The sequence below is a fragment of the Streptomyces sp. NPDC002463 genome, from assembly GCF_042889835.1.
In the GTDB taxonomy this organism is placed as follows: Bacteria; Actinomycetota; Actinomycetes; order Streptomycetales; family Streptomycetaceae; genus Streptomyces; species Streptomyces nymphaeiformis.
On sequence record NZ_JBIARL010000011.1, the window covers coordinates 110,754 to 222,337 of the forward strand.

102 protein-coding genes, 2 tRNA genes and 1 pseudogene (2 of these 105 cut by a window edge) are annotated in these 111,584 nt (G+C 72.9%); 42 read left to right on the plus strand and 63 right to left on the minus strand.

The features are described 5' to 3' along the window. Positions 1 to 789: the 5' portion of a hypothetical protein gene (locus ACFYX3_RS22845; protein ID WP_389016218.1), read on the minus strand. The gene continues 96 nt to the left of window position 1, outside the view; only the first 789 of its 885 coding nucleotides appear in the window; its start codon is at positions 787 to 789; the stop codon falls past the left edge of the window. 5 nt (positions 790 to 794) lie between these two features. After that, a complete protein-coding gene (locus ACFYX3_RS22850) occupies positions 795 to 998 on the minus strand; it encodes a hypothetical protein (RefSeq protein ID WP_389016221.1) in 204 nt (67 codons plus the stop codon). Between the two features lie 196 nt (positions 999 to 1,194). Between ACFYX3_RS22850 and ACFYX3_RS22855 the strand changes: the two genes are divergently transcribed. The 4 genes from ACFYX3_RS22855 (at position 1,195) to ACFYX3_RS22870 (ending at position 5,716) form a co-directional block, all read left to right on the plus strand. After that, positions 1,195 to 2,337, plus strand: a complete 1,143-nt coding sequence (locus tag ACFYX3_RS22855; RefSeq protein WP_389016224.1) for a LuxR C-terminal-related transcriptional regulator — start codon at positions 1,195 to 1,197, stop codon at positions 2,335 to 2,337. A 125-nt stretch (positions 2,338 to 2,462) separates the two neighbouring features. After that, the gene (gene lepB / locus ACFYX3_RS22860; RefSeq protein WP_389016227.1) at positions 2,463 to 3,230 is read left to right on the plus strand and encodes a signal peptidase I; all 768 of its coding nucleotides are present in this window, start codon (positions 2,463 to 2,465) and stop codon (positions 3,228 to 3,230) included. Positions 3,231 to 3,353: 123 nt separating this feature from the next. Then, complete coding sequence (locus tag ACFYX3_RS22865) at positions 3,354 to 4,280, plus strand: hypothetical protein (RefSeq protein ID WP_389016230.1); 927 nt, start codon at positions 3,354 to 3,356, stop codon at positions 4,278 to 4,280. After that, entirely contained in the window at positions 4,277 to 5,716 is a 1,440-nt protein-coding gene (locus ACFYX3_RS22870; RefSeq protein WP_389016233.1) for a hypothetical protein, read from the plus strand. Before ACFYX3_RS22865 ends, ACFYX3_RS22870 begins: the two co-directional genes overlap by 4 nt. 57 nt (positions 5,717 to 5,773) lie before the next feature. Here the strand turns inward: ACFYX3_RS22870 and ACFYX3_RS22875 are convergent. The 4 genes from ACFYX3_RS22875 to ACFYX3_RS22890 form a co-directional block, all read right to left on the minus strand. Further along, positions 5,774 to 5,847, minus strand: a tRNA-Thr gene (locus ACFYX3_RS22875). An 84-nt stretch (positions 5,848 to 5,931) separates the two neighbouring features. After that, on the minus strand, positions 5,932 to 7,476 hold the full coding sequence (locus tag ACFYX3_RS22880; protein WP_389016236.1) for an alpha/beta hydrolase: 1,545 nt from the start codon (positions 7,474 to 7,476) through the stop codon (positions 5,932 to 5,934). Between the two features lie 58 nt (positions 7,477 to 7,534). Further along, positions 7,535 to 8,737, minus strand: a complete 1,203-nt coding sequence (locus ACFYX3_RS22885; RefSeq protein ID WP_389016239.1) for a DNA polymerase III subunit delta' — start codon at positions 8,735 to 8,737, stop codon at positions 7,535 to 7,537. 77 nt (positions 8,738 to 8,814) lie between these two features. Beyond that, entirely contained in the window at positions 8,815 to 8,988 is a 174-nt protein-coding gene (locus ACFYX3_RS22890) for a hypothetical protein (protein WP_376581775.1), read from the minus strand. Between the two features lie 169 nt (positions 8,989 to 9,157). Here ACFYX3_RS22890 and ACFYX3_RS22895 point away from each other — a divergent pair, with 169 nt between their 5' ends. Together ACFYX3_RS22895 and ACFYX3_RS22900 are read left to right on the plus strand one after the other, a co-directional pair. Further along, the gene (locus tag ACFYX3_RS22895) at positions 9,158 to 10,342 is read left to right on the plus strand and encodes a histidine kinase (RefSeq protein ID WP_389016243.1); all 1,185 of its coding nucleotides are present in this window, start codon (positions 9,158 to 9,160) and stop codon (positions 10,340 to 10,342) included. Continuing rightward, on the plus strand, positions 10,330 to 10,974 hold the full coding sequence (locus tag ACFYX3_RS22900) for a response regulator transcription factor (RefSeq protein ID WP_116160271.1): 645 nt from the start codon (positions 10,330 to 10,332) through the stop codon (positions 10,972 to 10,974). The genes ACFYX3_RS22895 and ACFYX3_RS22900 overlap by 13 nt, the downstream gene beginning before the upstream one ends. 64 nt (positions 10,975 to 11,038) lie before the next feature. Here ACFYX3_RS22900 and ACFYX3_RS22905 read toward each other — a convergent pair whose 3' ends face one another. The 14 genes from ACFYX3_RS22905 to ACFYX3_RS22970 all read right to left on the minus strand — a co-directional run bounded on the left by ACFYX3_RS22905 (position 11,039) and on the right by ACFYX3_RS22970 (position 30,903). After that, positions 11,039 to 13,444 carry an FtsX-like permease family protein gene (locus ACFYX3_RS22905; RefSeq protein WP_389016248.1) on the minus strand — a complete coding sequence of 802 codons (2,406 nt, stop codon included), beginning with the start codon at positions 13,442 to 13,444 and terminating at the stop codon, positions 11,039 to 11,041. Further along, positions 13,441 to 14,217, minus strand: a complete 777-nt coding sequence (locus ACFYX3_RS22910) for an ABC transporter ATP-binding protein (RefSeq protein ID WP_389016251.1) — start codon at positions 14,215 to 14,217, stop codon at positions 13,441 to 13,443. The genes ACFYX3_RS22905 and ACFYX3_RS22910 overlap by 4 nt, the downstream gene beginning before the upstream one ends. An 87-nt stretch (positions 14,218 to 14,304) precedes the next feature. Continuing rightward, positions 14,305 to 17,535: a dTMP kinase gene (gene tmk / locus ACFYX3_RS22915; RefSeq protein ID WP_389016254.1), complete on the minus strand. Its 3,231-nt coding sequence runs from the start codon at positions 17,533 to 17,535 to the stop codon at positions 14,305 to 14,307. A gap of 91 nt (positions 17,536 to 17,626) precedes the next feature. Next, positions 17,627 to 20,464 (minus strand): type I DNA topoisomerase, encoded by a 2,838-nt coding sequence (gene topA / locus ACFYX3_RS22920; RefSeq protein WP_389016257.1) that lies wholly within the window; start codon positions 20,462 to 20,464, stop codon positions 17,627 to 17,629. A gap of 282 nt (positions 20,465 to 20,746) precedes the next feature. Further along, positions 20,747 to 20,944, minus strand: a complete 198-nt coding sequence (locus tag ACFYX3_RS22925; RefSeq protein WP_359510634.1) for a hypothetical protein — start codon at positions 20,942 to 20,944, stop codon at positions 20,747 to 20,749. 253 nt (positions 20,945 to 21,197) lie between these two features. Beyond that, positions 21,198 to 22,016, minus strand: coding sequence for an ABC transporter permease (locus tag ACFYX3_RS22930; protein WP_389016261.1), 819 nt, complete (start codon positions 22,014 to 22,016; stop codon positions 21,198 to 21,200). Positions 22,017 to 22,030: 14 nt separating this feature from the next. After that, a complete protein-coding gene (locus ACFYX3_RS22935; RefSeq protein WP_116160264.1) occupies positions 22,031 to 22,804 on the minus strand; it encodes an ABC transporter permease in 774 nt (257 codons plus the stop codon). Further along, complete coding sequence (locus tag ACFYX3_RS22940) at positions 22,801 to 23,847, minus strand: ATP-binding cassette domain-containing protein (protein ID WP_389016265.1); 1,047 nt, start codon at positions 23,845 to 23,847, stop codon at positions 22,801 to 22,803. Before ACFYX3_RS22940 ends, ACFYX3_RS22935 begins: the two co-directional genes overlap by 4 nt. A gap of 200 nt (positions 23,848 to 24,047) precedes the next feature. After that, a complete protein-coding gene (locus ACFYX3_RS22945) occupies positions 24,048 to 25,052 on the minus strand; it encodes an ArsR/SmtB family transcription factor (protein WP_382661611.1) in 1,005 nt (334 codons plus the stop codon). Next, the gene (locus ACFYX3_RS22950; protein ID WP_389016268.1) at positions 25,049 to 26,617 is read right to left on the minus strand and encodes a methyltransferase; all 1,569 of its coding nucleotides are present in this window, start codon (positions 26,615 to 26,617) and stop codon (positions 25,049 to 25,051) included. Before ACFYX3_RS22950 ends, ACFYX3_RS22945 begins: the two co-directional genes overlap by 4 nt. A 124-nt stretch (positions 26,618 to 26,741) precedes the next feature. Continuing rightward, positions 26,742 to 27,413, minus strand: coding sequence for a small secreted protein (locus tag ACFYX3_RS22955; RefSeq protein ID WP_382661613.1), 672 nt, complete (start codon positions 27,411 to 27,413; stop codon positions 26,742 to 26,744). A 162-nt stretch (positions 27,414 to 27,575) separates the two neighbouring features. Further along, the gene (locus tag ACFYX3_RS22960) at positions 27,576 to 29,894 is read right to left on the minus strand and encodes a sodium-translocating pyrophosphatase (RefSeq protein ID WP_389016272.1); all 2,319 of its coding nucleotides are present in this window, start codon (positions 29,892 to 29,894) and stop codon (positions 27,576 to 27,578) included. Between the two features lie 181 nt (positions 29,895 to 30,075). Continuing rightward, positions 30,076 to 30,534 carry an ATP-binding protein gene (locus tag ACFYX3_RS22965; protein ID WP_389016275.1) on the minus strand — a complete coding sequence of 153 codons (459 nt, stop codon included), beginning with the start codon at positions 30,532 to 30,534 and terminating at the stop codon, positions 30,076 to 30,078. Between the two features lie 15 nt (positions 30,535 to 30,549). After that, positions 30,550 to 30,903, minus strand: coding sequence for an STAS domain-containing protein (locus tag ACFYX3_RS22970; RefSeq protein ID WP_056569340.1), 354 nt, complete (start codon positions 30,901 to 30,903; stop codon positions 30,550 to 30,552). Positions 30,904 to 30,983: 80 nt separating this feature from the next. Here ACFYX3_RS22970 and ACFYX3_RS22975 point away from each other — a divergent pair, with 80 nt between their 5' ends. Further along, entirely contained in the window at positions 30,984 to 33,677 is a 2,694-nt protein-coding gene (locus tag ACFYX3_RS22975) for a DEAD/DEAH box helicase (protein ID WP_389016278.1), read from the plus strand. 40 nt (positions 33,678 to 33,717) lie between these two features. On the opposite strand, the pseudogene ACFYX3_RS22980 reads toward ACFYX3_RS22975, so the two are convergent. The 7 genes and pseudogenes from ACFYX3_RS22980 to ssd form a co-directional block, all read right to left on the minus strand. Next, positions 33,718 to 34,191 (minus strand): annotated as a pseudogene (locus ACFYX3_RS22980) (Rv3654c family TadE-like protein); the annotation flags it as partial. After that, positions 34,188 to 34,544 carry a TadE family type IV pilus minor pilin gene (locus tag ACFYX3_RS22985; RefSeq protein WP_352027088.1) on the minus strand — a complete coding sequence of 119 codons (357 nt, stop codon included), beginning with the start codon at positions 34,542 to 34,544 and terminating at the stop codon, positions 34,188 to 34,190. The gene ACFYX3_RS22985 and the pseudogene ACFYX3_RS22980, both read right to left, overlap by 4 nt. After that, positions 34,531 to 34,794, minus strand: coding sequence for a DUF4244 domain-containing protein (locus ACFYX3_RS22990; protein ID WP_389016689.1), 264 nt, complete (start codon positions 34,792 to 34,794; stop codon positions 34,531 to 34,533). The genes ACFYX3_RS22985 and ACFYX3_RS22990 overlap by 14 nt, the downstream gene beginning before the upstream one ends. Positions 34,795 to 34,862: 68 nt before the next feature. Beyond that, complete coding sequence (locus tag ACFYX3_RS22995; protein WP_389016692.1) at positions 34,863 to 35,651, minus strand: type II secretion system F family protein; 789 nt, start codon at positions 35,649 to 35,651, stop codon at positions 34,863 to 34,865. Further along, positions 35,651 to 36,529 (minus strand): type II secretion system F family protein, encoded by an 879-nt coding sequence (locus tag ACFYX3_RS23000; protein ID WP_389016282.1) that lies wholly within the window; start codon positions 36,527 to 36,529, stop codon positions 35,651 to 35,653. The genes ACFYX3_RS22995 and ACFYX3_RS23000 overlap by 1 nt, the downstream gene beginning before the upstream one ends. Further along, complete coding sequence (locus tag ACFYX3_RS23005; protein WP_389016285.1) at positions 36,526 to 37,722, minus strand: TadA family conjugal transfer-associated ATPase; 1,197 nt, start codon at positions 37,720 to 37,722, stop codon at positions 36,526 to 36,528. The genes ACFYX3_RS23000 and ACFYX3_RS23005 overlap by 4 nt, the downstream gene beginning before the upstream one ends. Next, on the minus strand, positions 37,719 to 38,747 hold the full coding sequence (ssd, locus tag ACFYX3_RS23010) for a septum site-determining protein Ssd (RefSeq protein ID WP_389016288.1): 1,029 nt from the start codon (positions 38,745 to 38,747) through the stop codon (positions 37,719 to 37,721). The genes ACFYX3_RS23005 and ssd overlap by 4 nt, the downstream gene beginning before the upstream one ends. Before the next feature lie 654 nt (positions 38,748 to 39,401). Here ssd and ACFYX3_RS23015 point away from each other — a divergent pair. Then, positions 39,402 to 40,268, plus strand: coding sequence for an HAD-IB family hydrolase (locus ACFYX3_RS23015; RefSeq protein ID WP_352027093.1), 867 nt, complete (start codon positions 39,402 to 39,404; stop codon positions 40,266 to 40,268). Positions 40,269 to 40,821: 553 nt separating this feature from the next. Here the strand turns inward: ACFYX3_RS23015 and ACFYX3_RS23020 are convergent. Continuing rightward, positions 40,822 to 41,664 carry an oxidoreductase gene (locus tag ACFYX3_RS23020; protein WP_389016291.1) on the minus strand — a complete coding sequence of 281 codons (843 nt, stop codon included), beginning with the start codon at positions 41,662 to 41,664 and terminating at the stop codon, positions 40,822 to 40,824. Between the two features lie 102 nt (positions 41,665 to 41,766). Here ACFYX3_RS23020 and ACFYX3_RS23025 point away from each other — a divergent pair, with 102 nt between their 5' ends. Continuing rightward, complete coding sequence (locus ACFYX3_RS23025; RefSeq protein WP_389016294.1) at positions 41,767 to 42,753, plus strand: ATP-binding protein; 987 nt, start codon at positions 41,767 to 41,769, stop codon at positions 42,751 to 42,753. A 19-nt stretch (positions 42,754 to 42,772) separates the two neighbouring features. On the opposite strand, the gene ACFYX3_RS23030 is transcribed toward ACFYX3_RS23025, so the two are convergent. After that, a complete protein-coding gene (locus ACFYX3_RS23030; RefSeq protein ID WP_389016298.1) occupies positions 42,773 to 44,098 on the minus strand; it encodes a hypothetical protein in 1,326 nt (441 codons plus the stop codon). A gap of 285 nt (positions 44,099 to 44,383) precedes the next feature. On the opposite strand from ACFYX3_RS23030, the gene ACFYX3_RS23035 reads away from it, so the two are divergent. From ACFYX3_RS23035 to ACFYX3_RS23060, 6 genes are all read left to right on the plus strand, one after another. After that, the gene (locus ACFYX3_RS23035; protein ID WP_389016301.1) at positions 44,384 to 46,816 is read left to right on the plus strand and encodes a SulP family inorganic anion transporter; all 2,433 of its coding nucleotides are present in this window, start codon (positions 44,384 to 44,386) and stop codon (positions 46,814 to 46,816) included. Positions 46,817 to 47,009: 193 nt separating this feature from the next. Further along, positions 47,010 to 48,965 carry an acetate--CoA ligase gene (gene acs, locus ACFYX3_RS23040; protein ID WP_389016304.1) on the plus strand — a complete coding sequence of 652 codons (1,956 nt, stop codon included), beginning with the start codon at positions 47,010 to 47,012 and terminating at the stop codon, positions 48,963 to 48,965. Positions 48,966 to 49,196: 231 nt separating this feature from the next. Beyond that, positions 49,197 to 50,588: a Na+/H+ antiporter NhaA gene (gene nhaA / locus ACFYX3_RS23045; RefSeq protein ID WP_389016307.1), complete on the plus strand. Its 1,392-nt coding sequence runs from the start codon at positions 49,197 to 49,199 to the stop codon at positions 50,586 to 50,588. 38 nt (positions 50,589 to 50,626) lie between these two features. Further along, positions 50,627 to 51,112, plus strand: coding sequence for a phage holin family protein (locus ACFYX3_RS23050; protein WP_389016310.1), 486 nt, complete (start codon positions 50,627 to 50,629; stop codon positions 51,110 to 51,112). Further along, entirely contained in the window at positions 51,109 to 52,044 is a 936-nt protein-coding gene (locus ACFYX3_RS23055) for an alpha/beta fold hydrolase (protein ID WP_389016313.1), read from the plus strand. Before ACFYX3_RS23050 ends, ACFYX3_RS23055 begins: the two co-directional genes overlap by 4 nt. 122 nt (positions 52,045 to 52,166) lie before the next feature. Next, positions 52,167 to 52,358 carry a hypothetical protein gene (locus ACFYX3_RS23060; RefSeq protein ID WP_116160250.1) on the plus strand — a complete coding sequence of 64 codons (192 nt, stop codon included), beginning with the start codon at positions 52,167 to 52,169 and terminating at the stop codon, positions 52,356 to 52,358. 19 nt (positions 52,359 to 52,377) lie between these two features. Here ACFYX3_RS23060 and ACFYX3_RS23065 read toward each other — a convergent pair whose 3' ends face one another. The 3 genes from ACFYX3_RS23065 to nth all read right to left on the minus strand — a co-directional run bounded on the left by ACFYX3_RS23065 (position 52,378) and on the right by nth (position 55,394). After that, positions 52,378 to 53,577 (minus strand): MarP family serine protease, encoded by a 1,200-nt coding sequence (locus tag ACFYX3_RS23065; protein ID WP_359510587.1) that lies wholly within the window; start codon positions 53,575 to 53,577, stop codon positions 52,378 to 52,380. A 79-nt stretch (positions 53,578 to 53,656) separates the two neighbouring features. Beyond that, complete coding sequence (locus tag ACFYX3_RS23070; RefSeq protein WP_382661630.1) at positions 53,657 to 54,361, minus strand: NUDIX hydrolase; 705 nt, start codon at positions 54,359 to 54,361, stop codon at positions 53,657 to 53,659. A 70-nt stretch (positions 54,362 to 54,431) separates the two neighbouring features. Next, positions 54,432 to 55,394, minus strand: a complete 963-nt coding sequence (nth, locus tag ACFYX3_RS23075; RefSeq protein WP_389016318.1) for an endonuclease III — start codon at positions 55,392 to 55,394, stop codon at positions 54,432 to 54,434. 305 nt (positions 55,395 to 55,699) lie between these two features. On the opposite strand from nth, the gene ACFYX3_RS23080 reads away from it, so the two are divergent. Beyond that, positions 55,700 to 56,374, plus strand: coding sequence for a Crp/Fnr family transcriptional regulator (locus ACFYX3_RS23080; RefSeq protein WP_015034542.1), 675 nt, complete (start codon positions 55,700 to 55,702; stop codon positions 56,372 to 56,374). Between the two features lie 82 nt (positions 56,375 to 56,456). Here the strand turns inward: ACFYX3_RS23080 and ACFYX3_RS23085 are convergent, their stop codons facing one another. The 5 genes from ACFYX3_RS23085 to ACFYX3_RS23105 all read right to left on the minus strand — a co-directional run bounded on the left by ACFYX3_RS23085 (position 56,457) and on the right by ACFYX3_RS23105 (position 60,046). Next, positions 56,457 to 57,341 (minus strand): prohibitin family protein, encoded by an 885-nt coding sequence (locus ACFYX3_RS23085; protein WP_376581829.1) that lies wholly within the window; start codon positions 57,339 to 57,341, stop codon positions 56,457 to 56,459. Between the two features lie 267 nt (positions 57,342 to 57,608). Next, a complete protein-coding gene (locus ACFYX3_RS23090; protein WP_376581831.1) occupies positions 57,609 to 58,439 on the minus strand; it encodes an MBL fold metallo-hydrolase in 831 nt (276 codons plus the stop codon). After that, the gene (locus ACFYX3_RS23095; protein ID WP_389016324.1) at positions 58,436 to 59,332 is read right to left on the minus strand and encodes an NUDIX hydrolase; all 897 of its coding nucleotides are present in this window, start codon (positions 59,330 to 59,332) and stop codon (positions 58,436 to 58,438) included. Before ACFYX3_RS23095 ends, ACFYX3_RS23090 begins: the two co-directional genes overlap by 4 nt. 88 nt (positions 59,333 to 59,420) lie before the next feature. Beyond that, complete coding sequence (locus tag ACFYX3_RS23100; RefSeq protein ID WP_376581835.1) at positions 59,421 to 59,891, minus strand: RidA family protein; 471 nt, start codon at positions 59,889 to 59,891, stop codon at positions 59,421 to 59,423. Beyond that, on the minus strand, positions 59,888 to 60,046 hold the full coding sequence (locus tag ACFYX3_RS23105) for a DUF4177 domain-containing protein (RefSeq protein ID WP_116160244.1): 159 nt from the start codon (positions 60,044 to 60,046) through the stop codon (positions 59,888 to 59,890). The genes ACFYX3_RS23100 and ACFYX3_RS23105 overlap by 4 nt, the downstream gene beginning before the upstream one ends. A 123-nt stretch (positions 60,047 to 60,169) precedes the next feature. Between ACFYX3_RS23105 and ACFYX3_RS23110 the strand changes: the two genes are divergently transcribed. Beyond that, positions 60,170 to 61,132: an ArsA-related P-loop ATPase gene (locus ACFYX3_RS23110; RefSeq protein WP_181924597.1), complete on the plus strand. Its 963-nt coding sequence runs from the start codon at positions 60,170 to 60,172 to the stop codon at positions 61,130 to 61,132. Positions 61,133 to 61,314: 182 nt separating this feature from the next. Further along, complete coding sequence (locus ACFYX3_RS23115) at positions 61,315 to 62,640, plus strand: ArsA family ATPase (protein WP_389016695.1); 1,326 nt, start codon at positions 61,315 to 61,317, stop codon at positions 62,638 to 62,640. Positions 62,641 to 62,692: 52 nt separating this feature from the next. Here the strand turns inward: ACFYX3_RS23115 and ACFYX3_RS23120 are convergent, their stop codons facing one another. Further along, positions 62,693 to 63,037, minus strand: a complete 345-nt coding sequence (locus tag ACFYX3_RS23120) for a WhiB family transcriptional regulator (RefSeq protein WP_181924596.1) — start codon at positions 63,035 to 63,037, stop codon at positions 62,693 to 62,695. Between the two features lie 416 nt (positions 63,038 to 63,453). On the opposite strand from ACFYX3_RS23120, the gene ACFYX3_RS23125 reads away from it, so the two are divergent. After that, positions 63,454 to 65,688, plus strand: a complete 2,235-nt coding sequence (locus ACFYX3_RS23125; RefSeq protein ID WP_389016330.1) for a transglycosylase domain-containing protein — start codon at positions 63,454 to 63,456, stop codon at positions 65,686 to 65,688. Positions 65,689 to 65,757: 69 nt separating this feature from the next. Here the strand turns inward: ACFYX3_RS23125 and ACFYX3_RS23130 are convergent, their stop codons facing one another. Then, positions 65,758 to 66,222 carry a GatB/YqeY domain-containing protein gene (locus ACFYX3_RS23130; protein ID WP_359510571.1) on the minus strand — a complete coding sequence of 155 codons (465 nt, stop codon included), beginning with the start codon at positions 66,220 to 66,222 and terminating at the stop codon, positions 65,758 to 65,760. Between the two features lie 74 nt (positions 66,223 to 66,296). Between ACFYX3_RS23130 and ACFYX3_RS23135 the strand changes: the two genes are divergently transcribed. The 3 genes from ACFYX3_RS23135 (at position 66,297) to ACFYX3_RS23145 (ending at position 68,102) form a co-directional block, all read left to right on the plus strand. Then, positions 66,297 to 67,235, plus strand: a complete 939-nt coding sequence (locus ACFYX3_RS23135; RefSeq protein WP_376581842.1) for a metallophosphoesterase — start codon at positions 66,297 to 66,299, stop codon at positions 67,233 to 67,235. Positions 67,236 to 67,252: 17 nt separating this feature from the next. Further along, entirely contained in the window at positions 67,253 to 67,990 is a 738-nt protein-coding gene (locus tag ACFYX3_RS23140) for a Pr6Pr family membrane protein (RefSeq protein ID WP_389016335.1), read from the plus strand. Between the two features lie 38 nt (positions 67,991 to 68,028). Then, positions 68,029 to 68,102: transfer RNA gene (locus tag ACFYX3_RS23145), tRNA-Pro, on the plus strand. A 129-nt stretch (positions 68,103 to 68,231) separates the two neighbouring features. On the opposite strand, the gene ACFYX3_RS23150 is transcribed toward ACFYX3_RS23145, so the two are convergent. Continuing rightward, on the minus strand, positions 68,232 to 69,110 hold the full coding sequence (locus ACFYX3_RS23150; protein ID WP_389016338.1) for a glycosyltransferase family 2 protein: 879 nt from the start codon (positions 69,108 to 69,110) through the stop codon (positions 68,232 to 68,234). Between the two features lie 210 nt (positions 69,111 to 69,320). On the opposite strand from ACFYX3_RS23150, the gene ACFYX3_RS23155 reads away from it, so the two are divergent. Further along, positions 69,321 to 70,487 carry a protein kinase gene (locus ACFYX3_RS23155; protein ID WP_389016341.1) on the plus strand — a complete coding sequence of 389 codons (1,167 nt, stop codon included), beginning with the start codon at positions 69,321 to 69,323 and terminating at the stop codon, positions 70,485 to 70,487. Between the two features lie 27 nt (positions 70,488 to 70,514). On the opposite strand, the gene ACFYX3_RS23160 is transcribed toward ACFYX3_RS23155, so the two are convergent. Continuing rightward, on the minus strand, positions 70,515 to 70,796 hold the full coding sequence (locus tag ACFYX3_RS23160) for a hypothetical protein (protein ID WP_389016344.1): 282 nt from the start codon (positions 70,794 to 70,796) through the stop codon (positions 70,515 to 70,517). 171 nt (positions 70,797 to 70,967) lie between these two features. Between ACFYX3_RS23160 and ACFYX3_RS23165 the strand changes: the two genes are divergently transcribed. Then, positions 70,968 to 72,812, plus strand: coding sequence for an alkyl/aryl-sulfatase (locus tag ACFYX3_RS23165; RefSeq protein WP_389016347.1), 1,845 nt, complete (start codon positions 70,968 to 70,970; stop codon positions 72,810 to 72,812). Here the strand turns inward: ACFYX3_RS23165 and ACFYX3_RS23170 are convergent. Further along, a complete protein-coding gene (locus ACFYX3_RS23170; protein WP_389016350.1) occupies positions 72,802 to 74,268 on the minus strand; it encodes a tetratricopeptide repeat protein in 1,467 nt (488 codons plus the stop codon). The genes ACFYX3_RS23165 and ACFYX3_RS23170 overlap by 11 nt on opposite strands. A 119-nt stretch (positions 74,269 to 74,387) precedes the next feature. Between ACFYX3_RS23170 and ACFYX3_RS23175 the strand changes: the two genes are divergently transcribed. After that, positions 74,388 to 75,422, plus strand: a complete 1,035-nt coding sequence (locus ACFYX3_RS23175) for an Lrp/AsnC family transcriptional regulator (RefSeq protein WP_382656598.1) — start codon at positions 74,388 to 74,390, stop codon at positions 75,420 to 75,422. 75 nt (positions 75,423 to 75,497) lie between these two features. Beyond that, positions 75,498 to 75,797 (plus strand): DUF6191 domain-containing protein, encoded by a 300-nt coding sequence (locus tag ACFYX3_RS23180; RefSeq protein WP_389016354.1) that lies wholly within the window; start codon positions 75,498 to 75,500, stop codon positions 75,795 to 75,797. A 10-nt stretch (positions 75,798 to 75,807) separates the two neighbouring features. Here the strand turns inward: ACFYX3_RS23180 and ACFYX3_RS23185 are convergent, their stop codons facing one another. Then, entirely contained in the window at positions 75,808 to 76,638 is an 831-nt protein-coding gene (locus ACFYX3_RS23185) for a class I SAM-dependent methyltransferase (protein ID WP_389016357.1), read from the minus strand. 62 nt (positions 76,639 to 76,700) lie between these two features. Between ACFYX3_RS23185 and ACFYX3_RS23190 the strand changes: the two genes are divergently transcribed. After that, positions 76,701 to 78,521 carry a prolyl oligopeptidase family serine peptidase gene (locus ACFYX3_RS23190; RefSeq protein ID WP_389016698.1) on the plus strand — a complete coding sequence of 607 codons (1,821 nt, stop codon included), beginning with the start codon at positions 76,701 to 76,703 and terminating at the stop codon, positions 78,519 to 78,521. Positions 78,522 to 78,667: 146 nt separating this feature from the next. Next, positions 78,668 to 79,408: an SURF1 family protein gene (locus tag ACFYX3_RS23195; protein WP_389016361.1), complete on the plus strand. Its 741-nt coding sequence runs from the start codon at positions 78,668 to 78,670 to the stop codon at positions 79,406 to 79,408. Positions 79,409 to 79,443: 35 nt separating this feature from the next. Here ACFYX3_RS23195 and ACFYX3_RS23200 read toward each other — a convergent pair whose 3' ends face one another. From ACFYX3_RS23200 to ACFYX3_RS23215, 4 genes are all read right to left on the minus strand, one after another. Then, positions 79,444 to 80,703 (minus strand): hypothetical protein, encoded by a 1,260-nt coding sequence (locus ACFYX3_RS23200; RefSeq protein WP_389016364.1) that lies wholly within the window; start codon positions 80,701 to 80,703, stop codon positions 79,444 to 79,446. Beyond that, positions 80,700 to 81,428, minus strand: a complete 729-nt coding sequence (locus ACFYX3_RS23205; RefSeq protein ID WP_376581864.1) for a SigE family RNA polymerase sigma factor — start codon at positions 81,426 to 81,428, stop codon at positions 80,700 to 80,702. The genes ACFYX3_RS23200 and ACFYX3_RS23205 overlap by 4 nt, the downstream gene beginning before the upstream one ends. Positions 81,429 to 81,681: 253 nt before the next feature. Beyond that, positions 81,682 to 82,749, minus strand: a complete 1,068-nt coding sequence (locus tag ACFYX3_RS23210; protein ID WP_389016368.1) for an aspartate-semialdehyde dehydrogenase — start codon at positions 82,747 to 82,749, stop codon at positions 81,682 to 81,684. Continuing rightward, a complete protein-coding gene (locus ACFYX3_RS23215) occupies positions 82,746 to 84,017 on the minus strand; it encodes an aspartate kinase (RefSeq protein WP_116160227.1) in 1,272 nt (423 codons plus the stop codon). The genes ACFYX3_RS23210 and ACFYX3_RS23215 overlap by 4 nt, the downstream gene beginning before the upstream one ends. A gap of 206 nt (positions 84,018 to 84,223) precedes the next feature. On the opposite strand from ACFYX3_RS23215, the gene ACFYX3_RS23220 reads away from it, so the two are divergent. Then, positions 84,224 to 84,634, plus strand: coding sequence for a hypothetical protein (locus tag ACFYX3_RS23220; RefSeq protein WP_376581868.1), 411 nt, complete (start codon positions 84,224 to 84,226; stop codon positions 84,632 to 84,634). Here the strand turns inward: ACFYX3_RS23220 and ACFYX3_RS23225 are convergent. From ACFYX3_RS23225 to ACFYX3_RS23235, 3 genes are all read right to left on the minus strand, one after another. Next, complete coding sequence (locus ACFYX3_RS23225; RefSeq protein ID WP_376581869.1) at positions 84,624 to 85,292, minus strand: DUF5063 domain-containing protein; 669 nt, start codon at positions 85,290 to 85,292, stop codon at positions 84,624 to 84,626. The genes ACFYX3_RS23220 and ACFYX3_RS23225 overlap by 11 nt on opposite strands. Before the next feature lie 47 nt (positions 85,293 to 85,339). After that, the gene (gene recR / locus ACFYX3_RS23230) at positions 85,340 to 85,939 is read right to left on the minus strand and encodes a recombination mediator RecR (protein WP_188271073.1); all 600 of its coding nucleotides are present in this window, start codon (positions 85,937 to 85,939) and stop codon (positions 85,340 to 85,342) included. A gap of 91 nt (positions 85,940 to 86,030) precedes the next feature. Next, positions 86,031 to 86,366, minus strand: coding sequence for a YbaB/EbfC family nucleoid-associated protein (locus ACFYX3_RS23235; protein ID WP_352027127.1), 336 nt, complete (start codon positions 86,364 to 86,366; stop codon positions 86,031 to 86,033). Positions 86,367 to 86,626: 260 nt separating this feature from the next. On the opposite strand from ACFYX3_RS23235, the gene ACFYX3_RS23240 reads away from it, so the two are divergent. Beyond that, positions 86,627 to 87,331 carry an SLATT domain-containing protein gene (locus tag ACFYX3_RS23240; RefSeq protein WP_382656668.1) on the plus strand — a complete coding sequence of 235 codons (705 nt, stop codon included), beginning with the start codon at positions 86,627 to 86,629 and terminating at the stop codon, positions 87,329 to 87,331. A gap of 28 nt (positions 87,332 to 87,359) precedes the next feature. On the opposite strand, the gene ACFYX3_RS23245 is transcribed toward ACFYX3_RS23240, so the two are convergent. The 3 genes from ACFYX3_RS23245 to ACFYX3_RS23255 all read right to left on the minus strand — a co-directional run bounded on the left by ACFYX3_RS23245 (position 87,360) and on the right by ACFYX3_RS23255 (position 90,263). Then, on the minus strand, positions 87,360 to 88,010 hold the full coding sequence (locus tag ACFYX3_RS23245) for a hypothetical protein (RefSeq protein ID WP_389016375.1): 651 nt from the start codon (positions 88,008 to 88,010) through the stop codon (positions 87,360 to 87,362). Positions 88,011 to 88,133: 123 nt separating this feature from the next. Then, complete coding sequence (locus ACFYX3_RS23250; RefSeq protein WP_389016378.1) at positions 88,134 to 88,829, minus strand: GntR family transcriptional regulator; 696 nt, start codon at positions 88,827 to 88,829, stop codon at positions 88,134 to 88,136. A 69-nt stretch (positions 88,830 to 88,898) separates the two neighbouring features. Next, on the minus strand, positions 88,899 to 90,263 hold the full coding sequence (locus ACFYX3_RS23255; RefSeq protein ID WP_389016381.1) for an aspartate aminotransferase family protein: 1,365 nt from the start codon (positions 90,261 to 90,263) through the stop codon (positions 88,899 to 88,901). 186 nt (positions 90,264 to 90,449) lie between these two features. Between ACFYX3_RS23255 and ACFYX3_RS23260 the strand changes: the two genes are divergently transcribed. Further along, positions 90,450 to 91,346, plus strand: coding sequence for a hypothetical protein (locus ACFYX3_RS23260; protein WP_389016384.1), 897 nt, complete (start codon positions 90,450 to 90,452; stop codon positions 91,344 to 91,346). A gap of 46 nt (positions 91,347 to 91,392) precedes the next feature. Here the strand turns inward: ACFYX3_RS23260 and ACFYX3_RS23265 are convergent, their stop codons facing one another. Next, on the minus strand, positions 91,393 to 91,809 hold the full coding sequence (locus ACFYX3_RS23265; RefSeq protein ID WP_389016702.1) for a hypothetical protein: 417 nt from the start codon (positions 91,807 to 91,809) through the stop codon (positions 91,393 to 91,395). A 157-nt stretch (positions 91,810 to 91,966) separates the two neighbouring features. Here ACFYX3_RS23265 and ACFYX3_RS23270 point away from each other — a divergent pair, with 157 nt between their 5' ends. Together ACFYX3_RS23270 and ACFYX3_RS23275 are read left to right on the plus strand one after the other, a co-directional pair. Then, positions 91,967 to 92,803: a helix-turn-helix domain-containing protein gene (locus ACFYX3_RS23270; RefSeq protein ID WP_389016386.1), complete on the plus strand. Its 837-nt coding sequence runs from the start codon at positions 91,967 to 91,969 to the stop codon at positions 92,801 to 92,803. Further along, a complete protein-coding gene (locus tag ACFYX3_RS23275) occupies positions 92,800 to 92,991 on the plus strand; it encodes a DUF397 domain-containing protein (RefSeq protein ID WP_382656565.1) in 192 nt (63 codons plus the stop codon). Before ACFYX3_RS23270 ends, ACFYX3_RS23275 begins: the two co-directional genes overlap by 4 nt. On the opposite strand, the gene ACFYX3_RS23280 is transcribed toward ACFYX3_RS23275, so the two are convergent. Together ACFYX3_RS23280 and ACFYX3_RS23285 are read right to left on the minus strand one after the other, a co-directional pair. Further along, the gene (locus ACFYX3_RS23280; protein WP_389016389.1) at positions 92,976 to 93,599 is read right to left on the minus strand and encodes an FMN-dependent NADH-azoreductase; all 624 of its coding nucleotides are present in this window, start codon (positions 93,597 to 93,599) and stop codon (positions 92,976 to 92,978) included. The two genes, ACFYX3_RS23275 and ACFYX3_RS23280, sit on opposite strands and share 16 nt — an antisense overlap. 102 nt (positions 93,600 to 93,701) lie before the next feature. Beyond that, entirely contained in the window at positions 93,702 to 94,652 is a 951-nt protein-coding gene (locus tag ACFYX3_RS23285) for an NADP-dependent oxidoreductase (RefSeq protein ID WP_389016392.1), read from the minus strand. Between the two features lie 172 nt (positions 94,653 to 94,824). Between ACFYX3_RS23285 and ACFYX3_RS23290 the strand changes: the two genes are divergently transcribed. Both ACFYX3_RS23290 and ACFYX3_RS23295 read left to right on the plus strand, forming a co-directional pair. Further along, positions 94,825 to 96,351 (plus strand): substrate-binding domain-containing protein, encoded by a 1,527-nt coding sequence (locus ACFYX3_RS23290; RefSeq protein ID WP_389016395.1) that lies wholly within the window; start codon positions 94,825 to 94,827, stop codon positions 96,349 to 96,351. A 27-nt stretch (positions 96,352 to 96,378) separates the two neighbouring features. After that, the gene (locus tag ACFYX3_RS23295; protein WP_389016398.1) at positions 96,379 to 98,298 is read left to right on the plus strand and encodes a serine/threonine-protein kinase; all 1,920 of its coding nucleotides are present in this window, start codon (positions 96,379 to 96,381) and stop codon (positions 98,296 to 98,298) included. A 16-nt stretch (positions 98,299 to 98,314) separates the two neighbouring features. Here the strand turns inward: ACFYX3_RS23295 and ACFYX3_RS23300 are convergent, their stop codons facing one another. From ACFYX3_RS23300 to ACFYX3_RS23310, 3 genes are all read right to left on the minus strand, one after another. After that, positions 98,315 to 98,647, minus strand: coding sequence for a hypothetical protein (locus ACFYX3_RS23300; protein WP_389016401.1), 333 nt, complete (start codon positions 98,645 to 98,647; stop codon positions 98,315 to 98,317). After that, a complete protein-coding gene (locus ACFYX3_RS23305; RefSeq protein ID WP_389016404.1) occupies positions 98,647 to 99,315 on the minus strand; it encodes a DUF6232 family protein in 669 nt (222 codons plus the stop codon). The genes ACFYX3_RS23300 and ACFYX3_RS23305 overlap by 1 nt, the downstream gene beginning before the upstream one ends. 74 nt (positions 99,316 to 99,389) lie before the next feature. After that, positions 99,390 to 100,295, minus strand: a complete 906-nt coding sequence (locus ACFYX3_RS23310; protein WP_376581898.1) for a LysR family transcriptional regulator — start codon at positions 100,293 to 100,295, stop codon at positions 99,390 to 99,392. Between the two features lie 100 nt (positions 100,296 to 100,395). On the opposite strand from ACFYX3_RS23310, the gene ACFYX3_RS23315 reads away from it, so the two are divergent. Continuing rightward, on the plus strand, positions 100,396 to 101,229 hold the full coding sequence (locus ACFYX3_RS23315; protein ID WP_389016705.1) for an oxidoreductase: 834 nt from the start codon (positions 100,396 to 100,398) through the stop codon (positions 101,227 to 101,229). A 22-nt stretch (positions 101,230 to 101,251) separates the two neighbouring features. Then, positions 101,252 to 103,036, plus strand: a complete 1,785-nt coding sequence (locus ACFYX3_RS23320) for a serine/threonine-protein kinase (protein ID WP_389016408.1) — start codon at positions 101,252 to 101,254, stop codon at positions 103,034 to 103,036. 36 nt (positions 103,037 to 103,072) lie between these two features. Here ACFYX3_RS23320 and ACFYX3_RS23325 read toward each other — a convergent pair whose 3' ends face one another. Next, positions 103,073 to 104,356 carry an adenylosuccinate synthase gene (locus ACFYX3_RS23325; protein WP_361168912.1) on the minus strand — a complete coding sequence of 428 codons (1,284 nt, stop codon included), beginning with the start codon at positions 104,354 to 104,356 and terminating at the stop codon, positions 103,073 to 103,075. Positions 104,357 to 104,466: 110 nt separating this feature from the next. On the opposite strand from ACFYX3_RS23325, the gene ACFYX3_RS23330 reads away from it, so the two are divergent. Then, positions 104,467 to 105,297 (plus strand): diacylglycerol kinase, encoded by an 831-nt coding sequence (locus ACFYX3_RS23330; protein WP_389016413.1) that lies wholly within the window; start codon positions 104,467 to 104,469, stop codon positions 105,295 to 105,297. A gap of 62 nt (positions 105,298 to 105,359) precedes the next feature. Beyond that, positions 105,360 to 106,826, plus strand: coding sequence for a hypothetical protein (locus ACFYX3_RS23335; protein WP_389016416.1), 1,467 nt, complete (start codon positions 105,360 to 105,362; stop codon positions 106,824 to 106,826). Here ACFYX3_RS23335 and ACFYX3_RS23340 read toward each other — a convergent pair. Next, positions 106,814 to 107,311 (minus strand): GbsR/MarR family transcriptional regulator, encoded by a 498-nt coding sequence (locus ACFYX3_RS23340; protein WP_389016419.1) that lies wholly within the window; start codon positions 107,309 to 107,311, stop codon positions 106,814 to 106,816. The genes ACFYX3_RS23335 and ACFYX3_RS23340 overlap by 13 nt on opposite strands. 75 nt (positions 107,312 to 107,386) lie before the next feature. On the opposite strand from ACFYX3_RS23340, the gene ACFYX3_RS23345 reads away from it, so the two are divergent. Then, entirely contained in the window at positions 107,387 to 108,286 is a 900-nt protein-coding gene (locus ACFYX3_RS23345) for an ATP-binding cassette domain-containing protein (protein WP_389016422.1), read from the plus strand. Continuing rightward, complete coding sequence (locus tag ACFYX3_RS23350) at positions 108,283 to 109,848, plus strand: ABC transporter permease (protein WP_389016425.1); 1,566 nt, start codon at positions 108,283 to 108,285, stop codon at positions 109,846 to 109,848. The genes ACFYX3_RS23345 and ACFYX3_RS23350 overlap by 4 nt, the downstream gene beginning before the upstream one ends. Positions 109,849 to 110,038: 190 nt before the next feature. On the opposite strand, the gene ACFYX3_RS23355 is transcribed toward ACFYX3_RS23350, so the two are convergent. Beyond that, positions 110,039 to 110,446, minus strand: a complete 408-nt coding sequence (locus ACFYX3_RS23355; protein ID WP_376582076.1) for a MarR family winged helix-turn-helix transcriptional regulator — start codon at positions 110,444 to 110,446, stop codon at positions 110,039 to 110,041. A 166-nt stretch (positions 110,447 to 110,612) separates the two neighbouring features. Here ACFYX3_RS23355 and ACFYX3_RS23360 point away from each other — a divergent pair, with 166 nt between their 5' ends. Beyond that, entirely contained in the window at positions 110,613 to 111,494 is an 882-nt protein-coding gene (locus ACFYX3_RS23360; protein ID WP_389016429.1) for an alpha/beta fold hydrolase, read from the plus strand. Between the two features lie 2 nt (positions 111,495 to 111,496). Here ACFYX3_RS23360 and ACFYX3_RS23365 read toward each other — a convergent pair whose 3' ends face one another. Continuing rightward, positions 111,497 to 111,584, minus strand: partial view of a cytochrome P450 gene (locus ACFYX3_RS23365; protein ID WP_376581914.1) — the end only. The gene runs 1,109 nt beyond the window's last position; 88 of the gene's 1,197 nt are visible here — the last part of the coding sequence; its start codon lies off the right edge, out of view; the stop codon is at positions 111,497 to 111,499.

Here is a 111,584-nt window from a genome sequence, read left to right on the forward strand (position 1 = left end):
GAGCGGCGCGACGTGGGTGGCGATGAGCGCGAGGAGCGGCGCGAGGTCGGCGGGGGTCGCGCCGAGGAGGGCGAGGAGCTGCTCGGTACGGGTCAGTCCGGCGCCCGGGCCGATCCCGTGCACGGCTGCGTCCTGCCAGGTGGCGCCGGCGCTCCGGGCCACGACGGTGTTGTGCAGGGCGAAGCCCTGGTTGTCGTGGGCGTGGATGCCGACGGGGGCGGACACGGCGGCGCGGGTGGACTGGACGAGTTCGATGACGCGCTCGGGGCGGAGCGAGCCGAGGGAGTCGACGAGGAAGACGGCGTCGAGCGGGCCGAGGGCCGCGCTCTCGCCGAGGCAGCGGTCGAGCTCCGGGTAGGAGGCGAGGTCGATGTCGGTGAGGAAGAGGCAGACGCCGAGGCCGGCTTCCCGCAGGCGGTGCAGCGGGGCGGCGGCGCGGGCCACCCGGTCGTAGCGGACGGCGAGGCGGACGAGGCCGACGGGCACGGGGCCGGTGGCCAGGGTGTCGGCGATCCGCCCGGCGGAGGCCGTGGCGGCGGCGTCCGTGGCGGGCAGGGCGGCGGTGTCGAGGAGGACGGAGAAGCGGGAGCCGTACCGCTCGGGGGGCGGGACCGGCAGCAGCGCGCCGCGCGGGGCGGTGCGGTCGGCGGGGTCGTGGACGCTGCCCAGCTCGATGACGTCGATGCCGAGCCGCGCGCAGACCGCGAGGTAGTCGGCGGCCAGCGCGGGGGGTACGGCTCCTCCGGTGAGCCGTCCGCCGGTGCGCAGGGTGCAGTCGAGCAGGGTCATCCGGATCACCCCCAGCCGGTGTCGTTCGTGCCGGTGCCGGCCGCGGGGGCGCCCCAGCCGGTGTCGTAGGCACCGGTGAGGACGGCCGCGCCCCAGCCGGTGTCGTCGGTGCGGGTGCCGCCGGCGACGGCGTCGGTGGTGACGGTGGCCAGGCCCGCGAGGCCGAAGACGAGGGTGGTGAGGAGGGTGGTGCGGATCCGCCGCTTCATGTCGTGTGCTCTCTTTCCGCTTGAGTCATGGGCTTCTGTGGTGTCTTGCTGGCTTCGCGGGCTGTGCGAGCTTGATGCGCTTTGACCTCGTGGGCGGTGGTACGAACGTATCCACCACGGCATGACTATGGGGCGGAGTGCATGGCTCATTAGGCTGCATGGCAGCAAGAGGACGCTGTCACAAACGGGGGAAAAGGTGGCGATAGCAGACATCGGGCAGGCGGACAGGGACGCGGGGACGCCGGAAGGGGCACGGCCGGGCACTCCCCCGGCCCCGGAGGTCACCGCCCTGGCCGCGATCGGCGCGGTGGGACCGCCCGCACCCCCGCCGCCCTCCGACGACCCCGACGACCCCCTGACCCGGGTCTACACCTCCCTCCTGGCCCGGGACCCGGCCCGCGAGCCGGCGCACCCCGCCGACCTCGCGGCCGAACTGGACCTGCCGCTCGCCCGGGTGGAGTCGGCCGTCTCGGCCCTCCTCGACATGGGCCTGCTGCGCCGCACCCCTGAGCGGGCCGTGCTCCCGATGGCGCCGGACGAGGCCGTCCAGCGCACCCTGGGACCGCTGGAGCGCGAGATGCGGGCCCGCCGCCAGCACATGGAGCGCACCCGCGAACAGCTGATGGCCTTCATGCCGCTGTACGAGTCGCACCTGCTGCGCCTCACGCACCTGCGGCAGGCGGAGTACGTGGAACTGCTCACCGATCTGCGCGCGGTACGGGAGGCCATCACCGAACTGGGCCGTACCTGCGAGCGCGAGGTCATGACGGCTCAGCCGGGCGGCGGCCGGCGCGCCGAGGTCCTGGAGGAGGCGGTGGCCCGCGACGAGGAACTCCTGCGCCGCGGCGTCCGGATGCGCGTCCTCTACCAGCACACGGCCCGCTTCTCCTCGGGCACCTGCGCCTATGTGGAGCGGGTGGGGCGGCTGGGCGCGCAGGTCCGCACCCTGGACGACGAGTTCCCGCGGATGCTGGTCTTCGACCGTACGACGGCGGTCATCCCGGTCCCGGACGATCCGCACGCGGCGGTCCTGATCCGCGAGCCGCACGTGGTCGCGTTCATGGTGGGCGCGTACGAACGGCTGTGGCTGGAGGCCCTGCCGTTCGAGACGGAGTGGGACCGGCAGACCATCATGGACATCTCCGACGAGCTGAAGCAGACCATCGTCCGGCTGCTCACCGAGGGCCTGACGGACGCGGCGATCGCCCGGCGTCTGGGTCTGTCGGTCCGCAGCTGCCGCCGCCACGTCGCCGACGTGATGGCCGCGCTCGGTGCGGAGAGCCGCTTCCAGGCGGGCTACCTGCTCGCTCAGCAGGACCGCGAACAGCCGAGCCCCTGACGGGGACCGCCGGGTCACCCGTACGTGGTGAAGAGCGGCTCGCTGACACCGCCCGTACACCACCGAGGCATAAGGTCCGTGCAGACGGCACAGGAAACACGGACCACGACGAAGTCAGGGTGGACATGAGCGACTTGGCGACCCAGGAGCGATCCGACGGGGAGGGCGCGGAAGGCGGCGCTCCGGACGAGGCCGCCCCGGCCTCCGGCCGCGCCCCGAAACGGAAGCGCCCCTTCTGGATCGAGCTGCCGTTCCTCGCCGGGATCGCGCTCGTCCTCGCCTTCCTGATCAAGACGTTCCTGCTGCAGGCGTTCCTGATCCCCTCGGGCTCGATGCAGAACACCCTGCAGGTCGACGACCGGGTCCTCGTCGACAAGCTCACCCCGTGGTTCGGCGGGGAGCCCGACCGGGGCGAGGTCGTGGTCTTCCGTGACCCCGGCGACTGGCTCGCGGGACGACCGGTGAAGCAGCCCACGACGATCCAGAAGGCCCTGGGCTTCGTGGGCCTGATGCCGGCCGCGGGGGAACAGCACCTCATCAAGCGGGTGATCGGCGTCGCCGGCGACACGGTCGAGTGCAAGGGCACGGGCCCCCTGAAGGTCAACGGCAAGGCGCTGACGGAGCCGTACGTCTTCCAGGGCAACACGGCCTGCAGCACGGACCCGGAAGGCCAGTTCAAGGTCACGGTGCCCGCCGGCCACCTCTGGGTGATGGGCGACCACCGGCAGAGCTCGCAGGACTCCCGCTACCACCAGACCGACCCCCGCGGCGGCATGGTGCCCGTGACGGACGTCGTGGGCCGCGCCGTCGTCGTCGCCTGGCCGGTCCCCCACTGGTCGGGCCTGCCCGTCCCGGACACCTTCGACCAGCCGGGCCTGGACGACCGGAAGTAGCGGACGGGCTTGAACGACCGGAAGCGACAGCCGGGCCCGGACGGCCGGAAGTGGCGGACGGGCGCGCGATCGGCGGTAACTTGACGCCTGGTCAGTTCGACTGTCCAGGGGAGGGGATGCCGCATGGCCGTCGCCATGTACCAGGCCGTCATGCTCGCGCGGAAGAACCAGCAGCGCCACGAGAAGCTGGCGGCCCGCCGCAGGAAGCTCGACCGGCACGTCGTCCAGGAGGGCGCGGCGCAGGAGGAGCGGCGGCAGGCCACGTACGACCGGGCCCTCGTCCCCTTCCGGGACGCGTTCGAGCGGCTCAAGCGGGTCGACCTGGCCGAACTGGCCCCGGTGGAACCGGCCGGGCACGCCACGGCCGACGTCGAGCTGCGGGAGATCCAGCAGCTCGCGGTGTCCGCGATCGGGTCGATCGTCGGGGGCGGAGCCACCGGAGCGGGCGTCGGCGCGGCCACCTACATGGCCGTCGGCGCCTTCGCCACCGCGTCCACCGGCACGGCCATCTCGGGGCTCTCCGGGGCCGCCGCGAGCAGCGCCACCCTGGCCTGGCTGGGCGGCGGTTCGCTCGCGGCGGGCGGCGGCGGAGTGGCCGCGGGCACGGCGGTCCTGGCCGCGGCGGTCGCCGTCCCCGCGCTCCTCGCGACCGGCGCCCTCCTCGAGTGGCGGGGCCGCTCGGCCCGCCAGGACCAGAAGAAGCTCGCCGAGGAACTGGACGGGGCGGAGGCCGAACTGACCGCGGCCCGCGAGACCCTGTCCGAGGTGTTCCAGCGCAGCCGCGAGATCCGCCTCGTGCTCAAGGACCTCTGCGCGGCCATGGAGGAACGGCTCCCGGCCTTCGCCGAACTGGTCGCCGACCACGACGACTACGGCACGTACGACACGCGGCAGCGCGCCCTCGTGAAGGAGATCTTCGATCTCGCCTGCACGACGGTCACGGTGATGGGAGCCCCGCCGGCCGGAGAGGACGGCCGGGTCGGCGAGCTGTCCGGCCGCGTCGTCGCGGACGCCCGGGCCCGCCTCGCCGAACCGGCCTCCGCCGCATGAGCCGTACGTTCCTGCCCGGCGCCGCCGACCAGGCCGCCTGGACGGTCGCGGACGCCGCCACCCGCCGCCTCGCCGAGGCCACGGTGGAGACGCTGCGCACCCAGGAGACGGTCGAACGACTGGCACGCCGGTACGTCGACATCGGCAACGCCCAGCGCGCCGGGCACCTCTTCGAGGTCCGGCACGCGCTCTCCTTCAACCAGAACGCGATCCGGGCCGGCGCGTCGGTCCGGGCCGTGGTCACGGAGTGGGTCCAAGGCGGCTCGCAGACGGCCCCGGCCGATCTCCACCTCGTCGACCGGGGCCGTCTCGTGGGCCAGGCGCAGGCCAAGCTGATGGACCGCGTCTCCGCGACAGTGCACCAGATGGCCCGGCCGGACTACGAGGGGATGACGCGGCTGGTCGCGGGCGACCGGGTCGCCGCCGTGGACAGCCTCCTTGAGCGCCGGCTCACCATGTCTCCCGAGGGGGTGGGGTTCGCCGACTACGCCGACGCCCACGCGCATCTGACGGACCGGCTGACGTACGGGGACGTCGCCTCCGACCCGATCGACCTGGCCGACGCGCACCGCTCGGCCCGCGACCCGATGCGCTGGGCGCGCGGTGAGGCGGTACGGACGGCCGGCCGGGAGGCGGCGGCCGCGGCGGGGACGGCGGCGGCGGTCGGCGGCCTCGTCACCGGGGCCGTGTCCGCCGCCGGGCAGCTGGCCCGGGTGCGGGCGGGCGAGACCTCGGCCGCAGCGGCGGCCCTCACCGCGGCCGCGTCGGCGGCGCAGGCCGCGGCGCGGTCGGGGGCCGTCGCGGGACTCGGCTCGGTGATCCGTACGGCGTCGCGAGCCGGGCGCCTGCCCGCGGTGCTGGGCGGCGGGGACCTGTCGTTCGCGACGGCCGGCGCGGCGTACGCGGTGGCGGAGGCCGGTGTGGCGCTGGCGCGCGGGCAGATCGACGCGGGCGAGTTCGCGGCCCGCAGCGCGGAGGCCACCCTGCGCACCGGCCTGGGCTGGGCCTGCGGGGCGGTGGCGCAGACGGTGATCCCGGTGCCGGTGGTCGGGGCGCTGGTGGGCGGCCTGGTGGGCCAGGCGGCGGGCACCCTGATCACCCAGGGCCTCCAGGCGTCCCTGGTGGCGATCCGGGGCACCGGCGAACCGGGTGCGCACCTCCTGGAGCGCGAGCTCCTCACGGCGGCCCTGACCTCGGGCCTCCTCGCCTCGGCGGCGGCGTCCCTGGGCCCGACGACCCGCGCGTCGTCCGTCGTCCTGCCCGGCCTGGAGTCCGTACGGACCCGGCTCGCGAGCACCGACCCGACGACCGCCCTGTCAGCCCTGGCGACCCTGACGTCCACGGAGGCGGGCCGCCCCGTCCTCCTGACACCGGAGGAGTTCGACACCTGGATGGCGGCCGAAGACGCCCCCCTGCTCCTCGACCCCAACTGGTGACCGGGCACGGCAACAGAAAAGACCAGGTCAGAAATCATCTGACCTGGCCTTCTTCTGAGCCGCCTTCGGGATTCGAACCCGAGACCTACGCATTACGAGTGCGTTGCTCTGGCCAACTGAGCTAAGGCGGCGCGCTGTGCAGACACATCGTGGTGCAGCAGCGTCGCCAAGTCTACACAGTTTCTCGGGGTGCTCCGACCACCCCCGGATCAGGCCTACGAGCAGCGCTTTCCCTCGGCCGGAGGGGTGCCTTCCAGGAGGTAGGTGTTGATCGCCGTGTCGATGCAGTCGCTGCCCCGGCCGTACGCGGTGTGGCCGTCGCCCACGTAGGTCAGCAGGGTGCCGGAGGAGAGCTGGCCGGCCAGGGACTGGGCCCAGTGGTACGGGGTGGCCGGGTCGCGGGTGGTGCCGACGACGAGGATCGGGGCGGCGCCCTCGGCGGTGATGCGGTGCGGGCGGCCGGTGGGCGGGGTGGGCCAGTAGGTGCAGTTGAGGGCGGCCCAGGCGAGGCCCTTCCCGAAGACCGGGGAGGCCTTCTCGAAGGACGGGACGGCCTTCTCGACGTCCGCGGGGCCGGTGTAGGCGGGCGGCAGGTCCAGGCAGTTCACGGCGGCGTTGGCGAACATGAGGTTGGCGTACGTGCCGTCCGCCTCGCGCTCGTAGTAGCTGTCGGCCAGGGCCAGGAGCCCGGAACCGTCGCCGCCCATCGCCTTGGAGAGGGCCTCGCGCAGCTGCGGCCAGGCGCCCTCGTCGTACATCGCGGCGATCACGCCGGTGGTGGCGAGGGACTCGCCGAGCAGGCGGCTCTCGCCCGTCGGCAGGGGCTTGGCGTCCACGTCGCGGAAGAACTTCTTCATCGCCTCCCCGGCCGCGTCGACGGACGTGGTGCCCAGGGGGCAGTCCGACTTGCTGATGCAGTCCGCGGCGAAGGCGCGGAAGGAGGTCTCGAAGCCGCCGGTCTGGTCCCGGTTCAGGTCGAGCGCGGAGAGCGAGGGGTCCATCGCCCCGTCGAGGACGAGCCGGCCGACCCGGTCCGGGAACAGCTCGGCGTAGGTGGCGCCGAGGAACGTGCCGTACGACGCCCCCACGTAGGTGAGCTTCTCGTCGCCGAGCACCGCCCGCAGGATGTCCATGTCCCGGGCCGCCTCGACCGTGGAGACGTGGGGCAGGACCTTGCCCGACTTCTTCTCGCAGCCGACCGCGAAGTCCTTGAAGGCCGCGCTCAGCGCGTTGGCCTCCGCCGTGTCGTCGGGGGTCTGGTCGACCTGCGTGTACGTGTCCATCTGCGGGCCCGTCAGGCACTCCACGGGCTCGCTGCGGGCCACTCCGCGGGGGTCGACGGCCACCATGTCGTAGCGGGCGCGGACGGGCGCCGGGTAACCGATGCCCGCGTACCCCTGGAGGTAGCCGACGGCGGAGCCGCCGGGGCCGCCCGGGTTGACCAGGAGCGAGCCGAGCCGCTTCCCGGGGCCGGTGGCCCGGACGCGGGACACCGCGAGCCGGGCCTCCTCCCCGTCCGGCTTCGCGTAGTCGAGCGGGGCGCGCAGGGTGGCGCACTGGAAGCCCTCGACACCGCAGTCGCGCCACTTCAGCTTCTGCTCGTAGTACTTCTTCAGCTTCGGCGCCTGGGACGCGGAGGAGGGCGCCGGCGCGGACGACCTGGAGGCGGCGGCGTCGCTTCCGCCCGAGCAGCCGGAGAGGATCAGCCCGGCGGCCGCGAGGGCCGTGGCGGACGTACGGAGCAAGCGCCTGGAATCCATCCCAGGAGCGTATCCGTACCGGTACGGACCGTGTCCAATCACCCGGGGCGCAGGGGATCTAGCCTCTCAGCGCCATCGTCATCGCCTCCACGGCGAGCAGCGGCGCCACGTTCCGGTCGAGGGCCTTCCGGCAGGCGAGGACCGCCTCGATGCGGCGGAGGGTCCGCTCCGGGGTGGTGTCGCGGGCGATCCGCTCAAGCGCGTCCCGCACGTCCGTGTTCGCCAGGGCCGTGCGGGAGCGGAGCTGGAGGGCCAGGACGTCACGGTAGAAGCCGGTCAGATCGGTGAGCGCGAGGTCCAGGCTGTCGCGCTGCGTCCGCGTCCTGCGCCGCTTCTGCCGCTCCTCCAGCTCCTTCATCGCCCCGGCGGTGCCGCGCGGCATCCGCCCGCCCTGCGCCGCGCCGAGGGCCGCCTTCAGCTCCTCGGTCTCCTTGACGTCGATCTCCTCCGCGGCCTGCTTCGCGTCCTCCGCGGCCGCGTCGACCAGTTCCTGCGCGGCCTTGAGGCAGCCGCCGATGTCGTCGACCCGCAGCGGCAGCTTCAGGACGACGGAGCGGCGCGCGCGGGCCCGCTCGTCGGTGGCGAGCCGACGGGCCCGGTCGATGTGGCCCTGGGTGGCGCGGGCGGCGGCCTGCGCGAGCTCCGGCTCGATGCCGTCGCGCCGTACGAGCACGTCGGCGACGGCCTCCACCGGCGGGGTGCTCAGGGTCAGGTGCCGGCAGCGGGAGCGGATCGTGGGCAGCACGTCCTCCAGGGAGGGCGCGCAGAGCAGCCAGACCGTCCGCGGCGCGGGCTCTTCGACGGCCTTCAGGAGCACGTTCCCCGCGCCCTCGGTGAGCCGGTCGGCGTCCTCCAGGACGATCACCTGCCAGCGGCCGCCCGCCGGGGAGAGCTGGGCGCGCCGGACGAGGTCGCGGGTCTCCTTCACACCGATGGACAGGAGGTCCGTACGGACGATCTCGACGTCCGCATGCGTCCCGACGAGGGTCGTGTGGCAGCCGTCGCAGAAACCGCAGCCCGGGGCCCCGCCGAGCGCCCGGTCGGGACTGACGCACTGCAGCGCGGCGGCGAACGCACGCGCCGCGGTCGCCCGCCCGGACCCGGGAGGGCCGGTGAACAGCCAGGCGTGCGTCATCTTGGAGGCCTCGGGCGCCGGCTCGCCTGCGGCGTGCGCGGTCACGAGCGCGTCGGCATCGCGCGCGGCGGCGGCGAGCTGCTCCTCGACCCGGCTCTGCCCGACCAGGTCGTCCCATACGGCCATGTCTGCGCCCTCCTCAGGTACGTCCTCCATTGTGGGGCAGCGCTCTGACAACCCCCGCCGTCCTGTGGAAAACCGCCTCAGGCCCCGCTGCGGGGCCTGGTCAGCCACAGTCCGGCCGCGGAGCCGAGGAGGACCGCCCCGGTGCAGACGCTTCCGGCGATCTGGAGTCCGCCGCTCCAGCCGGCGAAGGTGCTGATGAAGACGTTGGCGAGAACGCTCGCGGCGAGCAGCAGCCAGAGAATCGCGCGCATGGGTGCCTCCGAGGAGTGGGTCGAGGGTGGGATTCCGGTCTCGCCGGGTCGTTCCCGGCTCCCTTCGATCCTGGTCTCCGCCGCCTCCGCGCACAGCGGTGCCCGCTCCCGGAGCTATGGTGTAGCCCGCTCCACCGCCGCCCCGCGCGGCGCCGCCTACCCTGGCTCCATGCGCGAGGCGATCAAGGAAGCGGCCAGGGCGTGGCTTCACCTCACGGTCGGGGCCGCGATCTCCCTCCTCTGCTACCTGATGGTGGGCGTCGCCCTCTTCACCGCGGTCCTCACCCTCACCGTCATCGGCGCCGGCGTGCTCCCGGAGAGCGTGCTGCTGCTGCGCCGTCTCGCCTGCTGGCAGCGGCGCCGTACGGCCGCGTGGACCGGCACGCCCGTCCCCGAGGCGTACCTCGCGCTCGAAGGCCCCCTCCCCGCGCGCGTGCGGACCGCGGTCACCGACCCGGGCACCCGGCAGGACCTGGTCTGGGCCGCCGCGCAACTGCTCTACGGCGCGGTGCTCTGGTACCTCTCGCTGATCGTCTGGGCGCCCGCGCTGCTGGTCGACGGCGTGTGGACCGGGCTCGCGGGGCGGCGGCCGGTGGCCCTGCCGCTGATCGGCCGGCTCGCCGGCCTGGCGGCGGACTGGTCGCGGGCGCTGCTCACGCCGGCCCCGTCGGCCGTCCGGGACGCCGCCCTCGCCGCCCGTGTCGAGCAGCTCACGGCGACCAGGGCGGGCGCGATCGCCGCGCACGGCGCCGAGCTGCGCCGGATCGAACGCGACCTCCACGACGGCGCGCAGGCCCGCCTGGTGGCGTTGTCCATGCGGATCGGGCTCGCCCGGCGGGCGTACGAATCCGATCCCGCGACCGCGCGCCGGCTCCTCGACGACGCGCAGACGCAGGCCGAGGAGGCGCTGGCCGAGCTGCGGCACGTGGTGCGTGGCATCCACCCGCCGATCCTCACCGACCGCGGCCTGACCGGAGCCGTGCGGGCCCTCGCGGCGAGCAGCGGCCTGGAGACGGCGGTGGCGGTGACCGGCCTCGGCGACCACGCGCAGGACGGTCCCCGCGCCCCGGCCGCCGTCGAGGCCGCCGCGTACTTCGTGGTCGCCGAGGCGCTCACCAACGCCGCCAAGCACAGCGGCGCCGCCCGCGCCTCCGTCTCCCTGACCCGTGAACCGGCCGCCCTCCGCGTGCGCGTGCGGGACGAGGGCCGCGGCGGGGCCGAGGCGGGCGAGAGCGGCGGCTCCGGCCTGACGGGCATGCGGCGCCGCGTCGCCGCGCTCGACGGCACCGTACGACTGACCAGCCCCGAAGGGGGCCCGACCGTGATCGAAGTGGAGCTTCCGTGCGTGTGGTGATCGCCGAGGACAACGCCCTCCTCAGGGAGGGCCTGGTGCTGCTGCTGACCTCGTCCGGCCACGAGGTCGCCGGGGTCGCGGCCACCGGCCCCGAGATCCTGCCGCTGCTCCTGGAGCACCGGCCGGACGTGGCCGTCCTCGACGTACGGCTGCCGCCGGACTTCCGCGACGAGGGGCTGCGGGCGGCACTCGCGGCCCGCGAGCGGCTCCCGGAGCTGCCGGTGCTCGTGCTCTCGCAGTACGTGGAGGAGACGTACGCGGCCGAGCTCCTGGGCGGCGGCGCCCGGGGCGTCGGCTACCTCCTGAAGGACCGGGTCGGCCGGGTCGACGAGTTCCTGGACGCCCTGGAACGGGTCGCGTCCGGCGGTACCGCCCTGGACCCGGAGGTCGTCACCGAACTGATGGCCCGCCGCCGCGACGACCCGCTGGACTCCCTCACGCCCCGTGAGCGCGAGGTCCTGGAGCTGATGGCGCAAGGCCACGACAACGGCACGATCGCCCGCTCGATGGTGGTCACCGAGCGGGCCGTGCACAAGCACATCGGGAACGTCTTCCTGAAGCTCGGCCTGCCGCCGACCGACAGCGGCGGCCACCGCCGCGTCCTCGCCGTCCTGGCGTACCTCAACGCCTAGCAGCCGTCCTGACGCACCTCAATGCCCCGGACGCGCCTGCTTCGACGCCCGGGGCCCGTCCGCCTCAACGCCTGGAAACCGTCCGGGCGACCGGCAGGAACACGCCCGCCGCCACCGTGACGAGGACGGCGCCCACGATCGTGGCGGCCTGTGCGGGCGGCAGGTACGGCAGACCGCCGGTGAGCGCCCAGGCGAACGCGGTCAGCGGCAGCGCGCCCACCACGAGCCCGACGAGGAGGCCCGTCACGGTCAGGAACCCCGCCTCCAGACCGAGCATCCGGCGCAACTGCCCCGCCGAGGCGCCGACCTGGCGCAGCAGCCCCAGCTCGCCGCGCCGCCCGGCGCCGATCAGGGCGAGGGTGCTCAGGACGGACAGGAGGGTGAGTCCGCCGATCGCCGCGACGATCCCGCCGGAGACGAACCCGTTCAGCTCGGCCCCGGGGGGCGTCACCGCCTCGGGGACGACGGGGGCGGTTCCACGGACGCCGGCCGCCAGTACGCGCGCGGGGTACGGATCGCTCATGTGCGGGGCCAGTTCGGCCTTCGGCAGCAGGAACTCCCCGAGGGCGAGCGAGCGTTCGTAGACCGCGACCACCCGAAGCCGCTTCGACGCCCCGTCGCCGAACCGCAGCTCCACCGTCGAACCGGGCTTCACCTCAAGGGAGTCGGCCGTACCGGCCCCGACCGCGACCGTGCCCGCCCCGGCCAGTCCGGCCAGGTCGCCCGCGACGACGCCCGGGTCGAGCGTGCCCGCGAGCCCCTCGGCGTCCACGCCGAGGACGGGGAGCCGGTCGAGGCGCGGCGAGCCCGCCTCCGTGCGGGCCAGGACCACCGAAGAACGCAGCACGTCCGTGGCCGAGTCCACCCCCGGGAGCTCCCGCACCCGCTCCGCCGTGGTGCCGGAGCGGGCGAGGCCGGCGGTGGTCGCGGCGCGCGCCTGCGCGGCGGCGGACCGCTCCATGGTGGCGCCCGCCGACAGCTGTACGACCGCGAAGGCGGTGACGAGGACGACGGGGACGAGCGCGGCCCCGAGCCGGCGCGAGTGCGCGGCGGCACCGGCGGCCGTGAGTCGCCCGGGGGCGCCGCCGAACCGCCGGAACGGCCGGTCCAGGACCGCCATCGCGGCCCCCGCGATCCACGGCCCGAGCAGCGCGCACCCGGCGACCAGCGTCACGGTGGCCGCCCCGGCAGCGGCGGCGGCCGCGTCGCCGCCCTGGAGCGTGGCCGTACCGGCCGATCCCGCGCCGAGCACGAGCAGCACGAGCCCGGCGCCACGGCGGACGCCACCCTTCCCCGGGCGCCCCGGCCGGCGCGCCGCGAAGAGGACCACGAGCCGCGCGATGCCCACCACGAGGGCGGCGGCGACGAGGACGGCGGCGAACAGCCAGGACGGGGTGGGCAGTTCCAGGCCCTCCGGTACGACTCCGGTACGGGCCCGCAGCGCCGACCACAGCACCAGGAACACCGGTACGGACGCGAGCGCGCCGAGCAGCGCCGCCGCACCCGCCACCCGGACCACCTCCCGGCCCGCCGCGCCCCGCACCTGACGGGGCGTCGCACCGACCGCGAGCAGCAGTTCCCGCTCCGCGGCGCGCTGCTGGAGGGCCTGCGCGACGAGCGAGGCGAGGACGAGGACGGCGACAAGGACGACGTTCGCGGCGACGGCCGCGAGGAGCTGGAGCAGTTCCGCGCGCGCGGGCGGCGCGCCGAGGTGCTCGGCTCCGCCCCTGCCGTCCCCGGTCAGCGCCCGCAGCGGCTGCCCGGCTGCCGTGTCCTTCAGCCCTGCGGCGTCGAGGGCGGCCCGTACGCGCGCGTGGAGGGTGTCCACGGGCACGCCGGGCTCGGCGAGGACTCCGACGGCGTCGACGGTGCCGGGATGCCCGGCGAGCCGCCGCGCCTCCCCCGCCGTGACGTACAGCGCGGCGGGTCCTTCGGCCACCCCGACGACCGTTCGCCCGGCCACGGTGTCCCCGACGGCGGCACCGAGCCCGGCTCCCACGACGGTCTCCCCCGCCCGCCGGGGCTCCCGTCCGCCGGTCAGCCGGTACGGGGCGAGCCGGGCCGCCTCCCAGGAACGCCCGGGGTACGCGCGCGTGCCGTCCGGCTCCCGTATGCGGAACGTGCGGTCGGGGACCGCCTCCCGTACCCCGGGCACGGCCCTCAGGACGTCGACCGCCGCCTCGGGGATCCGTACCCGCTCGGTCAGGCCCACGGTCTCGGTCCTCGGCTCGCTGCCCCACGGCTCGACCGTCCAGCGGACCTCCTGGTCGCCGGCGACGACGACGGGCGCGGCGGCGTACCGCTCCACGCGCGCGTGGCCGAGTCCGGCGGAGCCCAGCGCGAGGGCCAGGGCGCCGAGCAGCGCGGAGGTGACGGCGACGGCCGCGAACACGGCGGCCCACGCCGTGCGGTGGGCCCGCAGCGACCGATCGGCCAGCAGCCGCACGGCGGAGTTCCCGCCCGGGCTCACCGCGTCACCGCCAGGTGCCGCTCCGTCGCCGTACGGGCGCCGAGTGCCGCCCGTACGCGCGCCTCGTCCGGGCGGTCGAGTCGGTCGGCGATCCGGCCGTGCTCCAGGAACACGGCCTCGTCCGCCCAGGTGGCGGCGACCGGGTCGTGGGTGACGAGGACGACCGTGCGCCCCTGCTCGTCGACCGCGCGCCGCAGCAGGGCGAGGACCCCGGACGCCGTGACCGGGTCGAGGGCGGCGGTCGGCTCGTCGGCGAAGACGACCTCGGGCTCGTTGACCAGGGCGCGGGCGATCGCGACCCGCTGCCGCTGGCCGCCGGAGAGGCTCTCGGGCCGGTCCTCGGCCCGGTCGGCGAGCCCCACGGCGTCGAGACCGGCCAGGGCGAGGGCGTCGAGCGCCCGGCCTTCGCGGGCCCCGGCGAGGAGCAGCGGCAGGGTGACGTTCTCCCGCACGTTCAGGGCGGAGACGAGGTTGAGCGACTGGAAGACGAACCCGATCCGGTCGCGCCGGAGCCGGGTCAGAGCGGTCGCCCTCAGGGAGGCGAGGTCGGTGCCCCCGATCCGTACCCGCCCGGCCGTCGGCCGTTCGAGCCCGGCCGCGCAGCGCAGCAGGGTGGACTTGCCGGAGCCCGACCGGCCCATCACGGCCACGAAACGCCCGCGCGGCACGACCAGGTCGATCCCGTCGAGCGCGGGCGCCCCGCCGCCGTACACGCGGCTCACCCCGTCCAGGGCGAGGGCGGCCCCGGTCTCCGTCACTGCTGTCGTCGTCATACCGCCAACGCTAGAAAAGCGCAGGTCACAGCGGGATGGGGCAGGCTTCCGGAGTGGGGGTGGAGCTAGCTCCACCCCCACGGTGGATCAGCGGCGTCGGCGCGGGCCCTCGTCCTCGTCCTCGTGCGGGCCGAACAGCTCGTCCGCGAGGGTCGGGAGGTCGTCGAGCGGGGTCTCCTCCGCCCAGTCGGAGCGTCGGCGCGGGCGGCCGTTCTCGTCGAGCTGGGGCAGCTCGCGGGTCCGGTCGTTCGCCCCGTGAGGCTCGTCGCGGAAGATGCCCGGCGGCACCCGGTCCGCGGGGTCGGAGGCCCGGTCCCGCACGGAAGGCAGCACGGCGGTCTCGTCGACGCCCCGCGGGTCCCGGATCTGCGGCAGGACGGCGGTCTCGTCGGCCTCCGGGCGCACGATCGGGGTCTCGACGGTGACCTCGTCCGGTGAGACGGCCGGCGCGTCCGGCTTCACGATCGGGGTCGGCACGGTGACCTCGTTCGCCGAGACCTCCGTGGCCCTGGCGGCCCGCTCCGCCGCAGCCGTCCGCTCGGCGGCGGCCTTCTCCGCGGCCTCGCGTTCCCGGGCGGCCTTCTCGCGGGCTGCCTTCGCCGCCTCGGCACGCTGCGCTGCGGCGATCTCCGCCGCGGCGCGCTCGGCGGCCGCACGCTCCGCCGCGGCCTTGGCGGCGGCCTCGGCGGCGAGCTTCTCGGCGGCGGCCTTCGCCGCTGCCTCCTCCGCGGCCTTCGCGGCCGCGGCGGCCTCGGCCACCCGGCGGGCCTCCTCGGCGCGCAGCAGGGCCTCCTCGGCCTTGCGCTGCTTCTCCAGGCGGCGCTCCTCGGCCTCGGCCCGGAGCCGGGCCTCCTCCTCGGCCTCCTTGCGGAGCCGCTCCTCTTCCTCCTTGCGGGCCTTCTCCTCGGCGGCGACGCGCCGGGCCTCCTCCTCGGCCGCGAGACGCTCCTCCTCGGCCTTCCGGCGGGCCTCCTCTGCCTTCCGCTCGGCCTCCAGGCGGCGCGCCTCCTCCTCCTCGCGGCGCTTGCGCTCCTCCTCCTCGGCGCGGAGCCTGGCGAGCTGCTCCTGGCGCTCGCGCTCCAGGCGCTCCTCCTCGGCCTTGCGGGCGGCCTCTTCCTCCGCCAGGCGCCGGGCCTCCTCCTCGGCCTTCCGGCGTGCCTCCTCCGCGGCCTTCACCTCGGCCTCGGAGAGCGGCAGCATCCGGTCGAGCCGGTGGCGTACGACGGTGGTGACGGCCTCGGGCTCCTGGCCGGCGTCGACGACGAGGTAGCGGCTGGGGTCGGCGGCCGCGAGGGCGAGGAATCCGGCCCGTACGCGCGCGTGGAACTCCGGCGGCTCGGACTCGAGCCGGTCGGGAGCCTCGGTGAACCGTTCCCTCGCGGTCTCCGGGGAGACGTCGAGGACGACGGTCAGGTGCGGCACGAGACCGTCGGTCGCCCAGCGCGAGATGCGGGCGATCTCGGTCGGGGACAGGTCGCGGCCCGCGCCCTGGTAGGCCACGGACGAGTCGATGTACCGGTCGGAGATGACGATCGCGCCCCGCTCCAGGGCCGGGCGGACCAGGGAGTCCACGTGTTCGGCGCGGTCGGCCGCGTACAGCAGGGCCTCGGCGCGGTTCGAGAGCCCCGCCGACGACACGTCGAGGAGGATCGAGCGGAGCCGCTTGCCGATCGGGGTGGCACCCGGCTCGCGGGTGACGACGACCTCGTGGCCCTTGGCGCGGATCCACTCGGCGAGCGCCTGGACCTGCGTGGACTTACCGGCGCCGTCGCCGCCCTCCAGGGCGATGAAGAAGCCGGTCGGGGAGGGCGCCTGGACAGGGTCGGAGCCGCGCAGCGCGTCGCGCAGGTCGCGGCGGAGCGGGACGCCCGCCCGGTCGTCGGTCTTCGCGAGGACGAGCGCGGCGACCGGGAGCAGCAGGGCGCCGACCAGGGCGAGCGTGAAGGCGGCGCCGCCGTGCGCGAAGACGAACTCGCCGGACGCGAGCCGGTGCGGCCCGATCGCGGCGGCGAGCAGCGGGGCGGCGAGCGCGCCGAGGCCCATGGCGACGCGGGCGGTGGCCTGGAGGTGCTCGGTGGTCCTGGCCCGGCGGGGCTCCTCGGTCTCCTGGTCGATCAGGGTGTGGCCGGTGTTGGCGGCGACCCCGGCCGCGTACCCGGCGAGGACGGCGAGGAACAGCACGGTCGCCGTGTCCGGGACCAGGCCCATCGCGATCAGCGCGACGCCGGTGACGGTGATCGCGAGGGCGAGCAGCCTGCGCCGGGACAGCACGGGCAGGACGGAGCCCGCGGTGCGGATGCCGACGGCTGTGGCGCCGCTCAGCGCCAGGATCAGGAGGGCGTACGTGACGGGCCCGCCGCCCAGGTCGTACGCGTGGAGCACGGCGAGGGACGCGGCCGCGGCGATCGCCCCGGCGACGGTGGCGGAGGCGAGGACGAGCAGCGGCAGGGCGCCGGTGCGGCCCTTGCCCTCGTCCGATCCCTTGGCGGAGGGCCGGCGCAGGCCCTCCAGGGGCGAGCGGGGCCGGGGCGTCGCCCCGCCGGGCAGCGCCATCGCGTACAGGCCGGTGACGGACGCGGCGAACAGTCCGGCGGCGACGTACGAGCCGAGCGCCGCCTGGTGCAGCGTGAACCAGTCGATGCCCGCACCGAGCAGGTTCCCGACGAGGGTGGCGACGAGCAGCGCGGCGGCCGCGGCGGGGACGGCGAGGAAGGAGGTCCGCTGGGACAGCCGGCGCAGCGCGCCGAGGTGGTCGGGCAGCGGCCGTACGGCGGCGCCCTCGAGCGGCGGGGCGGGCAGCAGCGCGGGCGCGGCGCCCTCGCGGCCGATGGTCCAGAGGCGTTCGGCCGCGCCGGCGACGAAGACGGTGCCGAGCAGGTACCAGAGGGCGCTGTCCGGGACCCAGTCGATCCACAGCGGCGCGATGACGAGCAGCGCGATCCGCAGCCCGTCGGCTCCGATCATGGTCCAGCGCCGGTCGAGCGGACCGGACGGCCCGGTGAGCGCGGTCAGCGGCCCGAGGAGCACGGCCCCGAAGAGGACCGAGGCGAGGAGGCGGGCGCCGACGACGGCGGCCACGGCCAACGCGGCTCCCCGGTAGCCGCCTCCGAGCGCGCCCTCGGCGACGGCTGCCTGATAGCCGAGGAGCACGAGGACGAGGAGGGCGAGCGCGTCACCGGTGCTGCCGACCAGGTGGGCGCTCCACAGCCGGCGCAGCGGCTGATGGCGCAAGAGGGCGCGTACGGCGCGCTCCCGGGAATCCGCGACGAGTGCGGCGTCGGATTCGCCCAGGCGGTCTGGCTGCTCTGCTCGCGTCATCCGTCCACCCTATCCGGACGGCCTTGCTCCCCGCGGCCCGCGCCCGAACAAACGTAGGGGGTGGGAGCGGCGCTCCCACCCCCTACGGGTGTCACTCCGGCTTGGCCGCCGCCGTCTTCTTGGCGGCGGTCTTCTTCGCCGTGGCCGTCTTCGCCGTCGTCGTCTTCTTCGCGGCGGTCTTCTTCGCGGCCGTGGTCTTCTTGGCCGCCGTCTTCGTGGCCGTCTTCTTCGCCGCGGCCTTCTTCGCCGGGGCCTTCTTGGCGGCCTTCTTCGCCGGTCCCTTGGCGCGCTTCTCGGCGAGCAGCTCGTAGCCGCGCTCCGGGGTGATCGTCTCCACGCTGTCGCCGGTGCGCAGGGTGGCGTTGGTCTCGCCGTCCGTCACGTACGGGCCGAACCGCCCGTCCTTGACGACCACGGGCTTCTCGCTGACCGGGTCCGTGCCCAGCTCCTTCAGCGGCGGCTTGGCCGCGGCCCGGCCCCGCTGCTTCGGCTGGGCGTAGATCGCGAGGGCCTCTTCGAGGGTGATCGTGAAGAGCTGCTCCTCGTCGGTGAGCGACCGCGAGTCCGTGCCCTTCTTCAGGTACGGGCCGTAGCGGCCGTTCTGCGCGGTGATCTCGACGCCCTCGGCGTCCGCGCCGACGACCCTCGGCAGGGACATCAGCCGGAGCGCGTCCTCCAGGGTGACGGTGTCGAGGGCCATCGACTTGAAGAGGGAGGCCGTGCGCGGCTTCACCGCGTTCTTGCCGGTCTTCGGGGTGCCCTCGGGCAGGATCTCCGTCACGTACGGGCCGTAGCGGCCGTCCTTGGCGACGATCTGGTTCCCGCTGACCGGGTCGGTGCCCAGCTCGAAGTCGCCGCTCGGCTTGGCGAGCAGTTCCTCGGCGTGCTCGACGGTCAGCTCGTCGGGCGCCAGGTCGGCCGACACGTCGGCCTTCTGGTAGCCCTCCTGGTCCTTCTCGCCGCGCTCGATGTACGGGCCGTACTTGCCGACGCGGAGCATGATGCCGTTGCCGACGGGGAACGAGGAGATCTCGCGCGCGTCGATCGCGCCGAGGTCGGTGACAAGCTCCTTGAGGCCGCCGAGGTGGTCGCCGTCGCCGTTCCCGGCGTCCGCCGCGCCGCCGCCGGACTCGCCCTCACCGAAGTAGAAACGCTTCAGCCACGGCACGGACTGGGCCTCGCCGCGCGCGATGCGGTCGAGGTCGTCCTCCATCCTGGCGGTGAAGTCGTAGTCGACGAGCCGCCCGAAGTGCTTCTCCAGGAGGTTGACGACGGCGAAGCTCAGGAAGGACGGGACGAGCGCCGTGCCCTTCTTGAAGACGTAGCCGCGGTCGAGGATGGTGCCGATGATCGAGGCGTACGTCGACGGGCGGCCGATCTCGCGCTCTTCCAGCTCCTTGACCAGCGAGGCCTCGGTGTAGCGGGCCGGCGGCTTGGTCGCGTGGCCGTCCGCCGTGATCTCCTCGGCGGTCAGCGCGTCGCCCTGGGCGACCTGCGGCAGGCGCCGCTCGCGGTCGTCGAGCTCCGCGTTCGGGTCGTCGGCCCCCTCCACGTACGCCTTCATGAAGCCGTGGAAGGTGATCGTCTTGCCGGACGCGCTGAACTCGGCGTCCCGGCCGTCGGCCGCCCGGCCGCCGATCTTCACGGTGACCGAGTTGCCGGTCGCGTCCTTCATCTGGGAGGCGACGGTCCGCTTCCAGATCAGCTCGTACAGCTTGAACTGATCGCCCGTGAGGCCGGTCTCGGCCGGAGTGCGGAAACGATCACCCGAAGGCCGGATCGCCTCGTGCGCCTCCTGCGCGTTCTTGACCTTGCCCGCGTAGACGCGCGGCTTCTCCGGCAGGTAGTCCGCGCCGTACAGCTGCGTGACCTGCGCCCGGGCCGCCGCGACGGCGGTGTCGGAGAGGATCGTGGAGTCCGTACGCATGTAGGTGATGAAGCCGTTCTCGTACAGCTTCTGCGCCACCTGCATGGTCGCCTTCGCGCCGAATCCCAGCTTGCGGCTCGCCTCCTGCTGGAGGGTGGTGGTCCGGAAGGGGGCGTACGGGGAGCGGCGGTACGGCTTCGACTCGACCGAGCGGACGGAGAAGGCCGTGTCGGCGAGCGCGGCGGCCAGCGCCCGCGCCTTCTCTTCGTCCAGCTGGAGCACGTTCGCGGTCTTCAGCCGACCGTCGGCGCCGAAGTCGCGACCCTGCGCGACCCGCATGCCGTCGACCGTCGCGAGGCGCGCGACCAGCGAGGACGGGTCGGAGGCGTCACCGGTGCGGCCGGTGCCGAAGGTGCCGGTGAGGTCCCAGTACTCGGCGGAGCGGAAGGCGATGCGCTCGCGCTCCCGCTCGACGACGAGACGGGTGGCGACGGACTGCACGCGGCCGGCGGACAGCCGCGGCATGACCTTCTTCCACAGGACCGGCGAGACCTCGTAGCCGTACAGCCGGTCGAGGATGCGGCGGGTCTCCTGGGCGTCGACCATGCGCTGGTTCAGCTCGCGCGGGTTGGCGACGGCCTCGCGGATCGCGTCCTTGGTGATCTCGTGGAAGACCATCCGGTGGACGGGGACCTTGGGCTTCAGGACTTCCTGGAGGTGCCACGCGATGGCCTCGCCCTCGCGGTCCTCATCGGTGGCGAGGAAGAGTTCGTCGGACTCGGCGAGGAGCTCCTTGAGCTTCCTGACCTGCGCCTTCTTGTCGGCGTTGACGACGTAGATGGGCTGGAAGTCATGCTCGACGTCGACCCCGAGGCGGCGCACCTCGCCGGTGTACTTCTCCGGCACCTCGGCGGCACCGGAGGGGAGGTCGCGGATGTGCCCGACGCTCGCCTCGACGACGTAGCCGGGGCCGAGGTAGCCCTTGATCGTCTTCGCCTTGGCAGGCGACTCGACGATGACGAGTCGGCGGCCGCCGTGTGCGGTCTCGCTGGTCGGGGACAACTTCGCTCTTCTCTCCGGATCGACACTCTCTGGCACGTACGGCACTGGCACGCACGGCAGCGCACGGACGGTGACGCTCCCGTCGCTGCGGAGTGTGACGGTACAACCCGCCCCCGTGTCAAACGGCGAAAGCCCGCAACGGCCACTCGAACGGTAACCCGAGTCCTGGCATTCCTGCCGCCCGGACTCCCGGACCGGCGCGGTGGGGGACATGTCGGAGAGATCACAAACGATCCCGGAGCGGAACCCGGGGAGGGTCCGGGGCCGGACGGGGAGCCGGACTCAGAGGCGGCCGAAGCACCAGACGCCGAGGAGGAGGAAGGCGGCCCCCGAGAGGCTCGTCAGCGCGACGGCGGTACGCGGCGCGACCCCGTGCGCCACGGGCTGGCCGTGCAGCGCCCGCACGGTGGTCCACAGCAGCAGCGCGCCTCCGAACAGCGTGAACGCCGTCCCCGCGAAGATCGCCGGCCCGCTCTCCATGCCCGTACCCCGTTCCGTTCACGTGCGGTGTTCGCCTCTCGTCGCCGAGGCTGACACCCCCGGGCATCGAAGGCGCGAACTCCGGGTGAACGGAGCGGGCCGTGCGGGTACGGGTTCACGAGGATGGCCGGTAGTGATCTGCCCGGGGGGCCCTCCCCCGCCCCTCCTTCCTCTGTCGTCACATCGCGTCCTGCCGTCACATCACGTCGAGCGTCGTCACATCACGTCCTGCCTCACATCGCGTCGAGCTTCGTCACATCACGTCGAGCGTCGCCCGGCGTCGGCTCCCCCGCTCGAAGACCGCGAGGAGGACGACGGCGAGCAGCCCCCATCCGGCGCCGACCGCGAGTTCGGCCCCGAGCAGGTGTCCGTCCAGGCCGGCGCCGGCGGTCAGCCCGCGCGCCGCGTCCGCCGCGTGCGTGAGCGGCAGCAGTTCGCCGGCGGCCCGCATCCACTCCGGCAGCCCCTCCCGGGGCACGGCGGCGCCGGTCAGGAGCAGCAGCACCGAGCTGGCCACGTTCGACACCAGGAACACGTCCCGGAAGCGCAGCCCGAGCGCCCCGAGCGCGAGCCCGAAGGCCGAGCAGGCGCCCGCCGCGACGAGCAGCACCAGACCGAGCCCGGGCAGCGACCCGGCGGGGACGGGCAGCCCGAGGACGAGCGCGGCGGCGGTGAGCACGAAGGCGCTGACGAGCAGCCCGTTGAGGACGTACGGGAGGGCTCGTCCGAGCCACAGGGGGACGCGGCGGCGGGGCGAGAGCAGGACGGCCCCGAGGGTGCCGTACCGGCGCTCGTTGGCGACGGCCATCGTGCCGCCGTACACGCAGGAGGCGGAAGCTGCGAGAACGGCGTTGCCGACAAGGTGGAAACGATCGTCGGCGACACCCAGTTCCCTCCCCAGGAAGACGAAGAAGAAAACCTGGAGAAGCGGTCCGACCAGGAGCGTTCCGATGAACATCGGCGGGGTGGTCCAGTTGAAGAGCGCCCGGTAGGAGATCGCCCCGCCGACCACGAGCAGCCGGGAGGAGGCGTGGAAGCGGAAGCCGAGGAGCCGGCACCGGAAGCGGAACATCCGACGGTGGCCTTTCAGGTGAGGGCGAGGGTGGCGGCGGCGCGTGCCCGGCGTTCCACCCGCCCGAGGACGAGGACGGCGGCGAGGGCGTATCCGGCGCCGAGCGCGACGGCGGTGAGCAGCGGCGTGAGCACGTCCCCGCCGGAGGTCGCGGCGTGCACGGCCCGGGCGCCCCAGGTCGTGGGCAGCGCCCAGGAGATCGGATGGGTCCAGGCGGGCAGCACGGTGATGGGCACGAGCAGCCCGGACAGCAGCCAGACGGGGGTGTCGAGCGGATTGGCGAGGGCGTTGGCGTTGCGGAGCAGGACGAACGTGGCGGCCAGCAGCAGCCCCGTCATGCCGAGGGAGAGGACGCAGACCGGGACGGCGACGAGGAAGAGCAGCGGGTGCGCGAAGTCGAGCGGCACGTCGAAGAGCAGGACGCCCCACAGGACGGTGGCGCCCATCGCGTACGTGCCGATGACGGCGGTCGCGAGGGTGATGGGGAGGAGGACCAGCGCGAGCGGCGTCGGCGCGACGACGAGGGTCTCCAGGGTGCCGAGCCAGCGCTGGTTCTGCACGGCGCCGCCCGAACCGAAGAGCACCGAGCCCCAGATGCCCATGAGTCCGGCGCCCACGGAGGCGGTGAGCAGCCGGTCCGGGTCGCCTGCGGCGCGGAACAGGTAGACGGCGAGGGTCGCGTAGACGAGCGGGACGAGGACGGCGAAGGTGATCTCGATCGGGGAGCGCGACATGTACGAGACGTGGGTGCGCACCCCGACGAGGATCAGCCGCGGAAGGCGCGTCACGCGGAGACTCCCTCGGACACACCGCCGTGCACGCCACCGTGCACGTCCCCGGACGTGGATCCGGACTTCCCCGTGGCCTCCTCGACGATCGCGATGTAGGCGTCCTCCAGGGACGGTTCGCGGCTCGTGACCCGGCCGATCCGTACGCCGTCGAGTGCGGCGAGGACGGGTCCGTGCAGGTCGGAGGCGCCGCGTCCGGTCTGCACGGTGACGGTCTGCAGGGCGCCCCGGTCCTCGGCCGACACGCCCCGGACACCGGGCACGCGCCGTACCCGGTCGAGCCGCTCCGTGTCCACGCCGTACGCCTCGATCTCCAGCACGTCCCTTTCCCGTACGAGGGACTTGAGGCTGCCGGGGGTGCCGAGGGCGCGGACGCGGCCGCCCGCGATGACGGCGATCCGGTCGCAGAGTTCGTCGGCCTCGGCCATGTAGTGGGTGGTGAGGAGGACCGTGGTGCCGGCGGCGGCCAGGTCGGCGACCGTGCGGCGCAGATCGCGGGCGGCGACGGGGTCGACGCCGATGGACGGCTCGTCGAGGAAGAGGACGTCGGGGTGGTGGAGCAGCCCGCGGGCGATGTGGAGGCGCTGGCGCATGCCGCGCGAGTAGCCCTCGACGCGCTCCTTCTCGCGGCCCACCAGGCCGACGAGGTCGAGGAGTTCGGCGATGCGCCGCTTCTGGTCGCGGGCGCCGACGCCGTACAGCTCGGCGAAGTAGCGGAGGTTGTCGAGGGCGGAGAGCCGGTCGTACAGGCCGCGGTCGCCGCCGAAGACGTACCCGATCCTGCGGCGTACGGCGACGGGGTCACGGGCCACGTCGTGGCCGAACACCCGGGCGGTGCCCGAGGTCGGCAGGAGCAGGGTGTTGAGCATCTTGATGGTGGTGGTCTTGCCGGCGCCGTTGGGCCCGAGCAGGCCGAACAGCTCCCCGGGAGCCACCTCGAAGGTGACCCCGCGCACGGCCTCGGTCTCGGTCCGCCGGGACCTCGGCCACCCGGTCCTGCTGGTGTAGGTGCGGCGCAGCGCGTCCGCCTCGATTGCGAGCATGCGCCGGACGGTAGGAGCCGGAGGGAAGGCCGGGCCATCGATTCGGGAGGCCCCGAATCGTCACATGTCGCGGCTTCGAGGCCCCGGATCTCCAGGCCACGGCGTCGCAGCGGGGGCCCGGATCGTGAGGCTCCGCGTCGCAGCGGGGACCCGGATCGCCAGGCCGTGGCCGCGCATCAGCACGTCACGGCCCCGGCTCCTCAGGCCACGGCCGTGAGGACGTCCTCCCCGGCGAGCAGGGCGAGCAGGGAACGGCCCGTGTCCGTCAGCTGGTAGTACACCGAGCGCCCGACGCGGTGGCGGGTCACGACTCCGGCTTCCGCGAGCACCGAGAGGTGCTCGGAGACCGTGCTGGGCGCGAGGCCGAGCCGGTCGGCGAGTCCGGCCGTGGTCAGGGGCCCGCCCAGCTCGCGCAGGACCGCGGCCCGGCCCCGGCCGAGCATCAGCCCGAGCCGGTCCTCGGCCGCGGGCTCGGCCGGTTCGCGCAGGGCGCCGGCGCCCCGGGCCTGGAAGCTGAGCGCGAAGACCTCGGGGTCGTCGGTGGAGTAGAGCCGGCAGCCCTCGGCGAAGACCAGCGGCACGAGGACGAGGCGCCGCTCGCCGGGCGCGTACTCGGCGTCGATGTGCTTGGTCAGTTCGAGTACGGGCGGCTGCCACCGTCCCCGGGTCTCCAGGCCCGCGAACAGCGCGTCGACGCCCTCGGTCGCGAACGTCCTGGCCCGGACGAGCACTTCGTCCTCGACGAGGCGGCGCATCGTCGGCCAGTACGGCTCGATCGCGCCCTCCCAGTACGCGGCGTACGCGTCGGCGAGCGCCGCGCAGGCGGCCTCCGGGTCCTTCAGGTACGGCTGGAGGAAGGGCGCGTCGAGCAGGTCCGGGTAGCAGACGGCCGCCTGGGAGCGGACGAACTCCGGGTCGGTGGCCCGGAGCGCGGCGAGCTCCTCGTGGACGTGGACCGTGCCGAAGGGCCGGGGCAGCAGGAAGTCGGAGACCTCGTGCCGTTCCCTGACGAACAGGTCCCACAGCGGGCGCAACCGGTCGTCCTCGCGCCACACCTCGCGCGCCTGCCCGACCCACTCCTGGTAGGGCCAGGAGGGATGCCGGTGGGGCTGCGCGAGGTGCATCGAGCAGAACGCGTCGCGCAGCGGACTGATCGCGATCCGGGTCGCCCCGAGCGACGCCTCGTCCAGCTCGATCCGTATCAAGCACCGCTCCCTTCGGCCACCGGCGGCGTGGAGCCGGGGAGCAGGGAGTCGGGGATGAGGAAGCCCTCCTCGACGAGCAGCCGGATCGCCTGCGGGGTGCGGTCCCGCAGCATCACCGGGTCCTCGCCCATGAGCTGCCCGATCGCGTCGAGGATGCGGCCCGCGCTGAGCGTGCCGTCGCACACGCCGGCGAAACCGGCGCCGACGTGGTCGACCTTGGTGGCGCGACGCATGCCGCGGTTCTGCCGGAGCACCACGTGCTCCGGGTCCTCGGCGCCCGGCATCCCGACCTGCTCCTGCACCACCTCGGGCGCGAGCGTGAACCGGTCGGCGAGGAGCGCGGCGTCGTCGTGGCGGCGCAGGTAGTCCTGGCGCTCGAAGTGGGCGCGGACGGTGGGGCCGAGGGGCTGCTCGACGGGGTGCGGCCACTCCTCCAGGACGATCGAGGGCTCGACCGCGCCGGAGGCCACGGCCTGGCTGCGCCGGATGGTGATCCAGCCGAAGCCGATCGCGCGGGTCTTGCTCGCCTCGAACTCGTCGAGCCAGCGGTCGTACGCCGCCCGGTAGGCGTCCGGGTCGCCGCGGTGGTCGCCGCTGTCCCGCAGCCAGAGCTCCGTGTACTGGGTGATGTCCTGGACCTCGCGCTGCACGATCCAGGCGTCGCAGCCGCGCGGCACCCAGGACCGGAGCCGCTCCTGCCACTCCTCGCCCTCGACGTGCTGCCAGTTGGCGAGGAACTGGGCGTACCCGCCGTCGTTGAGCCGCTCCCCGGCCTGCTGGACGAGCGTGCGGCACAGGTCGTCGCCGCTCATCCCGCCGTCCCGGTAGGTGAGTCCGGCGCCGGGGGAGATCACGAACGGCGGGTTGGAGACGATCAGGTCGTACGTGTCGCCGTCGACGGGCTCGTAGAGCGAGCCCGTCAGCAGCTCGGCCTCCCGGGCCCCGGAGAGGGCGAGGGTGAGCCGGGTGAAGTCCAGGGCGCGCGGGTTGAGGTCGGTGGCGGTGACCAGGGTGGCGTGCTGGGCGGCGTGCAGCGCCTGGATGCCGGAGCCGGTGCCGAGGTCGAGCGCGGAGGAGACCGGCGTACGGACCGTGATGCCGGCGAGGGTGGTGGAGGCACCGCCGACGCCGAGGACGACCCCTTCCTCCTTCCTGCCGATGCCGCCGGCGCCGCCGACGGCGCAGCCCAGGTCGGAGACGATGAACCAGTCCTCGCCGTCCGGTCCGCCGTACGGCCGGACGTCGACCGTGGCGAGCACGGTGCCGTCCTCGCGGACCACCCAGCCGTCGGCGAGGGCCTCGTCGAGCGGGAGCGCGGCGGCGGCCCGGTCGGCCGGGACGGGCTCCTGGAGCAGGAAGAGCCGGACGAGGGTCTCCAGCGGGGAGTCGCCGCGGGTGGCGCGCAGGGCGGGCACGGTCTCGCTGCGGGCGAGCGCCGCGTAGGCCGGGGCGCCGAGCAGGTCGAGCAGGCCGTCGGCGGTGAAGTCGGCGGCGAGCAGGGCCTCGCGCAGACGGGTGGCGTGCGCGGGCACCGGGAGGCGGGAAGGCAGGCTGGTCGTACTCACCGCTCCATTGTGACGGCCGCCACCGACATCCGGGCGGCCGACCCGGCGGCGCACGGCCGATCGCCGCCACCGCCGGGCCGATCGGCCCGGGGAGCGATGCCTCGGGCCGATCGGCGTCGACGTGCTACTCGCCGCTCTTGGTGGCCGTCGCCTTCTTGCTCGGCGTGGCGGACGGCGTCTTCGTCGGGGTCGAGGAACCGGAGTCGGAGGTGCCGCCGGCGTTCGGGGAGGCGGAGGTCTTCGGCGGGACCGAGGCCGTGGGCTTCTGGCAGCCGGGCTGCTTGGCCATCGCCTGGCCCAGCTCGCCCTCCTCCAGCTTGGACAGGGCGTTCTGGTCCATCTTCTCGATCTTGGTCAGGCCGTCGGCGACGCCCTGGAGACCGTCCGCGAACTTCTGCTGGTTCGTCGCGTCCAGCGCGTCGACCTGCTTCTTGAGCCCCTCGTAGGCCAGCGCGGTGGCGTTCAGCTCCTTGATCGCGTCCTGCTGGACCGTCTCGCCGTTCTGGACGGGCGGGGCCCCGGCGGCCTCGACGGCCTTGGCGAGGGCGCGGTCGGCGTTCGCGATGTCCTGGAACGCCTGCGAGTCGGCGGCCTTGATCTCGGCCGGCTTGCTGTCGGCGGCGGTCGAGATGATGATCTGGTGGGCGTCGGCCCGCTTCTGGATCTGGGGCTTGGCCTGGTCGCAGAAGGTCTTCGCCCAGTCACCCACCTTGTCGCCCTCGTCACTGCTGCAACCGGACAGCGCGAGCACCAGTACCGCGCCGCCGGACAGTGCGGCCGCAAGCTTCTTGTTCAACGGATCGGTCCCTTCCAAGGCTCTCGGCCCCGGAACATACACGCCGAACGGGCTACTTCCACCTTACGGGCGACGGATTCATACCATTTTGAACCCTTTTGAACCAAGGGATGAACCTCACGACCACCCCGTAAACGCCCGGGAAATGAGACGGACGCCACGTCAGGACACTTCCACCGAACGCCTCTTGGAGGCCCGGACCGCGCCGACCACGACGAGGAGCGCGACCGCGGCGACCGCCGCCCGCAGTCCGGGGCTCGCGTCGCCGCCGTAGCTGAACCGGACGACCGCCGGGGCGATCAGCAGCGCCACCAGGTTCATCACCTTCAGGAGCGGATTGATCGCCGGGCCCGCCGTGTCCTTGAACGGGTCGCCGACCGTGTCCCCGATGACGGTCGCCTCGTGCGCCTCGCTGCCCTTGCCGCCGTGGTTCCCGTCCTCGACCAGCTTCTTCGCGTTGTCCCAGGCGCCACCGGAGTTGGCCAGGAAGACCGCCATCAGCGCGCCCGTACCGATCGCCCCGGCGAGGTACGCGCCGAGCGGGCCGACACCGAGCGCGAAGCCGACCGCGATCGGGGCCATCACGGCGAGCAGTCCGGGCGTGGCGAGCTCGCGCAGCGCGTCCTTGGTGCAGATGTCGACGACCCGCCCGTACTCCGGCTTCTCGGTGAAGGTCATGATCCCGGGGTGCTCGCGGAACTGCCGCCGCACCTCGTAGACGACCGATCCGGCCGAGCGGGACACGGCGTTGATCGCGAGCCCCGAGAAGAGGAAGACGACCGCCGCGCCCAGGATCAGCCCGAAGAGGTTGTTGGGCTGCGAGATGTCCATCGAGAGTGTCAGCTCGCCCGCCTTCACGCCGAACTCCCCGACGTCGGCGACCGAGGTCGCGATGGCGTCCCGGTACGAACCGAAGAGCGCCGAGGCCGCCAGGACGGCGGTGGCGATGGCGATGCCCTTGGTGATGGCCTTCGTGGTGTTGCCGACGGCGTCGAGGTCGGTGAGGACCTGCGCGCCCGCCCCCGTGACGTCCCCGGACATCTCCGCGATGCCCTGGGCGTTGTCGGCGACCGGGCCGAAGGTGTCCATGGCGACGATCACCCCGACGGTGGTGAGCAGTCCCGTCCCGGCGAGGGCCACCGCGAACAGCGCCAGCATGATCGAGGCGCCGCCGAGCAGGAACGCCCCGTAGACGGTGAGCCCGATCAGCAGGGCCGTGTAGACGGCGGACTCCATGCCGAGCGCCACGCCCGCGAGGACGACGGTCGCGGGGCCGGTGAGCGAGGACTTCCCGATGTCCCGGACCGGCCGCCTGCTCGTCTCGGTGAAGTAGCCGGTGAGCTGCTGGATGAGCGCGGCGAGGACGATGCCGAGGGCGACCGCGACCAGGGCGAGGACCCGCGGGTCGCCGGCGTGGCGGGGGATGCCCGGTTCGGTGACGCCCTCGAGCTCGGCGTACGAGGACGGGAGGTACACGAAGGCGGTGACGGCGACGAGCGCCAGCGAGATGACCGCCGAGACCAGGAATCCGCGGTTGATCGCGGTCATCCCACCGCGGTCGGCGCGCCGCGGGGCGACCGTGAGGATGCCGATCACGGCGGTGACCACGCCGATCGCGGGCACCATCAGGGGGAACGCGAGACCGCGGTCGCCGAAGGCCGCCTTGCCGAGGATGAGCGCGGCGACCAGGGTCACGGCGTACGACTCGAAGAGGTCGGCGGCCATGCCGGCGCAGTCGCCGACGTTGTCGCCGACGTTGTCGGCGATGGTGGCGGCGTTGCGCGGGTCGTCCTCGGGGATGCCCTTCTCGACCTTGCCGACCAGGTCGGCGCCGACGTCGGCGGCCTTGGTGAAGATGCCGCCGCCCACGCGCATGAACATGGCGATGAGCGCGGCGCCGAGCCCGAATCCCTCCAGGACCTTGGGCGCGTCGGCGGCGTAGACGAGGACGACGCAGGAGGCCCCGAGCAGTCCGAGGCCGACCGTGCACATGCCGACGACCCCGCCCGTGCGGAACGCGATCCGCATGGCCCGGTGCGCGACCTCGTTCAGGTCCCTCTCGGGTTCGCCCGGCGCGGGGGTGGCCTCCCTGGCCGCGGCGGCGACCCGCACGTTGGCCCGTACGGCCAGTCGCATGCCGAGGTAACCGGTGACCGCCGAGAACAGCGCTCCGACCAGGAAGAACAGGGAACGTCCGGCACGCTGCGACCAGGTGTCGGCGGGCAGCAGCATCAGCAGGAAGAACACGGCGGCCGCGAAGACGGCGAGGGTCCGCAGCTGCCGCGCGAGGTAGGCGTTGGCGCCCTCCTGCACGGCGGCCGCGATCGCCCGCATCCTCTCGGTGCCCTCACCGGCCGCGAGCACCTGGCGGACGAGGAGCCGCGCGACGATCAGCGCGGCGAGGGCGACGGCCGCGACGACGATCACGATCGTCCGGTTCCCGCTCGTGAGCACCGCCGCGGCGAGCGTTGTGGGGTACATGGGGACGGATCATAGGGAGACGAACCGGCACATACGGGGATGCACCACTTCGTGGGCGAGGACACCCGGAGAACCCGCGAAAAAAGGCGAGAGGCCCTGCGATTGCAGAGCCTCTCGCCTTCGTACGTGCACGTGGTCAGGATTCGTACGTGTACGGGTCAAGATTCGTACGTCTACGGGGTCAGGACAGGATGTCCGCCGAGCTCACCGGCCACGTCATCCGGATGGTGCCGCCGTCCTCGCCGGCGCTCACCTCGACGTCGTCGACCAGCCCGCGGATCACCGCGAGCCCCATCTCGTCCTCGCCGTCGGCGTCGTCGAAGTCCTCGGCCGGGGCCGCGGCCCGCGCGCCGGGGACACCGGCGGCATCGGCCGCCGCCACCCCCGCACCCGGCACCTCGTCGCCGACCTCGATGGAGAACGTCTTCTCCTCCTCGATCAGGACGACCCGGATGGGGGTCACGACGTCGTTGCTGCGATGCAGCCCGACCGCACGGGAACAGGCCTCACCCACAGCGAGACGCACCTCGTCGAGGACCGCCTCGTCCACACCCGCCCGGCGCGCGACCGCGGCCGCCACCAGGCGGGCCGTGCGGACGTGCTCCGGCTGAGCGCTGAAGCGGAGTTCAACGGTGGCCATGCGAACCCCCTGGGCTCAGTCGACGGCGTTGACGGCCTCGTCGACCGAGGTGTGGATCGGGAACACCTTGGTGAGACCCGTGATCCGGAAAATCTTGAGAATGCGCTCCTGGTTGCAGACCAGACGCAGCGAACCCTCGTGCGCGCGAACGCGCTTCAGGCCGCCGACGAGCACACCGAGGCCTGTGGAGTCGAGGAAGTCCACTCCCTCCATGTCGACGACCAGGTGGTAGCTGCCGTCGTTCACCAACTCGACCAACTGCTCGCGCAGCTTGGGCGCGGTATACACATCAATCTCGCCACCGACCTCGACGACCGTACGGTCACCACCAGCGCCGGTCACATTGCGAGTCGACAGGGACAGGTCCACGGATCCTCCAGCACCTTGCTATCGGGCGATCGTTCCCTCGGGTCTCCGGGGCGGAGCCGAGGAACGGAACGCCAGCCGCAATGGCATTCAATCACTTACCAGCAGCCATGCACGACGCCTTGGAAGCATTGTCCGTCATGGCAGTGACACACTCGGTGCCGATGGCCAAGAATCACCGCCCCCGTCGTCCGGCCGGGGAAACGGGCAGCCGCCCCTCTCCCGGCATGGTCCTCGACCGGCTCTCCTCGGGTGAGAGCCGGGCCGCGCGCATCACTCATACGGAGCACATGCCCGCCCGAGAGGGCCGCCATGCCGTCTGGCCGCACCGCATCCGTCCGGAGGTGATCGCGGCGATCGAGGCGGCCGGGATCGAGCATCCCTGGGCGCACCAGGCGGAGGCCGCCGAGCACGCCCTCGACGGCGAGTCCGTGGTGATCGCCACGGGGACCGCCTCGGGCAAGTCGCTCGCCTACCTCGCCCCGGTCCTCAGCGCCCTCCTGGACGGCTCGGAGGCCCCGAACGGCCGCGGCGCCACCGCCCTCTACCTGGCGCCCACCAAGGCCCTCGCGGCCGACCAGCGGCGCGCCGTGCGGGAACTGGCCGCCCCGCTCGGCAACCGGATCCGCCCCGCCGTCTACGACGGCGACACGCCGGTCGAGGAACGCGAATGGGTCCGGCAGTACGCGAACCACGTGCTGACCAACCCCGACATGCTGCACCGGGGCATACTCCCCTCCCACCCCAGGTGGTCCTCCTTCCTGCGCTCCCTGCGCTACGTCGTCATCGACGAGTGCCACACCTACCGGGGCGTCTTCGGCTCCCACGTCGCCCAGGTGCTACGCCGTCTGCGCCGCGTCTGCGCCCGGTACGGCTCCGAACCCGTCTTCCTCCTCGCCTCGGCCACCTCCGCCGAACCGGCGCTGGCCGCCGGCCGCCTCACCGGCCTGCCGGTCACCGAGGTCTCCGACGACGCCTCCCCGCGCGGCGAGCTCGTCTTCGCCCTCTGGGAACCGCCGCTGACCGAGCTGCACGGCGAGCGCGGCGCGCCCGTGCGCCGCACCGCGACCGCCGAGACCGCGGACCTGCTGACGGACCTGACCCGGCAGGGCGTCCGCTCGGTCGCCTTCGTCCGCTCCCGGCGCGGCGCCGAGCTGATCTCGGTGATCGCCCAGGAACGGCTGGCCGAGACCGACCGCGCGCTCGCCCACCGTGTCGCCGCCTACCGGGGCGGCTACCTCCCCGAGGAGCGCCGCGCCCTGGAGCGGGCCCTGCACTCCGGCGAGCTCCTCGGCCTGGCCGCCACGACCGCCCTGGAGCTGGGCGTGGACGTCTCCGGCCTGGACGCCGTCCTGATCGCCGGCTACCCGGGCACCCGGGCCTCCCTGTGGCAGCAGGCGGGCCGCGCCGGCCGTTCGGGCGAGGGCGCCCTCGCGATCCTGGTCGCCCGGGACGACCCGCTGGACACCTTCCTCGTCCACCACCCGGAGGCGATCTTCGAGCAGCCGGTCGAGACGACCGTCCTGGACCCCGACAACCCCTACGTCCTCGCCCCCCATCTGTGCGCCGCCGCGGCGGAGCTCCCGCTGACCGAGCCGGACCTGGCCCTCTTCGGCCCCGCCGCCCCCGGCCTGCTCCCCCAGCTGGAAGCGGCCGGTCTGCTGCGCCGCCGCTCCACCGGCTGGTACTGGACCCGCCGGGAGCGGGCCGCCGACCTCACCGACATCCGAGGCGGCGGCGGCAGCCCCGTCCGGATCGTCGAGGCCGGCACCGGCCGCCTCCTCGGCACGGTCGACGAGGCCGCCTCCCACACCGCCGTCCACGAAGGCGCCGTCCACCTCCACCAGGGCCGCACCTACCTGGTGCGGGAGCTCGACCTCAAGGACTCCGTCGCCCTCGTCGAGGAGGCCGTCCCCCCGTACTCCACCACCGCCCGCGACACCACCTCCATCGCCGTCCTCGAAACCGACACCGAGATCCCCTGGGGAGCCGGCCGCCTCTGCTACGGCTCCGTCGAGGTCACCAACCAGGTCGTCTCCTTCCTCCGCCGCCGTCTGATCACCGGCGAGGTGCTCGGCGAGACCAAGCTCGACCTGCCGCCCCGCACCCTGCGCACCCGTGCGGTGTGGTGGACGGTCACCGAGGACCAGCTCGACGCCGCCCGGATCACCCCGGAGATCCTCGGCGGCGCCCTGCACGCCGCCGAGCACGCCTCCATCGGGATGCTGCCGCTCTTCGCCACCTGCGACCGCTGGGACATCGGCGGCGTGTCCGTACCGCTCCATCCCGACACCCTGCTGCCCACCGTCTTCGTGTACGACGGGCACCCGGGCGGCGCGGGCTTCGCCGAGCGCGCCTTCCACACCGCCCGCGCCTGGCTGAAGGCCACCCGGGAGGCCATCGCCTCCTGCGAGTGCGAGGCGGGCTGCCCCTCCTGCATCCAGTCCCCCAAGTGCGGCAACGGCAACGATCCGCTCCACAAGCGCGGCGCGGTCCGCCTCCTCACGGAACTCCTGAGGGAGGCCCCGGAAACCTCTCCGGAGCCGGAACCCGGCCCGGCGACCGAGCCCCCGCCGGAACCGGGACCCCGACCGGCGACCGAGCCCCCGCCGAAGCCGGCACCCCGACCGGCGACCGAGCCCCCGCCGGAACCGGGACCCCGACCGGCGACCGAGCCCCCGCCGAAGCCGGCACCCCGACCGGCGACGGAGCCCCCTCCAGCGCAAGGGCCTCCTCCGTCGCCGGAGGCCGCCCCGGAGGGCCCGCCCGCGACCTGACCTCCGGCCGGTACGGGCCGCGCACGACCCGCGCGGTCACCTCGGCGACCCCTCCCCGCACGGCACACCGCGCCAGCTCCGCGCCCTGCGCGACGGCCACCCGCGAGGCGGCGGCGCACGCCTCGGCCTCGCCCCACAAGGCCCGGTCGGCGGCGGCGAGGGCCGCCAGGTCGGCGGCCCCGCCGGCCCGGTGCCGAGCCGCCACCGCCTGCCCGAGCGCAAGCACCACCCCGAACACCACACACACCACGCACGCCGCATACGCACCCCACACCGTCGCGAACCCCCGATCCCCTCGTACGCCCTGGCCGAGGACGCCGTGGCGGTCGACACCGGGCCTGCGAGGCCGCCGACGCCTGGCACCCGTACCCAAGCCGAGGACGTCCCGGCATCCGACACCCGCGCCCCGGCCGGGGACGCCCCTGCGCCTGACACCCGCGCCCACGCCGGGAACGCCCCGGCGGTCGGAGCCCGTACCCCGGGCGGGGACGCCCCAACGCTCGCCGCCCGTCATGGCGTGCCCCCGCCCAGCGTGTCCTCCGCGAGGGCCGACGCGTCGGCCCTCAGGGTGACGCCCATGCCCCGGGGGCCCGGGGCCGACGCCTCCACCGTCACGCGCCACAGCTCGCCCTCCCTCGCCACCGACACCCGGGCCCCCTCGGGCGCGGCGGCCCGGGCGGCCGCCTCCGCGGAGGCCACCGGCTCCGAACGGGCCGCCGCCCTCGCCCCCGCCCGTGCCGCGTCCACGCACCGGATCTGCGCGGCGGCCGCGGCCAGCGCCCACAGCAGCGTCACCGTGAACAGCGCGAGGACGGGCAGGACCATCGCCGCTTCCACCGTCACGAAACCCCGGTCAGAACGGCGCATCGAGTGCCTTCCCGATCACCGATTCCAGGGCCCCCGAGACCGCCCCGCTGGTCACGATCTTGTAGAGCACCGCGGCGAACGCCGCCGCTGCGATCGTCCCCACCGCGTACTCGGACGTGGTCATCCCCTCGTCCCGGCGCGCCGCCGCCCGCCGTGCCCTCCACCAACCGGCCGGCCTCACCCGGGCCGCCCCACCGACCTCCAGATCCCGTCCCGTCTCGTCCTGCCGTACCTCGCCGTGCTCCGCCATGTCTCCGTGCCTCGTCATCTCTCGTCGCCTCTCCTCGTCTCGTGCCCTGTCGGGCCCTGTCGTCTCGTTCATCCGTCCAGCAGTCCCGCTGCGAGGCCGATCACCACCGGGGCCACGCCCACCGCCAGGAAGGCGGGCAGGAAGCAGAGCCCCACCGGCGCGCTGATCAGCACCTGTGCCCGGCGCGCCCCGGCCGCCGCCGCTCGGGCGCGGGCCGCGCGCAGGGCGGCCGCATGCCGGGCGACGGCCTCCGCCGCCGGCGCTCCCGAGGAACCGGCCCGCTCCATGCAGCGGGCCAGCCCTTCGGCGCCCGGTATCGCGCCGAACCTCCCCCACACCTCGGCCGGTTCGCCGCCCAGCCGCAGCTCGGCGGCCGTACGGGTCAGGCGCTCGCCGAGCGGGCCGCCCAGCGACCGGCCCACCGCCTCCGCCGCCTCACCGGGCCCGGCTCCGGAGGCGGCGCAAGCCGCCAACAGATCGGCCGCGAGCGGAAGGTGACGCACCGCCTCCTTCTCGTCGCCGGTCGGCTGCGAGACCCGCCGTGCCGCTCTCCGTCTCATTCCGGCGGCCACCAGGGCCCCGACGCACAGCCCGCCCACGCCGCCGAACAGCACCCAGCCGACGCCCACACCCACCAGGGGCGGCAACCAGCGCCCCATCCACGGCGGCACCCCGCCACGGGCCTTCCGAGGGCTCGGTTCCGGGCCCTCGACGAGGGAACCCGCCCGCCGCCGCGTCCGGCGCACCCGCAGTCCGCGCCGCACCTCCAGGGCGACCTGCGCGCACAGGACCGCGGCCAGGAGCGGGAGGCCCGCCTCTCGAACGCCGGCCGGCACGTGGTGAACCGCTTCCCGGATCACGCCCGCTCCCCTCCCCGTACGATCCGCGCGGCCCACCACAGTCCGGCCGCCTCCAACGCCCCGCCGACGGCCAGACAGCCGAGGCCGGCCGGTGTGTGCAGCAGCACCCGCAGCGGGTGCGCGCCCAGGGCGGCACCGAGGGCGAGTCCGGCGGCGGGGAGCAGGGCGAGGACCGTCACCGTGGCCCAGGCGCCGGCCAGTTCGGCCCGCAGACGGTCGCGCTGCTCGCGGTGGTCCCGGAGGGCGGCCTCCAGCCGGTCGAGCCCGTCGGCCAGACCCGCGCCGCCGTCCACGGCCACCTGCCAGCAGGCCGCCATGCCCGCGAGCCCGTCGGCGCCGTCCTGCCGGGCCGCCCGCCGCAGCGCCTCCGGCACGTCGCCGCCGAACCGGGCCGCCGCGAGGACCGACGCCTCCGCGGCACCGAGCGCGCCCGTCTCCCGGGCCGCGAAGGACAGCGCCTGCGCGGGCTGCCATCCGGCTCTCAACTCGCCGACGACGGACCCGCACAGGGCCACCACCCGCTCGGCCCGCGCATCCCGTTCCTTCGTGCGCTCGGAGGCCCGCAGCCGCCGTCCCACCAGGGGCACCGCGAGCGCCCCCGCCACCAGCGGCAGCGGTGACTCGCCGAGGAGGGCGAGAACTCCCGCCGCCGGCAGACACAGCCACGCGCGCCGCCCCCGCAGCACGGCCCACCACCGCGCGGCGACCGCCGGCCACTCCCGGCCGCCGAGCCCGCCGGGGACTCCGCCCGCGAGCACTGCGCGAGCCCGGCCCGCACCGCGCCGCCGCCGGGCCGTCCACCACAGGGCGAGCACCGCGCAGAGCGCCGCCGCCCCGTGTGCCACGCTTCGTACCGGCACCAGGTCACCCGTCACCGCGATCCCCCTCCGATCAGCGACCTCAGCCGCTCCCAGCCCCGCTCCCGCTCGAACCCGGCCGCGCCCCACCGCAGCGCCGGAACCGTCCGGACCAGGCCGTCCCGGTCCCGGTCCAGGACGTGCGCCTCGGCGATCCGCCGCCGTCCGTCCCGGTCCCGTACGACGTGCAGGACGACCGACAGGCCCGCGCCCAGCTGGCTGTGCAGGGCGGCCCGGTCGAGCCCGGCCGCCGTGCCCAGGGCTTCGAGGCGCGCCGGGACGTCCGCCGCCGTGTTGGCGTGGACCGTCCCGGAGCCGCCGTCATGGCCGGTGTTCAGGGCGGCCAGCAGGTCCACCGCCTCGCCGCCCCTGACTTCGCCGACCACCAGCCGGTCGGGGCGCATCCGCAGCGCCTGGCGGACCAGGTCCCGCAGGGTCACGAGCCCGGCTCCCTCCTGGTTCGCGGGCCGGGCCTCCAGGCGCACGACGTGCGGGTGGTCCGGCCTCAGCTCCGCGGAGTCCTCGGCGAGCACGATCCGCTCCCGCTCCCCCACGAGCCCCAGGAGGGAAGCGAGGAGCGTGGTCTTGCCCGTCCCGGTGCCGCCGCTGACGAGGTACGAGACGCGGGCGTCGATCAGGGCCCGCAGGATCGGGGCGCCGCCCGGCGGCACGGTGCCGGCCGCGACCAGCTCCTCCAGGGAGAAGGCGCGGGGGCGGACCACGCGCAGCGACAGGCAGGTCGAGCCGACCGCGACCGGCGGCAGCACCGCGTGCATCCGGGTGCCGTCGGGGAGCCGGGCGTCGACCCAGGGCCGGGCGTCGTCGAGCCTGCGCCCGGCCACCGCCGCGAGCCGTTGCGCGAGGCGGCGGACGGCTGCCGCGTCGGGGAAGGACACCGGGGCCCGTTCGAGACCGGTGCCCCGGTCCACCCACACCTCGTCGGGCGCGGAGACCAGGACGTCGGTGACCGCCGGGTCGGCGAGCAGCGGCTCCAGCGGACCGGTGCCGATCAGCTCGCACCTCAACGCCTCGGCCGCGCCGAGCACTTCCGCGTCGCCGAGCAGCCGTCCCTGGGCCCGCAACGCCGCCGCCACGCGCGCCGGAGTGGGCTCGGCCCCGCTCGCCGCGAGCCGCTGCCGCACGGCATCGAGCAGCCCGGCCCCCTCCGCACCGGCGACCGCGCCCCAGGCGGCAACCCCCGCCCCGGTCACGCCTCACCGCCGACGTGCTCCCAGAAGGCGGTGCAGAACCGGCTGAGCGGGCCCCGGGGTTCGGCGCCCGGCGGCACTCCCGCGTCCTGGTCGGCCACGATCCCCGGGTCGTAGGGGAGTTCACCGGCGAGCGGCAGCCGCAGCGCGTCGGCTACCCACCGCTCGTCGAGCCCCGCCGCGTACGGACCGCGGACCACGGCGCGCAGGTCGCGGACGACCGGCCCGATCGCCGAGACCATCCGATGGGCGGCTGCGACCGCCCTCAACTCCCCCGGGACGACGAGCAGTCCGAGGTCGAGCTGGGCCAGGGCCTCGGTGACCGACGGGTCGGTCCCGCGCGGCAGGTCGACCACGACGGCCCCGCCCCGGCGCCGCGCGGCGGCGAGCACGGACCGCACGGCCTCGGGCGGCACCGGCGCCGCCGCGTCCCTGCCCCAGCTGAGCACCCGGACCCCGCGCACCGACGGCAGGGACTCCTCCAGTGCGCCGCCGGCCAGGCGGCCCTTCGAAGCGGCGAAGTCGGGCCATCGTCTGCCCTCCTCGCGCTCCCCGCCGAGCAACACGTCGAGCCCTCCGCCCAGAGGGTCGCCGTCCACCAGCAGCGTGCGGTGTCCGGCCCGCGCGGCGGCCAGGGCGAGACCGCAGGCGAGGGTGGAGGCCCCCGCGCCGCCCCGGCCGCCGACGACGCCGACGGTCAGTGCCGCCCTGCCCACCCCTTCGGCGGCGTCGGCGAGGCGGTCGACGAGGAGGCTCTCGGCGCCCGGGAGGCTCAGCACGCTGTCGGCGCCGATCTCGACGGCCAGCCGCCACAGCCCCGGATCGTCCCGGTCACGTCCGACGAGGAGGGTCCCGGGGCGCCGCACCGCTCCCCGGCAGCGGGCTGCGATGTCGTCACCGACCAGGACGAGGGGCGGATCGGTCCAGCTCGCCCGCCGCTCCGGCACCCGGTGGTCGACCTCGGGCTCGACTCCGGCGGCGGCGCACAGCCGCAGGAGGTCGTCGAGCAGCCCGAGGTCCTCGGTCACGATCAGCGGCCCGGCCCGCCGCTGCCCGCCCGCCCCCGTCTCGTCCGACCCCGGTCCGTCCGCACTCAGTCCGTCCGCCCGTGGCGAGCCGGCTGCCCGCGACCCGGTCCTCCGCGGCACGCCCCTCCATGACTCCGGCTCCCGTCCCCACGGCGCCGAGCCGTGTGTCGTACCCCTGGTCCCGGAAGTGCTGGATGTCTCCACGACGCACACCCCTCTCGTGATTCCTCGCGTCCGCGAACTTCGCGACAGGAATCACCGTGGGGCCGCCCTGGAAATCGTGCCGATCTCACCGAAAAACTGTGGATAAGCGGGAGGCTGTGAATAACTTCGCCACTCCTACGGGGACTGCCCGGAACGCAGTCCGCCGATTACTGTGAGTGATGGATCGAGAGTCGGGCGGGGCCCCGGTCCACTCATGACCGATGAACGGAAGGAAGGGAGCAAGCGATGGCACACAGGGCCGAAACGGCTCCGGACATGCGACGACCCCCGCCGGGGGGGAGAGCGGGGGTCGTCTCTCCGGCCGACTCGGGGGGGGAGGAGCCGGACCGGGTTAGCACGGTCGCGAACGATCCGTGACTTCCATGGTGTACCCGAGAGCCTTCTCAGGCAAACCCACGCGCCCCAGCGTACGCCGAATGGCGGGCACCTATGCTCGGGCTTGTGGAAAACCACTCCTTGCCGCGCACAGCCGCCTTCTTTGACCTGGACAAGACGGTCATTGCGAAGTCATCGACGCTGACCTTCAGTAAGTCCTTCTACCGGGGCGGACTGATCAGCCGCCGCGCCGCCCTGCGGACGGCCTACATCCAGTTCGTCTTCCTGGCGGGCGGAGCCGATCACGACCAGATGGAGCGGATGCGTGAATATCTTTCCGCGCTCTGCAAAGGCTGGAACGTCGCCCAGGTGAAGGAGCTCGTCGCCGAGACCCTTCACGATCTGATCGACCCGATCATCTACGACGAGGCCGCCTCCCTCATCGAGGAACACCACGCCGCCGGCCGCGACGTCGTGATCGTCTCCACCTCCGGTGCCGAGGTGGTCGAGCCGATCGGCGAGATGCTCGGTGCCGACCGGGTCGTCGCCACCCGAATGGTGGTCGGCGAGGACGGATGCTTCACCGGAGAGGTGGAGTACTACGCCTACGGGCCGACGAAGGCGGAGGCGGTCCGGGAGCTCGCGGAGTCGGAGGGCTACGACCTCTCGCGCTGCTACGCGTACAGCGATTCGGCGACCGACATCCCCATGCTGGAGGCCGTCGGGCACCCGTACGCGGTCAATCCCGACCGGACGCTGCGCCGTGAGGCCGTGGCGCGGGAGTGGCCGGTTCTCGCCTTCGACAAGCCGGTGCGCCTCAAGCAGCGGCTGCCCGAATTCCGGATGCCGCCCCGCCCCACGCTCGTCGCCGCGGCGGCGGTGGGAGCGGCAGCCGTCGGGGCCGGACTCGTCTGGTACGCGGCCCGGCGCCGGCAAGCCGCCCTCGCTCAGCAGCTCGCCGGCGACTTTGCCCGGATTTGAGCAATCGGCGGAGAAGCGGATCCACCACTTTCGCTTCCACCCGGACAGGAGTAGAAAGGAATCAGGCCCGCGAGACCGAGGACATCCGAGAGGATCACCTGTTGAGCATGAAGGCCCCACGGACCTAGCACTGAAACCGGGCACCCACGCGACGTCGACCCGTCGATTACGGGCCAGCCGCACCAGGCCACGGGCAAAGTTCCCGGCCTGATGGGCACATATCGAGGACGCTTGGTAACTGGGTGGACGTGCCAGCGGCGGTACCAGGACTGGTGCCGCCGCAACCCATTTCCGGCCCCGGCCACGCCGCATTTCCGCGCTTGCCCCGGCCTGTTTCCGCGCTCGACCCGGCCTGGTTCCAGAGGCGGCCCGCCCCGTTTCCGGACGCGGTCGCGCACCGTCTCCGGACGCGGCCGAGCCCCATCGGACCCGGCCGCACCCAAGCCCTACCGGACCCGGCCACGCCCCGGCACTTGGCGCCCTGCGGCCCAAGTTCCCGGCACGTGAAGCCCACGCCCCATGTGCTCCCGAAAGGCCGGGTGAGGTCGGGGGATCAGGCGGCGCCGCGCTGGAGGGCCTCGCAGACGGCCGTGGACTCGCGGACGCCCAGTTCGACCGAGCGGCCGCAGTGGGCGATCCAGGCGCCCACGCCCTCCGGGGTACCCGACAGGTACCCCTCGAACGCGGCGAGGTAGGCGGCCCGCCCCTGTTCCGCGTGGCCGACCTCGGCCGGGCAGATGGCCTTCGGGTCGAGTCCGCTGCCGACCAGCGCGATCCGCTCGGCCGCCCGGGCGACCAGGCCGTTGTACGAGGTGAAGGGGCGCAGCGCGAGCAGCTCGCCGTGAATCACGGAGGCGGTCACGAGCGCGGGGGCCTCGCTGCCCGCGACGATCAGTTCGGCGAGGCCGTCGAGCCGGCCCGCGACCTCGGCGGGCGTCGGCAGCGGGGCGTCGATGAGCGGTTCGTCGACCGTCTCGCCGTCCAGGCGGGGTCGGCCCACGGAGTCGGCCACGCCGGTGCCGGCCGGGGCGCCCGTGTCGCCGGCGGCGACCAGGTGCAGCCGGGCGAGCACGCGCAGCGGCGACTGGCGCCAGATGGAGAGCAGCTGCCCCGCCTCGGCGCCGAGGCGCAGGGCGGCACCGACGGTGCGGGCCTCGGCGTCGGCGCTGAAGTCGGTGCGTCGGCGGACCTCTTCCAGCGCCCAGTCGGCCCCGGACAGGGAGGCCGAGCCGCGGGCGCCGCGCAGGGCCGCCTCGGAGGAGATCTCGTTGCTGCGGCGGCGCATCACGCGGTGGCCGTAGACCCGGTCGACGGCCTTGCGTACGGAGTCCACCGCTTCGGCGACGCCCGGCAGGGAGCCGAGGGCGGCCAAGGGGTCAGAGGCGTGCGTACTCATAAGCAGGGAGGCTACGCGCCCCGGGGGCCCGCCCCACGTTGGAGTGGTCTTCTTCACGCAGCTTGACCACGGGTAGCGATCGTGCCACTACCCTAGGTGAACATGAAGATCGCTTTCGTGGGGAAGGGCGGCAGCGGCAAGACCACGCTGTCCTCGCTCTTCATCCGCCACCTCGCCGCCAACGAAGCGCCGGTCGTCGCCGTCGACGCCGACATCAACCAGCACCTGGGCGCCGCGCTCGGCCTGCCCGAGGCGGAGGCCGCCGCGCTGCCCGCGATGGGCGCGCACCTGCCGCTCATCAAGGAGTACCTGCGGGGCAGCAATCCACGGATCGCCTCCGCCGAAACGATGATCAAGACGACGCCGCCCGGGGAGGGTTCGCGGCTGCTGCGGGTGCGCGAGGACAACCCGGTGTACGAGGCGTGCGCGCGTCCGGTCGCGCTCGACGACGGCGAGATCCGGCTGATGGCGACCGGCCCGTTCACCGAGTCGGACCTCGGGGTCTCCTGCTACCACTCCAAGGTCGGCGCGGTGGAGCTCTGCCTCAACCACCTGGTCGACGGGGCCGACGAGTACGTGGTCGTCGACATGACGGCGGGTTCGGACTCCTTCGCGTCCGGCCTCTTCACCCGCTTCGACATGACCTTCCTGGTCGCCGAGCCGACCCGCAAGGGCGTGTCGGTCTACCGCCAGTACAAGGAGTACGCACGGGACTTCGGCGTCGCGCTGAAGGTCGTCGGCAACAAGGTGCAGGGCCGGGACGACCTGGACTTCCTGCGCGAGGAGGTCGGCGAGGACCTGCTCGTGACGGTGGGCCACTCGGACTGGGTCCGCGCGATGGAGAAGGGCCGCCCGCCCCGCTTCGAGCTCCTGGAGGCGGAGAACCGCATGTCGCTGCAGGCCCTCCAGGACGCGGCGGACGACTCGTACGCCCACCGCGACTGGGAGCGCTACACCCGCCAGATGGTCCACTTCCACCTGCGCAACGCGGAGAGCTGGGGCAACGCCAAGACCGGGGCCGACCTGGCGGCGCAGGTCGACCCCGATTTCGTACTGACCGAAGGACTCAGCGCGGTTCAGCCCGCCTGACGCGCCCCGGCCGAAGGACTCAGCGGCGTTCGGCCGGCTGGACGCCCTTCGCGTCGGCGCCTGCCGGAGCGCTCGCCGGGGTGGCCGGCTCGGGGGCCAGGAAGGCCTTCCAGCCGGCCGCCGGGGCCTCGCCGACCTTCAGGGTGCGCATCTTGGCGATGACGTCCGGGTCCTGGGCGTCGAGCCAGTCGGCGAGCTGGCGGAAGGACACGCACTTGACGTCCTTCTGCACGCAGACGGTGGCGATGGTCTCCTCGACGGCCCGCATGTACGTGCCGCCGTTCCAGGACTCGAAGTGGTTGCCGATGATCAGCGGCGCGCGGTTGCCCCGGTAGGAGCGCTCGAAGGCCTGCACCAGGCCGTCGCGCATCTGGTCGCCCCAGTAACGGTGCTGGGAGGGGTCGCCCTGGGTCGTACCCGACTGGTTCACCAGGAAGTTGTAGTCCATGGACAGGGTCTGGAAGGCGCGGCCGGGGACGGGCACGAGCTGCATCGACAGGTCCCACAGGCCCAGGTCCTTCTTGGGCCAGATCTGGTCGTTGACGCCGCTGGTGTCGTAGCGGAAGCCCATCTGCGCCGCCGCCTGGACGAAGTTCGTCCGGCCCTCCAGGCAGGGGGTGCGGGCGCCGACGAGCTCCTTGTCGTAGTCGAAGGGCAGCGGCTGCTCCGCGCGCAGGCCGGCGTTGGTCTTCCAGTGCTTGACGAAGGACTTGGCCTGGTCGATCTCGCTCTTCCACTCGTCGACCGACCAGTTGCCGACGCCGCCCTCCTTCCCGCAGAAGTGGCCGTTGAAGTGGGTGCCGATCTCGTTGCCCTCCTGCCACGCGCCGCGCAGTTCGCGGACGGTGGCGCGGATGCCCTCGACGTCGTTGAAGCCGATGTCGGAGCTGCCGGCGTTGTGCTGCGGCGGGTCGTAGAGCTCCCGCTTGTCCTCCGGCAGCAGGTACACGCCGCTGAGGAAGTACGTCATGGTGGCGTCGTACTTCTTGCCCACGGCGCGGAAGTGGGAGAAGAGCTTCTGGCTGTCCTCACCGGCGCCGTCCCACGAGAAGACCACGAACTGCGGCGGGGTCTCACCGGGCTTGAGCTTGTGCCAGACCGGCTGGTGGGGCTGCGCGCCGGTGAAGGCGGTCGAGCCGTCGCCGATCAGTCGGGGCGTCTGCGGGGCCGCGGCCGGCCCCTTCTTCGCACCGGAGCCGACGCCCGCACCCGCGCCCGGCGCGCCCTTCGTGGTGGTGCCGTCGGAGCCCGAGCAGCCGGCGAGGCCGGTGGCGAGAGCGAGGGTGAGGGCGCCGACGGCGAGCGCCTTCCTCCGGACGGTGGTCGTTCTGCGGGCGTCTGACATCCGCACACCTCTCCTCAGATCCTCGGATTTCCGTACAAGCGGCGTAAACGTCGCACCGCGAGGACCAGGGGCCGACAACGACAGGCAACATGCGCACGTCCTGTCACCGGATCCGGTGAATCATTGCCCTGTTTGCCCCGAAAATAATGCCGCAGTCTTTACTCTCCATTACGATCCATTTACTGAGCGTTGATCCTCCACTCGAACACGCCGGAGGATCTCGCCGGAAATCCCGCCGCTGCACCCCGCACGAGCCGCGACCGCGCTGCCCCGGAGGAGACGGGAATGACCCTCTGCACCCCTGACCGCACGACCAACCGACCCCGGATCCAGCGGCCCCACAGCCCGCCGGCCGGACCCCGCCGCTTCCGCGTCGCCGGCGCCGACCTCTCCGCGTCCGTCGCCGTCTTCCTGATCGCGCTGCCGCTCTCGCTCGGCATCGCGCTCGCCACCGGAGCCCCGCTCCAGTCCGGCCTGGTGGCCGCCGCCGTCGGCGGCCTCGTCGCCGGCCGGTTCGGCGGCTCCCCGCTCCAGGTGAGCGGCCCGGCCGCCGGACTCACCGTCGTGACCGCCGAGCTCATCCACCGGTACGGCTGGCGCACCACCTGCGCCATCACCGTCCTCGCCGGTCTCACCCAACTCGCCCTGTCCGCCCTGCGCGTGGCCCGTTCGGCGCTCGCCGTCTCGCCCGCGATCGTGCACGGCATGCTGGCCGGCATCGGCGTCACCATCGCCCTCGCCCAGCTCCACATCGTGCTCGGCGGCACCCCGCAGAGCTCCGCCGTCGCCAATGTCCTGGGCCTGCCAGCCCAGTTGGCGCACGCGCACCCCGCCGCGCTCGTCATCAGCGCCCTCACCGTGGCCGTGCTGCTCGGCTGGCCGCGGCTGCCGGGCCGTGCGGGGCGGCTCGTACGGAAGGTCCCGGCCGCGCTCGTCGCGGTGGCCGGGGCGACGGCCGCGGCCACCCTCGCCGGACTCGCCGTGCCCCGCGTGGACCTGCCGTCCTGGAGCAGCCACGCCCTGCCCGGACTGCCCGAGGGCCCGGTCCTCGGCATCGCGGCCGGCGTGCTCACGATCACCCTCGTCACCAGCGTGCAGTCGCTGCTGTCGGCCGTCGCGGTCGACAAGCTGGTCGCCGCGCGCGCCGCCGCGGGCGGGAACGGGGGCCGAAGCGTCCCCCGCTCCGCACTCGACCGCGAGCTCGCCGGCCAGGGCGCGGCCAACGTGCTCTCCGGAGCGCTCGGCGGGCTCCCGGTCGCCGGGGTCGCGGTCCGCAGCGTCGCCAACGTCTCGGCGGGCGCGGTGAGTCGCGCCTCGACGATGCTGCACGGCCTGTGGATCGTGCTCGCGGCCCTGCTGCTGGTGCCCGTCCTCGAGCTGATCCCGCTGCCCGCGCTCGCCGCCCTCGTCATGGTGGTCGGCATCCAGATGGTGAGCATCACCCACATCCGTACGGTCACCCGGCACCGCGAGGTGGTCGTCTACGTGGTGACGCTGGCCGGCGTCGTCCTCGTCGGCATCCTGGAGGGCGTCGCCCTCGGGATCGCCGTGGCCATCGCGGTCGCCCTGCACCGACTGGCCCGCACCCGGATCACCCGCGAGGAGCGTGACGGGCGCCAGCTGCTGCGCGTCCGGGGCCAGCTGACCTTCCTCGCCGTGCCCCGGCTCAGCCGGGCCCTGCACCAGCTGCCGCAGGGCTCCGACGTGGTGGTCGAGCTCGACGGGTCCTTCATGGACCACGCCGCCTACGAGACGCTGAGCGACTGGACCGCGGGGCACCTGGCGCACGGCGGGACGGTCGAGACGACCGGGCCCTCCGGTGCCCGGATCGCCGAGCCCGCGCCGGTCACCGACTCCGCCTCGCACCCCTGCTGCCGTCCCTGGACGCCCTGGCACAACCACCAGTGCGGGGAGCGGACCGCCGAGACGCCCACCGAGACCGGACCGACGACGCGGCTGCACCTGGCGAGCGGCATCGGCAAGTTCCAGCGGAACACCGCGCCGCTCGTGCGGGACGAGCTCGCGCGGCTCGCCCGGGAGGGGCAGCGACCCTCGCAGCTCTTCCTGACCTGCGCCGACTCCCGCCTCGTCACCAGCATGATCACCTCAAGCGGGCCCGGCGACCTCTTCACCGTGCGCAACGTCGGCAATCTCGTCCCGCTCCCCGGCGAGGAGAGCGGGGACGACTCGGTGGCGGCGGCGATCGAGTACGCGGTGGAGGTGCTGCGGGTCGAGTCGATCACCGTCTGCGGCCACTCCGGGTGCGGCGCGATGCAGGCCCTGCTCGGCGGGAGTCCGGACGACCCGCCGACCCCGCTCCGCCGCTGGCTGCGCCACGGCCGGCCCAGCCTGGAGCGGATGGCGAGCCGACGCCACGCCTGGGCCCGCATCTCCGGGCGCCTTCCGGCCGACGCCGTCGAGCAGCTCTGCCTGACCAACGTGGTCCAGCAGCTGGAGCACCTGCGGGCGTACGAGTCGGTGGCGCGCCGGCTGGCCGAGGGCACGCTCACGCTGCACGGCGTGTACTTCCACGTGGGCGAAGCGCAGGCGTATCTGCTCTCCGGGACGGACGAGGTGCACAGCTACGACGACGTCTTCACCCAGGTGCTGCCGACGGACCACCTCGAAGCGCCCGACCGCCTCGAAGCCGCGGACCGCCTCGAAGCGCCCGACCGCCTCGTAGCCCCCGGTCACCTCGAAGCCGCGCGCGCGTCCTGAACCTTTCGGTCCCCCCGGCCGTGAGACTGTGTGGCCCCTTCTCCCACCGCTCGGGACGAAGGGGCCACCGCACGTCAAGCCGCTCACAGGTCTAAACCAATTCCCTGGATGCTCTTGTCACCCGGGCCTGCGACTGGTGAGCTATGACGCGGGACACATACGCACAGAGGACGCCCTGGGAAAGGGAGATGTCGTGAGCAACGAATCCTTGGCCAACCTGCTCAAGGAAGAGCGGCGGTTCGCGCCGCCCACCGAGCTGGCCGCGGACGCCAATGTGACGGCGGAGGCGTACGAGCAGGCCAAGGCGGACAGGCTGGGCTTCTGGGCCGAGCAGGCCAGGAGGCTCAGCTGGGCCACCGAGCCGACCGAGACCCTCGACTGGTCGAACCCGCCGTTCGCCAAGTGGTTCGCGGACGGCGAGCTGAACGTGGCGTACAACTGCGTCGACCGGCACGTCGAGGCCGGCCACGGAGACCGGGTCGCCATCCACTTCGAGGGCGAGCCCGGCGACAGCCGCGCCATCACCTACGCCGAGCTCAAGGACGAGGTCTCCCGGGCCGCCAACGCCCTGACCGAGCTGGGCGTCCGCAAGGGCGACCGGGTCGCCGTCTACCTGCCGATGATCCCCGAGGCGGCCATCACTATGCTGGCCTGCGCCCGTGTCGGCGCCGCCCACTCGGTGGTCTTCGGCGGCTTCTCGGCCGACGCCGTCGCCTCCCGCATCCAGGACGCCGACGCCAAGCTGGTCGTCACCGCCGACGGCGGCTACCGCCGCGGCAAGCCGAGCGCCCTCAAGCCGGCCATCGACGAGGCCGTCGCCAAGTGCCCGCAGGTCGAGCACGTCCTCGTGGTCCGCCGTACGGGCCAGGACACCGCCTTCACCGAGGGCCGGGACGTCTGGTGGGACGACATCGTCGCCCGCCAGTCCACCGAGCACACCCCGGAGGCGTTCCCGGCGGAGCACCCGCTCTTCATCCTGTACACCTCGGGCACCACGGGGAAGCCGAAGGGCATCCTGCACACCTCCGGCGGCTACCTCACCCAGGCCGCCTACACCCACCACGCCGTCTTCGACCTCAAGCCGGAGAGCGACGTCTACTGGTGCACCGCCGACATCGGCTGGGTCACCGGGCACTCGTACATCGTCTACGGCCCGCTGGCCAACGGCGCGACGCAGGTCATGTACGAGGGCACCCCGGACACCCCGCACCAGGGGCGGTTCTGGGAGATCGTGCAGAAGTACGGCGTCACGATCCTCTACACGGCGCCCACCGCGATCCGCACGTTCATGAAGTGGGGAGACGACATCCCCGCGAAGTTCGACCTCTCCAGCCTCCGCGTGCTCGGCTCCGTCGGCGAGCCGATCAACCCCGAGGCCTGGATCTGGTACCGCGAGCACATCGGCGCGAACAAGACCCCGATCGTGGACACCTGGTGGCAGACCGAGACCGGCGCGATGATGATCTCGCCGCTGCCGGGCGTCACCGAGACCAAGCCGGGCTCCGCCCAGCGCCCGCTGCCGGGCATCTCCGCCACCGTCGTCGACGACGAGGCGAACGAGGTCCCGAACGGCGGCGGCGGTTACCTGGTCCTCACCGAGCCGTGGCCGTCGATGCTCCGCACCATCTGGGGCGACGACCAGCGCTACATCGACACGTACTGGTCCCGCTTCGAGGGCAAGTACTTCGCCGGTGACGGCGCCAAGAAGGACGAGGACGGCGACATCTGGCTGCTCGGCCGGGTCGACGACGTCATGCTCGTCTCGGGTCACAACATCTCGACGACCGAGGTCGAGTCGGCCCTCGTCTCGCACCCGTCCGTCGCCGAGGCGGCCGTCGTCGGCGCCGCCGACGAGACGACCGGCCAGGCGATCGTCGCCTTCGTCATCCTGCGCGGCACGGCCAGCGAAGACGAGAACCTGGTCGCCGAGCTGCGCAACCACGTGGGCGCGACCCTCGGCCCGATCGCCAAACCGAAGCGGATCCTGCCGGTGGCGGAGCTCCCGAAGACCCGCTCCGGCAAGATCATGCGCCGCCTGCTGCGCGACGTCGCGGAGAACCGCGAGCTGGGTGACGTCACCACCCTGACCGACTCCTCGGTGATGTCGCTCATCCAGACCCAGCTGCCGGCCACGTCCAGCGAGGACTGAGCCTCACGCACCGGAAGACGCCCGTCCCGAGCCGCTCGGGGCGGGCGTTTCCCATGTCCGCCTCCGGGGGACGAAAGCCCTGAAACTCCATAAAGTGAATCTCGCCGGACACACCCCGGGCTCGTTAGGTAAAGTAAGGATCGCGTCAGGAACGCGACAGAAAGACCTAGGTGCGCCGGGAAGTCTGGTCGGCATGTGCTTCGCCCTGCCCGCCCGACGGAGGTCACCCACGTGTCCGTGCCCAACGACCGCAAGTTCCTCGGCCGTCTCTCGCTGCCCGAGCGGCGCTACATCGCCGACGCGCTGCGCGCCGAGACCGTCGGCGGCGTCCTGCTGCTCCTCGCCGCCGTCGCCGCGCTCGTCTGGGCGAACTCCCCGCTGAGCGCGAGCTACGAGACCGTCAGCGACTTCCACATAGGCCCCGCCGCCCTCGGCCTCGACCTGTCGATCCAGCACTGGGCGGCCGACGGCCTCCTGGCGATCTTCTTCTTCGTCGCCGGCATCGAGCTCAAGCGCGAGCTCGTCGCGGGCGAGCTGCGCGACCCCAAGGCCGCCATGCTCCCCGTCATCGCCGCCCTCTGCGGCATGGCGGTCCCCGCCCTCGTCTACACCCTGGAGAACATCGTCGGCGGCGGCTCGCTGGACGGCTGGGCCGTGCCCACGGCGACCGACATCGCCTTCGCGCTCGCCGTCCTCGCCGTCATCGGCACCTCGCTGCCGTCCGCGCTCCGCGCCTTCCTGCTGACCCTCGCCGTCGTCGACGACCTGTTCGCGATCCTGATCATCGCGATCTTCTTCACCAGCGAGCTGAACTTCGCCGCGCTCGGCGGCGCCGTCGCCGGACTCGTCGTCTTCTGGGTACTGCTCCGCAAGGGCGTCCGCGGCTGGTACGTGTACGTGCCGCTGGCCCTGGTCATCTGGGGCCTGATGTACAACAGCGGCGTCCACGCCACCATCGCCGGCGTCGCCATGGGCCTGATGCTGCGCTGCACCACCCGCGAGGGTGAGGAGCACTCCCCCGGCGAGCACATCGAGCACCTGGTCCGGCCGCTCTCGGCCGGGCTCGCCGTCCCCCTCTTCGCGCTCTTCTCCGCCGGGGTGAGCCTCTCCGGCGGCGCGATCCACGACGTCTTCACCCAGCCGGTCACCCTCGGCGTGGTCCTCGGTCTCGTCGTCGGCAAGGCGGTCGGCATCTTCGGCGGCACCTGGCTCGCCGCCCGCTTCACCCGGGCGGAGCTCAACCCTGACCTGGCCTGGCCGGACGTGTTCGCCGTCGCCACCCTCGCCGGGATCGGCTTCACCGTCTCGCTCCTCATCGGCGAACTCGCCTTCGCCGGGGACGCCGTCCTCACCGACGAGGTGAAGGCCGCCGTCCTGATCGGCTCGCTGATCGCGGCCGTCCTCGCCTCCGTCCTGCTGAAGCTGCGGGTCCGGAAGTACCAGGCGCTCGTCTCCGCCGAGGAGCGCGACGAGGACGAGGACGGCATCCCCGACATCTACGAGGAGGACAACCCGGAGTACCACCTGCGGATGGCCGAGATCTACGAGCGGAAGGCCGCGGAGCACCGGCAGCGCGCCCAACTGGCGGGGGCATCGCGCGACGGCGCCGACCGTCCGGCATGATCTGAGTCGGACCGTAGACACAAGGAGAGGGAGCAGCGATGAGCGACCCGTTCGACGGCACCGAGCGCAGCCTCGGTCAGCTGGTCGCCTCGGCGACCGCCGAGATGTCCGCGCTGGTGCACGACGAGATCGCCCTGGCCAAGGCCGAGATCCGACAGGACGTCAAGCGTGGCGCGATCGGCAGCGCGGCGGGCACCGCGGCCGCCGTGGTGCTGCTCTTCTCACTGCCGATGCTGAGCTTCGCGCTCGCGTACGCCATCAACACCTGGACCGGCGGGCACAACGGCAACGGGGGCTGGAACCTCGTCTGGTGCTTCCTGCTGTCCTTCACCTTCAACGTGCTGGTCGCGGCACTGCTCGGGCTGATCGCGTACTCCAAGTTCAAGAAGCTCAAGCCGCCGGAGAAGTCCATCGCCTCCGCCAAGCAGACCGCGGCGATCATGCAGAACGCGAAGCCGCACCCCCGTCCGGCGCAGCAGCCGGCGCTCGACAAGGCCTCCACTGTGGCACGCTCGTCCGTATGACCCTCCCCGAGAGCAGCAGCGGCAATGGCGGGCCCGTACGGCTCGACGGGCCGTGGACGCACCGTGACGTGGCCGCCAACGGCGCCCGCTTCCACATCACCGAGATGGGCGACGGCCCGCTGGTGCTGCTCCTGCACGGCTTCCCGCAGTTCTGGTGGACCTGGCGCCACCAGTTGCCCGCCCTCGCCGAGGCCGGATTCCGGGCCGTCGCGATGGACCTGCGCGGGGTCGGCGGCAGCGACCGTACGCCGCGGGGTTACGACCCCGCCAACCTGGCCCTCGACATCACCGGCGTCGTCCGCTCCCTGGGCGAGCCGGACGCGGCGCTCGTCGGGCACGACCTGGGCGGCTACCTCGCCTGGACGGCCGCCGTCATGCGGCCGAAGCTGGTGCGCCGGCTCGTCGTCTCCTCGATGCCGCACCCGCGCCGCTGGCGCTCGGCGATGCTCTCCGACTTCGCCCAGTCGCGGGCCGGTTCGCACGTGTGGGGCTTCCAGCGGCCGTGGCTGCCGGAGCGTCAACTCGTCGCGGACGACGGCGCGCTCGTGGGCGAGCTGATCCGGGACTGGTCGGGTCCGAAGCCGGTCGACGAGGAGGCCGTCGAGGTGTACCGGCGGGCGATGTGCGTCCCGTCGACGGCGCACTGCTCGATCGAGCCGTACCGGTGGATGGTGCGGTCGCTGGCCCGCCCGGACGGCATCCAGTTCAACCGGCGCATGAAGCGGCCCGTCCGGGTGCCGACGCTCCATCTGCACGGCTCCCTGGACCCGGTGATGCGGACCCGCAGCGCCGCGGGGTCCGGCGAGTACGTGGAGGCGCCGTACCGCTGGCGGCTCTTCGACGGCCTGGGGCACTTCCCGCACGAGGAGGACCCGGTGGCCTTCACCACGGAGCTCGTCAACTGGCTGAAGGACCCCGAGCCCGACCGCTGAGTCCCTTTCAGGGACCGTGCGGGCGTACAGGCTTGCGTCGAACGGCCATGTGCCCCGCGCATACTCCAATTGGCGGGCCCCGAGGCGGTTACCGACCTTGGCCCCCGGGCAGACGTCGAAGTATGGGCTGGACGCACGACTACGGTGACACGACAGCACGCGACCGCCGCTCGGCCACGGGGCCGGGCTCCCGCGAGAGGGGTGGCACCGCGGACGCGGGCCACGCGGCGCAAGGGGTGGGGATCTCGCGCATCCTGCGCCGCCGGGCCCGCTGGGTCTCGGCCCGGCTCCGGCACCCCAGAGACACCGCGTAGCGCTCCGTAGGGCCGGGTCTCACAGGGCGCAGGTCTGGGTGTCGACCTGCTGGTCGGCGGTCCGGCCGCGCTCGATGTCCTCACGGATCTCGTCGACCGTCAGGGCGTATCCGGTGTTCGCGTCGTCGAGGGAGCGGGCGAAGATCACGCCGTACACCTCGCCGTTCTCCGTGAGGAGCGGACCGCCGGAGTTGCCCTGGCGGACCGTCGCGTACAGCGAGTACACGTCCCTGCGCACATCGCCGCGGTGGTAGATGTCGGGGCCCTTGGCGCTGATCTGGCCCCGCACACGGGCCGAGCGCACGTCGTACGAGCCGTTCTCCGGGAATCCGGCGACGATCGCGTCGTCGCCGCTGCGGGCGTCCTCGTCGGTGAAGGCCAGCGGCGTGGCCCGCAGGCCCGGCACGTCCAGGACGGCGATGTCGCGCTGCCAGTCGTAGAGGACGACCTTGGCGTCGTAGAGCTTGCCCTCGCCGCCTATCTGGACGGTCGGCTCGTCGACGCCGCCGACGACGTGGGCGTTGGTCATGATGCGGCGGTCGGCGAAGACGAAGCCGGTGCCTTCGAGGACCTTGCCGCAGCTCTGCGCGGTGCCGACGACCTTCACGATGGAGCGCTGCGCGCGGGCGGCCACGGGGCTGTGGGCGAGCGCCGGGTCGGGCGGGGTGACCGGGGTGATCGGCTCGTTCGCGAAGGGGCTGAAGACCTGGGGGAAGCCGCTGCGGGCCAGGGTGGAGCTGAAGTCGTCGAACCAGCCGGAGGCCTGATCCGGCATCACCTGCTCCACGCCGAGCAGCACCTTGGAGGTCCGCACCTCCTTGCCCAGGGTGGGCAGCGAGGTACGGGCGAGGGCGGAGCCGATCAGCCAGGCCACGAGCAGCATCGCGACCACGTTGACGAGGGCGCCGCCGGTGGCGTCCAGGGCGCGGGCCGGCGACCAGGTGATGTGGCGGCGCAGTTTGTTGCCGAGGTGGGTGGTGAAGGCCTGACCGACGGAGGCGCTGACGATGACGATCATCACGAAGACGACGGTCGCCGTGGTCGAGACCTCGCTGTTGTCGGTCAGCTGGTCCCAGAGGATCGGCAGCAGCAGAACGGCGACGAGACCGCCGCCGAGGAAGCCGATCACCGAGAGGATGCCGACGACGAAGCCCTGGCGGTAACCGATGATCGCGAACCACACGGCGGCGAGCAGCAACAAGATGTCCAGCACGTTCACCGTCAATAGCCTCGCAGATTCGTTTCCGGTCGCCCGGGGTCGGTCGGCCCGAAGGCCGGTCCGCCCGAAGGTCAGCCTGTCATGAGCGCCAGTCGAGCGGGACCTTCTTGGACCGGTCCCAGGGGCGCTCCCAGCCGGCGAAATGGAGCAGCTTGTCGATGACGCCGGCCGTGAAACCCCAGACCAGAGCGGATGCGACGAGGAAAGCGGGGCCTTCGTGGCCGAGCGGGTGGACGGCGGTCGCGCGGTTCGCGGGGTCCGTGAGATCCGCCACGGGGACGGTGAAGACGCGGGCGGTCTCGCCGGGGTCGACGACGCCGACCGGGCTGGGGTCGCGCCACCAGCCGAGGACGGGGGTGACGACGAAGCCGCTGACCGGGATGTAGAGCCGGGGCAGCACGCCGAAGAGCTGGACGCCCTCCGGGTCGAGACCGGTCTCCTCCTGGGCCTCGCGCAGGGCGGCGCGCAGCAGGCCGCCGTCCGCCGGGTCGCCGTCCTCGGGGTCGAGGGCGCCGCCGGGGAAGGAGGGCTGCCCGGCGTGCGAGCGGAGGCTGCCGGAGCGCTCCATGAGCAGCAGCTCGGGTCCGCGCTCGCCCTCGCCGAAGAGGACGAGGACGGCGGACTGGCGGCCGGCGCCGCTCTCGGGCGGCAGGAAGCTGCTCAGCTGCTCGGGTCTGACCGTGCGGGCGGCCCGGTCGACGGGGTCGAGCCAGTCGGGCAGCCCGTCCCTGCTGAGCAGCCCGGCCGTGCCGGGCCCGTGGATCTCTTCGTCAGTGCGCGTCATGGGCACCCCCGTGGTTCTCAACGCGATCGGTGGACGGGTTCGTTCCCGGCGGCGTGTTCACTCGGCGTGTTCAGGCCTCGCCGCCGGGTGACGCGCCGCTGCCCAGTGGGGGCGCCGGGCGGCCCGGGTAGCCGGGCGGCGGGTTGAGGCGCTGGCCGGGGAAGCCGCCCATCTCGTACTTGAGCAGCTTCCTCGCCTTCTCGGGGTCGGTCTCGCCCTCGCCGTACGCGGGGCAGAGGTGGGTGATCGGGCAGGCGCCGCACGCGGGCTTGCGGGCGTGGCAGATCCGGCGGCCGTGGAAGATCACCCGGTGCGAGAGCATCGTCCACTCGCTCTTCGGGAAGATCGTGGCGACCTCGGCCTCGATCTTCACCGGGTCGTCGGACTCGGTCCATCGCCAGCGCCGGGCGAGGCGCATGAAATGGGTGTCGACGGTGATGCCGGGGACCCCGAAGGCGTTCCCGAGGACGACGAAGGCGGTCTTGCGGCCGACGCCGGGGAGCTTGACGAGGTCCTCCAGACGGCCGGGGACCTGTCCGCCGAAGTCGTCCCTGAGGGCGGCGGCGAGGCCCATGATCGACTTGGTCTTGGCGCGGAAGAAGCCGGTCGGCCGGATCAGCTCCTCGACCTCTTCGGGCACGGCCGCGGCGAGGTCCTCGGGCGTCGGGTACTTCGCGAAGAGGGCCGGGGTGGTCTGGTTGACCCGCAGGTCGGTGGTCTGCGCCGAGAGGACCGTGGCGACGAGCAGCTCGAAGGGGTTGCGGAAGTCGAGCTCCGGGTGGGCGTACGGGTAGACCTCGGCCAGCTCCCGATTGATCCGCCGCGCCCGCCGCACCATCGCGAGCCGTGACTCGGGCGCGGTGGGCTTGGCGGCGCGGGCGGGCTTGACGGAGGTGGCGGGCGCGGCGGGCTTGGTCGCACGCGCCGGGTCCGCGGGCGCGGTGGCCTTGGTGACGCGGGCGGGCCTACCGGGCGCGGCCGGGTTCGCGGGCGCGGCGGGGTCCGTCGCCGTGGGGGTCTTCACAGACCTCACGGGCTCCCCTTTTTTACCCTTTGCCCGTTTCGACACGCCGCGTTCGCCCACAGCGGAATTACCTTCGCCCGACACTCTTTCAGCCCCCTTGGCCTGCGCTCTCACCGGCGAGTTGGACACCCGGCCAGCCTAGGCGCCGCCGCCGACATCCGCCCCGGGCGTGGCCGATCGGAGCCCAATCGGGCCCCTGACGTACGGACGAGCGACTCGGTACGTCAAACTTGTTGTGATTGATCGCACTGTTTTGTGCGTCCGGCATCATGGGACCCAGGTCCTTTGAGCAGGTCGACAGTAGGAGAGAACTCGTGGACGACGTTCTGCGGCGCGCCCCGCTCTTCGCGGCGCTCGATGACGAGCAGGCTGCCGAGCTGCGCGCCTCGATGAGTGAGGCGACGCTCGCCCGTGGCGACGCGCTCTTCCACGAGGGCGACCCCGGTGACCGCCTGTACGTGGTGACCGAGGGCAAGGTGAAGCTGCACCGCACCTCCCCCGACGGCCGCGAGAACATGCTGGCCGTCCTCGGCCCCGGCGAGCTCATCGGCGAGCTGTCCCTCTTCGACCCGGGCCCGCGCACCGCCACGGCGACCGCGCTGACCGAGGTCAAGCTGCTCGGCCTCGGCCACGGCGACCTCCAGCCCTGGCTGAACGCCCGCCCCGAGGTGGCCACCGCGCTGCTGCGCGCCGTCGCCCGCCGCCTCCGCAAGACCAACGACCAGATGTCCGACCTGGTCTTCTCCGACGTCCCGGGCCGTGTCGCCCGCGCGCTCCTCGACCTGTCGCGCCGCTTCGGCGTGCAGTCGGAGGAGGGCATCCACGTCGTCCACGACCTCACCCAGGAGGAGCTGGCCCAGCTGGTCGGCGCCTCCCGCGAGACGGTCAACAAGGCGCTCGCCGACTTCGCCCAGCGCGGCTGGCTGCGCCTGGAGGCCCGCGCCGTGATCCTGCTCGACGTGGAGCGCCTCGCGAAGCGCTCGCGCTAAGCACCTCCGTACGCAGCTCCGCACACGCGGAAAGGCCGCCCCGGTCCAAGGACCGGGGCGGCCTTTCCCGTACGTGCGGAGGTCAGCGCTTCGAGCCGTCCACGATCACGGGGGCGGAGCCGCCGTCGCCGCAGGGCACCGCGTAGACCGGGTTCTTCGCCGCGGCCTCCTTGTACGCGTCGATGCACTGGTTCATCAGGACCTTGTCCGTCAGCGAGTCGTTGAGGATCTTGTTGGCGCGGGCGATGCCCTCCGCCTCGATGCGGCGCCGGTCGGCCTCGGCCTTGGCGGTACGGGAGGCCTCGGTGGCCCGCTCGGTGGCCTGCTCCTGCTGGATCTTGCGGTCGATCTGGCCCTGGAGGGCGTCCGAGGGCTTCACGTTGCGCAGGTTGACCGTGGTCACGTCGATGCCGCGAGGGGCCAGGCGCTCCTTGATCAGGGACGCGATCTCGGCGTTGATGCCCTCGCGGTCGGAGGCATACCCCTCCTCGCTGGTGTGGCGGGCGAAGACGTTGCGGACGATCTCACGGCTGTCCGGGTAGACCAGCCGCTGCTGGATGGCGTCCTCGCTGCCCGCGAGCTTGTACAGCTCGACGGCCTTGGCCTGGTCGACGGACCACTTCACCGTCACCTCGGCGTACATGACACCGCCCTGCGAGGAGCGGACCTCGACCACGTCCTTGTCGGAGAGGTTGAGGTCGACCGGGCGGGTCGAGAAGGTCGTGACGTCGGTGAACGGCGACTTCACGTGCATGCCGGAAGTCATCGGCTGACCCACCTTGCCGAAGGCGACCGGCACGCCGACCTCGTACGCGCTGATCACGTACGTCATGCTCACGACCATCGAGAAGAGACCGGCCAGGAGCGCGCCGAGGGCGCCGAACTTCAGCCCCTTGGAGTCGTTGGCACGGCCGACGAAGAAGAGCACCACTGCGGCTATGAACAGCAGGATGGCGAAGACGAACACGGGCGGTCCCCCCGAAGCTACGGCCAGATGTAAGCGGAGCGTAAGACACGGGGAAAGCCCGAGCGGTTCCGGGTCCCGCATCACGAGCCCCGGCGCGACACCCGGGCCGGGCACGGCACCCGTGTCCGGCACGGCACCCGGGCTCTGCGCGGCACCCGGGCCTGGTCTCGGTGCGGCGCCCGGACTCGCCGCGGCACCCGGGCCTGGCCTCTGCCCAGCGCCCAGGTCCGGCCGTCGGGCGGATCACGCCGGCTCCGCCCCCGCGGATCAGGTGAGGCCGCGCTCCCTCAGGTACTCCAGCTGCGCCCGTACCGACAGCTCGGCCGCCGGCCACAGGGAGCGGTCCACGTCCGCGTACACATGGGCGACGACATCCGCCGCCGTCCGGTGCCCGGCCTCGACCGCCGTCTCGACCTGGGCCAGCCGGCTCGCCCGGTGCGCCAGGTAGAACTCCACGGCCCCCTGCGCGTCCTCCAGGACCGGCCCGTGCCCCGGCAGGACCGTGTGCACCCCGTCGTCGACGGTCAGCGAGCGCAGCCGGCGCAGCGAGTCCAGGTAGTCCCCGAGCCGCCCGTCCGGATGCGCGACCATCGTCGTCCCGCGCCCCAGGATCGTGTCGCCCGTCAGCACCGCCCGGTCGGCCGGCAGGTGGAACGAGAGCGAGTCTGAGGTGTGGCCGGGCGTCGGGACGACCCGCAGCTCCAGGCCGCCGACCGTCACCACGTCCCCGGCCCCGAGCCCCTCGTCCCCGAGCCGCAGCGCGGGGTCGAGGGCCCTCACGGCCGTCCCGGTCAGCTCCGCGAAACGGCCCGCGCCCTCCGCGTGGTCCGGGTGGCCGTGCGTCAGCAGGGTCAGCGCGACCCGCTTGCCGAGCTTCTCGGCGGTGTCGATCACATGGCGCAGATGGCCCTCGTCCAGCGGCCCCGGGTCGACGACGACGGCGAGGCCGGAGCCGGGCTCGGAGAGCAGCCAGGTGTTGGTGCCGTCGAGGGTCATCGCGGACGGGTTCGGCGCGAGGACGTTCACGGCGCGGGCGGTCGCGGGCCCCGACTCCACGAGGCCCCGCGGCTGGCCGGGCAGGGCGGCGGCGTCGCTCATCGCTCACCCCCGGCGGGGATCACCTTGGTGAACTCCTCGTGCCCCGGCCAGCTCAGGACCAGCTCGTCGCCCTCCAGACGCGCCTGTGCGAGGACGGGGGCCATGTCCTGCTCCCCCGCCGCCTCCAGCGCCTCGGCGGCCGTCCCGTACGCCTCCAGGCTGCGCAGGGTCGAGATCGTCGGCGGCATCATCGTCAGCTCGCCCCGGTCGTAGCCGCCGGCGGCCTCCGCCGGGCGGATCCAGACCGTGCGATCCGCCTCCCCCGAGACGTCCCGGGTGCGCTGGCCGGCCGGGAGCGCCGCCACGAAGAACCAGGTGTCGTACCGGCGCTGCTCGAACTCCGGGGTGATCCAGCGGGCCCACGCGCCCAGCAGGTCCGAACGCAGGACGAGACCGCGCCGGTCCAGGAAGTCGGCGAAGGACAGCTCCCGCGCGACGAGCGCCTGCCGGTCCCGCTCCCAGCCCTCGCCCGTCGTGTCGCCGACGACGCCTTCCCCGGTCTCGCCGGCGAGCAGCACGCCCGCCTCCTCGAAGGTCTCGCGCACGGCGGCGCAGACCACGGCCTGGGCCTGCGCCGGGTCGTCGAGGCCGAGCCGGGCCGCCCACGTCTCCAGGGACGGGCCCGCCCAGCGCACCGGCTGCTCGTCGCGCGGGTCGACACCGCCGCCGGGGTACGCGTACGCACCGCCCGCGAAGGCCATCGAGGTGCGGCGGCGCAGCATGTGGACGTCGGGCCCCGCGGCCCCGTCCCGCAGGAGCAGGACGGTGGCGGCGCGCCTGGGCGTCACGGGGGTGAGCTCGCCGGCGGCGAGGGCACGGATGCGGTCGGGCCATTCCGCCGGGTACCACTGCCCGTTCGACTGCTTCGCCTGCTTCGACTGACCATTCGACATGGCCGGATGCTATGCGCAAGCATCGGAATGCACGAGAGCCGGTTTCCCACGCCTGTGGAAAACCGGCTCTCTGCATCCGTCCGGGATGTCAGGCCTCGACGAGCTCGACCTGGACCTCGACCTCGACCGGCGCGTCGAGCGGCAGCACGGCCACGCCGACGGCGCTGCGCGCGTGCACGCCCTTGTCGCCGAGGATCTCGCCGAGCAGCTCGCTGGCGCCGTTGATGACGCCGGGCTGACCGGTGAAGTCGGCGGCGGAGGCGACGAAGCCGACGACCTTCACGACGCGCTTGATGCGGTCGAGGTCACCGGCGACCGACTTCACGGCCGCGAGCGCGTTGAGCGCGCAGGTGGCGGCCAGGTCCTTGGCCTCCTCCGGCGTGACCTCGGCGCCGACCTTGCCGGTCAGCGCAAGCTTGCCCGCCACCATCGGGAGCTGGCCCGAGGTGTAGACGTACACGCCGGACTGCACGGCCGGCTGGTAGGAGGCGAGGGGCGGCACGACCTCGGGCAGGGTCAGGCCGAGCTCGGCGATCCGCGCCTCGACGGCCCCGCTCACGCCTTGGCCCGCTTCAGGTAGGCCACGAGCTGCTCGGGGTTGTTCGGCCCGGGCACGACCTGGACGAGCTCCCAGCCGTCCTCGCCCCAGGTGTCCAGAATCTGCTTGGTCGCGTGCACCAGAAGCGGCACCGTGACGTACTCCCACTTGGTCATGGGGCCGACTGTATCCGCTGCCGCCGGACTGTCCGCCGAGGTGGCCCCCGAAGGTCCCCCTAGGTGGCTTCTCCGGGGCGGTCCGCTGATTGCGCGCGGCCGCCAGTGGTTAGGCTCGACTGCGTGAGCAGGCTCCAGGTCGTCAGCGGCAAGGGCGGTACCGGTAAGACGACGGTCGCCGCCGCCCTCGCCCTCGCCCTCGCGACGGAGGGGAAGCGGACCCTCCTCGTCGAGGTCGAAGGCAGGCAGGGCATCGCACAGGTCTTCGAGACGGAAGCCCTTCCGTACGAGGAGCGCAAGATCGCCGTCGCCCCGGGCGGCGGAGAGGTGTACGCGCTGGCGATCGACGCCGAGCGCGCGCTCCTCGACTACCTCCAGATGTTCTACAAACTGGGCGGTGCGGGGCGGGCCCTGAAGAAGCTCGGCGCGATCGACTTCGCGACGACGATAGCGCCGGGCGTCCGGGACGTGCTGCTGACCGGCAAGGCGTGCGAGGCGGTGCGGCGGCGCGAGAAGGACGGCCGGCCCACCTACGACCACGTGGTCATGGACGCGCCGCCCACCGGCCGCATCACCCGCTTCCTCAACGTGAACGACGAGGTCGCGGGCCTGGCGAGGATCGGCCCGATACACAACCAGGCGCAGGCCGTCATGCGGGTCCTCAAGTCCCCCGAGACGGCGGTGCACCTGGTGACCCTCCTGGAGGAGATGCCGGTCCAGGAGACCGCGGACGGCATCGCGGAGCTGAGGGCCGCGGAGCTGCCGGTGGGCAGGGTCGTGGTGAACATGGTCCGGCCGCACGTCCTCGACGAGGCGGCGGTACGGGCCGCCTCCGGCGACCACCGGGACGCGATCGCGCGGACCCTGGCCGCCGCCGGCGTCACGGGCGGCGCGCGCCTGGTCGAGCCGCTCCTCGACGAGGCGGCCGAGCACGCCCGGCGGGTGGAGCTGGAGCGGACGCAGCGCGCGGTCCTGGACGGCGTCGGCGTCCCCTCGTACGAACTCCCCTTCCTCGGGGACGGGGCGGACATCGCCGGGCTCTACCGGCTGGCGAAGGAACTGCGGAAGCAAGGGGTGGGGGCGTGACGGAGAAGGCAGGCGCCGCGGACGAACCCGACGCCGGGGAGGGGCCGGACGCCGTGGAGGAGCCCGACGCCGTGGACGGACCCGACGCGGCGACCGGACCCGGTGCCGCGAACCGGTCCGCCCCGGAGGACGGCCCCAGTACCGCGGGCGAAGGCGCCGGCGGGCTCGACCGTCCTGCCCTCCTGGAGCTCGATCCGCTGCTCGACGACCGGGGGACCCGCATCATCGTGTGCTGCGGGGCCGGCGGGGTCGGGAAGACGACCACGGCGGCGGCGCTCGGCGTGCGGGCGGCGGAGCGCGGGCGGCGGGTCGTGGTCCTCACCATCGACCCGGCGCGCCGGCTCGCCCAGTCCATGGGCATCGACTCCCTCGACAACACGCCCCGCAAGGTCGACGGCATCAAGGGCTCCGACGGCGGCGAACTGCACGCCATGATGCTGGACATGAAGCGGACCTTCGACGAGATCGTCGAGGCGCACGCGGAGCCGGAGCGGGCGCGGGCGATCCTGGAGAACCCCTTCTACCAGTCCCTGTCGGCCGGATTCGCCGGTACGCAGGAGTACATGGCGATGGAGAAGCTGGGCCAGCTCCGGGCCCGCGACGAGTGGGACCTGATCGTCGTCGACACCCCGCCGTCCCGGTCGGCCCTCGACTTCCTGGACGCGCCGAAGCGGCTCGGGTCCTTCCTGGACGGGAAGTTCATCAAGCTGCTGATGGCCCCGGCGAAGGTGGGCGGCCGGGCCGGGATGAAGTTCCTCAACGTCGGCATGTCGATGATGACGGGGACTCTGGGGAAGCTGCTCGGGGGGCAGTTCCTCAAGGACGTGCAGACGTTCGTCGCGGCGATGGACACGATGTTCGGCGGCTTCCGGACCCGCGCGGACGCCACGTACAGACTGCTCCAGGCCCCGGGCACGGCCTTCCTCGTGGTCGCCACGCCGGAGCGGGACGCGCTGCGCGAGGCCGCGTACTTCGTGGAGCGGCTGGCCGCCGAGGAGATGCCGCTGGCCGGTCTCGTCCTCAACCGCGTCCACGGCAGTGGCGCCGCCCGGCTGTCGGCCGAGCGGGCGCGGGCCGCCGCGGAAAATCTTGACGAGGGGCGCATTGTGGATCAGGGGGGCGGGAAGGCTGCACTGGGTGGCTCCCCGGCCACCGAGCCCGAGTCCGAGCACGAGTCCCGGCCCGAGTCCGAGCCCGGGACAGTGCCCGAGTCGAACGATCTCGCCACCGCCGCCGCACATCCCGTACCCGAGGCTGCCCCCACAGCCGAACCGGCACAGGAAACAACAGACGTGGACGTACGTCATCTCACCGCGGGACTCCTGCGCCTGCATGCCGAGCGCATGCGGGTGCTCGCGCGTGAGCAGCGCACCCGCGACCGCTTCACCGCGCTCCACCCGGAGGTGGCGGTGACCGAAGTGGCCGCCCTGCCCGGCGATGTGCACGACCTCGCCGGGCTGCGGGCCATCGGTGACCGGCTCACGGCGGGGCGGACGCCCTCGGCCTGAGCCTGTGTCGCCGAGCGCCTCGGCACCGCGCCGAGCCGCGTCGAGCGGGTTCCTAGCCGACCGCGGCGTACGCCTCGTACGTCGCGTCGTCGTCGATCGCCACGGGCAGCAGGCCCGCTCCCCGCTCGTACTCCGTCCGCGCGGTCTCCAGGAGCCGGCGCCACGAGGTGACGGTCGGCCTGCGGCGCAGCAGGGCGCGTCGCTCGCGCTCCGTCATGCCGCCCCACACACCGAACTCCACGCGGTTGTCGAGGGCGTCGGCGAGGCACTCGGTCCGCACCGGGCATCCGGTGCACACCGCCTTTGCCCTGTTCTGTGCCGCTCCCTGCACGAAAAGTTCATCCGGATCGGTAGTGCGGCAGGCCGCCTGCGCACTCCAGTCAGCTACCCAGCCCATACCGGCGCCGTCCTCTCCCGAATCGAGGCTCCCCCACGGCGGCAGCGGCATATTCACCGCTGCCAGTTGGGACGTTACGGAAGGTGGGCACAGCGCAACACCCCCTTCGGGCCCAATCTTGAATGGTCCGAACGGACTATGCGTGCGCGTCAGATCACCCAGGGGAGTGATCGAAGGACATGCGTGTGTTAACGGACATATCACTCGGACATGCCCTTCCTTGACGGGCCCATTTCGGGCACCGCCTGACACATGAACAGGAATCGGACACGAGGTTCCCGTGTTTCGGGGTCACGGAATTTCATGCCGATGTCACACCCGGGTCTTGATGCGAGACCACACTGCTGTGACAGTTGGGAGCAGCTTAGGCCAAGGCATATACGTGTGTCCGGCGAATGAGAACGTAGGCTGCCCCCATGGCAAAGAAGCGCTCGGGCGGTGGTCTGACCGGGACCCAGCAGGCCGCCAAGTTCCTCGGTGTCAGTGTGCTCGCGGGAGCCGTGCTGGCGGGCATCGCCCTGCCCGCGGCCGGTGCACTCGGGCTGGCCGCGAAGGGCACGGTCGAGGGGTTCGACGAGATCCCCTCCAACCTGAAGACCCCACCGCTGAGTCAGCGCACCACGATCCTGGACGCCGAGGGCGGCCTGATCGCCACGGTGTACTCGCGGGACCGGAAGGTCGTGCCGATCGACAAGATCTCCCCGTACATGCAGAAGGCGATCGTCGCGATCGAGGACGGGCGCTTCTACGAGCACGGGGCGATCGACCTCAAGGGCGTGCTGCGCGCCATCAACCGGAACGCGCAGTCGGGCGGGGTCGCGCAGGGCGCGTCCACGCTGACCCAGCAGTACGTGAAGAACGTCTTCGTCGAGGAGGCCGGTGACGACCCCGAGAAGGTCGCGCAGGCCACCCAGCAGACCATCGGCCGCAAGGTCCGCGAGCTGAAGTTCGCGATCCAGGTCGAGGAGGAGCTGGGCAAGAAGAAGATCCTGGAGAACTACCTCAACATCACGTTCTTCGGGCAGCAGGCCTACGGCATCGAGGCCGCCTCCCAGCGGTACTTCTCCAAGCACGCCGCCGACCTGGACCTGGGCGAGGCGGCGATGATGGCCGGCCTCGTCCAGTCGCCGAGCCGCTACGACCCCATCAACGACATCCAGGAAGCCACCAAGCGCCGCAACACGGTCCTCCAGCGGATGGCCGACGTGAAGGACATCAGCCAGGCCGAGGCGGACGCCGCCAAGGCCAAGCCGATCAAGCTGAAGGTCAAGACGCCGAAGAACGGCTGCATCACCGCCGTCGACGGTGCCGGCTTCTTCTGCGACTACGTCCGCAAGACGATCCTCAACGACCCGGTCTTCGGCAAGACCTCCGAGGAGCGGTCGAAGCTGTGGAACCTGGGTGGTCTCACCATCAGGACCACGCTCGACCCGCGTGCGCAGGCCGCCGCCAACGAGGCCGCCATCGCGAAGGTCAACAAGGACGACCCGGTCGCCGCCTCCGTGGTGCAGGTCCAGCCCAAGACCGGCCGCATCCTGTCGATGGGCCAGTCCAGGCCGTACGGCCTGGACCAGAAGCAGCACCAGACGACGCTGAACCTGGCCGTCGGCAGCAGGATGGGCGGCACGACGTACGGCTTCCAGGTCGGCTCGACCTTCAAGCCGATCACGGCCGCGGCGGCGCTCGAGAAGGGCATCAGCCCGGCGACGAGCTTCAACGACCCGGCGCAGATCAACATCAACGAGAGCGAGTACACGCGCTGCGACGGCAAGCCCTCCGGTTACGCGAACTGGGAGGTGAACAACGAGACCAAGTCGGAGAAGGGCGTCTTCGACATGACCAGCGCCCTCGGCAAGTCCATCAACACGTACTTCGCCAAGCTGGAGCAGATGGCCGGTCTCTGCGAGACGCTGACGATGGCGAAGAACGTCGGTTACGAGCGCGAGCTGGGCAAGCCCATCAAGCAGAGCCCCTCCGTCACCCTCGGCAGCATCGAGTCCACCCCGCTCGACATGGCGTCCGTCTACTCGACCTTCGCCAACCGCGGCATCTACTGCACCCCGGTCGCCATCGAGTCGATCAAGGCCGCCAACGGCGACAAGCTGAACGTGCCGCAGACCAAGTGCACGCGGGCCATGAGCGACCGGACCGCCGACACCATCAACCAGATGCTGAAGGGCGTCGTCGAGGACGGCACCGGTACGCGGGCCGGCCTCAGCGACCGCGACAACGCGGGCAAGACCGGTACGACCAACGACCGCAAGGACGCCTGGTTCGTCGGCTACACCCCGAACCTGTCCACCGCCGTCTGGGTCGGTGACGACGTCGGCGAGAAGAAGTCGATGTACGACATCACCATCGGCGGCGAGTACTACGACAAGGTCTGCGGTGGCTGCCTCCCCGGCCCGATCTGGAAGATCGCGATGACGGGTGCCCTGGACGCCGGCCAGACGCCGGGCTTCGTCACCGTCCCCGTACCGCGGGCCGACAAGCCCAAGGACGAGGAGAAGGAGGGCGGCGAGGGCCCGAACAAGCCCAAGAAGCCCGGCGACGCCAAGCCCGGCGACACCACCACGCCGAACCCCGGGTTCACGTTCCCGACGGACCTGTTCCCCGGCGGACGCGACAAGCCCCGCGGCGGAGGCCACTGACGCCAGGCAGATACGAGGAAGGGCGCCCCACCTGAGGTGGGGCGCCCTTCCTCGTATCGACTCGGCGGATCAGCCCGCGAGCAGCTTCTTCACCGCGGCGGCGACACGGCCGCCCTCGGCCTGGCCGGCCACCTTCGGATTCACGATCTTCATGACGGCACCCATGGCACGCGGCCCCTCGGCGCCCGCCGCCTTCGCCTCCTCGACGGCCGCCGCGACGATGCCGTCGAGCTCCTCGTCGCTGAGCTGCTTCGGCAGGTACGCGTCGAGGAGGAGGCCCTCGGCCTTCTCCCGCTCGGCGGACTCGGGACGACCGCCCTTGGCGAAGGCGTCCGCGGCCTCGCGGCGCTTCTTCGCCTCCTTCGCAATCACCTTCTGCACCTCGTCGTCGGAGAGTTCGCGCTTCGTCGTACCCGCGACCTCCTCCTTCGTGATCGCGGTGATGGTGAGCCGCAGGGTCGAGGAGCGCAGTTCGTCGCGCTCCCGGATCGCGGCGTTGAGGTCGTCCTGGAGCTTCGCCTTGAGCGTGGTCATGGGGTCAAGTGTGGCAGGTGCGCCACCCGGACCGCCCGCGCATTTAGGCCCGGCGGGTCTGCGACGATGGGGGGATGCGCGCACGGTACGGCATCCCCCTGAAGATCACGGCAGGCCTCACGGCGACGGCGGCGGCCGGAATCGTCTACGCGGCCGGCATCGAGGCCCGCTCCTTCCGGCTCCGCCGGGTGACGGTCCCGGTCCTCCCGCGCGGCATGCGCGACCTGCGGATCCTCCAGGTCTCGGACATCCACATGGTGAGCGGCCAGCGCAAGAAGCGCGCCTGGCTGCAGTCCCTCGCGGGGCTCCGCCCCGACCTCGTCGTCAACACCGGCGACAACCTCTCCGACACGGAGGCCGTGCCGGAGGTCCTCGACGCGCTCGGGCCGCTGATGGAGTTCCCCGGCGTGTACGTCTTCGGCTCCAACGACTACTACGGCCCCCGGCTGCGCAACCCCGCCCGCTACCTCCTGGAGAAGGTGCAGGGCAAGCACGGCCTCAACGGCAACCCGCCGGTGGTCGGCGCCGTCCACAACCCGTGGGAGGACCTCCGGGACGGCTTCGACGCGGCCGGCTGGGTCAACCTCACCAACACCCGCGGCCGGCTGAAGCTGCCGCAGGCCGACCTCGCCTTCACCGGCCTGGACGACCCGCACATCAAGCGCGACCGGTACGAGCGGGTCGCCGGCGGCCCCGACGCGGACGCCGACTTCACTCTGGGCGTCGTGCACGCCCCGTACCTGCGGGCTCTCGACGCCTTCACGGCCGACGGGTACGAGCTGATCCTCGCCGGGCACACCCACGGCGGCCAGCTGTGCGTCCCCTTCTACGGGGCGCTCGTCACCAACTGCGACCTGGACACGGACCGGGTGAAGGGCCTCTCCACGCACACGGTGGAGGACCGCACCTCGTACCTCCACGTCTCGGCGGGCTGCGGCACCAACCGGTTCACGCCCGTCCGCTTCGCCTGCCCGCCCGAGGTCACCCTGCTCACCCTGACGGCGCGTGCCTGACCACTTACGGTGGGGCAATGTTCACGCCCCCCTCCGCGGCCGTGCCGGCCTCCGCCGTCATACCCCCCGTCGACCGCCGCCCCTGGGCGGCGGCCTTCCGGGCCCTGATCGCCGCCTCCGCCGCGACCGGCCTGGTCATCGAGGTCGCGTACGGCAACGTGCTCGTCGTCCTGAGCTTCTTCACCATCTGGACCAACATCCTGGTGGCCGTCGTCCTCGGCCTGGGCGCCGTCCGGGCCTGGACCCGCCGCCCGCCGCTGCCCGCGCTGTGGACCGGCGGGACCCTGCTCTGCATCGCGGTGGTCGGCCTCGTCTTCCACCTGGTCCTCGACAACGAGGCCAGCGGGTTCAGCATCGCCGACCAGATCGACCGGCTCACCGGCGCGAAGGCCGTCGCCAACCAGCTCCTCCACACCGTGACCCCGATCGGCACGGCCCTGGACTTCCTGCTGCTCACGGCGCCCGGCGCCCTCCGGTGGCGCCACGCCGCCCAGTGGCCGGCGGCCCCGGGCCTCTACTTCGCCTTCGCCCTCGTCCGCGGCGCGCTGCTCTCCCCCGACGCGCCCACCCGCTACACGTACCCGTTCCTCGACGTCACCGTCCACGGCTACGGAGGCGTCCTGGTCAACGCCGTCGTGCTCGGCGCGGCCTTCTACGCCCTCGGCCTCGCGATCGTCGGCCTGGACCGCATCCGCCCCGCGCCGAGGCCCCGCGGATACCGGATTTCGTCTGAGCGCGCGCGTGGGCTAAAGTAATCGATGTCGCCGGGACGTGAAGAACAAACCAGCGACATCGGGGTGTAGCGCAGCTTGGCAGCGCGCTTCGTTCGGGACGAAGAGGTCGTGGGTTCAAATCCCGCCACCCCGACAGCCGCAAGACCCTCAGGGGCCTGATCCGCGAAAGCGGGTCGGGCCCCTGAGGCGTTTCCTGGGGATCCGCGTGGCGGCCCCCCAGGGGCTCCCGGCGCGTGGCCGGTCGCCCCCGGGGTGGAGGTCTCTAGATCACCGGCGGCCGGCCCAGGCGGGTCATGCGGAGGACGGTGGTCCAGCGCATCGGGGTGCGGGGGCCGCAGGAGCGGCGGACGCCCTCGGCGAAGCCGGCGAACCAGGCGCCGAGGCCCGGCAGGGAGCGGGTGCGGGCCAGGGTCAGGAGGGTCCACACGCCCAGGTAGACGGGGACGAGGAGGGCCGGCAGGTTGCGCTTGGCCAGCCAGACGCGGTTGCGGGCGGTCATCCGGTAGTAGACGGCGTGCCGGGCCGGGCTGGTCTTCGGGTGCTGGAGCAGCAGCTTCGGCTCGTAGATGACCTTCCAGCCCGCGTCCAGGGCCCGCCAGGCGAGGTCGGTCTCCTCGTGGGTGAAGAAGAAGTCCTCCGGCCAGCCGCCGATCTCGTCCAGCATCCGCATCGACAGGCCGTGGCCGCCGCCGAGGAAGGTGGTGACCTCGCCGCCCCGCAGCGGGTCCTTCGCGCCGAGGCGCGGGATGTGCCGGCGCTGCGTCTCGCCGGTCTCGTCGGCGATGCGGAACGACACGACGCCGAGCGTCGGGTCCCCGTCGTACAGGTCCGCCAGGCGGCGGAAGACGTCCGTGTCGACGAGCAGGCCGTCGTCGTCGAGGTCCACCACGATGTCGACGTCGCCGAAGGAGCGCAGCGTCTCGATCGCGACGTTCCGCCCGCCCGAGACGCCTCGGTTCTCGGGGAGTTCGACCCCGGTCACGCCGTCGGGCAGGGCCGGGAGCGACCCGGTGCCGTTGCCGACGACGACGATCCGCGCGGCGGGCTCGTCCTGGCCCGCCACGGCGTCGAGCAGTGCCCGCAGCTCGGCGGGGCGCGTGCCCATCGTCAGTACCGCCACACCTACACGCGGTCGCGCCACGACCCACTCCGTTCCCTGGTCACCGTTCACCGGAACTCGCTCCGGGCCGCGATGCTAACCGCCGGGGGACACCCTCCGTTCACCCGGACCACGGGTGTCGTGCACCGGTCGGGGGCGCGGAGGGGGGAGCGCGGCGAGGAGCCGGGACGGGCGGCTCTACGCTGGTTCTCTTCCGTCAGGTTGATCGATCGTCGAAAGGGTGGTCTCCAGGTGCTGGTCGCGGACCGATATCGGCTTCATGTGTGTATCGGCCGGGGCGGCATGGGCGAGGTGTGGCAGGCCACCGACGAGGTCCTCGGCCGGCCCGTGGCCGTGAAGCTGATGCTGGCCCAGGCCGCCGACCCCTCCGCCGGCGACCGCTTCCGCCTCGAGGCGCAGACCGCCGCGCGGCTGAGCCACCCGCACGTGGTGGGCGTCTTCGACTTCGGCACGTGGGACGGAAAGCTCTTCCTCGTCATGGAGTTGGTGGAGGGCGACAGCCTCGCCGGGAGCCCCTCGAATCCGCTGGTCCTGCCCGCCGAGCGGGCCGCGGTCGTCGCCGCGCACGCCGCGGCCGGCCTCGCGGCCGCGCACCGGCAGGGCGTCGTGCACCGGGACATCAAGCCGGGGAACCTGCTCGTCGACGGCGAAGGCACGGTCAAGCTGGCCGACTTCGGTATCGCGCGGTTCGTCGACGACCCCTCGGCCGCGCTCACGACGACGGGTCAGATCGTCGGCACGGGGCTGTACCTCGCGCCCGAGCGGGCCCTCGGGCAGCCCGCCTCGCCCGCCTCCGACGTGTACTCGCTGGGCTGCGTGCTGTACCAACTCCTCACCGGACGGCCGCCGTTCCGCGCGGACACCGCGACGGCCCTGCTGTACCAGCACATCGACACCCCGCCGGTGCCGCCGAGCCGGCTCGGGGCCGCGCTGCCGCCGGACTTCGAGACGTACCTGCTGAGCCTGCTCGCCAAGCAGCCGGAGCAGCGGCCTCCGGCGCAGGCGATCGCGGACTGGTTCTCGTCCGGGGCCTGGCGCGGGGTGGGCGGGTACCCCGGGGCGGGTCCGGTCGCGAGCCCGTCCCATGCACCTCACCAGCCCGTTCAGTCCCACGCACCGCGTCCGTCAGTTCAGTCCCATGCGCCCCGTCAGCCCACCGGGCCCGCCGCCTCCCTGCCCATGCCCGCGCCGGTGCACACCCCCGCGCCGACGCCGCCGCCGATGAACAGGCCGCCGGTGACCCGGCCCGCGCCCGCCACCCGGCGGCGCCAGGCCCCGCCGAGCAGCGGCGGCGCGCTCGCGGAGCTCTCCCGGCGCCGCCCGCGCAAGACGGCGGCCGTGGCCGGGGCCATCGCCTTCGTGGTCTTCCTGATCATCGGGATGGCCTGGCTGTCATAGCGGCCCCACCCCGGCGCGGCACGAAGGTCAGTACAGCCGCGGTGCCATCACGTGCGGCTCCTCGTCCTCGGTCATGAGCAGCAGGCAGCGCGGTACGCCGGGACCCGGGGTCGCGCGGACGCTCGCCGGCGTCGGCGGGTCGGTCGGCAGCTCGATCGCGACGGTGACCGGCCGGTCGTCCTTGCCCGTGGCGTAGCCGGTCGACTTGCCGTCGACGAGGACCTCGACCACCGGCGTGTGCCCGGTCTGCACGGTCGCGGAGACCGAGTGCCCGAGGTGGTCGATGTGGAAGTGGTGGCGTGACCTCATGGGCCACCTCCGTCCCGCCGCGAAGGGACACGTGCCGCCCGAGCGGGACGCGTACCTCCAGCGTAGGCACGGTCCGGCACCCCCGCCGCTCCGACGTGCGGCCGTAGGACCCCGGTGTTCAGATGGTCCGGTACGCCGACCGGCGCACGCGCGGAACGGAGCACCTGGCACATGAGCGACACCCTGCCCTCCTTCGACGACACGACCGACTTCGAGAACGCCGACCGGGGCTTCCTGGGCTCGCTGGTCCCCGGTGTGGTGAAGGCCGAGGACGGCCGCGTGATCTGGGACAACGACGCGTACGCCTTCCTCAAGGCGGAGTGCCCCGACACCGCGCACCCCAGTCTGTGGCGGCAGGGGCAGCTCTCCGCCCGCCAGGGCCTGTACGAGGTCACCGGAGGCGTCTACCAGGTCCGCGGCCTCGACATCTCCAACATGACGCTCGTCGAGGGCGAGCGCGGGGTGATCGTCATCGACCCGCTGATCTCCGTGGAGACGGCGGCCGCCGCCCTCGCGCTCTACCGGGAGCACCGCGGTGACCGGCCGGTCACCGGCGTGATCTACACCCACTCGCACGGCGACCACTTCGGCGGCGTCCGCGGCGTCGTCCCGCACGGCACCGAGGAGGGCGTGCCGATCCTCGCGCCCGCCGGGTTCCTGGAGCACGCGGTCAGCGAGAACGTGTACGCGGGGAACGCGATGACCCGCCGGGCGAGCTACATGTACGGCGTCGGCCTCCCGAAGGCCCCGGACGGCCACGTCGGGGTGGGCCTCGGCCAGGGCACCTCCACCGGCACCATCAGCCTGATCCCGCCGACCGTGGACATCACGGAGACCGGGCAGCAGGAGACGGTCGACGGCGTGCGGATCGTGTTCCAGCTGACGCCGGGCACCGAGGCCCCGGCCGAGATGAACTTCCTCTTCCCCGACCTGCGCGCCCTGTGCCTGGCGGAGAACGCCACGCACAACATGCACAACGTGCTCACCCTGCGCGGCGCGGTCGTCCGCGACTCCCGGATCTGGGCGCACTACCTGGACGAGGCGATCGAGTACTTCCACGGGCAGTACGACGTCGGCTTCGCCTCCCACCACTGGCCGACCTGGGGCCACGACAACGTGGTGCGGTTCCTGGCCGAGCAGCGCGACCTCTACGCGTACCTGCACGACCAGACGCTCCGGCTCCTCAACGAGGGCTGGACGGGCACCGAGATCGCCGAGCGGATCGAGCTGCCGCCCGCCCTGGAGAAGGCCTGGCACGCCCGCGGCTACTACGGCTCGCTCAGCCACAACACGAAGGCGGTCTACCAGCGGTACCTCGGCTGGTACGACGGCAACCCGGCCCATCTGTGGGAGCACCCGCCGGTGGAGCTCGCGCGGCGGTACGTGGACGTGGCCGGCGGCCCCGCCGAGGCCGTCGCGAAGGCCCGCGCCTACATCGAGGCCGGGGACCCGCGCTTCGCCGCGACCCTGCTCAACCACGTGGTCTTCGCCGACCCCGGGAACACGGAGGCGAAGGAGGTCCTCGCCGGGGTGTACGAGAAGCTCGGGTACGGCGCCGAGAACGCCACCTGGCGGAACTTCTACCTGCGCGGCGCCCAGGAGCTCCGCCAGGGCGTCACCGGCGAGATGGTCGACATGACCAACCCCGAGATGGCGATGGCCCTCACCGTCCCCATGCTGATCGACTCGATCGCCATCGGGATCGACGGGCCGCGCGCCTGGGACGACGACCTGACGATCGACCTCGTCCTGACCGACACGGGCGCGCCCACCGACGCGGGCGAGCGGCACCGCCTCACCCTCCACAACGGCGCCCTCACGCACCGGGTGGTCGCCGAGCCCCGGACGCCGGCCGGGCTCGCCCTCACCCTCGGGAAGGTGCAGCTCCTCGGGCTCCTCGCCGGGAAGAGCCTGCAGGAGCTCGGGATCGGCGTGGAGGGCGATCCGGCCCTGCTCGCCCGCCTCTTCTCGTACGTGACGAGGCCCGACGTCCAGTTCCCGATCGTCACCCCGTGACGCCGGTCGCCCCGGGTCCCTGCACCTCGCACGACAGCGCGAACAGGCCCCGTCTCGCACCCTCCTCGTAGGCGCTGCGCAGTTCCGGGTCGGCGAGGAGCGCCCCGAGGGCCTCCTCGCCACGCGCGCGCGTGGCCACGCAGTACTCCGAGGGCCGGTACGAGGAGTCGAAGACCGAGGTCCGCAACAGGTCGACCGCGCCCAGGAGATGGGCCGCCGCGTCGTGCTGCCCGTCCATCGCCCGCATCTGGGCCAGGAGTTCCGCCGCGCAGGCCGCGCCCACGGCGGAGCCGAGCCGCAGATGCTCGCGCAGGGCCCGCCGGGCGTGCTCCGCGGCCCGCCCCCGGTCCCCGTCCCAGGCGCCCAGTTCGGCCCGTACGTGGTACGCCCAGGCCTCGGCGCACAGGTCACGGCCCACCCAGGCCCGCCGGCTCTCGCGGTCCGTGTCCGCCTCGTCCAGCGCCTCCTGCGCGCCCTCCGGGTCGGAGCGGCACAGGGAGAGCGCGAGCCCGACCCAGCACGCCTGCCGGCTCGGCCCGAACTCCGGGTGCTCCTCCATCAGGGCCAGGGCCTCCCGGAACTCGGCCGCCGCCGCGCGCGTACGCCCCTGGTAGAGGGCGGTCGAGCCGCGCAGATGGGCGAGGAGCGACAGGCAGTGCTCGTCGCCGTCCCGTACGGCCGCCGCCCAGGCCTGGGCGAGGAGCGGGTCGGCGTCCTCGGGACGGCCCGACTCCAGCTCCAGGAAGGCCGCGAGCCACAGGGCACGGGCGGACGGCGGTCCCGCGTGCAGGCTGAGGGCGTGCCGCAGCCGGGAGCGGCCCTCGGCGATCCGCCCGCAGGACACCCACAGGAACCACAGGGCGACCGCGATCTCGACGGACGTCTCGGCCTCGGCGCTCGGCGAGAGCGGCGCGGTCGTCGGGTCCATGGCTGCCGCCAGGTCCGGGAGTTCGCGCAGGGCCAGGTCACGGGCGTCGAGCTGCCGGCCCCGCTGCCACCAGTCGGCGGCCCGCCTGGCCACCTTCACGCACCACCTGCGGTGGTGCAGCAGGACGGCCCAGCGGTCGCCGCGCGCGGTGAGCCGGCGGGCGCCGACGGCCCGCATCGGGTGCGGCATCCAGTAGCGGGGCAGACCGTCCTCGCCGTCGAACAGGTCGTCCACGGGGAGCAGGGCGAGCGGCGCGAGCCGGTCGAGGACCGCCTGGATCTCCCCGGCGGGCAGTGCCCCGGAGGCGCAGACCTCGCGGACGGCCTCCCGGCCGAAGGCACCCTCGAAGACGGACAGCCGTTCCCACAGGAGCTGTTCGGCCGGGCCGCAGCCCTCGTAGCCCCGCTCGGCCGCGGCGACGTGTTCAAGGCCGACGTGTTCGCCCCACAGACGTTCGGTCTCCGGTGGTTCCGCTGCCCACATGTACTCCAGCCCCCGGGTCGCTTCTCCGCCCTTCTCCTGTGACATAGGACGGATCTGATGGAAATCGGACGGCGTCGCGGCTTGAATGCCTTTGCCCTGGTCCACATCCTGGGGCCTTCCCGTGCCCACGCCCAGGGTTTCCCCGGGATCGACCAAGGAGGCACATGCATACCAGGGAATCCGTCCTCGGGGAGGTGGATCTGGCGCTGATCCACGCACTGCAGATCGCTCCGCGTGCCAGCTGGACCCAGCTCGCGGGCGTGCTCGACGTGAGCCCGGACACCCTCGCCCGGCGCTGGGAGACCCTCACCACCGGCGGATACGCCTGGAGTTCGCTGCTCGCCGCCCGGCGCGGCACGGAGGCCACCCTGTACGCCTGGGTCGAGCTGGAGTGCTTCGCCGGGGCCGCCGAGGCCACCGCGACCGAGGTCGCCGGCGATCCGTACACCCTCGGCGTCCACCAGGTGACCGGCGACGCCGATCTGGTGCTCCTCGTCAACTGCCCCGACCTGTACGCCCTCGACGGCTACCTCGCCGGGCGGGTGCGGCGGCTCCCCGGGGTGCTCAGGGCCCGCACCCAGGTCGTCACCCAGCTGCACAACCGCCCGTACCGCTCGCGGATCGAGCAGCTCACCCCGGCGCAGGCGCAGCACCTCGGCGAGATCACCGGCGCCGACCGGCGGGGCCGGTCCCCCGCGCGCGCGTACCCACCCGTCACGGAGCTCGACCAGCGGATCGTCGCGGAGCTCGCGGGGGACGCCCGGCGCAGCGCCGCCGAACTGGCCCGGCGGTGCGGCACCAGCGAGTCGACCGTGCGCCGCAGGCTGGACGCCCTCGGCGCGGCCGGCGCCGTCCACCACCACTGCCTGCCGGCCCCGCGGTTCTCCGGGCGGCCGGTGTGGGCGCTGGTCACCGCGTGCGTACCGCCCCTCGAGGTGGCCGAGTCGGTGGCCTCGCTGACCCGGCTGCGCCAGACCCGCGTGGTCACCTCCGTCACCGGCCCGAACAACCTGGCCCTCGCCATGTGGCTGCGTACGGTCGAGGAGCTCCACGACGTGACGGCGGCGCTGGTACGGGCCTCGCCGGCGCTGCGGATCACGGGCACCGCCGTGGCCCTGCGCACGCACAAGATCGGCGCGCAGGTCCTGGGCCCGGACGGCCGGCGCACCCACCACATACGGCCCGACATCGGCCCCTGATACGGACGCGACGGCCCCTTGATCCGGCCTCGACCGGCTCCTGACGGGGCAGCCGGGGCGTGTTCTGATGGCCGTATGGAGTTCGCCGTGTTCGTGACGCTGCCCGGTCTGGTGATCCTGCTGACCGCGATCGCCTTCACCGACCAGTTCCTCCGCATGACCGGACGCGGCAAGCGGACCGGGACGGTCTCCTCGACGGGCTTCGAGCAGCTGCACGCCACCTTCTCGCAGGGCAAGCAGAACGAGCTCAAGGAGCGGCAGAGCGCCCTGGTGCTGCGCGACGACGAGGAGGACGGCGCCCCGCCGCGCCACTCGACGGTGGATCTCGGCGGCGGGCGGGCCGTCATCAGGATCAGGCCGGGCGGGACGTCCTGAACCCTCGGCGTCAGGCCGGGCGGGACGCCTTGACCGAGTACATCAGGGGGACGCGGGGACGGTCCGCGGGGAAGCGGTAGTAGCCGTCCTCGTGCCGCTGGAGGGCGCCGTAGCGGGGGAAGAGCGAGACGTCGTGCTCGTGCAGGAACTCGATGCGCAGGCCCGCCTTCGCGAGTGCCGTGACGACCTCGCCGACCGGGTGCACCCACTCCACGCTGCGGTTGTGGACGGTGACGGCGTCGGCGTCGGCGTACGTCCCCGGGTGGGTGTCCACCCACGGATCGCGGACGAAGTAGTCGTGCACGACCCGGCTGCCGGTCTCGTCGTCGAGCGAGTCGGTCAGCGGGTGGAACTCGGCCACGTAGAGGAAGCCGCCCGGGGCGACGAGGGAGGCTGCGGTCTCCGCCCAGCGCTCGAGGTCCGGCAGCCAGTTCAGCGCCCCGCCGCCGGTGTAGACGATGTCGTACGAGCCGTCCGGGACGGCCTCCGCGGCGTCGTACACGTCGGCGGCGACGAAGGCGGCCCGCTCCTGCGACAGGCCCAGGTCGGCGGCGAGCGAGCGTGCGGTCTCGACGGCCGGCTCGGAGAAGTCCAGGCCGACGACGCGCGAGGCGCCGTGCCGGGCCCAGGAGAGGGTGTCCAGGCCGATGTGGCACTGGAGGTGGAGAAGGGAGCGTCCGCTGACGTCGCCGACCTCCGCGAGCTCGAAGTCCCGCAGGGCGTCCTTGCCCGCGCGGAAGGTGTCGAGGTCGTAGAACTCGCTGGCGACGTGGATCGGGACGCGCTCGTCCCACTTCGCGCGGTTGGCCTCGTGCCAGTCCTCAGGCGTCGGGGAGTACATGTCGGGGAGGTTATCCACAGGCTGCGGACGACGCGACCGAATTGTCGGCGGCGCGGAGCATGATGGATGCCATGACTACCGAGAGCAAGCACAGCGACACCCCCGTCTGGGAGCAGCGCTTCCGGGCGCCCCGCGTCTCCCTGCCCGAGTGGGCCGAGGAGGCCCCGGACCGTTCGCTCTTCGTGTCCAACGCGACGGGGACGTACGAGCTGTACGCCTGGGACCGGGCGAGCGGCGGGCAGCGGCAGGTCACGGACCGGCCGAACGGCACGACGGACGGCACGCTGTCGCCGGACGGCGCCTCGATCTGGTGGTTCGCGGACACCGACGGGGACGAGTTCGGGGTGTGGATGCGCCAGCCGTTCGAGGGCGGAGCGGACGAGCCGGCCGTGCCCGGTCTCGCCCCCTCCTATCCGGCCGGACTCGCCATCGGCCGGGAGGGCACGCTCGTGGTGGGCCGCTCCACGGACGAGGACGGCTCGACGGTGCATCTCGTACGGCCCGGGGCCGCCGAACCGGTCGAGATCTACCGGCACCGGGAGTCGGCCGGCGTCGGCGACCTGTCGTACGACGGCTCGCTGATCGCGATCGAGCACACCGAGCACGGGGACGCGATGCACTCGGCGCTGCGCGTGCTGCGCGCCTCGGACGCGGGCGTGGTGGCCGAGCTCGACGACACCAAGGGCGGCACCGAGGAGCTGGGGCTCACGGTCCTCGGCTTCGCCCCGCTGGCCGGGGACACCCGGCTGCTCGTCGGGCACCAGCGGCGCGGCCGCTGGGAGCCGATGCTGTGGGACGTGGCGACGGGCACCGAGACCGACCTGCGGCTCGACCTGCCGGGCGACGTGTCGGCCGAGTGGTACCCGGACGGTTCGGGTCTGCTGATCGTGCACGGCTTCGAGGCCCGCAGCGAACTGTGGCGGTACGAGATCGCGACCGGCGCGCTGGTGCGGGTGGAGACCCCGGCCGGTTCGGTGTCGAGCGCGACGGCCCGGCCGGACGGCTCCGTGGAGTACCTGTGGTCCTCGGCCGCCGAGCCGCCGGTGGTGCGGTCCACGGCCGGCGGTGTCGTCCTCGACCCGCCCGGCCCGAAGGCGCCGCCGTCGGTGCCCGTGGAGGACGTGTGGGTGGACGGCCCCGGCGGCAGGGTCCACGCGCTCGTGCAGCGCCCGGCGGAGGGCGAGGGCCCCTTCCCGACGGTCTTCGAGGTGCACGGCGGTCCCACCTGGCACGACAGCGACGCCTTCGCGTCGGGCCCGGCGGCCTGGGTGGACCACGGGTACGCGGTGGTGCGGGTCAACTACCGGGGCTCCACGGGGTACGGCCGGGAGTGGACCGACGCGCTGAAGCACCGGGTCGGTCTGATCGAGCTGGAGGACATCGCGGCGGTCCGCGCCTGGGCGGTGGACAGCGGCCTCGCGGACCCGGCGCGCCTGGTCCTCTCCGGCGGCTCCTGGGGCGGCTACCTGACGCTGCTCGGTCTGGGCACGCAGCCGGACGACTGGGCGGTCGGTCTCGCGGCCGTGCCCGTCGCGGACTACGTCACGGCGTACGAGGACGAGATGGAGGCCCTCAAGGCGATGGACCGGACGCTCCTGGGCGGTTCCCCGGATGAGGTGCCCGAGCGGTACGCGGCCTCGTCGCCGCTGACGTACGTGGACGCGGTGAAGGCCCCGGTGCACGTGACGGCCGGCGTCAACGACCCGCGCTGCCCGATCCGGCAGATCGACAACTACGTCGACCGGCTGGCCGCCCGGGGCGCGGTCCACGAGGTGTACCGGTACGACGCGGGCCACGGCTCGCTGGTGGTGGAGGAGCGGATCAAGCAGGTCGCCCTGGACCTGGACTTCGCGGCGAGACACCTGGGGGGCGTCCAGGCCTGACGGGCGACCCCGGCCGACCGGCGGGGCGTGGGGACCCGGGCTGTGCGGGGCGCGGGGACCCGGGCTGCGGCGCGCGGGGGACCCGGGCTGCGGGCGCGGGGACCCGGGCTGCGGGGGGCTGAGGCCGCTTGCGTACCGTGGGGGGCGTGTACCGGTTCCTGAGAACGCCCCGCTGGTGGGGGATCAACGTCTTCGTCCTCCTCGCGATCCCGTTCTGCGTCTTCATGGGGACCTGGCAGCTCGGCAAGTTCGAGGACCGCGTCGCCTCCCACCAGGAGGCCGAGGAGCGGCCCCCCGCGAGCGCGGAGAAGGCCGAGCCGCTGGACTCCCTGCTGCCGGTGGACAAGGAGACCTCGGGCCGCTCGGCGCAGGTGCGCGGCCGGTTCGGGGAGCAGTTCCTCGTGCCGGACCGCGAGCTGGACGGCCGCACCGGCTCGTACGTCCTGACGCTGCTGAAGACGGACGGCGGCCGGTCGCTTCCGGTGGTCCGCGGCTGGCTCCCCACGGGCGCGAAGGCACCCGCCCCGCCGTCCGGCGAGGTGACGGTGGTGGGCGCGCTCCAGGCCTCGGAGAACCCGGGCACGAAGGGCGTCCACACGGCGGGCGGGCTGCCCGAGGGCCAGCTCGGCATGATCAGCGCGGCGTCCCTGGTGAACGTGGTCACGGACGACGTGTACGACGCGTGGATCACCCTGGTGGACTCCCCCGCCGGGCTCACGCCGGTACCGGCCGCCGCCGCGGCGGGCACGGGTCTGGACGCGAAGGCCTTCCAGAACCTCGGCTACACGGCGGAGTGGTTCGTCTTCGCGGGCTTCGTCGTCTTCATGTGGTTCCGCCTCGTCCGCCGCGAGGCGGAGGCCTCCCGCGACGAGGCGCTCGGCCTGTAGGACTTCCCCTCCTCGTCCCACAGGCCGGTGCCGGCTCAGGAGCCCGGCAGGACTCCCGTGCGGTAGATCGTGCCGGCGCAGGCGTTCGTGACGACGGCCGAGGCCGTGGGGCCGCCCGACTCCGCGGTGTGGGTGACGACGACGCTGCCGTCCGCCTGGCCCTCGAGGAGCAGCTGGGGCGTCACGCCCGTGCCCGCTTCCGTGCCGGCGCCTCCGCCGGTCTCGCTGCCGCCCGCCCCGCTCGTCGGGTCGTCCGTCGGGGTGTACGACGGGGTCGGCGTCGGGTCCGGGGTGGGCGTCGGTTCGGTCGGGGTGGTCGGCGTGGGCGTCGGGGTGCCGCCGGTCGTCGGGCAGGTCTCGCTCGGCACCCAGGCGAACTTCACCTCGTAGCTGCCGTTCGGCTTCAGGACGAGCGCGAACGACTCCTGCGAGGGGTCGGGCAGTCCGCTGCCGTCGCCCGAGGTGTGCCGGACGACCGAGATGCTGCCCGGGTCGGCCGCGCCGCGCGCCTCGAAGGAGACGATGCCCGCGCCGTCGACCAGGCAGTTCGAGCCGGAGACGTTGGCGATGCGGAAGGTGCCGTGGACCTTGCCGTCGCTCTCCATCCCGCCGGCGCCCGACTGGGCGACGGCGAGCTGGCCGGCGGAGCACCGCGGGGTGGAGCCGGGGTCGGCGCCCGCCGACTGCTGCGGGCCGGTGGCGGTGGCCCCGGTCCCGGGCTGCTGCGGCTTGCCGGAGGCGCTGTCGGTCGGGTCGGGGCTGGGCGAGACGCTGCTCGCGGGGCCCTTGGAGCTCTGGCCGCCCTCGACGCCGGTCGCGGTGCCGGTGCCGCCCTGGGACTGCTCGCCGTGGGCGGCGTTCGCCGGGTTGGGGTCGGAGATGCCGCCGGAGGCGGCGACGTGCACGAAGGCGGGGACGGCCGTGCCGATGAGGACGGCGGCGGCCGCGGCGCCGACGATGGCCTGCCGCTTGCGGGCGCGTCGTGCGGGCACGGCACGGCGCAGGTGCTCCAGCGAGCCGAGGGAGGGCTCCAGGCCGCCGACGGCGCCCTGGAAGAGCCGTCGCAGCGCGAGCTCGTCGTCGCCCTCGCCGGGCCCGGGCTCGATCTTCACCATGCGCTGTCCACTCAGCTCGTCACGTTCATCCAGGGCATCGGGCTTCTCCGGAACGGAGGAGGCGGAGGAGGCGGGGGTGTCGTCCTCTCGCGCCGTTCCGGCGGCATGCCTCTGCTCGGGGACGTCGTCGCCGTCACGGTTCTCGTGGGCCACGCCGTCCCCGCCGGGTACCTCGGTCATGTCGTCGCTCCCATCGCGACGCGCAGCGCCGCGATGCCCCGCGAACCGTACGCCTTCACCGAGCCCAGGGATATGCCGAGCGTCTCGGCGACCTGGACCTCGGTCATGTCGGAGAAGTACCGCAGGGCGAGCACCTCGCGCTGGCGCCGCTGGAGTCCGCGCATGGCCTTGATCAGGTCCTCGCGCTCCAGCTGCTCGTACGCCCCCTCCTCGGCACTGGCCATGTCCGGCATCGGCTTGGAGAGCAGCTTCAGGCCGAGGATGCGGCGGCGCAGCGCGGACCGGGAGAGGTTCACCACGGTCTGGCGCAGGTAGGCGAGCGTCTTCTCGGGCTCGCGCACCCGCTTGCGCGCCGAGTGGACGCGGATGAAGGCCTCCTGGACGACGTCCTCGCAGGAGGCGGTGTCGTCGAGGAGCAGCGCGGCGAGACCGAGCAGCGACCGGTAGTGGGCGCGGTAGGTCTCGGTCAGGTGGTCGACGGTGGTGCCGGAGGCCGGTCCGGCCTCTGCGCTCTTGCGGGGTGACGGGATGCCGTCCACGCCGCCGGTGCGGGCTCCGGTGGGCACGGGGGCGATCACCGGCATGCCGCCGAGTGCGCGCGGGCGCCGGAGCGGACGGACCGCGGAGCCGCGTACGGGGACGACGGCGCCGCTCCGCACGGGGAGCACCGCCATGCCCGCGCCGCGCAGCGGGGCGATGGTCGCGATGTCGAGTACCTCTGCCACGCTTGTTGGACACGCTTCGCCCCGAGAGGGTTGTACGCGTACGCCACCCTTTTCGACGGCGGGTTGTTCGTCCTCATGCGTAACCGTTCTCCCCCGATGCCCCGCTTTCAGCGTGTCCCGCGCCACACGGTCGTGGGTGCACGCAGAGACGCGCCCCGCCCCAACTCTGGTTGCAGTACGGGGGAAGTGCATCGTCGAACACGGCATCGCCGCAGTTCAAGGGGTATCTGACGCCTTTTTGCTCACAGGTCGTTCACAGATCACGCAAATCCGTGACAAGGGATTCCGCGATCTGAAGGGCGTTCAGGGCGGCGCCCTTGCGCAGGTTGTCGGCGCAGACGAAGAAGTCGAGGGCGCGCTCGTCGTCGAGGGAGCGGCGGACCCGGCCGACCCAGGCGGGGTCGGTGCCGACGACGTCGGCGGGGGTGGGGAAGTCGCCCGCGGCCGGGTCGTCGCAGAGGACGACCCCCGGCGCGGTGGCCAGGATCTCGTGGGCGCGACCGAGGGGGACGGGGTGCTCGAAGCGCGCGTGCACGGAGACGGAGTGCCCGGTGACGACGGGGACGCGCACGCAGGTGGTGGCGATCCGGAGGCCGGGCAGGCCGAGGATCCGGCGGGTCTCGTCGCGGACGTGCTCCTCCGCGGAGGAGGCTCCGTCGGCGCCGGGGGTGCCCGACCAGGGCAGGACGTTGAGCGCGAGGGGGCCGGGGAAGGGGCCGGTGTTCTCGCCGACGGCCCGCCGTACGTCTCCGGGGCGGGTGCCGAGGTCGCCGTCGGCGGCGACGAGGCCGAGCTGGGCGCGGAGCGCGTCGACTCCGGCCTGTCCGGCGCCGGCGCCGCTGGCGGCCTGCAGGGCGGTGACGACCAGCTCGGCGAGGCCGAACTCGGCGTGCAGGGATCCCACGGTGACGATCAGCGCGAGGGTGGTGGAGCCGGGTCCGGCGACGATGCCCCGGGGGCGTACCCGCGCGGCGTGGCCGTTGAGCTCGGGGACGACGAGGGGAACGTCGGGGTCGCCGCGGTAGGCGGCGGAGGTGTCCACGACGACGGCGCCCTTGGAGACGGCGATCGGCGCCCACTGGGCGGCGACGGTCTCGGGCACGAGGAAGAGGGCCAGGTCGACACCCTCGAAGGCCTCCTCGCTCAGCGCGAGGATCTCGCACTCCTCCCCCCGCACGGCGGTCTTGCGACCGGCCGAGCGGGGGGAGGCGAGAAGGCGGATCTCGCCCCAGACGTCCGCGTGGTGCGTGAGCATCTGGAGCATCACCGAGCCGACCGCCCCGGTCGCTCCCACGACCGCGAGCGTCGGCTTGGCGGTCATCGTCCGGTGCCTCCGTAGACGACGGCCTCGTCCGAGTCGCTGTCCAGGCCGAAGGCGGTGTGGACGGCGCGCACGGCCTCGTTGACGTCGTCGGCGCGGGTGACGACCGAGATGCGGATCTCGGAGGTCGAGATGAGCTCGATGTTCACGCCCGCGTCGGACAGCGCCTTGAAGAAGTCGGCGGTGACGCCCGGGTTCGTCTTCATGCCCGCGCCGACCAGGGAGATCTTGCCGATCTGGTCGTCGTAGCGCAGCGAGTCGAAGCCGATCGCGGTCTTCGCCTTCTCCAGCTCGTCGATGGCCTTGCGGCCCTCGGCCTTGGGCAGGGTGAAGGAGATGTCCGTGAGGCCGGTGGCGGCCGCGGACACGTTCTGCACGATCATGTCGATGTTGATCTCGGCGTCCGCGACGGCGCGGAAGATGGCCGCGGCCTCGCCCGGCTTGTCCGGCACGCCGACGACGGTGATCTTCGCCTCGGAGGTGTCGTGGGCGACGCCCGAGATGATGGCCTGCTCCACCTTGCGGTCCCCTTGCGGCTCGTTGCTGACCCAGGTGCCCTGCAGCCCCGAGAAGGACGAGCGGACGTGGATCGGGATGTTGTAACGGCGTGCGTACTCGACGCAGCGGTGCAGCAGCACCTTGGAGCCGGAGGCGGCGAGCTCCAGCATGTCCTCGAAGGAGATCCAGTCGATCTTCTTCGCCTTCTTCACGACGCGCGGGTCGGCCGTGAACACACCGTCGACGTCGGTGTAGATCTCGCAGACCTCGGCGTCGAGCGCCGCGGCGAGCGCCACGGCGGTGGTGTCGGAACCGCCACGGCCCAGCGTGGTGATGTCCTTCTTGTCCTGGGACACGCCCTGGAAGCCGGCGACGATGGCGATGTTGCCCTCGTCGAGGGCGGTACGGATCCGGCCCGGCGTGACATCGATGATGCGCGCTTTGTTGTGGACCGAGTCGGTGATGACGCCTGCCTGGCTACCGGTGAACGACTGGGCCTCGTGGCCCAGGTTTTTGATCGCCATGGCCAGCAGGGCCATGGAGATCCGCTCTCCGGCGGTCAGCAGCATGTCGAACTCACGCCCGGCAGGCATCGGGGATACCTGCTCGGCGAGATCGATCAGCTCGTCCGTCGTGTCGCCCATCGCGGAGACCACGACGACGACCTGGTGGCCGTCCTTCTTGGTGTCCACGATCCGCTTGGCGACGCGCTTGATGCCTTCGGCATCGGCAACGGAGGAGCCTCCGTACTTCTGCACGACAAGGCCCACGTGCGCTCCTCGCTCAGTCTGTGCCGCAGCCGGCGCTGCGATCGGCTCAGTCTATCGAGGGACCCGAAAACGCCCGTGTGATATCGGATGGTGAGACACACTGCTCAGGGAATGATCACGTCATTCCTGTCGGTGATCGGTCGGCGATCTGTCGGTGAGCCCCGCCACGGTGGGGACACCACCCACGGAGAGCAGAGGAGCCGATCATGGACCAGACCCTGGTGGACCGGATGCGCACCTACCTGGACGCCGGCCTCGCGATGGACGTCGAGGCACTGGACGCGCTGTACGACCCCGCCTTCGAGAACGTCCGCTGCGACGAGGAGGGCCTGACCGTGACCCTCACGAAGGACATGTTCATGAGCCGGTTCCGCGCGCTGAAGGAGCAGGGCGTGAGCGTCGGGGAGTCCGTCGACGACGCGACGTTCCTCATCACCAGCACGTACGGCGAGTACGGCTCGATCGTCGTGCACCGGGTGAAGGACGGCCTGCCCGTCCTCTACACCTTCGTCTGGCAGCGCGCCCCCCACGGCGGCTGGGGGACGCTGCTGCGCGAGTTCACGTACGAGAAGGACATCAGCCACCTCGTACAGCTCATGGAGACGGCTACTTCTTGAGGGACCGGATCCGCAGCCCCAGCGGGGTCGCGATCTCCTCCAGCATCACGCGGCCCGCCTCCTCCGCCAGGTCGTCCTCGGTGAGGTCCTCGTCGGTGTCCAGGCCGTCGAGCTCGGCCAGCGGCTGGTCGAGGCGGACGTGGGCGACGAGGGACTGGAGGGCGCGGAGGGTGGCCGAGGCGGTGGGGCCCCAGTTGGAGAAGTACGAGAACTGCCACCACCACAGCGCCTCGCTGGTGCGGCCCGCGCGGTAGTGCGCGAGGCCGTGGCGCAGGTCGGTGACGATGTCGGCGAGGTTGTCGGAGATCCGGGCCGGGACCGGGGCCTTGCGCGGCTCGTACGGGTCGAAGACCTCCGAGAAGACGTCGACCGGCTCCAGCATCAGCGCGAACCGCTCGCGGAGCTCGTCGACGTCCGGCTCCGGGCCCGTGTCCGGCTCGTACCGCTCGTCGGGGACGATGTCCGCGTGCGCACCGAGCCGGCCGCCGGCCAGGAGCAGCTGGGAGATCTCCAGGAGCAGGAAGGGCACGGCGCTGTCCGGCTCGTCGCCCTTGGCGACCTCGGTCGTCGCGACGATGAAGCTCTCGATCGAGTCGGCGATCTGGACGGCGAAGTCGTCCGGGTCCTGCGAGACGGAGTGCAGTGTGGGATCAGACATCGAGCAGCCTCCCTGAGAGCGCGCGGGCGAGCGCGCCGACCCTGTCGTCATACATCTAGCAGCCTCCGCCCCTCGAAGGCACGGCCGAGGGTCACCTCGTCGGCGTACTCCAGGTCGCCGCCGACGGGGAGTCCGCTGGCGAGCCGGGTCACCCTGAGCCCCATGGGCTTGATCATCCGCGCCAGGTACGTCGCGGTGGCCTCGCCCTCGAGGTTGGGGTCGGTCGCGAGGATCAGCTCGGTGACGGTGCCGTCGGCGAGCCGGGCGAGCAGCTCGCGGATGCGCAGGTCGTCGGGGCCGACGCCCTCGATGGGGCTGATCGCGCCGCCGAGGACGTGGTACCGGCCGCGGAACTCGCGGGTCCGCTCGATCGCCACGACGTCCTTGGGCTCCTCGACCACGCAGATGACGGTGAGGTCGCGGCGCGGGTCGCGGCAGATGTTGCACTGCTCCTGCTGTGCCACGTTCCCGCAGACCGCGCAGAACCTGACCTTCTCCTTGACCTCCAGGAGGGCGTGCGCGAGGCGCCGGACGTCCGTGGGCTCCGCCTGGAGGACGTGGAAGGCGATCCGCTGCGCGCTCTTGGGACCGACGCCGGGCAGCCTGCCCAGTTCGTCGATGAGGTCCTGAACCACGCCTTCGTACAACGGAACGCCTCTCTCGGAAGTGCTTGATTCTTACGGTAGTGGCTGGAAGCGACCCTTAGAAGAGGCGCTGGAAGCGAGCCTTGGAAGGGGCTCAGAAGCCCAGGCCCGGCATCCCGCCCATGCCCTGGGCGAGCGGGCCGAGCTTGGCCTGCTGGAGCTGCTGCGCGTTCTCGTTCGCGGCCTGTACGGCGGCGACGATCAGATCGGCGAGCGTCTCGGTGTCCTCGGGGTCGACCGCCTTCGGGTCGATCTCCAGGCCGCGCAGCTCGCCGGAGCCGGTGACGGTGGCCTTGACCAGGCCGCCGCCGGCCTGACCGTCGACCAGGGTCGCGGCGAGCTCCTCCTGGGCCCGGGCGAGGTCCTGCTGCATCTTCTGGGCCTGCTGGAGAAGCTGCTGCATGTTGGGCTGGCCACCACCGGGGATCACGGTCACTCCTCAGGTTCGATATGTCGGTATGCCGAGCCTACGTGGTCACCGACCGGGGCGCCGACGCAACTCTTTCGAGTGAGAAACTGCGGGCTCCTCTACCTGATCAACACCCTCTTGCGGGCGGAAATCCCGGGATTCCGGGCCCATCGCCCACCATTCGGCGGTAGGAAGGGCAGGCACCACGTGCACCGCACGTCACAGAAGGACATGAGCACTGAGCTGAACAGAGGAGTACCCCGGTGAGCCAGCAGCCGGAGATGCAGCCGCCGGGGCCCCCCGGGGGGGACGTCACCCGCGATCTGACCGGTACGCCGTTCCCCCTGGGCGACTGGGGCGAGCCGGCCGAACGGCTCGACGAGCTGTACCGCTGGGTCGAGGCGAACGCCCTGCGCACCGCCGAGTGGTACCTCTCCGACCGCGTCTGGAAGCGCCGGGCCGCCCGGATCCTGCGGATCGGCACGGCCCTGGGGGTGATCGCGGGTGCCGCGCTCCCGCTGCTCGACCTGACCGGCGTCGCCGCCGGCACGGCCGGCTGGGGCTATCTGTCGCTGCTGCTCGGTGCCGCCTGCCTGGCCTGCGACCGGTACTTCGGGCTGACGTCCGGCTGGATAAGGGACGTGGCGACGGCACAGGCCGTGCAGCGCCGTCTGCAGGCGCTCCAGTTCGACTGGGCCTCGGAGAGCGTCCGGGAGGTGCTGGGCCCCACGGAGGGCACCGCCAGCGAGGCGGCCGAGCGCTGTCTGGGCGTGCTGCGGCGCTTCTCGGAGGACGTGACGGAGCTGGTCCGGGCGGAGACCGCCGACTGGATGGTCGAGTTCCGCTCGGGCCCGGCGCCGCTGGCGCTCCAGTCGGTCGGGGTCGTACCGGCCCGGCCGGAGACCGCCCATCCGTCCGGCCGCTTCCCGCTGCCGCCGGGGACCCGGCCGAACATGCCGCGCCAGCGGCCCCCGGAGGCCCGCTGAAGCGGACCTCCGGCGAAGAGCCGCGACCTCAGCTCAGGATGATCATCGACCCCTGGGCGAGGCTCCGGGTCGCCGCCGCGTGCAGCCCCAGCCAGACGTGCCGCTCCCGGGCGAAGGGGTGGCCGTCGTACGGCGTGGCCGCGGCCGGCTCCTCCAGGGTGGTGGGCCGCTCCGGCGGCAGCGGGGCCGCGGGCGGGTTCGCCGGGTCGATGCCGATGGCGGGCGCCACGAACTCCAGCTCGCGAAGCAGCCCGTACGAGGAGCCGAGCGGGCCGCCGCCTTCGAGGAGCTGGTCGTTGGCGAGCGGCACCGGGAACTCCACCGGCACGTACGCGCCGGCGTGGTCGTAGTGCCAGACCAGGTGGGACTGCTGGGCGGTCGCCTCGAACATCTCCAGGAGCTGCTCGTAGTCCCCGCCGAGCTCGCCGACGGGCTCGACCGGCAGTCCGCACATCTGGAGCAGGTAGGCGCGGCGCAGGAAGTGCAGGGCCTCGTAGTCGAAGCCGGCGACCGGGGCGACGTCGCCGGAGAGCCCCGGCATGTACGCGTAGACCGGCACGGTCGGCATGCCGGAGGCGGTCAGCACGGCGTCGTAGGCGGCTATCTCTTCGGCGAAGGGATTGTCGGGGCTGTGGCACAGCACGTCGACGAGGGGGACCAGCCATAGGTCACAGGCCAAGGGAGGCTCGCTCTCCGTCAGTTGCAGGGACGGCCAGGGTAGTCGGCTCGGCCGACGACGCCCACCCGCCGATGACCTGCCCCCGGAGACCCGGCCTCAACCCGATGAGGCGTCGGCCGGACGTCAGCGGGCCCGCGCCTCCAGGCGGTCGGCCCATTCCAGGGAGTGCGCGTTGTAGGCCCGTACGAGCTCGACGGCCGCGTCCGCGTCGCCCCGGGTGATCGCGTCGACCAGGTCCACGTGCCCGCTCCACAGCCAGCCGAGGACGTCCCGCTCGGAGCGCAGGTAGGGCACGGAGAAGACCCAGGCCTGGACGCGGAGCCGGTGCAGGAAGTCGGCGATGTATTCGTTGGCGGAGACCAGGCGGCCCAGCTCGCGCCAGTAGCGGATGTCGTAGCCGATGAGGACGTCGAGGTCCCCGGCGCGGGCGGCGCGGGCGGCGGCCTCGCCGCGGCGCCGTATCGAGACGAGCGCGACGCCGTACGACACGTCGGGCTCCACGGGCGCGGTACCCGGCGTGTGGCGGCGGAAGATGCCGTCGACGACGAGCATCCGGGCCTCGACCATGCCCCGGTAGTCGTCGATCGAGTACTGGTGGACGCGGAAGCCGCGGTGCTGGTCGGAGTCGAGGAGGCCCTGCGCGCAGAGGTCGACGAGGGCTTCGCGCACGGGCGTCGCGGAGACGCCGTACTGCTCGGCGATCTGCTTGACGGTGAACTCCTGGCCCGGCTCGAGACGGCCTGCGAGCACTTCGTCACGCAGCGCGTCCGCGATCTGCTGTCGCAAGGTGCTGCGGGTGACAGCTCCGCTCGCGGGCATGTGGTCGGTCCCCTCCGTCCGGTTCCGGACACCCTAGTCCAGACGGAGGGAACCCCCCGGTAGCGCGGGTTACGCGGTGTACTCGTCGGCGACCGAGAGGGCCGCGTCGAGGGCCGCCAGGCCCTCCTTGGCCTCGGCCTCGGAGACGTTGCAGGCGGGAACGGCGTGGGTGCGGTTCATGTTGATGAAGGGCCACAGGCCGTTCTTCTTCGCCGCGGCGCCGAGGGCGGCCATCGGCGCGGCCGCCTCGCCGGCGGCGTTGTACGGGACGAGCGGCTCGCGGGTCTCGCGGTTCTTGACGAGTTCGAGCGCCCAGAAGACGCCCGTGCCGCGGACCTCGCCGACCGACGGGTGGCGCTCGGCGAGCTCGCGCAGGCCGGGGCCGAGGACGGTCTCGCCGATGTGGGCGGCGTTCTCGACGACCTTCTCGTCGGCCATCACGTTGATGGTGGCGACGGCGGCGGCGCAGGCCAGCGGGTGACCGGAGTAGGTCAGGCCGCCGGGGTAGGGGCGCTTGTCGAAGGTCGCGGCGATCTTCTCGCTGATGGCGACGCCGCCGAGCGGCACGTAGCCGGAGTTCACGCCCTTGGCGAAGGTCATCAGGTCGGGCACGACGTCGAAGTGCTCGGCGGCGAACCACTTGCCGGTGCGGCCGAAGCCGGCCATGACCTCGTCCAGGACGAAGACGATGCCGTACTTGTCGCAGATCTCGCGGACGCCGGTGAGGTAGCCGGGCGGCGGGGTCATGATGCCGGCGGTGCCGGGCACGGTCTCCAGGATGATCGCGGCGATCGTCGCGGGACCCTCGAAGGCGATGGTGTCCTCGAGGTGCTGCAGCGCCCGCTGGCACTCCTCCGCCTCGGTGGTGGAGTAGAAGGGCGAGCGGTACAGGAACGGCGCCCAGAAGTGCACGACGCCCGCGGAGGCCGTGTCGGAGGGCCAGCGGCGCGGGTCACCGGTCAGGTTGATCGCGGTGGAGGTGGCGCCGTGGTACGAGCGGTAGGCGGAGAGCACCTTCGTACGGCCGGTGTGCAGCCGGGCCATGCGGACGGCGTTCTCGACGGCCTCGGCACCGCCGTTGGTGAAGAAGATCTTGTCCAGGTCGCCCGGGGTGCGCTCGGCGATCAGGCGCGCGGCCTCGGAGCGGACGTCCACGGCGAAGGCGGGCGCGAACGTCGCGAGCTTCCCGGCCTGCTCCTGGATCGCGGCGACGACCTTGGGGTGCTGGTAGCCGATGTTCGTGTAGACGAGGCCGCTGGTGAAGTCGAGGTAGCGGTTGCCGTCGTAGTCCCAGAAGTACGAACCCTCCGCGCCGGCCACGGCGAGCGGGTCGATCAGGCCCTGGGCGGACCAGGAGTGGAACACGTGCGCGCGGTCGGCGGCCTTGACGGCGGCCCCGGCCTGGGGATCGGGTTCGATGACATGAGGGGTCATGCGGTCGAGGGTAAGGAACCGCAGGTGGGACGGGCCATCACCATCTTGTCCACCGAGACCGGGGTGGACCCGACACGTTGCCGGTCGGGCCCGGCCGAGTCCCTGGCCTGCCGGTCGGTCCCCCGGCCGAGCGCCTGGCCGGGCAAGCCGCCCCGGGCACGGACCGGCCTGCCTATGCTGCCTGGCATGTTCACGCCTGGGCGGAGTGCCGCCACCTCGTTCACCGGCTGGGGGATGGTCCTCAGCGCCGGGGCGGCCGTGCTCGTCTCCCTCGCGGGGGTCTCCCCGTACCCACCGCTCGTGGCGCCGCTGGTGCTCGCCGGACTCGCCGTCGCCTTCGCCGCGGCCTGGGTCGTCGCCTCGTACCGGGCCACCGCCCGCTCCCGGGACCCGCTGGCCAAGCCGTACCGTGAGAGCCGCCGGCGGAACCGGGCCCTTCGGTACGTCTTCGGGTTCGGCGTCGCCGTAGCCACCGCCGCCGCGTTCATGGCCGTCTTCACCATCGACAGCGGCTACGGCCGCGAGACCGAGCGCCTGGAGAGCGCCGGGTACGACCAGTACGAGGTCCCCGTGGTCCGCCTCGCGGGCGATCCCGTGTTCCACGAGGGCGACGACGACCGCGACCCGTACTACACCACGGACCTCGTTCTGCGGATCCCGTACGCGTCCGGTCCGCGCGAGGTCACCGTCCGCGGCATGTACACCCGCTTCAAGCCGCCCGTGGCCGGTCGCACGAAGGTGGGCGCGTACTTCGCGCCCCGCGACCCGGAAGTGCCGGTCGTCGAGAACGGCTCCCGCGACACGTGGTGGTACTTCCTCGTCCCGTTCGCCGTCTGGGGCGCCCCGTGGACCCTGATCGCGGGCGGGATCCTCTCCGGCTGCATGTACGACGAGGAGCTGCACCGCCTGCGCCGCTTCGAGCCGGACGTCCACCTGCCCGCGCTCGGCATCCTCCTCCTCGGCCTGGTCCTGCTGCTGCCGGTGGCCCTGGGCTTCGAGGTGGCGGGCCACGACCGGCTGCCGGCCCTCCTCGCCGCCCTGACCCCGGCCCTGGCCTTCACCTGGCTGGTCAAGCGGGGCTGAGCGCCTGCCGGTGAGGCCGGGCAGGGGGTGGGTCGCCTCACCGCCCCTATGCCTGACCCGCGAAGAGCTCCGACACCGCGCTCCGCAGGAGCAGCGGGTGGACGAACCTGTTCGAGGCCGTCGGCGGGAACCGCCACGCCAGCGGCCAGGTACGGCCGGTGAGGGCCGGGACCGGGACGTAACTGATGTGCGCCGGGCCCGCGTTGAACCGCGTCACCCCGCGCGGCCACGCCCGGCGCGCCGTCGACCCCGGCGGGACGAGGAAATACACCCCTCGTCGGCCGTTCGCCTCGATGACGACGGGACCCGGGTCTCCCCCGGTCAGCGCCTCCATCCAGTCGGCGAGTCGCCGCCCTTCGTCACCGTCCACACGAACGGCGTCGAATTGTACGCCCGCCTTACGGAGTTGGAATCCGGAAACAGGAATCCAATCCGCCTTCACTTCCCGATTCTCTGCATTCACGAGACCATGTTCCCGCGTCGGCGCTAGCGTTTTCCACGACTGAAGCGGGCGCGTCGGCAACCCCTTGACCTGCGTCAACGCGCCCCTCATTCAGTCGAATTCGGCGGGGAGCAGTTGAGACCGGTTGAGATCGGTTGAGTCCGAATGGGGAGCATGAATGGCACGAGCGGAAAACAAGGAAACGGTCGGCCCTGCGGCCCGTATGGCGGCCGCCGTGGCGAAGCGATTGCGCCAGAAGAAGGGCTGGACACAGGAGTACGAGGGCGCCCAGATGGGCTTTACGGGCGCGGCGATCAGCGCGATGGAACGCCTCATCCACCCGGTGAGCGACGACATGCTGGTCCAGCTCGAACGCGTACTGGGCGGCGGCACGGGCATCTTCGAGGAGATGCGGGAGCTCGTACGGCTGGAGAAGCTTCCGGAGCAGTTCCGGGGGTACGCACCGATCGAGCAGAAGGCGGTGGCGTTGTGCCTCTATGCGAACCACGTGGTGCATGGCCTGTTCCAAACGGAGGCGTACGCACGGGCGTTGATCGCGGGCGGGCACCCGGAGCCGACCTCGGAGCGGGTCGAGGAGCTCGTTGTCGCTCGCATGTCGCGGAAGGCTCTCTTCGACCGGAAGCCGGTCTGCGAGATCGAGTTAGTCCTCGACGAGTCGGTGCTGCGACGAACGATCGGTAGCGAGGAGGTCATGCGGGAGCAGTCGGCGTACTTGGCGGAGTGCGCCCGGAGGAGCAACGTGAACCTTCAGGTGCTTCCGCTGGATGCGGGGTTGGGGGGTGAGTACGCGGGCGCCCGGGGCGACCTGAACATCGTGGAGACCCCGGCCCACGACCACGTGACGTACCTGGAGATCCAGGGGGAGAGCCTGCTGATCACCGACCGGACGAAGGTCAGTGTCCATCGGCAGCGGTATGCGAAGATCCGGGCACAGGCCCTGGATCCGCGCAGGTCGCTGGGCGTCATCGAGGAGTTGGCGGGAGTACGGAGATGAACGAGACCCTGCACTGGTTCAAGTCCAGCTACAGCGACGACGGCGGGGGCAACTGCATCGAGGTCGCCCACGATCACCGGCCGGAAGGCGCAGCCGTCCACCTCCGTGACTCCAAGGTCCCGGACGGCCCCACCCTCACCGTGGAGCCGTCCTCCTGGAGCACCTTCCTCGGCTACGCGGCCGGCTGAACCGCCAGTTCCTTCGCCAGGGACTCCGCCGTCGCGAGGGACTCCGTGCGGGAGGTCTCGTACAGCGGGACGAGCTCGGCCATCGCGGGGACGTTCGGCGCCAGGGTCAGCTCCGGGACGATGAAGGTGACGTCCAGGCCGAAGACCTCGCCGAGGGTCAGCCGCAGGTAGCTCTCGACGTAGTCGTTGCCGTGCATCGGCGTGCCCTCGCGGTACGAGCCGCCCCGGCTGGCGACGACGACGGCCCGCTTGCCGGCGAGCGAGGGGCTCTCGGTGATCGAGGTGCGGCCGACGAGGAAGACGTGGTCCAGCCAGGCCTTCAGCGTGGAGGGGATCGTGTAGTTGTACATCGGGGCGCCGAGCAGGATCACGTCCGCCTGCTCGGCCTCCTCGATCAGCTGCCTGCGCAGCGCGAACGCGGGCTCCTCGCTGTCGGCGTAGTAGGCGTCCGCCTCCAGGTGCGGGATCGGTTCCGCCGCGAGGTCGCGGTAGATCACCGTCCCCTCGGGGTGCTCCGCCTCCCAGGTCGCCCGGAAGGCGGCGGTGACGGCGCGGGAGTGGGAGTTCTCGCCGCTGAAGGACGTGTCGATGTGGAGCAGCGTGGCCATGGGGATCGTCTCCTGAGTCGCAGGGGCTGGTGAGAGAGATCCTTCTTCCTCAACCAAAGTTGAGGTCCAGCCCCTACCCGACCTCTGTGACTCAGGTCACTCTCAGATCATCAGGATGATCCGGCCCGGCCGGTGTCCCGCCTCCGCCCTGCGGTGCGCCTCCGCGACCTCCTCCAGGGGCATCACGTCGGCCACCCGGGTGATCAGCTCCCGGTCGGCCACCTTCCGCAGGCTCTCCGCGAGCCGGGCGGCGTCCGGCACGGCCCGTACGGTCTCGACGCGGATGTCCCGCTCGGCAGCCGGGACCCGGTCGGGGGCCAGCGCCGCGAACACGCCGCCGGCCTTGACCACCGGAAGCAGTTCGGCGCCGACGAGCGCCCCGTCGAAGACCCCGTCGACCCCGTCCGGATCGCCCGCGATCACCTTCGCGACCACGTCCTCGGAGAGGCCGCGGGCGATGACGTGGTCCGCGCCGAGGACACGCAGTTCGGGCTCGTCGCCCTCGTGGGCGACGGCCACGACCCGCAGTCCGGCGGCATGGGCGTACTGGACCGCCAGGCGGCCCACCACCGCGCTCGCGCCGGTCACGAGGAGCGTCGCGCCCGGCGGGAGGTCGAGCCGTTCGAGGCCCTGCTGGGCGGTCGCCGAGGCCAGCGGGAGGGACGCGGCCACCGTGAACTCCACGTCGTCCGGGATCGGGGCCAGCCACTCCGGGTCGGCCCAGATGATCTCCGCGTACGTGCCGTCACCCGTCAGCATCTCGAACCAGGGCACGAAGCCGGCCACACGGGTGTCGGCCGCCATCCCGGGCACGGGATCGAGCAGCTTGCCGGCGAAGTCCGTCCCCAGGACGAAGGGGGGCGTGAGGTCGCCGACCGCGTCGGCGTACCGGCCGGCGCGGATCCGCAGGTCGGCCTGGTTCACTCCGGCCGCCTTCAGGGCCACCCGCACCTTGCCCGGCACGGCCCCTGCCTCCGGCCTGGGCCGCCGCGCCATCCTGAGGACCTCGGGTCCTCCGTATTCGGTCACTTCGACGACACGCATCGGGCGCATGGGGTTCTCCTCACACGGAAGGCCCCCTCGTGGCCATTACACCCACGCTCGAAGACCCCCGGCAACCCATGCCCGCCCACCCGAGTAGCCCTCCTTGAACGAAGGGCGAAGTCCAGGTGGCCGCCCGCTACGCCGCCCCCGCCCTCGCACAGGCGTCCGTACCCTCCCGGCCATGCAGTGGATAACCCCCGAGAACCTCATCGCCGTGGGGACGGCCCTCATCGGTGTCCTGGTCACCTTCGCCGTCGTCTGGATCGACCGGTTCTCGCCGCAGCGCAAGCGGCTCGGCTACCGCGTGCAGCTCAACACCCCGCTGCACCGCGAGGAGAACCAGGACAGCGAGGTGATGACCGTCCGGGAGGGCCAGGTCGTCGGCATCACCGCGCCCGAGAACGGATCCACGCTCGTCCTGCTCCGCATCGAGAACGACCGCGAGCTCGACATCAGCTCCGACGACTACGGCACCTCCACCGAACCCCACGGCCTGAAGATCACCTTCGGCGAGCGGACCGTCCAGGGCGTCGTCGCCACCGTCCCGGCCGGCTGGGAGTCCGTACGGGACGACCTGGAGCGCACCCCCAAGCTCGGCCGCAACGGGAACGCCGTCCTCGTCCCCAAGGTGGCCCTCGAACGCGGGCAGTACTTCAAACTGCTCGTCCAGCTCTCCGGCGGCGTCGCCGACCGCGACATCAAGATCGACGGAAGCCTCCACGGCGGCACCATCCGGCGCAACCGCAGCACCACGCCCGACGAGAAGCCCGCCAGGTTCAGCCCCACCGCGCGGAACGTCACCGTCGTCCTCACCGCCTGCGTCATGGTCCTGGCCGCGATCATCGTCCGCGAGCAGACCCCGCCGCCCATCGGCTGCGCCCGGGGCACCCTCACCGTCACCGGCTCCACGGCCTTCGCCCCCGCGCTGCGGGCGGCGGCCGAACAGTACGAGGAGGACTGCGAGGGCTCCACGGTGACCGTGGACGTGCACGGCTCCACCGCCGGGATCCGGGAGCTCGCCCAGGCCGGGAAGGACAAGGGAGCGCTCATCGCCCTCTCCGACGGGCGCAAGCCCGGCGGCTTCCCCGAACTGCGGGAGAACATGATCGCCGTCTCCCTCTTCACCCTCGTCGTGAACGACGGGATCCCCCTCGACAACCTCACCCTGGACGAGATCCGCGGCATCTACCGCGGCGAGATCCGCAACTGGGGGCAGCTCGTCCCCGGCGTCGACCGGCCGATCCTCCTCGTCAGCCGCGACGCCAACTCCGGCACCCGGCAGGTCTTCCAGCGCCGGGTCCTCGACCGCAACGAACCCGCCAACTCCTCCCAGGACTGCCAGACCTCCGACGACCCCGAGTCGAAGGTCATCCGCTGCGAACTCGACTCCACCGAACAGGTCCTCACCACCGTCGCCAAGCTCCCCGGCACCCTCGGCTACTCCGAACTCCGCGCCACCGAGGGGCGCGAGGGCCTGCACCGGGTGGCCGTCGACCGGCGGCGGCCCGTCGTGGAGGAGCTCGGCGAGTCCAGCTATCCCTACCGGGAGATCGAGTACGCCTACACCCGGGGCCTTCCGCCGGCCGACTCCCTGACCTCCAGCTTGCTCACCTACCTCCGGTCGGGGCGCGGCCAGGACGTCATCAGCGCGCACGGGCACCTGCCCTGCGCGACGCCGAAGGGGCTGAAGGTCTGCGCAGACGGCTGACGTGGCCGTCTGGCATGCTCTGGCGACGTGGAGCCTTTGAACCCGCAAGATCCGGTCAGCGTCGGGCCGTTCCGTCTGATCGGCCGCCTCGGGGTCGGCGGCATGGGCCGGGTGTTCCTGGCCCGCTCGGCCGGCGGGCGGACCGTCGCGGTCAAGGTCGTGCACGCGGAGCTGGCCGCCCAGGACGAGTTCCGGCGCCGGTTCGCCCGCGAGGTCGCCGCGCTCGAACGGGTCGGCGGCACCGGCACCGCGCCCGTCCTCGGCTCGGACACCACCGCCGACTCGCCGTGGGTCGCCATCGGATACGTCCCCGGGCCCTCGCTGCGGACCGTCGTCGGCGACGAGTTCGGACCGCTGCCGCCCGCGACCGTACGGGCCCTGGCCTCCGGCCTCGCCCGCGCCCTCGACCACATCCACACCGCCGGACTCGTCCACCGCGACCTCAAGCCGTCCAACGTGCTCCTCACCGTCGACGGGCCGCGGATCATCGACTTCGGCATCGCCCGCGCCGTCGACACCGTCGCCGACGGCGGCAACCTGACCACCACCGGCGCGGTCGTCGGCTCCCCCGGCTACATGTCGCCCGAGCAGGTCCGCAGCGACGACGTCGGCCCCGCGTCGGACGTCTTCTGCCTCGGTTCCGTGCTCGTGTACGCCGCGACCGGCCGCGCCCCCTTCGGCACGGCGGACAGCGGCGTCCACGCCACGATGTTCCGCATCGCCCACGACGAGCCCGACCTGACGGGCCTTCCGGCCGAGCTCACCGGACTCATCCGGGCCTGCCTCGCCAAGGACCCGGCCGCACGGCCCACGGCGACCGAGATCGTCGAGACCCTCCCGGTCGCGGATCCGTGGCTCCCCGCGGACGTCCTGGCGCGCTTGGGGCGGCATGCGGCACAGCTCCTGGAGGCGGAGGGGGCGGCGCTCGCCGAGAGGACTCCCGCGGGGGCGGGCGGCGCGGGCGGTCCCGGCGACACAGGGGCCTCGGGGACTTCTGGGACTTCCGGCCCCTCTGGGACTTCCGGCTCCTCTGAGACCGGGCCTTCCGGGGCCGCCGACACCGAGCCCTCCGCGCCCGCCGCGCGCCGGCGCCGGGGCCGTACCGCACTCCTCGCCGCCGTCACGGGCCTCGCCGTCGCGGCGGCGGCCACCGTCGCGTACACGTACTGGCCCGGCAGCGGCGGCGACGGGAAGGGCGGCGGAGGCCGTCCCCACGGGATCGTCCCCGCCGCCTTCCTCGGCGCCTGGGAGGGCGTCCTCCAGGGCTCGCCCGAGTCCCCCCGGGAGACCGCCCGGATCGAGATCACCCAGGGCGCCGCGGGCTCCAAGAGCGGAATCTACGTCCAGGTCGCCGAGAACCGGCTGTGCATGGGCCGCTCCCGGCTCGTCTCGGCCGACGAGGACAAGGTCGTCTACGGCGAGTCCGTCGTGACCACCAGCGTCCCCGCCGCGGGCTGCACCGCCGCCGCCCGCCAGACCCTCACCCTGCGCTCCCCCGAGGTCCTGGAATGGACCTCGGGCACCGTGAAGACCACCCTCCGCAAGGCCCGGAGCGGACCGGCGGCCGTCCCCGCCCGCTTCCTCGGCCACTGGTCGCGCATCCCCGCGCCCGAGATGTACGGCGCCGACGACAGCCGCTTCACCTCGGAGGTGACGATCACTCAAGGCCCGGTCGGCGCACCCGTGATCAGCGTCATCGACGGCTACCCCCGCACGATCGACGGCGTGAACACCTCCGAGGACTGGTCCTGCGGCACCACGGCCGTCCTCGGAGGCTCCGGCGACGTGCTGGTCCTCGGCCCCAGCCAGCGGGACACGACCGCCTGGGACCGCGAATGCCAGGAGGGCCTCTCCCGCTTCATGGTCGTCGACAAGCTGAAGGGCAAGGACCGGCTCCTCGTCTACCCGATGCTCGACGGCGAACCGAACGAGTACTACCGGTCCTGAGGCCCTCCTGTGCCGCTCAGCCCCCGAGCAGCCCGAGGATCTGGTGGACCAGGGCGAGCGCGGCCGCGCCGGCCGGACCCACCGACTCCAGGATCCCGCCGACCCGCTCCAGGGCGCCGCGCCGCGCCTCCGGCCCCGCGGAGCCCTCGATCTCCGGCTCGGCGGCCTCCACGGTCCGCGCCGCGAACGGCCCCAGACTGCCCCGCAGCTCCTGGAGAAGCGGCAGCAACTCCTGGACGGCACGCTCCACTTCGGCTGAGCTCGTGGCGACTGCCCGTTTGTCGATGCCGACGCTGTTGTGGGTCTGGTTCATGTTCACGACGTCGCCGTAGTAGTTGTCCCCGGCCATCACTTCGCCACCCCCGTGTTGCCGCTGCCGCCGTACATGTTCACGGTGTCCCCGAAGAAGTAGTCGCCGTAGTTGGTGATCGTCAGCGCCCCCACCGAGGCCTGGAACTCGGCGTCCGGCTTGTCGATCGCCTCGGCGACCTGGCGGACGAGCCGGTTCAGGTATTCGCGCTTCCCCGTCACCATGGCGGTGGAGCGTCCGTTCGTCTCGATGGCCAGGACGTCGTGTGAGCCGGCGAAGATCACGGAGGCGCTTTGGGCGCCGAAGTAGATCAGCATGGCCAGAGCGAGGACCCGGGCGAGCCCTACGAAGCCGGCGGCGTCGCTGCTGCTGGAGCCGTACGAGCTCGACGACGAATCCGAGGCGAACGTCAGGAGCAGGTACAGGGCGAGCGTGAACCCACCCCGTTTCAGGAAGCGGACGAAGGCCTCCGCACGCCGGGGCCGGAGCACGAAGGTGTAGACGCGGACGATGTTCTCCAGCGGGTAGGCGCCTCCATGCACCCAGAGCAGCCGCTTGCTGATGACAAGACTCTGCTGGGGCGGCAGCTGGGCCGCGGCGGCGCGGGCGGCGAGCTCCCGCTCCGGCTCCTTCCACGGCCTCGACGACGGCGACGCCGGAGTCGGTGGCCGCGTCGGCTTCGGCGGCGGCGTTTCGTTCGTTCCCATGCGTCCCCCCGAGATGGAACCGCTGTGACGTGCCCCTCATTACGCAGCCGAACCACCCGTCCCACAAGGCGAGTTCAGGCCTCGCGGGAGACGACTTCGGACACCGCGCGGGCGTAGTCGTGGACCAGCGGGCGGGGATCGGCCGCGCGCCAGGCGAGGGCGAAGCGGCTCGGGGTGACGCCGCGGACGGGGCGGGTGACGACGCCGCCGCGGGTGAGGACCGGCGCGTTCCCGGCGGCGACCAGGCAGATGCCGAGGCCGTCGACCAGCGCCTCGTACGTCTCGTCCGCGCTGGCGATCTCGGCGCCGACGACCGGCGGGCGGCCGCCCCGGGCGTCCACGGCCAGCCAGTGGTCGCGGAGTTCGGGACCGGTCGCGGGGAGGGCGAGGAAGGGCTCGTCGAGGAGCTCGGCGAAGTCCAGGCCGTCGCGGGCGGCCAGCGGATGGGCCTCGGGGAGGGCGACGAGCCGGGGCTCGGTGGCGACGACGACCCAGCGGAAACGGTCCGCCCCGGGCAGCGGCAGCCACACGAAGGCCACGTCGCTGGTGCCGTCCGCCAGGCCGGCCGTCGGGTCCTCCCAGCCCACCTGGCGCAGCCGCAGCCGGGCCTCCGGGTGCGCCTCGGTGAACCGGGACCGGATCGCGGGCAGCAGCCCGCCACGGCCCGGGCTGGTGCTCATCCCGACGACCAGGGTGCCGTCGGCGGCCGCCCTGGCCCGGCCCACCGCCGCCTCGCCCTCCTCCCAGGCGGCGAGCACGGCCCGCGCGTGCGGCAGCAGGGCCGTACCGACGGGGGTGAGTGCCACGCCCTGCCGGTCCCGGTCGAAGAGGGGCGCCCCGAGCTGCCGCTCCAGGGAGCGGACCTGCTTGCTGAGCGCGGGCTGCGAGACGTACAGCCGCTCGGCGGCGCGCGTGAAGTGGAGCTCCTCGGCGACCGCGACGAAGTACCGGAGATCCCGCCCGTGCACATCCATAACCATGGGCTATCACGCCGGATCTTGGACGAACAACGCCACGCCGTCCCAAGCTTGTTGGGACAGCGAGCCGCCGGACGGCGGCACCCACGAGGGGAACACGAACATGAGCAAGGTCTGGCTGATCACCGGCGCCAACAGCGGCTTCGGACGCGCCTTCGCCGAGGCGGCGATCGCCGCGGGCGACGTCGTCGTCGCCGCGGCCCGACGCACCGAGAGCCTGGACGACCTGGTCGCCGCCCACCCCGACCAGGTCGACCCGGTCGCCCTGGACGTCACCGACACGGCCGCCGTCGACCGGGTCGTCACCGCGCTCGTCGAGCGCCACGGCCGCGTCGACGTCCTCGTCAACAACGCGGGCCGCACCCACGTCGGCTCGGTCGAGGAGACCTCCGACGAGGACCTGCGCTCCCTCTTCGACGTCCACGTCTTCGGCCCCGCCGCCCTCACCCGCGCCGTCCTGCCCCACATGCGGGCCCGCCGCTCCGGCGCGATCGTGCAGCTCAGCAGCGTCGGCGGCCAGATGTCGATGGCCGGCTTCGGGGCGTACAGCGCGACCAAGTTCGCCCTGGAGGGCATGTCGGAGGCGCTGGCCGCCGAGGTCGGCCCGCTCGGCATCAAGGTCCTGATCGTCGAGCCCGGCGCCTTCCGCACCTCGCTCTTCGGCAACGGCAAGAGCCTCAGCACCGACACCGTCGCCGACTACGCCGACACGGTCGGCGCCACCCGCGCCTACGTCGAGACCGGCGCCGGCACCCAGGCGGGCGACCCGGCGAAGGCCGCGGCCGCGGTCCTCACGGCCCTGAACGCGGACGAGACGCCGTTGAGGCTGGCCCTCGGCGACGACTCGATCGACGCCGTCCACGCCCACCTGGACCAGGTCCGCGCGGACCTGACCGCCTGGGACAAGGTCGGCCGGGACACGAAGCTGGACTGCTGACGGTCTGTGCGAGGATCCGCCGATGGACCAACTCCGTGCGGAAGAACCGGCGTTCATAGGGCCCTACCGTCTCGTCGGCCGCCTCGGCGCCGGCGGCATGGGCGTCGTCTACCGCGCCGAGGCGCCTGACGGACGAACGGTGGCGGTCAAGCTCGTACGGTCCGAGGCGGCGGCGGACGAGGAGTTCCGCCGCCGCTTCGCCCGTGAGGTACGGGCGGCGCGGCTCGTCGGCGACGAGTGGACCGCGCGGGTCCTCGACGCCGACACCGCGGCCGACGTGCCCTGGGTGGCCACCGAGTACGTCCCCGGCCCCTCGCTCCGAGCGGCCGTCGAAGGCAGCCTCGGCCCCCTGCCGGCGGCCTCGGTGCTCGTCCTCGCCCACCGCCTCGGCCTGGCGCTCCGCGCGATCCACGGGGCCGGCCTGATCCATCGCGACCTGAAGCCGGCCAACATCCTGCTGACCGTGGGCGGACCCCGCGTGATCGACTTCGGCATCGCCCGGCGGATCGCCCTCTCCTCCGAGAGCGACCTCACCCGGACCGGGGTCCTGGTCGGCTCGCCCGAGTTCATGTCGCCGGAACAGGTGCGGGGCGAGGAGGTCACCGCGGCGAGCGACGTCTTCGCGCTGGGCGCGGTCCTCGCGTACGCGTCGACGGGCCGCGCCCCCTTCAGCACCGGCGACCCGGCCTTCCACGGCCTCCTCTTCCGCGTGGCCTACGAGGACCCGGACGTGGCGGGCGTCCCGGAGACGGTCGCGGAGCTCGTCCAGGACTGCCTGGCGAAGGACCCGGCGGACCGCCCGACGATGGACGTGGTCGTCTCCCGCACCCGCAAGGCCCTCGGCGGCAGCTGGCTCCCCCCGGACCTCCTGGCCCGCCTGGACGAGGACGCGGCGGACTTCCTGCGGGCGGCCCCGCGCGACGGGAAGCGGTCTCCGGTCACCGCGCCGGTGCGAGCCTCCGTGAAGGCCCCCATGGCGGTGCTCTCGCCCGAGGCGCGGCGCGGATTCCGGAGGTTCCTCCGTGTCGGGGGCCGTCTCCTCACGGCGCTGGTCGTCGGTACCGCCACCGTCGCCTACACGGGAGTCGGGCCCGCTCCGTCCTTCGCGCTGCCGTCGGACGGGACGACGGAGGACAAGCGGTTCTCCGGGGTGTGGCGCCTGACGTCGTACGAGCGGGACGAGCCCTTCCTCATGCGGCTGGACATCCACAACTCGACCCGGCTCGGCAGACCGGCGGGAACCTTCGTGGCCGCCACGAGCACGACCGTCTGTCAGGGCGAGCTCGCCCTGACCAGCCGTACGGAGCCGACGATCGTCATGTCGGCGTTCCAGGTGACGCGCAGCTCGCCTTCCGGCGCCTCGACGGAGGAGTGCGGGCTTCCGGACCATGTGACCCTCGGCCTGGAACCGGATCACTCCGGCGGCTACGCCTGGCAGGTGACCGAGTCCCTGTCCGAGACCGCACGGAAGATCCCGGCACCCAAGCCCGAGGTGCCCCCGAAGTTCTGGAACGCGTGGAGCACGGGGCAGGGCCTCGTCGTGATCATCCGGCCGGGGGCCCTCGGAGACCCGGCCGTGAGAACCGTGCAGACCGGGGCGGGAAGACACTGCGAGTCGACGGCCCGCGTGCTGAGCGTCGAAGGCGGTGTCCTCTTCACCACTCCGTCCGTGCTCGACGAGGCCGCGTCGGAGTACGCGTGCGTGGCGGACCGCATCGCCTGGATCTACAAGACCGACCCCAAGAACCCGTCGGGGCTCCTCCGCGAGTCCGAATACGGCGCGCGCCGCCTGCGCCTCGTGAAGTAGAGGCGCGGGCGGCGCGCGGCGGCCTGCGGGTGCTTCCTACAGGAACGAGTTGATCTCGATCGTCTCCGTGCGGCCGGGGCCGACGCCGATCGCGGAGATCGGGGCGCCGGACATCTCCTCCAGCGCCTTCACGTACGCCTGCGCGTTCTTCGGCAGGTCCGCGAAGGTCTTCGCCTTCGTGATGTCCTCCGACCAGCCCGGCAGCATCTCGTAGATCGGCTTCGCGTGGTGGAAGTCGGTCTGCGAGTACGGCAGCTCCTCGACGCGCTTGCCGTCGATCTCGTACGCGACGCAGACCGGGATCTGCTCCCAGCCGGTGAGCACGTCGAGCTTGGTGAGGAAGAAGTCCGTCAGGCCGTTCACGCGGGTCGCGTAGCGGGCGATGACCGCGTCGAACCAGCCGCAGCGGCGGTCACGGCCGGTGGTGACACCGCGCTCGCCACCGATGCGGCGCAGCGCCTCGCCGTCCGCGTCGAAGAGCTCCGTCGGGAACGGGCCGGCGCCGACACGGGTCGTGTACGCCTTGAGGATGCCGATGACGCGGCTGATCTTCGTCGGGCCCACGCCCGCACCCGTGCAGGCGCCGCCCGCGGTCGGGTTCGAGGAGGTGACGAAGGGGTACGTGCCGTGGTCGACGTCGAGCAGGGTGCCCTGGCCGCCCTCGAAGAGCACGACCTTGTCGTCGTCGAGCGCCTTGTTGAGGATCAGCGTGGTGTCCGCGACGAACGGCTTGATCTGCTCCGCGTACTGGAGCATCTCCTCGACGATCTGCTCCGCCTCGATCGCGCGGCGGTTGTACAGCTTCGCGAGCAGCTGGTTCTTGCCCTCCAGCGCCGCCTCGACCTTCTGGGTGAGGATCGACTCGTCGTACAGGTCCTGGACCCGGATGCCGACGCGGTTGATCTTGTCGGCGTAGGTCGGGCCGATGCCGCGGCCCGTGGTGCCGATCTTGCGCTTGCCGAGGAACCGTTCCGTCACCTTGTCGAGCGTGACGTTGTACGGGGTGATCAGGTGGGCGTTGCCGCTGATCAGGAGCTTCGACGTGTCGACGCCGCGCTCGTTCAGTCCGCTCAGCTCGGAGAGCAGGACCGCCGGGTCGACGACGACACCGTTTCCGATCACCGGGGTGCACCCCGGTGAGAGGATTCCGGAAGGGAGGAGATGCAGCGCGTACTTCTGGTCGCCGACGACGACCGTGTGGCCGGCATTGTTGCCGCCCTGGTAACGCACCACGTAGTCCACGGATCCACCGAGGAGGTCGGTGGCCTTTCCCTTGCCCTCGTCACCCCACTGAGCACCGAGCAGCACAAGTGCGGGCACAGGCGTACACCCCTTCCGGGCGGGGCATGTCCAAGGTCAGGGGGCGTACGCCGCCTCACCGGTGTGCCCCGGAATAGACGAAGCCCCTGGCGCAATAGCGCAAGGGGCTCTTGCACAAAGATGCTACCCGAGGAAGGACCGAGGTGTCGGATCACGACCAGCTGCTGGTCATCGTCGACCCGGTCGCCCGCCGAAGTGACGGCGAGTCCGTACGGATCGCGAAGGATGTCCTGTCCGCGGGCGCGGAAGCGAAGATCTGCCTGCCGGACGGCCCCGAGGAATTCTCCCGGGCCCTGGCCAGGCGCGGTTCCCGGCGCCCCGTCGTCCTCGGCGACGACCGCGCGCTGCTGCGCACGGTGGCCCTGCTGCACCGCGAGCGGGAGCTCGCCGAGGGGGCCCTCTCGCTCGTCCCCATCGGCCCCCCGGACGCCCTGGAAGTGGCCCACGCGCTCGGCGTGCCGCGCTCCACGCCGGCGGCGGCCCGCGCGGTCCTGCACGGTGCCGTCCGCCGCCTCGACCTGCTCGTCGACGACAGCGACGGCGTCGTCCTCGGCGACCTCCTGGTACCGGGCATGCCCGCACTCGCCCAGGCGCCGCCGTCCGTCTGGGGGACCTGCCGCTCCCTCGTCCGTACGCTGGTCCGCCCGGCGCCCCCGGCCGCGGCCGCGACCCGGCTCCGGGTGGAGGCGGACGGGGTGCTGCTCGCCGATGTCGACGCCCCGGTGGAGGGCCTGTCGGTCCGCTCGGCGGGCGGTACGGCGGAGGTGACCGTCCGCCCGCTCGCGGCCCCCGCGCGGCACGCGACCGCCCGCACCCTCACCGTCTCGGGCCCCGACTTCCGCTACCGCGCCGACGGCCGCCTCTCGGGGCCGGTGCGGCGGCGGACGTGGACGGTCAGGCCGGGGGCCTGGGGGCTGACGCTGCCCCTGGATGCCGCCTAGGGTCGGGGCACATTGACCGGGTGGGTGGGGGACGTGCGATGACGGGTGGGGTGACGTCCGCGATGACGTCTGCGCTGGACTTCGAGAAGACGGCGGCGGAGCTGGAGCGGTACCGGCGAAGAGCCGGCCGGCTGATCGGCGCGGGGGTGGTGACGCTCGTCCTGGCCGTCGGCGCTTCGGCGCTGGTCATCGGCACATGGGCCTCCGATGCGGCCTCCTGGCTCTTCGCGCTCGGGATCCTCTGTCTGGTCTTCGGGACCGGCTCGCGGTTCAACGCGCGGCGGATCCGGCGGGCCCTCGGCGCGGGCACCTGGTCGGCGCACCCCGCCGCGGCGGTCGCCCGGACCGGACACGCGACGAGCCTCGTCCTGCGCGCCCCGGACGGCGCCGAGGCGTGGCCGCTGACGGTGATCGCGACCCGGCAGCGGTACGAGCAGGTGCGGCCAGGACCGGACGGCGTACTGTGGTGGTGCGGCGACCCTCGCGTGGGCGGGGTCGTCACGCCGCCCGGCGGCGGGCCGCTGATCTGGGCGAAGCCGCTGCGCGGCGAGCGCGTGCGGCGGCGGATCCTCGCGCAGGCGGAGTCGGAGGGGCTGATGCGGCGGGCGGCGCCTCGGCAGCCACAGGGACCGCTGCCCGCGCCCGCGCCCACCACGGTGGACGAACTCCACGACCCCTACGACCGCATCTACGCCGCCCCCTATGACGGCCCCTACGACAACCCCGACGCCGCCCCCGACGACACCCCCTACGCAGCCATGGACCGGCCTCCCGTCGTCGTGGACGGCGCCCTCATGGACCGCCCTCCCGTGCCCCTCGACTCGCCGCCCCCCGCCCCCGGGCCGACCTACGCCGTGCTCGCCTCGCACGCCCGGCGGCAGGCCACCCCCCAGGGCAAGGCGCTCCGCCCGGAGGCGGACGTGCGCGAGGTGCCGTGGTGGCGGGTGCGGAGCCTGCGGCGGATCGCCGGGGTGCCCCGGGTGCTGGTCGCGCTCGCGTTCTGCGCCGCCGTGGGCGCGCTCCTGCTGACCGGGCCGCCACAGGAGGACGCGTTCAAGCTGTACGCCGTGGGCGCGCTGACCCTCGGTGCGCTCGCGTACTCCTGCTACCAGCTGCTGACCACCGGCCGCCCCGCCGTACGGATGATGGCCCGGGCCGCGACCACCTACCCGCCCCGCCTCCGCCGCTACGTCCTGCTCTTCCACCCCGAGGGCGGCGCGCCCGTCCTGGTGACGTTCCCGGGGCACGGCGGTCTGCACGCCCGGCCCGACGGGGTGATCCCGCTGATTCCGCCCGGCCCGCGGAAGGAGCCGCGTCGCGGGCTGCCGGCCCTGCCCGTCGGCACGATCCGCCTGCACGGCTGGCACTGGCCGGACTTCACCGAGGACGGCCGCTTGCCGCTCGTGGTGCCGTGGATCGGCGGGCGCCCCCTGTGGCCGGCGGGGCCGTACTGGGAGGACGACGGGCGTCCGGAGTTCGCCGCGCTCCTGGAGCGGCTCGCCCCGCCGCTGGACTCTCAGACCCTCTGAGCCTGCGCGTCCTTGTGGGCGCGCCAGCGGTCCATGATCCCGGCCATCTCGCCGTGCAGGAAGGCGAAGAACTCGGCCGTCTCCGCGATGCGGCGGCCCGCCGCGCTGTCCGTCCCGAGGGTCGCGGCGCCCTCGTCGAGGACCTTCTCCCAGCGGGTGAGGGTCTGGTCGCGGCGGGTGAACGTCTCGTACCAGAGCTCGTTGTGGAGGACGTACCGCTCGCGGCGGGTGCCGGGGTCGCGCTCGCGGCTGACCATGCTGACCTGGGAGAGGTAGCGGATCGCGCCGGAGACGGCGGCCGGGCTGATCCGCAGCTGGTCGGCCAGCTCGGCCGAGGTCATGGAGGCCGTCTCGGAGGCGAGGAGCGCGGCGAAGACGCGGCTCGCCATCCGCTGCATGCCGGCGGCGGTCATCTCGGCCGCGAACCGCTCGACGAAGCGGGAGACCGCCTCTTCCCCGGTCGTTTCCTTGGGCGTCGTCGTCATGTTCCCCACTCTAAGCGCGGATTCATGCGTTTCCTGAACTTCACAAGTTTGTGAAATGAGCGTACGTTCTGAAGCATGACGAAGGCAATCAGCGTCGTCGGACTCCACAAGTCCTTCGGGCGCACCCACGCCCTCGACGGCCTCGACCTCACCGTCGAGACCGGCGAGGTCCACGGTTTCCTCGGCCCCAACGGCGCCGGCAAGTCGACCACCATCCGCGTCCTCCTGGGCCTGCTGCGGCCCGACGCCGGCGCCGCCCAGCTCCTCGGCCGCGACCCCTGGCGGGACGCCGTCGAGCTGCACCGCCGGATCGCGTACGTCCCCGGCGACGTGACGCTCTGGCGCAACCTGTCCGGCGGCGAGGTCATCGACCTGTACGGACGGCTGCGCGGGAACGGGGGGCTCGACAAGGCCCGGCGCGCCGAGCTGATCGAGCGCTTCGAACTCGACCCCACCAAGAAGGGCCGCACCTACTCCAAGGGCAACCGGCAGAAGGTCGCGCTCGTCGCCGCCTTCGCCGCCGACGTCGACCTGCTCGTCCTCGACGAACCGACCAGCGGCCTCGACCCGCTGATGGAGGAGGTCTTCCAGAGCTGCGTGGAGGAGGCCCGGCAGCAGGGGCGGACGGTACTGCTGTCCTCCCACATCCTCAGCGAGGTCGAGGCGCTCTGCGACCGGGTCAGCATCGTCCGCAAGGGCCGGACGGTGGAGTCGGGTTCGCTCGCGGAGCTGCGGCACCTGACCCGCACCAGCGTCACCGCCGAACTCGCCGGACCGCCCAACGGCCTCGCCCACCTGCCGGGCGTCCACGGCCTGGACGTGACGGGCAGCCGCGTGAAGTTCCAGGTGGACACCGACAAGCTCGACGCCGTCCTCCGCTCCCTGACCGCCTCCGGCGTCCGCTCCCTGACCTCCACCCCGCCCACCCTGGAGGAGCTCTTCCTCCGGCACTACACGGACGAGGTGGCGTCATGAACCTCGCCGGAACCGGCGTCCTCACCCGGCTCGCGCTGCGCCGCGACCGGCTGATGCTCCCCGTCTGGGCGCTCGTCACCGGCGGCATGGTCGCGAGCGGCGCCGGCTCCCTGGAGGGCCTGTACGGCACGGCCGCCGAACGGGCCGAGCTCGCCGCCTCCATGACCGCCAACAGCTCGATGCGCGCGATGTACGGGCCCGTCTTCGGCGACTCCCTCGGCGGGCTCGTCGCCTGGCGCTTCGGCACCTTCGGCGCGGTCCTCGCCGCCGTCGCGAGCCTGATCGTGGTGGTCCGGCACACCCGCGAGGAGGAGGAGACGGGCCGTCAGGAGATGCTGTCCGCCGGGGCGGTGGGCCGCCGGGCCCCGCTGACGGCGGCGCTCCTCGCCGCCCTCACCCTCAACACCGCCGTCGCCCTCGTCGTCACCGCCGGCCTCGCCGGGCAGGGCGCGACCGGGGCGCTCGCGCTCGGTCTGGCGATCGGCGGCACCGGCATGGTCTTCGCGACCACGGCCGCGCTCGCCGCACAGCTCACGGAGAGCGCCCGGCTCGCGAAGGGCCTGTCGGCGGCCGTCCTGGGCCTGGCGTTCGCGCTGCGGGCGGCCGGCGACGCGGGTACGGCGGGTGGGGAATCGGTCCTGACCTGGGTCTCCCCGATCGGCTGGGCCGAACACGTCCGCGCCTTCGCCGGCGAGCGCTGGTGGGTGCTGCTCCTCATCGCCGGGGCCGTCCTGATCCAGACGGCCGCCGCGTACGCGCTCACCGCCCGCCGGGACGTCGGCGCGAGCTTCCTCGCGACCCGGCCCGGCCCCGCCCAGGGGCGGCTCGCGACGGCCGGGGCGCTCGCGTGGCGGCTCCAGCGCGGCACGCTCCTCGGCTGGTCGCTCGGTTTCCTGCTCGGCGGGCTCGTCTTCGGCGGGATGGTCGAGGGCGCGGCCGACATCGTCGGCGACAACGAACGGGCCCGGGAGATCTTCGAGCGGATGGGCGGCCAGAGCGCGCTGACCGACGCCTTCCTCGCCACCATGGTCTCCCTGTTCGGGATGCTCGCCGCGCTGTACGCCGTCGGCTCCGTGCTGCGGCCGCACGGCGAGGAGACCTCCGGCCGGGCCGAACCGCTCCTCGCGGGCGCCCTCGGCCGGCTCCGCTGGGCCGCCGGGCACCTGGTCATCGCCTTCGCCGGCTCGGCCCTGATCCTGGTCCTCGCCGGACTCGGCCTCGCCCTCTCGTACGGGCACGAGCTCGGCCCCGTCCTGGGCGCCGCGCTCGTCCAGCTCCCCGCCGTGTGGACGCTCGCCGGGCTCGCCGTGCTCCTCTGGGGCGCCGCCCCGAAGGCCGCGACCGCCGCGTGGGGCGTGGCCGGCCTCTGCCTGGCCCTCGGCTGGATCGGCCCGGCCCTCGGCCTGCCGCAGGCCGTCCTCGACGCCTCCCCCTTCGGCCACCTGCCGAAGCTGCCGGGCCCGGAGATGGCCTGGACCCCGGTCCTGATCCTGACGGCCCTGGCAGCCGCCCTGACGGCGGCGGGGCTCGCGGGGCTGCGGCGCCGGGACGTGCTGAGCTGAGAACTCCGGGAGCCGTACTGCTCCGCGACGTACGGCTCAGGCCCGCGTCGCACAGTTCAACCCCGCGCCGCGCAGCTCAGGCCCGCGACGTACAGCTCAAGCCCACGTCGCACAGCTCAAGCCCACGTCGCACAGCTCAACCCCGCGTCGCACGGCTCAGGCCCGCGACGCCGGATGCGGCCCGTACGCCTCAGGCCCGTGACGCCGGCATGAGCGTGCGGGCCAGTACCTCCAGCGCCTCCGTGACCTCCCGGAGGCGCTGCGGGTCGTCCGACCCCAGCGCCGCGGCGAGCGCACCCTCGATCCGGGTGGCCCGCACCTCCGCCACACGCTCGGACGCCTCCGCGGCCGGGCGCACGAGCACCCGGCGCCGGTCGGCGGGGTCAGGGACGGCCAGCACCGAACCGGCCTCCTTCAACCGGGCCACGGCCGTGGACACCTGGCTCTGCGGCAGACCGGTCCGCGCGGCGATCTCGCCGACGGCGCTGTCGGGGTGGGCGGCGATGTCACCGGCGACGATCAGCACGAGGCGCGCGCTGCCGGCGTACCGGCCCTCGCCGCCGGGGGGCTCGGGCAGCGACTCCTCACCGAGCTTCATCAGGACGCGGCCCAGCAGGAACAGTTCGGCTCCATTCACCCCGCCAAACTACATCCGATTCGATTCATCCATCTCGATGCATCGGGGTTGATGTATCGAGTTGGATGGAATAACGTCGAGGAGAGACGGAGGGCGCAACGCCCGCCGCACGCGGAGGGGGAGAACCATGACCGGCACCACGACCATGACCACGGCGGCCGCGACCATGACCGAGGGCACGCTCGACGTTCCCGGGGCGGTCCTGCACTACCAGGTCCGGGGTACCGGCCCGACGCTGCTGATCTCGCAGAGCGGCGAGGGCGACGCCGACCGGAGCGCCGACCTCGTCCGCCGGCTCACCGACTCCTACCGCGTGATCACCTACGACCGTCGCGGCCTCTCCCGCAGCCGGCTCGACGCACCCGAGCGGGGGGTGACGCTGGTCGAGCACGCCGACGACGTCCACCGCCTCCTCACCGCCCTCACGGACACGCCCGCCCTGATGCTCGGCTGCAGCCTGGGAGCCGTCGTCGGACTGCACACCGCCGTGCGTCACCCCGGACTGATCCGGATGCTCGTCGCCCACGAGCCGGTCGCCCCGCGCCTGCTGCCCGCGCGGGAGCGCGCCCACCACGAGCGGGAGCTCACCGCCCTCCAGGAGCTGTACCGCCGGGACGGCCTCTCCGCCGCGCTGCCGGAGATCGCCCGGACCCTGGGCATAGACCCGGCCCGCGCCGATGCCGAGCCGGGCCTGACGCCCCAGCCGATGAACGCCCGGCGCGTCGCCAACTTCGACCACTTCATCCGCCACGACTTCACCGCGATCGTCCACGACACACTGGACCCCACCGCGCTGGACCCCACCGCGCTGGCGCACTCCGGCACGCGCATCGTCCCCGCCGCCGGCCGGACCACCCCGCGCACCGTCTTCGACCACCTCTGCGCGACCTCCCTGGCCGAGCTCGTCGGCGAGGAGCTGGTGGAGTTCCCCGGCGGGCACAACGGCAACACCAGTCACCCGGAGGCGTACGCGACCCGCCTCCGCCAGGTCCTGGCGGAGGCGTCATGACCTCACACCTCCACGAGCAGCTCCTCGAAGCCCCGGATGACGTACCCGGGCCTCCACACCGGTTCCGCCGCGAGCCTCAGACCCGGCGCC

Excerpts from the sequence above, each read along its gene's own strand:
- ACFYX3_RS22850 (WP_389016221.1), bottom strand. The coding sequence starts at position 998 with ATGAAGCGGCGGATCCGCACCACCCTCCTCACCACCCTCGTCTTCGGC.
- lepB (WP_389016227.1), top strand. The coding sequence starts at position 2,463 with ATGAGCGACTTGGCGACCCAGGAGCGATCCGACGGGGAGGGCGCGGAA.
- ACFYX3_RS22865 (WP_389016230.1), top strand. The coding sequence starts at position 3,354 with ATGGCCGTCGCCATGTACCAGGCCGTCATGCTCGCGCGGAAGAACCAG.
- ACFYX3_RS22870 (WP_389016233.1), top strand. The coding sequence starts at position 4,277 with ATGAGCCGTACGTTCCTGCCCGGCGCCGCCGACCAGGCCGCCTGGACG.
- ACFYX3_RS22880 (WP_389016236.1), bottom strand. The coding sequence starts at position 7,476 with ATGGATTCCAGGCGCTTGCTCCGTACGTCCGCCACGGCCCTCGCGGCC.
- ACFYX3_RS22885 (WP_389016239.1), bottom strand. The coding sequence starts at position 8,737 with ATGGCCGTATGGGACGACCTGGTCGGGCAGAGCCGGGTCGAGGAGCAG.
- ACFYX3_RS22890 (WP_376581775.1), bottom strand. The coding sequence starts at position 8,988 with ATGCGCGCGATTCTCTGGCTGCTGCTCGCCGCGAGCGTTCTCGCCAAC.
- ACFYX3_RS22895 (WP_389016243.1), top strand. The coding sequence starts at position 9,158 with ATGCGCGAGGCGATCAAGGAAGCGGCCAGGGCGTGGCTTCACCTCACG.
- ACFYX3_RS22910 (WP_389016251.1), bottom strand. The coding sequence starts at position 14,217 with ATGACGACGACAGCAGTGACGGAGACCGGGGCCGCCCTCGCCCTGGAC.
- tmk (WP_389016254.1), bottom strand. The coding sequence starts at position 17,535 with ATGACGCGAGCAGAGCAGCCAGACCGCCTGGGCGAATCCGACGCCGCA.
- ACFYX3_RS22925 (WP_359510634.1), bottom strand. The coding sequence starts at position 20,944 with ATGGAGAGCGGGCCGGCGATCTTCGCGGGGACGGCGTTCACGCTGTTC.
- ACFYX3_RS22930 (WP_389016261.1), bottom strand. The coding sequence starts at position 22,016 with ATGTTCCGCTTCCGGTGCCGGCTCCTCGGCTTCCGCTTCCACGCCTCC.
- ACFYX3_RS22940 (WP_389016265.1), bottom strand. The coding sequence starts at position 23,847 with ATGCTCGCAATCGAGGCGGACGCGCTGCGCCGCACCTACACCAGCAGG.
- ACFYX3_RS22960 (WP_389016272.1), bottom strand. The coding sequence starts at position 29,894 with ATGTACCCCACAACGCTCGCCGCGGCGGTGCTCACGAGCGGGAACCGG.
- ACFYX3_RS22965 (WP_389016275.1), bottom strand. The coding sequence starts at position 30,534 with ATGGCCACCGTTGAACTCCGCTTCAGCGCTCAGCCGGAGCACGTCCGC.
- ACFYX3_RS22975 (WP_389016278.1), top strand. The coding sequence starts at position 30,984 with ATGGCATTCAATCACTTACCAGCAGCCATGCACGACGCCTTGGAAGCA.
- ACFYX3_RS22985 (WP_352027088.1), bottom strand. The coding sequence starts at position 34,544 with ATGCGCCGTTCTGACCGGGGTTTCGTGACGGTGGAAGCGGCGATGGTC.
- ACFYX3_RS22990 (WP_389016689.1), bottom strand. The coding sequence starts at position 34,794 with ATGGCGGAGCACGGCGAGGTACGGCAGGACGAGACGGGACGGGATCTG.
- ACFYX3_RS23015 (WP_352027093.1), top strand. The coding sequence starts at position 39,402 with ATGCTCGGGCTTGTGGAAAACCACTCCTTGCCGCGCACAGCCGCCTTC.
- ACFYX3_RS23020 (WP_389016291.1), bottom strand. The coding sequence starts at position 41,664 with ATGAGTACGCACGCCTCTGACCCCTTGGCCGCCCTCGGCTCCCTGCCG.
- ACFYX3_RS23025 (WP_389016294.1), top strand. The coding sequence starts at position 41,767 with ATGAAGATCGCTTTCGTGGGGAAGGGCGGCAGCGGCAAGACCACGCTG.
- ACFYX3_RS23030 (WP_389016298.1), bottom strand. The coding sequence starts at position 44,098 with ATGTCAGACGCCCGCAGAACGACCACCGTCCGGAGGAAGGCGCTCGCC.
- ACFYX3_RS23035 (WP_389016301.1), top strand. The coding sequence starts at position 44,384 with ATGACCCTCTGCACCCCTGACCGCACGACCAACCGACCCCGGATCCAG.
- ACFYX3_RS23050 (WP_389016310.1), top strand. The coding sequence starts at position 50,627 with ATGAGCGACCCGTTCGACGGCACCGAGCGCAGCCTCGGTCAGCTGGTC.
- ACFYX3_RS23055 (WP_389016313.1), top strand. The coding sequence starts at position 51,109 with ATGACCCTCCCCGAGAGCAGCAGCGGCAATGGCGGGCCCGTACGGCTC.
- ACFYX3_RS23060 (WP_116160250.1), top strand. The coding sequence starts at position 52,167 with ATGGGCTGGACGCACGACTACGGTGACACGACAGCACGCGACCGCCGC.
- ACFYX3_RS23070 (WP_382661630.1), bottom strand. The coding sequence starts at position 54,361 with ATGACGCGCACTGACGAAGAGATCCACGGGCCCGGCACGGCCGGGCTG.
- ACFYX3_RS23090 (WP_376581831.1), bottom strand. The coding sequence starts at position 58,439 with ATGAGCGACGCCGCCGCCCTGCCCGGCCAGCCGCGGGGCCTCGTGGAG.
- ACFYX3_RS23095 (WP_389016324.1), bottom strand. The coding sequence starts at position 59,332 with ATGTCGAATGGTCAGTCGAAGCAGGCGAAGCAGTCGAACGGGCAGTGG.
- ACFYX3_RS23105 (WP_116160244.1), bottom strand. The coding sequence starts at position 60,046 with ATGACCAAGTGGGAGTACGTCACGGTGCCGCTTCTGGTGCACGCGACC.
- ACFYX3_RS23120 (WP_181924596.1), bottom strand. The coding sequence starts at position 63,037 with ATGGGCTGGGTAGCTGACTGGAGTGCGCAGGCGGCCTGCCGCACTACC.
- ACFYX3_RS23125 (WP_389016330.1), top strand. The coding sequence starts at position 63,454 with ATGGCAAAGAAGCGCTCGGGCGGTGGTCTGACCGGGACCCAGCAGGCC.
- ACFYX3_RS23130 (WP_359510571.1), bottom strand. The coding sequence starts at position 66,222 with ATGACCACGCTCAAGGCGAAGCTCCAGGACGACCTCAACGCCGCGATC.
- ACFYX3_RS23135 (WP_376581842.1), top strand. The coding sequence starts at position 66,297 with ATGCGCGCACGGTACGGCATCCCCCTGAAGATCACGGCAGGCCTCACG.
- ACFYX3_RS23140 (WP_389016335.1), top strand. The coding sequence starts at position 67,253 with ATGTTCACGCCCCCCTCCGCGGCCGTGCCGGCCTCCGCCGTCATACCC.
- ACFYX3_RS23160 (WP_389016344.1), bottom strand. The coding sequence starts at position 70,796 with ATGAGGTCACGCCACCACTTCCACATCGACCACCTCGGGCACTCGGTC.
- ACFYX3_RS23165 (WP_389016347.1), top strand. The coding sequence starts at position 70,968 with ATGAGCGACACCCTGCCCTCCTTCGACGACACGACCGACTTCGAGAAC.
- ACFYX3_RS23170 (WP_389016350.1), bottom strand. The coding sequence starts at position 74,268 with ATGTCACAGGAGAAGGGCGGAGAAGCGACCCGGGGGCTGGAGTACATG.
- ACFYX3_RS23175 (WP_382656598.1), top strand. The coding sequence starts at position 74,388 with ATGCATACCAGGGAATCCGTCCTCGGGGAGGTGGATCTGGCGCTGATC.
- ACFYX3_RS23180 (WP_389016354.1), top strand. The coding sequence starts at position 75,498 with ATGGAGTTCGCCGTGTTCGTGACGCTGCCCGGTCTGGTGATCCTGCTG.
- ACFYX3_RS23185 (WP_389016357.1), bottom strand. The coding sequence starts at position 76,638 with ATGTACTCCCCGACGCCTGAGGACTGGCACGAGGCCAACCGCGCGAAG.
- ACFYX3_RS23190 (WP_389016698.1), top strand. The coding sequence starts at position 76,701 with ATGGATGCCATGACTACCGAGAGCAAGCACAGCGACACCCCCGTCTGG.
- ACFYX3_RS23200 (WP_389016364.1), bottom strand. The coding sequence starts at position 80,703 with ATGACCGAGGTACCCGGCGGGGACGGCGTGGCCCACGAGAACCGTGAC.
- ACFYX3_RS23210 (WP_389016368.1), bottom strand. The coding sequence starts at position 82,749 with ATGACCGCCAAGCCGACGCTCGCGGTCGTGGGAGCGACCGGGGCGGTC.
- ACFYX3_RS23220 (WP_376581868.1), top strand. The coding sequence starts at position 84,224 with ATGGACCAGACCCTGGTGGACCGGATGCGCACCTACCTGGACGCCGGC.
- ACFYX3_RS23225 (WP_376581869.1), bottom strand. The coding sequence starts at position 85,292 with ATGTCTGATCCCACACTGCACTCCGTCTCGCAGGACCCGGACGACTTC.
- ACFYX3_RS23240 (WP_382656668.1), top strand. The coding sequence starts at position 86,627 with ATGCAGCCGCCGGGGCCCCCCGGGGGGGACGTCACCCGCGATCTGACC.
- ACFYX3_RS23250 (WP_389016378.1), bottom strand. The coding sequence starts at position 88,829 with ATGCCCGCGAGCGGAGCTGTCACCCGCAGCACCTTGCGACAGCAGATC.
- ACFYX3_RS23255 (WP_389016381.1), bottom strand. The coding sequence starts at position 90,263 with ATGACCCCTCATGTCATCGAACCCGATCCCCAGGCCGGGGCCGCCGTC.
- ACFYX3_RS23260 (WP_389016384.1), top strand. The coding sequence starts at position 90,450 with ATGTTCACGCCTGGGCGGAGTGCCGCCACCTCGTTCACCGGCTGGGGG.
- ACFYX3_RS23270 (WP_389016386.1), top strand. The coding sequence starts at position 91,967 with ATGGCACGAGCGGAAAACAAGGAAACGGTCGGCCCTGCGGCCCGTATG.
- ACFYX3_RS23275 (WP_382656565.1), top strand. The coding sequence starts at position 92,800 with ATGAACGAGACCCTGCACTGGTTCAAGTCCAGCTACAGCGACGACGGC.
- ACFYX3_RS23280 (WP_389016389.1), bottom strand. The coding sequence starts at position 93,599 with ATGGCCACGCTGCTCCACATCGACACGTCCTTCAGCGGCGAGAACTCC.
- ACFYX3_RS23285 (WP_389016392.1), bottom strand. The coding sequence starts at position 94,652 with ATGCGCCCGATGCGTGTCGTCGAAGTGACCGAATACGGAGGACCCGAG.
- ACFYX3_RS23290 (WP_389016395.1), top strand. The coding sequence starts at position 94,825 with ATGCAGTGGATAACCCCCGAGAACCTCATCGCCGTGGGGACGGCCCTC.
- ACFYX3_RS23300 (WP_389016401.1), bottom strand. The coding sequence starts at position 98,647 with ATGGCCGGGGACAACTACTACGGCGACGTCGTGAACATGAACCAGACC.
- ACFYX3_RS23305 (WP_389016404.1), bottom strand. The coding sequence starts at position 99,315 with ATGGGAACGAACGAAACGCCGCCGCCGAAGCCGACGCGGCCACCGACT.
- ACFYX3_RS23310 (WP_376581898.1), bottom strand. The coding sequence starts at position 100,295 with ATGGTTATGGATGTGCACGGGCGGGATCTCCGGTACTTCGTCGCGGTC.
- ACFYX3_RS23315 (WP_389016705.1), top strand. The coding sequence starts at position 100,396 with ATGAGCAAGGTCTGGCTGATCACCGGCGCCAACAGCGGCTTCGGACGC.
- ACFYX3_RS23320 (WP_389016408.1), top strand. The coding sequence starts at position 101,252 with ATGGACCAACTCCGTGCGGAAGAACCGGCGTTCATAGGGCCCTACCGT.
- ACFYX3_RS23335 (WP_389016416.1), top strand. The coding sequence starts at position 105,360 with ATGACGTCTGCGCTGGACTTCGAGAAGACGGCGGCGGAGCTGGAGCGG.
- ACFYX3_RS23340 (WP_389016419.1), bottom strand. The coding sequence starts at position 107,311 with ATGACGACGACGCCCAAGGAAACGACCGGGGAAGAGGCGGTCTCCCGC.
- ACFYX3_RS23345 (WP_389016422.1), top strand. The coding sequence starts at position 107,387 with ATGACGAAGGCAATCAGCGTCGTCGGACTCCACAAGTCCTTCGGGCGC.
- ACFYX3_RS23350 (WP_389016425.1), top strand. The coding sequence starts at position 108,283 with ATGAACCTCGCCGGAACCGGCGTCCTCACCCGGCTCGCGCTGCGCCGC.
- ACFYX3_RS23355 (WP_376582076.1), bottom strand. The coding sequence starts at position 110,446 with ATGAAGCTCGGTGAGGAGTCGCTGCCCGAGCCCCCCGGCGGCGAGGGC.
- ACFYX3_RS23360 (WP_389016429.1), top strand. The coding sequence starts at position 110,613 with ATGACCGGCACCACGACCATGACCACGGCGGCCGCGACCATGACCGAG.